General features: G+C 72.5%; 102 protein-coding genes, 1 rRNA gene and 1 pseudogene (1 of these 104 only partly in view). 45 read left to right on the top strand and 59 right to left on the bottom strand.

The window, feature by feature from the left end; genetic code table 11:
• Together ACI2LY_RS28535 and ACI2LY_RS28530 are read left to right on the top strand one after the other, a co-directional pair.
• Positions 1-609, top strand: partial view of a GntP family permease gene (locus ACI2LY_RS28535; RefSeq protein WP_404709651.1) — the final stretch only. It extends 789 nt beyond the left edge of the window; the window shows 609 of its 1,398 coding nt (coding positions 790-1,398); its start codon lies off the left edge, out of view; its stop codon occupies positions 607-609.
• Positions 610-809: 200 nt separating this feature from the next.
• Complete coding sequence (locus tag ACI2LY_RS28530; protein WP_404709650.1) at positions 810-1,574, top strand: SDR family oxidoreductase; 765 nt, start codon at positions 810-812, stop codon at positions 1,572-1,574.
• A gap of 27 nt (positions 1,575-1,601) precedes the next feature.
• Here the strand turns inward: ACI2LY_RS28530 and ACI2LY_RS28525 are convergent, their stop codons facing one another.
• The 3 genes from ACI2LY_RS28525 to ACI2LY_RS28515 are packed head-to-tail and all read right to left on the bottom strand — an operon-like array spanning position 1,602 to position 3,978.
• Positions 1,602-2,228: a cytochrome b/b6 domain-containing protein gene (locus tag ACI2LY_RS28525; protein ID WP_404709649.1), complete on the bottom strand. Its 627-nt coding sequence runs from the start codon at positions 2,226-2,228 to the stop codon at positions 1,602-1,604.
• Positions 2,212-2,955: a molybdopterin-dependent oxidoreductase gene (locus ACI2LY_RS28520; RefSeq protein ID WP_404709648.1), complete on the bottom strand. Its 744-nt coding sequence runs from the start codon at positions 2,953-2,955 to the stop codon at positions 2,212-2,214. The genes ACI2LY_RS28525 and ACI2LY_RS28520 overlap by 17 nt, the downstream gene beginning before the upstream one ends.
• 48 nt (positions 2,956-3,003) lie before the next feature.
• Positions 3,004-3,978, bottom strand: a complete 975-nt coding sequence (locus tag ACI2LY_RS28515) for a hypothetical protein (RefSeq protein WP_404709859.1) — start codon at positions 3,976-3,978, stop codon at positions 3,004-3,006.
• A gap of 328 nt (positions 3,979-4,306) precedes the next feature.
• Between ACI2LY_RS28515 and ACI2LY_RS28510 the strand changes: the two genes are divergently transcribed.
• The 4 genes from ACI2LY_RS28510 to ACI2LY_RS28495 are packed head-to-tail and all read left to right on the top strand — an operon-like array spanning position 4,307 to position 6,510.
• Positions 4,307-5,218, top strand: coding sequence for a DMT family transporter (locus tag ACI2LY_RS28510; protein WP_401633622.1), 912 nt, complete (start codon positions 4,307-4,309; stop codon positions 5,216-5,218).
• A 51-nt stretch (positions 5,219-5,269) separates the two neighbouring features.
• Positions 5,270-5,785: an NUDIX hydrolase gene (locus tag ACI2LY_RS28505; protein WP_404709858.1), complete on the top strand. Its 516-nt coding sequence runs from the start codon at positions 5,270-5,272 to the stop codon at positions 5,783-5,785.
• A 21-nt stretch (positions 5,786-5,806) separates the two neighbouring features.
• The gene (locus tag ACI2LY_RS28500) at positions 5,807-6,199 is read left to right on the top strand and encodes a YidH family protein (protein WP_217462872.1); all 393 of its coding nucleotides are present in this window, start codon (positions 5,807-5,809) and stop codon (positions 6,197-6,199) included.
• Positions 6,187-6,510 (top strand): DUF202 domain-containing protein, encoded by a 324-nt coding sequence (locus tag ACI2LY_RS28495; protein ID WP_404709647.1) that lies wholly within the window; start codon positions 6,187-6,189, stop codon positions 6,508-6,510. The genes ACI2LY_RS28500 and ACI2LY_RS28495 overlap by 13 nt, the downstream gene beginning before the upstream one ends.
• Positions 6,511-6,526: 16 nt before the next feature.
• Here the strand turns inward: ACI2LY_RS28495 and ACI2LY_RS28490 are convergent, their stop codons facing one another.
• On the bottom strand, positions 6,527-7,468 hold the full coding sequence (locus ACI2LY_RS28490) for an NADP-dependent oxidoreductase (RefSeq protein WP_404709646.1): 942 nt from the start codon (positions 7,466-7,468) through the stop codon (positions 6,527-6,529).
• Positions 7,469-7,643: 175 nt separating this feature from the next.
• Here ACI2LY_RS28490 and ACI2LY_RS28485 point away from each other — a divergent pair, with 175 nt between their 5' ends.
• Together ACI2LY_RS28485 and ACI2LY_RS28480 are read left to right on the top strand one after the other, a co-directional pair.
• On the top strand, positions 7,644-8,666 hold the full coding sequence (locus tag ACI2LY_RS28485) for a phosphotransferase family protein (protein ID WP_404709645.1): 1,023 nt from the start codon (positions 7,644-7,646) through the stop codon (positions 8,664-8,666).
• A gap of 6 nt (positions 8,667-8,672) precedes the next feature.
• Positions 8,673-9,887, top strand: a complete 1,215-nt coding sequence (locus ACI2LY_RS28480; RefSeq protein ID WP_404709644.1) for an acyl-CoA dehydrogenase family protein — start codon at positions 8,673-8,675, stop codon at positions 9,885-9,887.
• Positions 9,888-9,943: 56 nt separating this feature from the next.
• Here the strand turns inward: ACI2LY_RS28480 and ACI2LY_RS28475 are convergent, their stop codons facing one another.
• On the bottom strand, positions 9,944-10,537 hold the full coding sequence (locus ACI2LY_RS28475; protein ID WP_393915764.1) for a TetR/AcrR family transcriptional regulator: 594 nt from the start codon (positions 10,535-10,537) through the stop codon (positions 9,944-9,946).
• A 98-nt stretch (positions 10,538-10,635) separates the two neighbouring features.
• Entirely contained in the window at positions 10,636-11,409 is a 774-nt protein-coding gene (locus ACI2LY_RS28470) for an SDR family oxidoreductase (RefSeq protein ID WP_404709857.1), read from the bottom strand.
• 183 nt (positions 11,410-11,592) lie between these two features.
• Here ACI2LY_RS28470 and ACI2LY_RS28465 point away from each other — a divergent pair, with 183 nt between their 5' ends.
• Positions 11,593-12,834 (top strand): exo-beta-N-acetylmuramidase NamZ domain-containing protein, encoded by a 1,242-nt coding sequence (locus ACI2LY_RS28465; RefSeq protein ID WP_404709643.1) that lies wholly within the window; start codon positions 11,593-11,595, stop codon positions 12,832-12,834.
• 40 nt (positions 12,835-12,874) lie between these two features.
• Here ACI2LY_RS28465 and ACI2LY_RS28460 read toward each other — a convergent pair whose 3' ends face one another.
• Complete coding sequence (locus ACI2LY_RS28460) at positions 12,875-15,667, bottom strand: penicillin acylase family protein (RefSeq protein WP_404709642.1); 2,793 nt, start codon at positions 15,665-15,667, stop codon at positions 12,875-12,877.
• 256 nt (positions 15,668-15,923) lie between these two features.
• Between ACI2LY_RS28460 and ACI2LY_RS28455 the strand changes: the two genes are divergently transcribed.
• Complete coding sequence (locus ACI2LY_RS28455) at positions 15,924-16,526, top strand: hypothetical protein (protein WP_389004808.1); 603 nt, start codon at positions 15,924-15,926, stop codon at positions 16,524-16,526.
• A 22-nt stretch (positions 16,527-16,548) separates the two neighbouring features.
• Complete coding sequence (locus ACI2LY_RS28450; RefSeq protein WP_404709641.1) at positions 16,549-17,271, top strand: 3-keto-5-aminohexanoate cleavage protein; 723 nt, start codon at positions 16,549-16,551, stop codon at positions 17,269-17,271.
• A gap of 84 nt (positions 17,272-17,355) precedes the next feature.
• On the opposite strand, the gene soxR is transcribed toward ACI2LY_RS28450, so the two are convergent.
• Positions 17,356-17,832 carry a redox-sensitive transcriptional activator SoxR gene (gene soxR, locus ACI2LY_RS28445; RefSeq protein ID WP_404709640.1) on the bottom strand — a complete coding sequence of 159 codons (477 nt, stop codon included), beginning with the start codon at positions 17,830-17,832 and terminating at the stop codon, positions 17,356-17,358.
• 106 nt (positions 17,833-17,938) lie between these two features.
• On the opposite strand from soxR, the gene ACI2LY_RS28440 reads away from it, so the two are divergent.
• The gene (locus ACI2LY_RS28440; protein WP_404709639.1) at positions 17,939-18,400 is read left to right on the top strand and encodes a MaoC family dehydratase; all 462 of its coding nucleotides are present in this window, start codon (positions 17,939-17,941) and stop codon (positions 18,398-18,400) included.
• Positions 18,401-18,419: 19 nt separating this feature from the next.
• Here the strand turns inward: ACI2LY_RS28440 and ACI2LY_RS28435 are convergent, their stop codons facing one another.
• Genes ACI2LY_RS28435 through ACI2LY_RS28425 form a run of 3 tightly spaced genes read right to left on the bottom strand, consistent with a single transcriptional unit; the run spans position 18,420 to position 20,625 of the window.
• A complete protein-coding gene (locus ACI2LY_RS28435) occupies positions 18,420-19,043 on the bottom strand; it encodes a TetR/AcrR family transcriptional regulator (protein WP_404709638.1) in 624 nt (207 codons plus the stop codon).
• Between the two features lie 58 nt (positions 19,044-19,101).
• On the bottom strand, positions 19,102-19,413 hold the full coding sequence (locus ACI2LY_RS28430) for a YiaA/YiaB family inner membrane protein (RefSeq protein WP_350903111.1): 312 nt from the start codon (positions 19,411-19,413) through the stop codon (positions 19,102-19,104).
• 60 nt (positions 19,414-19,473) lie between these two features.
• Positions 19,474-20,625 carry an acyl-CoA dehydrogenase family protein gene (locus tag ACI2LY_RS28425; RefSeq protein WP_404709856.1) on the bottom strand — a complete coding sequence of 384 codons (1,152 nt, stop codon included), beginning with the start codon at positions 20,623-20,625 and terminating at the stop codon, positions 19,474-19,476.
• Positions 20,626-20,731: 106 nt separating this feature from the next.
• On the opposite strand from ACI2LY_RS28425, the gene ACI2LY_RS28420 reads away from it, so the two are divergent.
• Genes ACI2LY_RS28420 through ACI2LY_RS28410 form a run of 3 tightly spaced genes read left to right on the top strand, consistent with a single transcriptional unit; the run spans position 20,732 to position 23,107 of the window.
• Positions 20,732-21,379 carry a TetR/AcrR family transcriptional regulator gene (locus ACI2LY_RS28420; RefSeq protein ID WP_404709637.1) on the top strand — a complete coding sequence of 216 codons (648 nt, stop codon included), beginning with the start codon at positions 20,732-20,734 and terminating at the stop codon, positions 21,377-21,379.
• Between the two features lie 40 nt (positions 21,380-21,419).
• Entirely contained in the window at positions 21,420-22,133 is a 714-nt protein-coding gene (locus ACI2LY_RS28415) for an ArsR/SmtB family transcription factor (RefSeq protein WP_404709636.1), read from the top strand.
• Between the two features lie 41 nt (positions 22,134-22,174).
• Complete coding sequence (locus ACI2LY_RS28410) at positions 22,175-23,107, top strand: DMT family transporter (RefSeq protein WP_404709635.1); 933 nt, start codon at positions 22,175-22,177, stop codon at positions 23,105-23,107.
• A gap of 4 nt (positions 23,108-23,111) precedes the next feature.
• On the opposite strand, the gene ACI2LY_RS28405 is transcribed toward ACI2LY_RS28410, so the two are convergent.
• The 3 genes from ACI2LY_RS28405 to ACI2LY_RS28395 form a co-directional block, all read right to left on the bottom strand.
• Positions 23,112-24,194 carry a Zn-dependent alcohol dehydrogenase gene (locus tag ACI2LY_RS28405; RefSeq protein ID WP_404709634.1) on the bottom strand — a complete coding sequence of 361 codons (1,083 nt, stop codon included), beginning with the start codon at positions 24,192-24,194 and terminating at the stop codon, positions 23,112-23,114.
• Positions 24,195-24,290: 96 nt separating this feature from the next.
• On the bottom strand, positions 24,291-26,549 hold the full coding sequence (locus ACI2LY_RS28400; RefSeq protein WP_404709633.1) for a molybdopterin oxidoreductase family protein: 2,259 nt from the start codon (positions 26,547-26,549) through the stop codon (positions 24,291-24,293).
• Positions 26,550-26,662: 113 nt separating this feature from the next.
• The gene (locus ACI2LY_RS28395) at positions 26,663-27,277 is read right to left on the bottom strand and encodes a TetR family transcriptional regulator (RefSeq protein ID WP_404709632.1); all 615 of its coding nucleotides are present in this window, start codon (positions 27,275-27,277) and stop codon (positions 26,663-26,665) included.
• A gap of 164 nt (positions 27,278-27,441) precedes the next feature.
• Between ACI2LY_RS28395 and hmgA the strand changes: the two genes are divergently transcribed.
• The 4 genes from hmgA to ACI2LY_RS28375 all read left to right on the top strand — a co-directional run bounded on the left by hmgA (position 27,442) and on the right by ACI2LY_RS28375 (position 32,080).
• Positions 27,442-28,791 carry a homogentisate 1,2-dioxygenase gene (gene hmgA / locus ACI2LY_RS28390; protein WP_404709631.1) on the top strand — a complete coding sequence of 450 codons (1,350 nt, stop codon included), beginning with the start codon at positions 27,442-27,444 and terminating at the stop codon, positions 28,789-28,791.
• A gap of 124 nt (positions 28,792-28,915) precedes the next feature.
• Entirely contained in the window at positions 28,916-29,665 is a 750-nt protein-coding gene (locus ACI2LY_RS28385; RefSeq protein ID WP_404709630.1) for a GntR family transcriptional regulator, read from the top strand.
• Between the two features lie 44 nt (positions 29,666-29,709).
• Positions 29,710-30,849, top strand: a complete 1,140-nt coding sequence (locus tag ACI2LY_RS28380; RefSeq protein ID WP_404709855.1) for a type ISP restriction/modification enzyme — start codon at positions 29,710-29,712, stop codon at positions 30,847-30,849.
• Positions 30,850-30,883: 34 nt separating this feature from the next.
• Positions 30,884-32,080: a CaiB/BaiF CoA transferase family protein gene (locus tag ACI2LY_RS28375; protein ID WP_404709629.1), complete on the top strand. Its 1,197-nt coding sequence runs from the start codon at positions 30,884-30,886 to the stop codon at positions 32,078-32,080.
• 84 nt (positions 32,081-32,164) lie between these two features.
• Here ACI2LY_RS28375 and ACI2LY_RS28370 read toward each other — a convergent pair whose 3' ends face one another.
• From ACI2LY_RS28370 to ACI2LY_RS28360, 3 genes are all read right to left on the bottom strand, one after another.
• Positions 32,165-32,434, bottom strand: a complete 270-nt coding sequence (locus tag ACI2LY_RS28370; protein WP_030812513.1) for a hypothetical protein — start codon at positions 32,432-32,434, stop codon at positions 32,165-32,167.
• A 128-nt stretch (positions 32,435-32,562) separates the two neighbouring features.
• Positions 32,563-33,384 (bottom strand): anti-sigma factor domain-containing protein, encoded by an 822-nt coding sequence (locus tag ACI2LY_RS28365; RefSeq protein ID WP_404709628.1) that lies wholly within the window; start codon positions 33,382-33,384, stop codon positions 32,563-32,565.
• Entirely contained in the window at positions 33,381-33,971 is a 591-nt protein-coding gene (locus ACI2LY_RS28360) for a sigma-70 family RNA polymerase sigma factor (RefSeq protein ID WP_404709627.1), read from the bottom strand. Before ACI2LY_RS28360 ends, ACI2LY_RS28365 begins: the two co-directional genes overlap by 4 nt.
• A 156-nt stretch (positions 33,972-34,127) precedes the next feature.
• Between ACI2LY_RS28360 and ACI2LY_RS28355 the strand changes: the two genes are divergently transcribed.
• The 4 genes from ACI2LY_RS28355 (at position 34,128) to ACI2LY_RS28340 (ending at position 40,460) form a co-directional block, all read left to right on the top strand.
• On the top strand, positions 34,128-35,663 hold the full coding sequence (locus tag ACI2LY_RS28355) for a DUF4331 domain-containing protein (protein WP_404709626.1): 1,536 nt from the start codon (positions 34,128-34,130) through the stop codon (positions 35,661-35,663).
• A gap of 95 nt (positions 35,664-35,758) precedes the next feature.
• Positions 35,759-37,159 carry a tetratricopeptide repeat protein gene (locus ACI2LY_RS28350; protein WP_404709625.1) on the top strand — a complete coding sequence of 467 codons (1,401 nt, stop codon included), beginning with the start codon at positions 35,759-35,761 and terminating at the stop codon, positions 37,157-37,159.
• Positions 37,156-38,874, top strand: a complete 1,719-nt coding sequence (locus ACI2LY_RS28345; RefSeq protein ID WP_404709624.1) for a nickel transporter — start codon at positions 37,156-37,158, stop codon at positions 38,872-38,874. The genes ACI2LY_RS28350 and ACI2LY_RS28345 overlap by 4 nt, the downstream gene beginning before the upstream one ends.
• A 44-nt stretch (positions 38,875-38,918) precedes the next feature.
• On the top strand, positions 38,919-40,460 hold the full coding sequence (locus tag ACI2LY_RS28340) for a serine/threonine-protein kinase (RefSeq protein ID WP_404709623.1): 1,542 nt from the start codon (positions 38,919-38,921) through the stop codon (positions 40,458-40,460).
• 87 nt (positions 40,461-40,547) lie between these two features.
• Here ACI2LY_RS28340 and ACI2LY_RS28335 read toward each other — a convergent pair whose 3' ends face one another.
• The gene (locus tag ACI2LY_RS28335; protein ID WP_389004829.1) at positions 40,548-41,342 is read right to left on the bottom strand and encodes an SGNH/GDSL hydrolase family protein; all 795 of its coding nucleotides are present in this window, start codon (positions 41,340-41,342) and stop codon (positions 40,548-40,550) included.
• 425 nt (positions 41,343-41,767) lie between these two features.
• Here ACI2LY_RS28335 and ACI2LY_RS28330 point away from each other — a divergent pair, with 425 nt between their 5' ends.
• From ACI2LY_RS28330 to ACI2LY_RS28310, 5 genes are all read left to right on the top strand, one after another.
• Entirely contained in the window at positions 41,768-42,049 is a 282-nt protein-coding gene (locus tag ACI2LY_RS28330; RefSeq protein WP_404709622.1) for a hypothetical protein, read from the top strand.
• Positions 42,050-42,421: 372 nt separating this feature from the next.
• A complete protein-coding gene (locus ACI2LY_RS28325) occupies positions 42,422-43,240 on the top strand; it encodes a glycosyltransferase family 2 protein (protein ID WP_389004831.1) in 819 nt (272 codons plus the stop codon).
• Positions 43,237-44,223, top strand: a complete 987-nt coding sequence (locus ACI2LY_RS28320) for a glycosyltransferase family 2 protein (RefSeq protein WP_404709621.1) — start codon at positions 43,237-43,239, stop codon at positions 44,221-44,223. The genes ACI2LY_RS28325 and ACI2LY_RS28320 overlap by 4 nt, the downstream gene beginning before the upstream one ends.
• On the top strand, positions 44,220-45,020 hold the full coding sequence (locus tag ACI2LY_RS28315; RefSeq protein WP_404709620.1) for a polysaccharide deacetylase family protein: 801 nt from the start codon (positions 44,220-44,222) through the stop codon (positions 45,018-45,020). Before ACI2LY_RS28320 ends, ACI2LY_RS28315 begins: the two co-directional genes overlap by 4 nt.
• A complete protein-coding gene (locus ACI2LY_RS28310) occupies positions 45,013-48,558 on the top strand; it encodes a lipopolysaccharide biosynthesis protein (RefSeq protein WP_404709619.1) in 3,546 nt (1,181 codons plus the stop codon). The genes ACI2LY_RS28315 and ACI2LY_RS28310 overlap by 8 nt, the downstream gene beginning before the upstream one ends.
• Positions 48,559-48,574: 16 nt before the next feature.
• Here the strand turns inward: ACI2LY_RS28310 and ACI2LY_RS28305 are convergent, their stop codons facing one another.
• The gene (locus ACI2LY_RS28305) at positions 48,575-49,990 is read right to left on the bottom strand and encodes a xylan 1,4-beta-xylosidase (RefSeq protein ID WP_404709618.1); all 1,416 of its coding nucleotides are present in this window, start codon (positions 49,988-49,990) and stop codon (positions 48,575-48,577) included.
• A gap of 110 nt (positions 49,991-50,100) precedes the next feature.
• On the opposite strand from ACI2LY_RS28305, the gene ACI2LY_RS28300 reads away from it, so the two are divergent.
• Positions 50,101-51,210, top strand: a complete 1,110-nt coding sequence (locus tag ACI2LY_RS28300) for a DUF5925 domain-containing protein (RefSeq protein WP_404709617.1) — start codon at positions 50,101-50,103, stop codon at positions 51,208-51,210.
• A 39-nt stretch (positions 51,211-51,249) separates the two neighbouring features.
• Complete coding sequence (locus ACI2LY_RS28295; protein WP_404709616.1) at positions 51,250-52,020, top strand: DUF72 domain-containing protein; 771 nt, start codon at positions 51,250-51,252, stop codon at positions 52,018-52,020.
• 10 nt (positions 52,021-52,030) lie between these two features.
• Here ACI2LY_RS28295 and ACI2LY_RS28290 read toward each other — a convergent pair whose 3' ends face one another.
• A complete protein-coding gene (locus tag ACI2LY_RS28290; protein ID WP_404709615.1) occupies positions 52,031-52,402 on the bottom strand; it encodes a GntR family transcriptional regulator in 372 nt (123 codons plus the stop codon).
• A 71-nt stretch (positions 52,403-52,473) separates the two neighbouring features.
• On the opposite strand from ACI2LY_RS28290, the gene ACI2LY_RS28285 reads away from it, so the two are divergent.
• Positions 52,474-53,403, top strand: a complete 930-nt coding sequence (locus ACI2LY_RS28285) for a GNAT family N-acetyltransferase (RefSeq protein ID WP_404709614.1) — start codon at positions 52,474-52,476, stop codon at positions 53,401-53,403.
• The gene (locus ACI2LY_RS28280) at positions 53,384-53,881 is read left to right on the top strand and encodes a DUF402 domain-containing protein (RefSeq protein WP_404709613.1); all 498 of its coding nucleotides are present in this window, start codon (positions 53,384-53,386) and stop codon (positions 53,879-53,881) included. The genes ACI2LY_RS28285 and ACI2LY_RS28280 overlap by 20 nt, the downstream gene beginning before the upstream one ends.
• Positions 53,882-53,884: 3 nt before the next feature.
• Here ACI2LY_RS28280 and ACI2LY_RS28275 read toward each other — a convergent pair whose 3' ends face one another.
• Together ACI2LY_RS28275 and ACI2LY_RS28270 are read right to left on the bottom strand one after the other, a co-directional pair.
• Positions 53,885-54,499, bottom strand: coding sequence for a class I SAM-dependent methyltransferase (locus ACI2LY_RS28275; protein WP_404709612.1), 615 nt, complete (start codon positions 54,497-54,499; stop codon positions 53,885-53,887).
• Between the two features lie 39 nt (positions 54,500-54,538).
• Positions 54,539-55,015 (bottom strand): GNAT family N-acetyltransferase, encoded by a 477-nt coding sequence (locus ACI2LY_RS28270; protein ID WP_404709611.1) that lies wholly within the window; start codon positions 55,013-55,015, stop codon positions 54,539-54,541.
• A 210-nt stretch (positions 55,016-55,225) separates the two neighbouring features.
• Between ACI2LY_RS28270 and ACI2LY_RS28265 the strand changes: the two genes are divergently transcribed.
• Positions 55,226-56,215 (top strand): lytic polysaccharide monooxygenase, encoded by a 990-nt coding sequence (locus tag ACI2LY_RS28265; RefSeq protein ID WP_404709854.1) that lies wholly within the window; start codon positions 55,226-55,228, stop codon positions 56,213-56,215.
• A 61-nt stretch (positions 56,216-56,276) separates the two neighbouring features.
• Here the strand turns inward: ACI2LY_RS28265 and ACI2LY_RS28260 are convergent, their stop codons facing one another.
• The 5 genes from ACI2LY_RS28260 to ACI2LY_RS28240 form a co-directional block, all read right to left on the bottom strand.
• Complete coding sequence (locus ACI2LY_RS28260) at positions 56,277-57,131, bottom strand: esterase/lipase family protein (RefSeq protein WP_401633708.1); 855 nt, start codon at positions 57,129-57,131, stop codon at positions 56,277-56,279.
• 156 nt (positions 57,132-57,287) lie between these two features.
• The gene (locus ACI2LY_RS28255; protein ID WP_404709610.1) at positions 57,288-58,268 is read right to left on the bottom strand and encodes a hypothetical protein; all 981 of its coding nucleotides are present in this window, start codon (positions 58,266-58,268) and stop codon (positions 57,288-57,290) included.
• Positions 58,265-61,690: a DNA polymerase III subunit alpha gene (locus ACI2LY_RS28250; RefSeq protein ID WP_404709609.1), complete on the bottom strand. Its 3,426-nt coding sequence runs from the start codon at positions 61,688-61,690 to the stop codon at positions 58,265-58,267. The genes ACI2LY_RS28255 and ACI2LY_RS28250 overlap by 4 nt, the downstream gene beginning before the upstream one ends.
• A 317-nt stretch (positions 61,691-62,007) precedes the next feature.
• Positions 62,008-63,099, bottom strand: a complete 1,092-nt coding sequence (locus ACI2LY_RS28245) for a S1 family peptidase (protein WP_404709608.1) — start codon at positions 63,097-63,099, stop codon at positions 62,008-62,010.
• Positions 63,100-63,517: 418 nt separating this feature from the next.
• Complete coding sequence (locus ACI2LY_RS28240) at positions 63,518-64,411, bottom strand: S1 family peptidase (RefSeq protein ID WP_404709607.1); 894 nt, start codon at positions 64,409-64,411, stop codon at positions 63,518-63,520.
• A 498-nt stretch (positions 64,412-64,909) separates the two neighbouring features.
• Here ACI2LY_RS28240 and ACI2LY_RS28235 point away from each other — a divergent pair, with 498 nt between their 5' ends.
• Positions 64,910-65,350 carry a cell division protein SepF gene (locus ACI2LY_RS28235; RefSeq protein ID WP_393915728.1) on the top strand — a complete coding sequence of 147 codons (441 nt, stop codon included), beginning with the start codon at positions 64,910-64,912 and terminating at the stop codon, positions 65,348-65,350.
• A gap of 35 nt (positions 65,351-65,385) precedes the next feature.
• On the opposite strand, the gene ACI2LY_RS28230 is transcribed toward ACI2LY_RS28235, so the two are convergent.
• Together ACI2LY_RS28230 and ACI2LY_RS28225 are read right to left on the bottom strand one after the other, a co-directional pair.
• The gene (locus tag ACI2LY_RS28230; RefSeq protein WP_404709606.1) at positions 65,386-66,576 is read right to left on the bottom strand and encodes an acyl-CoA dehydrogenase family protein; all 1,191 of its coding nucleotides are present in this window, start codon (positions 66,574-66,576) and stop codon (positions 65,386-65,388) included.
• Positions 66,577-66,688: 112 nt separating this feature from the next.
• Positions 66,689-68,344 (bottom strand): MFS transporter, encoded by a 1,656-nt coding sequence (locus ACI2LY_RS28225; protein WP_404709605.1) that lies wholly within the window; start codon positions 68,342-68,344, stop codon positions 66,689-66,691.
• A gap of 267 nt (positions 68,345-68,611) precedes the next feature.
• On the opposite strand from ACI2LY_RS28225, the gene ACI2LY_RS28220 reads away from it, so the two are divergent.
• Together ACI2LY_RS28220 and ACI2LY_RS28215 are read left to right on the top strand one after the other, a co-directional pair.
• The gene (locus ACI2LY_RS28220; protein ID WP_404709604.1) at positions 68,612-69,796 is read left to right on the top strand and encodes a glycosyltransferase family 39 protein; all 1,185 of its coding nucleotides are present in this window, start codon (positions 68,612-68,614) and stop codon (positions 69,794-69,796) included.
• Positions 69,797-70,034: 238 nt separating this feature from the next.
• Entirely contained in the window at positions 70,035-71,048 is a 1,014-nt protein-coding gene (locus ACI2LY_RS28215; protein ID WP_404709603.1) for a phosphatase PAP2 family protein, read from the top strand.
• Between the two features lie 8 nt (positions 71,049-71,056).
• Here the strand turns inward: ACI2LY_RS28215 and ACI2LY_RS28210 are convergent, their stop codons facing one another.
• Positions 71,057-71,272: an I78 family peptidase inhibitor gene (locus ACI2LY_RS28210; protein WP_404709602.1), complete on the bottom strand. Its 216-nt coding sequence runs from the start codon at positions 71,270-71,272 to the stop codon at positions 71,057-71,059.
• 397 nt (positions 71,273-71,669) lie between these two features.
• The gene (locus ACI2LY_RS28205; protein ID WP_404709601.1) at positions 71,670-72,368 is read right to left on the bottom strand and encodes a transglycosylase family protein; all 699 of its coding nucleotides are present in this window, start codon (positions 72,366-72,368) and stop codon (positions 71,670-71,672) included.
• 537 nt (positions 72,369-72,905) lie between these two features.
• On the opposite strand from ACI2LY_RS28205, the gene ACI2LY_RS28200 reads away from it, so the two are divergent.
• Together ACI2LY_RS28200 and ACI2LY_RS28195 are read left to right on the top strand one after the other, a co-directional pair.
• Positions 72,906-73,691, top strand: a complete 786-nt coding sequence (locus ACI2LY_RS28200; protein ID WP_404709600.1) for a hypothetical protein — start codon at positions 72,906-72,908, stop codon at positions 73,689-73,691.
• Positions 73,692-73,826: 135 nt separating this feature from the next.
• Positions 73,827-74,222, top strand: a complete 396-nt coding sequence (locus ACI2LY_RS28195) for a hypothetical protein (RefSeq protein WP_401633733.1) — start codon at positions 73,827-73,829, stop codon at positions 74,220-74,222.
• A 76-nt stretch (positions 74,223-74,298) separates the two neighbouring features.
• Here ACI2LY_RS28195 and der read toward each other — a convergent pair whose 3' ends face one another.
• From der to ACI2LY_RS28175, 4 genes are all read right to left on the bottom strand, one after another.
• Entirely contained in the window at positions 74,299-75,780 is a 1,482-nt protein-coding gene (gene der, locus ACI2LY_RS28190; protein WP_393596313.1) for a ribosome biogenesis GTPase Der, read from the bottom strand.
• Positions 75,781-75,844: 64 nt separating this feature from the next.
• On the bottom strand, positions 75,845-76,447 hold the full coding sequence (locus tag ACI2LY_RS28185; protein WP_389004903.1) for a lysophospholipid acyltransferase family protein: 603 nt from the start codon (positions 76,445-76,447) through the stop codon (positions 75,845-75,847).
• Between the two features lie 62 nt (positions 76,448-76,509).
• Positions 76,510-77,205: a (d)CMP kinase gene (gene cmk, locus ACI2LY_RS28180; RefSeq protein ID WP_404709599.1), complete on the bottom strand. Its 696-nt coding sequence runs from the start codon at positions 77,203-77,205 to the stop codon at positions 76,510-76,512.
• A 127-nt stretch (positions 77,206-77,332) separates the two neighbouring features.
• Positions 77,333-78,427 carry a prephenate dehydrogenase gene (locus tag ACI2LY_RS28175; protein WP_404709598.1) on the bottom strand — a complete coding sequence of 365 codons (1,095 nt, stop codon included), beginning with the start codon at positions 78,425-78,427 and terminating at the stop codon, positions 77,333-77,335.
• Between the two features lie 245 nt (positions 78,428-78,672).
• Here ACI2LY_RS28175 and ACI2LY_RS28170 point away from each other — a divergent pair, with 245 nt between their 5' ends.
• Together ACI2LY_RS28170 and ACI2LY_RS28165 are read left to right on the top strand one after the other, a co-directional pair.
• Positions 78,673-79,113, top strand: a complete 441-nt coding sequence (locus ACI2LY_RS28170; RefSeq protein ID WP_404709597.1) for a Rieske (2Fe-2S) protein — start codon at positions 78,673-78,675, stop codon at positions 79,111-79,113.
• A 22-nt stretch (positions 79,114-79,135) separates the two neighbouring features.
• On the top strand, positions 79,136-79,819 hold the full coding sequence (locus tag ACI2LY_RS28165; RefSeq protein ID WP_404709596.1) for a DNA polymerase beta superfamily protein: 684 nt from the start codon (positions 79,136-79,138) through the stop codon (positions 79,817-79,819).
• 2 nt (positions 79,820-79,821) lie between these two features.
• Here ACI2LY_RS28165 and ACI2LY_RS28160 read toward each other — a convergent pair whose 3' ends face one another.
• The 11 genes from ACI2LY_RS28160 to ACI2LY_RS28110 form a co-directional block, all read right to left on the bottom strand.
• Positions 79,822-80,934 (bottom strand): permease, encoded by a 1,113-nt coding sequence (locus ACI2LY_RS28160; RefSeq protein WP_404709595.1) that lies wholly within the window; start codon positions 80,932-80,934, stop codon positions 79,822-79,824.
• Between the two features lie 32 nt (positions 80,935-80,966).
• The gene (locus ACI2LY_RS28155; protein ID WP_404709594.1) at positions 80,967-81,989 is read right to left on the bottom strand and encodes an ADP-ribosylglycohydrolase family protein; all 1,023 of its coding nucleotides are present in this window, start codon (positions 81,987-81,989) and stop codon (positions 80,967-80,969) included.
• Between the two features lie 124 nt (positions 81,990-82,113).
• Positions 82,114-83,178, bottom strand: coding sequence for a pseudouridine synthase (locus ACI2LY_RS28150; protein WP_401453134.1), 1,065 nt, complete (start codon positions 83,176-83,178; stop codon positions 82,114-82,116).
• Positions 83,138-83,758: an SMC-Scp complex subunit ScpB gene (gene scpB / locus ACI2LY_RS28145; RefSeq protein ID WP_389004904.1), complete on the bottom strand. Its 621-nt coding sequence runs from the start codon at positions 83,756-83,758 to the stop codon at positions 83,138-83,140. The genes ACI2LY_RS28150 and scpB overlap by 41 nt, the downstream gene beginning before the upstream one ends.
• A gap of 65 nt (positions 83,759-83,823) precedes the next feature.
• Positions 83,824-84,750, bottom strand: coding sequence for a segregation and condensation protein A (locus ACI2LY_RS28140; protein WP_404709593.1), 927 nt, complete (start codon positions 84,748-84,750; stop codon positions 83,824-83,826).
• 39 nt (positions 84,751-84,789) lie between these two features.
• Positions 84,790-85,332: a hypothetical protein gene (locus ACI2LY_RS28135; RefSeq protein WP_401453058.1), complete on the bottom strand. Its 543-nt coding sequence runs from the start codon at positions 85,330-85,332 to the stop codon at positions 84,790-84,792.
• Positions 85,317-86,309: a ParA family protein gene (locus tag ACI2LY_RS28130; protein ID WP_389004905.1), complete on the bottom strand. Its 993-nt coding sequence runs from the start codon at positions 86,307-86,309 to the stop codon at positions 85,317-85,319. The genes ACI2LY_RS28135 and ACI2LY_RS28130 overlap by 16 nt, the downstream gene beginning before the upstream one ends.
• A 556-nt stretch (positions 86,310-86,865) precedes the next feature.
• Positions 86,866-87,981, bottom strand: a complete 1,116-nt coding sequence (gene ald, locus ACI2LY_RS28125) for an alanine dehydrogenase (RefSeq protein ID WP_389004906.1) — start codon at positions 87,979-87,981, stop codon at positions 86,866-86,868.
• Between the two features lie 149 nt (positions 87,982-88,130).
• Entirely contained in the window at positions 88,131-90,200 is a 2,070-nt protein-coding gene (locus ACI2LY_RS28120; protein WP_404709592.1) for a tetratricopeptide repeat protein, read from the bottom strand.
• Between the two features lie 175 nt (positions 90,201-90,375).
• A complete protein-coding gene (locus ACI2LY_RS28115) occupies positions 90,376-91,002 on the bottom strand; it encodes an NUDIX domain-containing protein (protein ID WP_404709591.1) in 627 nt (208 codons plus the stop codon).
• A 106-nt stretch (positions 91,003-91,108) separates the two neighbouring features.
• A complete protein-coding gene (locus ACI2LY_RS28110; RefSeq protein ID WP_350903014.1) occupies positions 91,109-92,776 on the bottom strand; it encodes a CTP synthase in 1,668 nt (555 codons plus the stop codon).
• Between the two features lie 564 nt (positions 92,777-93,340).
• On the opposite strand from ACI2LY_RS28110, the gene ACI2LY_RS28105 reads away from it, so the two are divergent.
• From ACI2LY_RS28105 to ACI2LY_RS28095, 3 genes are read left to right on the top strand one after another with little or no spacing between them, the layout of a single operon-like run.
• A complete protein-coding gene (locus ACI2LY_RS28105; protein WP_404709853.1) occupies positions 93,341-95,143 on the top strand; it encodes a glycoside hydrolase family 15 protein in 1,803 nt (600 codons plus the stop codon).
• A 45-nt stretch (positions 95,144-95,188) separates the two neighbouring features.
• Entirely contained in the window at positions 95,189-96,520 is a 1,332-nt protein-coding gene (locus ACI2LY_RS28100) for an FAD-binding oxidoreductase (RefSeq protein WP_404709590.1), read from the top strand.
• A 43-nt stretch (positions 96,521-96,563) separates the two neighbouring features.
• On the top strand, positions 96,564-98,183 hold the full coding sequence (locus ACI2LY_RS28095) for a PucR family transcriptional regulator (protein WP_404709589.1): 1,620 nt from the start codon (positions 96,564-96,566) through the stop codon (positions 98,181-98,183).
• A gap of 10 nt (positions 98,184-98,193) precedes the next feature.
• On the opposite strand, the gene ACI2LY_RS28090 is transcribed toward ACI2LY_RS28095, so the two are convergent.
• From ACI2LY_RS28090 to ACI2LY_RS28065, 6 genes are all read right to left on the bottom strand, one after another.
• Complete coding sequence (locus tag ACI2LY_RS28090; RefSeq protein WP_404709588.1) at positions 98,194-99,330, bottom strand: glycosyltransferase family 4 protein; 1,137 nt, start codon at positions 99,328-99,330, stop codon at positions 98,194-98,196.
• 285 nt (positions 99,331-99,615) lie between these two features.
• Positions 99,616-100,359 carry a hypothetical protein gene (locus ACI2LY_RS28085; RefSeq protein WP_404709587.1) on the bottom strand — a complete coding sequence of 248 codons (744 nt, stop codon included), beginning with the start codon at positions 100,357-100,359 and terminating at the stop codon, positions 99,616-99,618.
• 3 nt (positions 100,360-100,362) lie between these two features.
• A complete protein-coding gene (gene recN / locus ACI2LY_RS28080; protein WP_404709852.1) occupies positions 100,363-102,081 on the bottom strand; it encodes a DNA repair protein RecN in 1,719 nt (572 codons plus the stop codon).
• A 63-nt stretch (positions 102,082-102,144) separates the two neighbouring features.
• On the bottom strand, positions 102,145-103,071 hold the full coding sequence (locus ACI2LY_RS28075; protein WP_404709586.1) for an NAD kinase: 927 nt from the start codon (positions 103,069-103,071) through the stop codon (positions 102,145-102,147).
• Positions 103,068-103,883, bottom strand: coding sequence for a TlyA family RNA methyltransferase (locus tag ACI2LY_RS28070; protein WP_404709585.1), 816 nt, complete (start codon positions 103,881-103,883; stop codon positions 103,068-103,070). The genes ACI2LY_RS28075 and ACI2LY_RS28070 overlap by 4 nt, the downstream gene beginning before the upstream one ends.
• Positions 103,884-103,944: 61 nt before the next feature.
• On the bottom strand, positions 103,945-104,157 hold the full coding sequence (locus ACI2LY_RS28065; protein WP_404709584.1) for a hypothetical protein: 213 nt from the start codon (positions 104,155-104,157) through the stop codon (positions 103,945-103,947).
• Positions 104,158-104,199: 42 nt separating this feature from the next.
• Here ACI2LY_RS28065 and ACI2LY_RS28060 point away from each other — a divergent pair, with 42 nt between their 5' ends.
• Positions 104,200-104,547 carry a sterol-binding protein gene (locus ACI2LY_RS28060; RefSeq protein WP_404709583.1) on the top strand — a complete coding sequence of 116 codons (348 nt, stop codon included), beginning with the start codon at positions 104,200-104,202 and terminating at the stop codon, positions 104,545-104,547.
• Here ACI2LY_RS28060 and ACI2LY_RS28055 read toward each other — a convergent pair.
• The 4 genes from ACI2LY_RS28055 to ACI2LY_RS28040 are packed head-to-tail and all read right to left on the bottom strand — an operon-like array spanning position 104,531 to position 108,578.
• Entirely contained in the window at positions 104,531-105,409 is an 879-nt protein-coding gene (locus ACI2LY_RS28055; RefSeq protein ID WP_404709582.1) for an ABC transporter ATP-binding protein, read from the bottom strand. The genes ACI2LY_RS28060 and ACI2LY_RS28055 overlap by 17 nt on opposite strands.
• Positions 105,406-106,452 carry a FecCD family ABC transporter permease gene (locus tag ACI2LY_RS28050; RefSeq protein WP_404709581.1) on the bottom strand — a complete coding sequence of 349 codons (1,047 nt, stop codon included), beginning with the start codon at positions 106,450-106,452 and terminating at the stop codon, positions 105,406-105,408. Before ACI2LY_RS28050 ends, ACI2LY_RS28055 begins: the two co-directional genes overlap by 4 nt.
• The gene (locus tag ACI2LY_RS28045; protein ID WP_404709580.1) at positions 106,449-107,492 is read right to left on the bottom strand and encodes a FecCD family ABC transporter permease; all 1,044 of its coding nucleotides are present in this window, start codon (positions 107,490-107,492) and stop codon (positions 106,449-106,451) included. The genes ACI2LY_RS28050 and ACI2LY_RS28045 overlap by 4 nt, the downstream gene beginning before the upstream one ends.
• Before the next feature lie 57 nt (positions 107,493-107,549).
• Complete coding sequence (locus ACI2LY_RS28040) at positions 107,550-108,578, bottom strand: HAD hydrolase-like protein (RefSeq protein ID WP_404709579.1); 1,029 nt, start codon at positions 108,576-108,578, stop codon at positions 107,550-107,552.
• A 72-nt stretch (positions 108,579-108,650) separates the two neighbouring features.
• On the opposite strand from ACI2LY_RS28040, the gene ACI2LY_RS28035 reads away from it, so the two are divergent.
• Positions 108,651-109,934 carry a DUF1015 family protein gene (locus tag ACI2LY_RS28035; RefSeq protein WP_404709578.1) on the top strand — a complete coding sequence of 428 codons (1,284 nt, stop codon included), beginning with the start codon at positions 108,651-108,653 and terminating at the stop codon, positions 109,932-109,934.
• 81 nt (positions 109,935-110,015) lie between these two features.
• Here ACI2LY_RS28035 and ACI2LY_RS28030 read toward each other — a convergent pair whose 3' ends face one another.
• The 3 genes and pseudogenes from ACI2LY_RS28030 to rrf form a co-directional block, all read right to left on the bottom strand.
• Complete coding sequence (locus tag ACI2LY_RS28030; protein WP_404709851.1) at positions 110,016-110,861, bottom strand: hypothetical protein; 846 nt, start codon at positions 110,859-110,861, stop codon at positions 110,016-110,018.
• Positions 110,862-111,353: 492 nt separating this feature from the next.
• Positions 111,354-112,235: pseudogene (locus ACI2LY_RS28025) on the bottom strand (tetratricopeptide repeat protein); the annotation flags it as partial.
• 95 nt (positions 112,236-112,330) lie between these two features.
• Positions 112,331-112,422, bottom strand: a 5S ribosomal RNA gene (rrf, locus tag ACI2LY_RS28020); the annotation flags it as partial.

Here is a 112,422-nt window from a genome sequence, read left to right as displayed (position 1 = left end):
AAGGCCCTGGTGGACATCGTCGTCGACGACCCGGCCAACATGACCCAGCGGGTCTTCGACGTGGTCGGCTCCCCGCTGATCGCGCTGCTCGCCGCCGTGATCGTCGGCTTCTTCACGCTGGGCCGTCCCGCGGGCTTCACCAAGGGCCGTCTGCAGCAGACCGTCGAGAAGGGCCTGATGCCGATCGCGGGCATCCTGCTGATCGTCGGCGCGGGCGGTGGCTTCAAGCAGACGCTGATCGACTGCGGTGTGGGCCAGATGATCCTGGACATCTCCAAGGACTGGTCGATCCCGGCGCTGCTGCTGGCCTGGCTGATCGCGGTGGCGATCCGGCTGGCGACCGGTTCGGCGACGGTGGCGACGGTCTCGGCGGCCGGTCTGGTCGCGCCGCTCGCGGCCGACATGTCGACCACGCACACGGCCCTGCTGGTACTGGCCATCGGTGCCGGTTCGCTCTTCTTCAGCCATGTCAACGACGCCGGTTTCTGGCTGGTGAAGGAGTACTTCGGGCTGAGCGTCGGCCAGACGGTGAAGACCTGGTCGCTGATGGAGACCATCATCTCGGTGGTCGCCGGTGGTCTGGTCCTCCTCCTCTCATTGGTGATTTAGGGCCTGTCTTCCGGATCTGGCCGGCTCGGGCCGAGGGCGCCTTCCTGGCCGACCCGAGCCGGGTCTGGTGCGTGCAGCTGCAAGGCGGAGGAGGGAGTCGACGCGGAGCGTCGGCGAGTGACGACAACGCCGCAGATGTGCGTGCCAGACCCCGCGACCCCGGCAAGATCCGGAAGACAGGCCCTAGGAGCGCTACGGCGATGACGGCTCACCCCCTCTTCGACATCAGCGGCCGTACGGCCCTGGTCACCGGTTCCAGCCGGGGCATCGGTCTCGCCCTGGCCCGTGGTCTCGCCGAGGCGGGCTGCACCGTGGTCCTCAACGGACGTGACGGTGACCGCCTCGCGCGGGCCGCGGCGGAACTGCCCGGCGACCAGGTGCACACGGCGGTGTTCGACGTGACCGACGGCCCCTCGGTGGCCGCCGGGATCGCCGAGGTAGAGGAGCGGGTGGGCCCGCTCGACATTCTGGTCAACAACGCGGGGATGCAACTGCGGGCGCCGCTGCTGGAGTTCACCGACTCCGACTGGCACCGTATCCTCGCCACCAATCTCACCAGCGCCTTCCTCACCGGCCGCGAGGCCGCCCGGCGGATGACCGAGCGCGGTCGCGGCAAGATCGTGAACGTGTGCTCGCTGCAGAGCGAGGTGGTACGCCCCGGCATCGCGCCGTACGCGGCGACCAAGGGCGCGCTGAAGATGCTCACCAAGGGCATGTGCGCGGACTGGGGTCCGCGGGGCGTGCAGGTCAACGGGCTGGGGCCCGGTTACATCGAGACCGAGCTGACCCGGCCGCTGGTCGAGGACGCCGAGTTCAGCGCGTGGGTGCGGGGGCGGACCCCGGCCGGGCGCTGGGGGCGTACCGAGGACTTGGTCGGCGGGCTGCTGTTCCTGGTCTCCCCCGCCGCCGACTTCGTCACCGGCCAGGTGCTGTACGTCGACGGCGGCATGACGAGCGTGCTCTGACGCGCCTTCCGCCCTGAAATCGCGCGCTCACGGGCGCCACAGCCGGTGTTCCCGCTCCGCCCACTCCCGGCTCACGGTGCCGGTGCGCAGTCCCCGCCGTGCCTCAGGGTCGCCCAGCGCCTTGCCGATGTGTCCCGCGAGGACCACGCCGACGGTGAGGGCCAGCCAGTCGTGGACGAAGGTGGCCGAGGTGCGCCACAGCAGCGGGGTGAGGTGGGTGAACCACATCATCAGGCCGGTGCCGAGCATCACCAGGACGGCTCCGGCGATCCAGGCCGTGTAGATCTTCTGCCCCGCGTTGAACTTGCCCGCGGGGCGCTCCGCGTACCGCCGGTCCCGGCGCAGGGCGGCGCGCAGCCAGCGCCGGTCGTGCGGGCCGAACCGGTTGAGCGCGCCGAGGTCGGCGCGGAACGCGCGGGACACCAGCCCCAGCAGTACGGGTACGGGCAGCGCGAGTCCGGCCCATTCGTGGACGCGTACGACGAGTTCGCGGCGGCCGACGAGGACGGCGAGCTGGGGCACGTAGAGGCAGGCGGCCGTGGCGACGCAGACGGCCATGAGGGCAGCGCTCGTGCGGTGGACCCAGCGTTCGGCGGGGGTGAAGCGGTGGACGCGGGCGCTCGTCGGGGCCGGGGTGTCAGCTCGTAGGGTCATCGGTCCGTCCGTTCGAGCGGCCGACCCAGGCGTCGACGTCGTAGCCGAGTCTCTCCCAGTAGCCGGGGGTGACGTGGTCGGTGACGGTGATGCCGGAGAGCCATTTGGCGGACTTGTAGAAGTACATGGGGGCGACGTAGAGGCGGACGGGGCCGCCGTGGTCGTGGCCGATGTCCTTGCCCTGCATGCGCAGCGCCACGAGGACGTCGGGGCGGCGGGCCTGGTCGAGGGTGAGGCTCTCGGTGTAGGTGCCGTCGAAGCAGGTGAAGCGGATGGCCCGGGCGGTGGGGCGTACTCCGGCCGCGTCCAGCAGGGTGCTCAGGCGGACGCCCTCGAAGGGGGTGCCGGGGACGCGCCAGCCGGTGACGCACTGGACGTCCCTGGTCAGCCGGGTGCGGGGCAGGGCGCGCAGGTCGGCGAGGGTGTAGGCGCGGGGGTGGTCGACGAGGCCGTCCACGGTGAGCTTGTAGTCGGCGGGGCCCTTGTGCGGGACGGAGGCGGCGACGGAGTAGTACCGGAAGCCGCCGCCGTTGGGGAGCAGGCCGCTCAGGCCGGTGGGGTCCTGGCCGGAGAGGGCGCCGAGCGCGCTCTCCGCTCCGCGTTGCAGCCAGGGCGCGGTGGCGACGCCGAGCGCGCCCAGGCCGAGGGTGCCGAGGAACAGGCGGCGGCCGATGGGCTTGCCGTGCGCGTCGGGGTCGGGGGCGTGCCGGTCCGGGTCGGGGGTCACGTCGTCATTCGAGCACGAGTGGGGGCGGTGGGGCCAGTGTCGCCGGGGTCAGCCGGTGGCCAGGGCGTGGGCGCGGGCCTGGTGGAAGGCGGCCCAGGGGTCCTGGCCGGTGTAGGACCAGGGGGCGCGGGTGGCGTGCGGGCCGATGCGGTGGAAGAGGGCCGCGGCCTCGGCGGGACGGCCCGCGGCGGACATGGCGAAGGCCAGGTGGTTGAGGTCGATGTGGCGTCTGGGGTGTTCGTCGTGCTCCCACTCCAGCCACCAGTCGAACGCGGCGCGCAGCACCCGGCGCGCGCGGGGGCCGGTCCAGTGGGCGCAGGGGGCGGGGCCGGGGACGGCGGGGGCGAGTCCGGCGGCGGCGAGGACGCGGTGCCGTTCGGCGTACGCGACGACCGGGAGGACGGCGAGCGGGGAGTCGGCGGGGGCCTCGGCGGCGGCGCGCTCGGCCGCGTCGTACGCCTCGTGGGACTCGGGTCCGCCGGGCGGGCGTTCGGCGAGTCCGGCGACGAGCAGGTGGTGGCCGTGGTGGTGCTCGGGGTGGCGGGCGCGCAGTTCCTTGAAGACGGCCGTCGGCTCCGGTCCGGGGCCGTGGGCGCGGGCCAGCAGGAGCAGGCCGAGCCAGGGGGTGGGGTCGGCGGGGGCGAGTTCGGCGGCGGTGTGGCAGGAGGCGCGGGCGTGGCCGGGGTCCTCCTGGCCGCGCAGGGCGCGGTGGACCAGGGCCAGGGCGAGCAGGGTGGCAGCGTCGGCGGAGCCGGGTTCGGCGAGCAGCCACTGCCCGGCGGCGGTGTGGGCGCCGGGTTCGGCGGCGAGCACGGTGACGCGGTGGCCCCGGCGGTCCCAGTCGTCACCGGTGTGCGTCAGCAGGGAGCGGGCAGACTGCCGGCGGCCCTGGGCCAGGGCGGCGCGCGCGGCGAGGAGTTCGGCGTCGCCGAGGGCGGCGTCGAAGGTGCCGGAGTGCTCGGGGGCGGTGCCGCCGGGCGGTTCCGAGGGGGCCCGGTCTGTGACGGGCGGGGGCGGGGTCAGGGGCACCGCAGGACTTCCTGTTTTTCGGGCTGCCATCGGCCGATCACTCACAGCAAACTCCCCGCCTTGGTTTGCGTCAAGCGAAATCAGGGTGTTGCTCGGTTCAACCACCGCGGCAGCAGGGCTACTTGGGGCACGGGTGCCCTGGTCGGGGCCGGATAGGCCGGTCCGGGGGGCGCCGGGTGTGGCGTACGCCATGGCGCCGGGCGGCGGAGGGACGGAACATGACCGGACGGTTCCCCCGAAACGTGCCCGCTTCCGGGCACTCTCCACAGTCCCGCCCGTCCGGGGCGCTACAGTCGGCCACTACGCAATCGTGGCCCGGCCGATGATCGAGGTACGCAGCGTGTCCGTTCTGGTTCTCCTCCTCGCCGTCAGTGCCGCGGCGTGCCTGGGGTTCGGGTTCGTGCTTCAGCAGAACGTGGCGCGGAACGCGCCCCCGAGCGACTTCCTGTCCTTCCGGCTGCTGCTGGACCTGATGCGGGTGCCGCGCTGGCTGGGCGGTACGGCGCTGATGGTGGCGGGCATGGCGCTGGGCGCGGTGGCGCTCGGCAACGGCGAGATCTCCCTGGTGGAGCCCCTGCTCGCGACGAACCTGCTGTTCGCGCTCGCCCTGTCCCGCCGTCAGACCGGCCAGCGGCTGGGCAGGCAGGGCTGGGCCGGTCTGGTGCTGCTGGCGGGCGGGGTGAGCACGTTCATCCTGGCGGGCCGTCCGCGCGGCGGCACCGCGGTCACCGATCCGGTACGGCACTGGCTGATCCTCGGCGTGATGGTCGGGGTGGCGCTGGCGCTGGCCTGCTGGGCGAAACGCTCGCGGATCTCCTGGAGCCCGGTGCTGCTGGCGACGGCCGCCGGGCTTCTCTACGGCGTGCAGGACGCGCTGACCCGGGTGAGCGGCATCCGCTTCCGGGAGGGCGGCTTCACGGAACTGTTCACCGGCGGGCATCCCTACGCGGTGCTGGCGCTCGGGGTGACCGGGCTGCTGCTGGTGCAGAGCGCGTTCGAGGCGGCGCCGCTGCGCATGTCGCTGCCCGCGCTGACGGCCGCCCAGCCGCTCGCGGGCATCCTGTGCGGGGTGGGCTTCCTCGGTGACCGGCTGCACACCGACACCGGGGCGCTGGCCTGGGAGGCGGCGGGGCTCGCGGCGGTCGTCGCGGGCATCGTGCTGCTGGGGCTGCACCCGGCGATGCCGTGCGGCACGGCCGAGGAGCGGCCGGTGCGGGATCTCCAGCGGAACTGAGGCGCCGACGGCCGGGGCTGCTTGGATGGCGGGATGAACCCCGCCGACCAGATGAACCCCGCCGACGAGATCCTCGACATCGTGGACGAGCACGACCGTGTCGTCCGCCAGGCCCCGCGCGGCGAGGCGTACGCCCAGGGGCTGCGCCACCGCTGCGTCTTCATCCAGGTCCGGGACGCCGAGGGCCGTCTCTTCGTGCACCGGCGCACCGCCACCAAGCTGGTCTTCCCCGCGCTGTACGACCTGTTCGTGGGCGGTGTGGTGGGCGCGGGCGAGTCCTACGACGCGGCGGCGCTGCGCGAGGCGGAGGAGGAGCTGGGGGTGAGCGGGCTGCCGGAGCCGACGTTCCTCTTCAAGTTCCTCTACGAGGACGAGGCGGGGCACGGCTGGTGGTCGGCGGTGTACGAGGTGCGCTGCGAGCTTCCGGTGCGGCCGCAGGTGGAGGAGGTGCAGTGGCATGCCTTCCTCACCGACGAGGAGGTGGCGGCGCGGCTGGCCGAGTGGGAGTGGGTGCCGGACGGGCTGGCCGCGCACGAGCGGCTGAGGGCGTTCCGGGCGGCGGGGTGAGACGCCGGTAGGGTCCGTCGGGTGAGCGAATTCGTGCGGAACGCCCGGCTCTGGTTCGCGCCCGAGCGGGTGCGGGACGAGGGCACCACCCCGGACTACCGGTTCTCGCTGGCCAACGAGCGGACCTTCCTGGCCTGGCTGCGGACCGCGCTGGCGTTGATCGGCGGCGGTTTCGCGGTGGACCAGTTCCTGCCGCACCTGCGCTGGGCGTGGCGGGTGGGGCTGGCGCTGGCGCTGCTGGGCGGCGGGGTGCTGTGCGCGCTGCGCGCGGTGCACCACTGGGTGCGCTGTGAGCAGGCGATGCGGCGGGGCGAGGATCTGCCGGTGTCCCGGTTCCCGGCGGTGCTGAGCCTGCTGGTGGCGGTGGTGGCCGTGGCGATGGTCGTGGTGGTGCTGGCCGGATGGGCGGGATGACGGCTCCGGCCGGGGACCCGGGGCTCCAGCCGCAGCGCACCCGGCTGGCGTGGCGGCGTACGACCCTGTCGGGCACGGTGACCGCGGTGCTGGCGATGCGGGCCGCGGTGCGGGCGGCCAGTCCGCTGACCGGGGCGGTGCTGGTGCTGCTGTGCTCCGTGTGCTGGCTGGCCTTTCTCGCGCTGGCCCATCTGCGCATCCGGACCCTGGCGGAGAGCGCGGTACCGGCCGCGCTGACCCCGCGCCTGGCGTGGGCGGCGACGGGGTGCGCGGTGGCGCTGGCGCTGTGCGCGGCGGTACTGGTGGCCTAGCGGGGTACTGGGGGGCCTAGTCGTCCTCCGCCTTGCCGACGGTCACGACGATCTTGCCGCGGGTGCGGCCCTCCTGGCTGAGCTGCTGGGCCTCGGCGGTCCGCTCCAGCGGGAACGTCTGGTCGACGTGGACGGAGACGGCGCCCTGGTCGGCGAGCCGGGCGAGTTTGGCGAGGTCCTCGGCGTCGGGGCGGACGAACCAGTAGCGGCCGCCGTACTCGGTGACGTCCGGGTCGGCGATCGAGGCGAGTCGGCCGCCGGGCGCGAGGAGCTGGGCGGAGACTTTGAGGGTCTCGCCGCCGACGGTGTCGAAGACCGCGTCGACGCCCTCGGGGGCGATGCCGCGTACGCGTTCGGCCAGGCCCTCGCCGTAGCTGACGGGTTCGCCGCCGAGGCCCCGCACGAAGGCGTGGTTGCGTTCGCTCGCGGTGCCGATGACGCGGGCGCCGAGGTGGGCGGCGATCTGCACGCCGAGGGAGCCGACGCCCCCGGCGGCCGCGTGGATGAGCACCGTCTCGCCGCGCTTGACCTTCAGGATCTGGACGAGGACCTGGTAGGCGGTCAGGCCCGCCAGCGGCAGTCCGGCGGCCTCCTCGAAGGAGAGCGCGGCGGGCTTGCGGGCCAGGGTGCGCACGGGGGCGGCGACGTACTCGGCGAAGGTGCCGAGCGAGAGCAGGTCCTCGCGGACGTACCCCATCACCTCGTCCCCTTCCGCGTACTCGACGACGGAGGCGCCGGGGCGGACCACGACGCCGCTGACGTCCCAGCCGGTGATGACGGGGAAGACGGTGTTCAGGATCGGGTCGAGATAGCCCTCGCGGCACTTCCAGTCGACCGGGTTGACCGCGGCCGCGCGCACCCGGACCAGCACCTGGTCGGGGCCGACCTTCGGCTCGGGCAGCTCGCCGTACTCCAGCACCTCGGGGCCGCCGTAGCGGCGGTAGCTGATCGCCTTCATGATCTGGACCCTCCAGGGTGTTCACCCGCCACGCAACCCCGGTGTCACGATATGGGCGTTTCGCGGGGCCCGGAGATAGCTCGTCCGCCGTAACTCCGCGGAACACACTGGACGGCATACCGACCGGTCGGCATCATGTGACGGGTTCCTGTTCATCCGTTCGTAGGAGTGTTGTATGAGCGCCGACCACCCGCCCGGACTCGATCTCGACCGGCTGCGCGCGCTGCTCGACCGTGAGCGCCCCGGCCTGGTGACCGGCCCGCTGACCGGCAGGCTGATCGAGGGCGGACGGTCGAACCTCACCTACGCCGTCTCCGACGGCACCTCCCGCTGGGTCGTCCGGCGCCCCCCGCTGGGCCACGTCCTGGCCACCGCGCACGACATGCGGCGCGAACACCGGGTGATCAGCGCCCTGCACCCCACCCGGGTGCCGGTGCCCCGGCCGGTGCTGCTGTGCGAGGACGACGAGGTGCTGGGCGCGCCGTTCTACGTGATGGAGTTCGTCGAGGGCACCCCGTACCGCACGGTGGACCAGCTCGCGCCGCTCGGCCCGGAGCGCACCCGCGACGCGGTGCTGTCGCTGGTGGACACGCTGGTCGAGCTGCACGCGGTGGACCCCGCCGAGGTGGGCCTCGCGGACTTCGGCCGCCCCGAGGGCTTCCTCGACCGCCAGCTGCGCCGCTGGGGCAAGCAGCTCGACGCCTCCCGCAACCGCGAACTGGCGGGCGTGGACGAGCTGCACGCGGCCCTCGGCCGCTCGCTGCCCACCTCCCCGGCCCCGACCGTGGTGCACGGCGACTACCGCCTGGACAACGTGCTGATCGGCGAGGGCGACCGCATCGAGGCGATCCTCGACTGGGAGATGTCGACCCTGGGCGACCCGCTGACCGACCTGGGCCTGCTGGTGATGTACAGCCAGCCGCTCGGCATGACCCACTCCCCCGTCTCCACCACCGCCGAGGCCCCCGGCCACCCCTCGCCCGCCGAGCTGGTCGAGCGGTACGCGGAGCGGTCCGGGCGGGATGTCTCGGACGTCAACTGGTACACGGCATTCGCCTGGTTCAAGCTCGCCGTGATCCTGGAGGGCATCCACTACCGGTACACCCTGGGCCAGACGGTCGGGCGCGGCTTCGACCGCATCGGGGACCTGGTGCCCGTCTTCATCGACCACGGACTGACCACCCTTCAGGAAGGCTGAGAACAGATGGACTTCGCGTTCGACGCGCGCACCGAGGAACTCCGGACCCGGCTCCTCGCCTTCATGGACGAGCACGTGTACCCGGCCGAGAAGACCGCCGAGGAGCAGCGGGCGCTGCTGGACTCCCCCTGGGACACCCCGGCGGTGGTGGACGAGCTGAAGGCCGAGGCGCGGCGGCAGGGCCTGTGGAACCTCTTCCTGCCCGACGCCGAGTTCGGTGCCGGGCTGACCAACCTCCAGTACGCGCCGCTGGCCGAGATCACCGGCCGGTCCCCGCAGCTGGCGCCGACCGCGCTGAACTGCGCGGCGCCGGACACCGGGAACATGGAGGTGCTGGCGCAGTTCGGCACCGACGAGCAGAAGAAGCAGTGGCTGGAGCCGCTGCTGGCCGGGGAGATCCGGTCGGCGTTCGCGATGACCGAGCCGGAGGTGGCCTCCTCGGACGCCACCAACATCACCACGCACATCGAGCGCGAGGGTGACCAGTACGTCATCACGGGCCGCAAGTGGTACATCTCCGGGGCGATGAACCCGGACTGCAAGATCTTCATCGTGATGGGCAAGACCGACCCGGACGGCGAGGACCCCCGCCGTCAGCAGTCGATGGTGCTGGTGCCGCGGGACACGCCCGGCGTGACCGTGAAGCGGGCCATGCAGGTGTTCGGGTACGAGGACCACTCGCACGGCGGGCACGCGGAGGTCGTCTTCGACCACGCGCGCGTGCCGGTGACCAACCTGGTCGGCGAGGAGGGCGGCGGTTTCGCCATCGCGCAGGCCCGGCTCGGTCCGGGGCGCATCCACCACTGCATGCGGCTGATCGGCATGGCCGAGCGGGCCATCGAGCTGATGTGCAGGCGGGCGGTGTCGCGTACCGCGTTCGGCAAGCCGCTGGCGCAGCAGGGCGTGGTGCAGAACTGGATCGCGGACGCGCGGGTGACGGTGGAGCAGCTGCGGCTGCTGGTGCTGAAGACGGCCTGGCTGATGGACACGGTCGGCAACCGGGGCGCGCACACCGAGATCCAGGCCATCAAGATCGCCACTCCGCGTGCGGTGGTGGAGATCCTGGACCGGGCGATCCAGCTGCACGGCGCGGGCGGGGTGAGCCAGGACTTCCCGCTGGCCGACCTGTACGCGGGTGCCCGCACGCTGATGCTGGCGGACGGCCCGGACGAGGTCCACCAGCGCTCGCTGGCCCGGCGTGAGCTGAAGAAGTACCTGTAGCGGGACGGTGGTTGTAAGGGGCGCCTGCCATTGCGGGCGCCCCTTACGCGTGGTCCTTATGGGCGCAGGGCGCGCAGGAGGAGGTCGGCGAGGTGGTCGGCGACCTGCTGCGGGGTGAGCGGGCCCTTGGGGCGGTACCAGGTGGAGAGGTGGTGGACCGACCCGAAGTGGTAGTCCACGACCAGGTCGGCCGGGGTGGCGGTGGAGAACACGCCCTCGCGCTGGCCCTCTTCAATGAGCGCGCGGAACCGTTCGTGGTAGCGGCGGCGTTCGGCGCGGACCTGCTTGTTCTTCTCCGGGCTCAGGTGGTGCATCGAGCGGAAGAAGATCATCGCGTCGTCGAGGTTGTCGATGGTGGTCACGACGACGTCGGCGGCCGCGTCCCGTACCCGCTTCTCCACCGGCTCGTCGGCGTCCGCGAAGGCGTCCAGGCGGTCCTGCTGGAGGCGCAGCACGCGCGCGTAGACCTCGTGCAGGAGGTCGTCCTTGGAGCCGAAGTAGTGGTAGAGCGCGCCCTTGGTGACTCCGGCGGCCTCGACGATCTCCTGCACCGAGGTGCGGTCGTAGCCCTGGTCGGCGAAGAGGCGGGTCGCGGCGTCCAGCAGCCGCCGCGGGACGGGTGTGGCGTCTCCGTCCGTGGTCCTGGGCACTGCCGCCACCTGCCTTTCCGTCGGGTCCGCCGACTGTCGTCACTGGCGCGGGAACGGTTTCCCGCCGGAGGATCTTCCCATCCCGCGGCGGGGCCGGGTCAGCGGGAGTCCTCCCAGGCGCGCTGGAGCCGGTTCATGCCGCCCAGCCACTTGTCCGGGAGGGCCGCGCGGGCCTGGTAGTACTCGGCCACCTCGGGGTGCGGCAGGATCAGGAAGCGGTCCTCGGCCATGCCCGCGAACAGGGCGTCGGCGACCTCGTCCGGTTCGATGGCGGTCGGCTGGAGCACCAGGTCGCCCGCGCTGCCGGTGGCGGCCAGCATGTCGGTGCGCACGCCCTGCGGGCAGATGGCGTGCACCTTGACGCCCCGGTGGCGGTAGGTGAGGGACAGCCACTCGGCGAAGGCCAGCGCGCCGTGCTTGGTGACGCTGTAGGACGGGGCGCCGATCATGGTGAGCAGTCCGGCGGCGGAGACGGTGGAGACGAACCGGCCGCCGCCGTTCTCCAGCCAGTCGGGCAGCAGTTCGTGGGCGGCGCGGACGTGGGCCATCACGTTGACGTCCCAGGACACCGCCCAGGAGCGTTCGTCCAGCGGGGCGCCGGGGGTGCCGTCCTCGAAGGCGACGCCCGCGTTGGCGCAGTACACGTCGATGGTGCCGCCGAGTGCCGCGCGGGCCTCGGCGACGATGCCGGAGGCGTCGCCGGGTACGGCGGTGGCGCCGATCTCCTCGGCCACTGCCTTGGCCTTGTCGGCGTCGAGGTCGTTGACGACGACACGGGCGCCCTCGGCGGCGAACCGGCGGGCGAGGGCGGCCCCGATCCCTCCGCCCGCTCCGGTGACGACGACTCCGGCGTCCTGCACGGCTTCCACCAGCGGCCTCCTTCGAGCTGTGGCTGTGCGCGGCGGTCCCACCGCCGCGGCGCCAGACTAACCAGTCGGTATGCCAGAGGGAAGGGGAATCCGTCGACGCCCCCGGTCCGGCGCGTTCCCTGGGGGCCCGCCAGGCGTTAGCGTCCCCGTGGTCATGACACCCGCCGCGCTCACGGAGGTCCTCGTATGACGCTGTCCAGACGGAGCATGCTCGCCACCACCGCCACGGCCGCCGTCGGGGCCGGGGTCCCGGCCCCCGCCTCGGACGCGGGTGCGGGGCACCGGGTGCGTACCGGGTTCGAGCGGCTGGCCGCCGACGGCTACGCCCAGCTGTCCGGCCGCAAGGTCGGCGTCGTCACCAACCCGACCGGGGTCACCCGCGACGTCCGGCACATCGTGGACGTGATGCACGCCGACGACCGGGTGCGGCTGACCGCCGTCTTCGGCCCCGAGCACGGCTTCCGGGGCACCGCCCAGGCGGGCGGCTCGGAGGGGCGGTACGACGATCCGGCGACCGGGCTGCCGGTGTACGACACGTATCTGAAGAGCGGCCAGGCGCTCGCCGACGTGTTCACCGCCTCCGGGGTGGACACGGTCGTCTTCGACATCCAGGACGCGGGCGCCCGCTTCTACACGTACATCTGGACGCTGTACGACTGCATGGAGGCGGCGGCGCTCGCGGGGAAGCGGTTCGTGGTGCTGGACCGGCCGAACCCGGTGACCGGACGCGCGGCCCTGGGGCCGGTGCTGCACCAGGAGTTCGCCACGTTCGTCGGCCGGCGGCCGATCGCGCAGGCGCACGGGATGACGGTGGCGGAGCTGGCCCGGCTGTTCAACGGGGAGTTCCTGGACCAGCCGGTGCCGCTGGAGACGGTGACGGTGACCGGCTGGCGGCGCGGGATGTTCTTCGGCGACTGCGGGCTGCCCTGGGTGCCGCCGAGCCCGAACATGCCGACCCCGGACACGGCCCTGGTGTACTCCGGGACCTGTCTGTTCGAGGGCACCAACCTCTCCGAGGGCCGGGGCAGCACCCGCCCCTTCGAACTCCTCGGCGCGGAGGGCATCGACGGGCGCTGGGCGGCGGAGGCGAACAAGGCGGGGCTGCCGGGGGTGCGGTTCCGGGAGGCGTACTTCGCGCCGACGTTCTCCAAGTTCCAGGGGAAGACGGTCGGCGGGGTCCAGCTCCATGTGCACGATCCGGCGGCCTTCGACCCGGTGCTGACCGGGGTGGCGCTGCTGGTGACGGCGCGGCGGGTGTGGGACGGCTTCGCGTGGCGGCCGGACAACTGGATCGACAAGCTGACCGGTTCGGAGCAGGTGCGCACGATGATCGACGCCGGGGCCGGGGCGGACGAGGTCGCGGCGGCCTGGCACGGGGAGTTGACGGCGTTCCGCCGGGTGCGGGCGAAGTACCTGATGTACCGCTGAGCGCGGCGGCCCCCGTACGGGAGCCGCCGCTCACCGGCCGTCAGCGGTGCGAGGTGTACTCCACGACCTGCTGGTAGGTCGGCCGGTTCTGCCAGCTGATGTTGCCGTGCTTGATGCCGCCGAGGGTGCGCTGCTGGATCGAGTCGGCGCACCACTGGTCCCCGGCCGAGCACAGGTCGTCGCCCGGATAGACCTGCGCGGCGGTGAGCCCGGCGGCCTGCTTCAGCGTGCCGAGCAGGGCGTCCCGGCAGGCGGAGAGGCTGCCGTCGCCGCAGTACTTCCGGGAGAGCCCGCCCTGTACGGGCTCACCGAGCACCGCCCGTATGTCCTTGTCGACATAGCTCCACCAGCCGTACTGGAAGGAGCTTCCGGCGTGTGAACCGGTCGGGCCGTGTCCGGCGGACGGTGCCTCGTCCACGGGCAGGTTGGCGGTGAAGGCGCCGTACAGGTCGCTGCCCAGGCCGGGTTCGAACTCGGCCTTCACCAGCAGCGGCCACCAGGCGTCCAGGATGCGGATCGCGTCGGCGTCGGCGTACTTCTTCGACCCCGCCGACGTCTCGGTGCGCTTGGCACCCGCGCCCAGCCACGTCTGGAGCTTGGTCGCGGCCGCCGCTGCCGTCGGGTCGGTCACCGGCGCGGAGTTGACCACCTTGAGCAGCTTGGGCAGTACGTCCTCGGCGCGCAGGTCGGCCAGGGCGGCGTCCGCCATGGCCTGGACCAGCTTGGTCCGGGTCACCCCGCCCTGCGCGACCAGCTTGCTCACCCGGTCGTCGAGGAGATCGCCCCGGTGCACCGAGCCCTCGCCCCAGGGCGCGGCGGTGTACGCCTCGGCCTGCTTGTTGTTCCAGGAGATGTAGTAGTCCTGGTCGATGGAGTTCGGGTGGGCACTGGCCGGGGTGTAGTCGGCGGTGTTGGCGGCCGGGTCCCAGTTCCGCCACTCGTAGGCGGGCTGGGCCCATACCGGGAACTCGGCGTCGACACCGGTGGCGCGGACCGGGTTGTCGCCGCTGTTGTAGTACGCGGTGTGCGCGGAGTCGGCGTAGAACCAGTTGAAGGTGAAGTTGATGTGCTGGGCGGCCTTCTGGAAGTCCTCGGGGCCCTTCACATAGCCGGGGTCGTTGAGCAGCTGGAAGCCGATGATGGAGTCGGCCTCGTGCAGGTAGGAGGAGCGCAGGGTGGTGTAGGCGACCTTCTTCCCGCCGACGGTCGCCCGGTACTGCACGGGCCCGTACTTGGTCCGCCAGACGCGCATGGCGTAGGAACCGGCGGCGGTGCCGTCGGCCACGGTGGGCTTCCAGGCGTTCTTCCGCTCGACCTGCTCCATCGCGGTGCAGGTGCCCCGGTAGAGGTAGTGGTGGTCGTCCTGGCACAGCTCGACGGCGTAGGTGTCGATGATGTCCTGGCCGGAGGTGGTGGCGCTCCAGGAGTAGTCCTGGCCGCGGCCGAGCTCGACGTACATGCTCAGGCCCGCGAAGGAGGCGCCGCGGGCGCTGATGCCGGGGCCCTGGATCTCCTGGAGCATCAGGAGCTGTGGCGCGAAGTAGCCGGTCTGCGGGCCGAAGACGGCGACCGGGTGGCCGCTCGCGGTGTGCTTGCCGCTGACCACCAGGGCGTTGGACATGCCGCGCCGGGCAGAACTGAGGGTGTCCTTGGCGACGGCGGTGGAGGAGTTTTTGGCGCTCGCGGTGCCCGCGCTGCCGGTGCGGTCGTAGACCAGCGGCTCCTGGGTGACCGAGCCCGCGTCCGGCAGGGCCCGGCCCTGGGGGCTGTCGGGGCGGGTGGCGTAGGGGAAGCGCTGGCCGTCGTGGAGGGTGAGGACGGCCTCCGGGTCGTTCCGCTCGCGGAAGGACTCCCAGACGCGGGTGCCCTCCTCGACGCCGTACTTGGACTGGGCGGCGATCAGGGAGAGGGCGTTGTTGACCTCGCCGCCGCCGCCGGAGCCGAACAGGGTGCCGACGACCGAGGCGAGCGCCACCAGGTCGGTGACCTTGAAGTGGTCGATGGTGCCCGCGTTGGTGATGGAGTCCTTGTGGCCGGTGAGGACGTACTCACCGGGGAAGTAACGGCCGCTGTCGGAGGCGTCGATGTAGGCGTTGATGCCGTCGAGGTAGGCGGTGACGTCGGCGAGGGCCTGCTGTCCGCGCTCGCCGTTCCTGGCCACGGCGCCGTCGATCTGGGCCTGGAGGTCGGCCTCGGTGTAGGGGGCCTGGCGGTAGAACTCCTGCTCCAGGCCCTGGTTGGCGGGGGCGCCCCCGGCGAAGCCGGTCAACTGGCCCCGGCCCACGTGCCGGAACACGTCCATCAGCCAGAGCCGGTCCTGTCCGGCCGCGTATCCGGCGCCGAACTCGGTGCCGTAGCGGGTGGTGCCGGTGATGTGGGGCACGCCGGTCTTCTTGTCCCGGACGATCGTGACGTCGGTGCGCCCGGCGGGCTTCTCGGTGGAGGCGACCTGGCCGGCGGGGACGCCGAAGGAGGCGTCGTTGAAAAAGTTGTTGATCTTCGCGTCGGTCAGGCCGGGGTGGCCGGTGGCGAGATTCGCGTAGGGGCCGAGCTGGTCCTCGGCGTGTGCGGGCTGGGTGCCGAACGCCTGGTTGAGCAGGATCTGCGCCAGGGTGGCATTGCCGTTCTCACCCGGCGGAAGAATGTCCGAACACTGGCCGGAACAGTAGTCGTTCGTCGCGGTGGGAGCGCTGGTGGCGGCCGCCGCCTGACCGAGCGGTGAAAGACAACCCGCGATCAGGACGCATATCGAGGCCGTCTTCAGGAACCCGGAGAGTGTGCGAGGAGTTCTGAGTCTGTCGGACAACACGTTACGTGGGGTGCGCCGTGGCATGGCAGCTCCTCCCGACGGGGATGGGCCGGACGTTACCGCCGGTATCCCCGCTAACGAAGATGAACATGCGTCAAGTTCGGCGGCCACTCAGGCCGGTGCCCGGCGGTCAACACGGAGCGCGTTATGGGAGGGCATCGGAAATCGGATGGAGCCGGATCGGCCCGCGACACGTCTATCCGGCGACGTCGCGCGACAGCCGTACGGCGACGCCGAGGTGACCGAAGAGCGGACACAGGTGTGACGGAGGTGCAGGGCGATGGCCGGATTCCGAAGTCTGGCGAGACAGGTGCGCGATCCGCGATGCGATCTGGCGCTGCGGCGCTACTCACTGCGCAAGTGCCTGGAGCGGTTCGCTCCTTACGGGCACCGGGCGACCTGGGACCATCTGTGCGGGCGGGCCGGTTTCGGCCCGGAGGACCGCTCCCCCGACCCGGCGCGGCTCGTGGCCGCACTGGTGGAGCTGGAGCAGGCGCGCGCGGTGTGGCTCACCTATGAGGCCGATTTCGCGGAACGCCGGAAGAAGGAGAAGCACGACGGCCTGCGCAGGCCGGGCAGTGTCGACGACTGGCACCGGATGACCTGGGGCGGCTTCGGTGTCGCCTGGTGCGACGACCCGCGGCTGCACCCCCGTGAGCCGCTGGCCGACGTACTGCACCGGCTGATCAGCGCGTTGGAGCGCGACCCGGGGTCGGTGTGCCCGGTGTGCGACGGCGAGCGGCTGGTGTGGCGGTACGGCCTGGACCACGCGCCGTCCGCCGGGCCGGTGTGCGCGGACTGCGGCATCCTGGTGCCCCGGCCGGTGCTCACCGACGGCGCGCTGGCCTCGGCGCGGCGGGAGCGGCTGCTGATGTCGGCCTGACCGGGTGCGGCACCATGGTCCGGTGCAGGTCTGTCTGAACGGGAGCAGAGCGGCGGCGGACGGGGCTCAAGTCCCGTTGACGCCGGATGAGTTGGCGCGGTCGGCGGCGGAGGCGGTCGCCGCCGGGGCCACGGAGGCGCATGTGCATCCCCGGACGCCGTGCGGGCGGGAGTCCCTGTCCGCACGGGTCGTCGGGCCCGTGGTGGAGGCGCTGCGCGCGCGGGCCGGGGTGCCGGTCGGGGTGACCACCGGCGCCTGGGCCGAAGCTGATCCCGCCGAGCGGCTCGAGCGGGTGCGGTCCTGGTCGGTGCTGCCCGACTTCGCCTCGGTCAACTGGCATGAGGAGGGCGCCGAGGAGCTGGCCGGGCTGCTGCTGGCACGGGGTGTCGGCGTGGAGGCGGGCGTCTGGTCCGGCACGGGGGGCGCTGCGCGCTTCGCGGTCTCGCCGCTGGGGCCGCGTGTGCTGCGGGTGCTGGCGGAGGTGACGGACACCGACCCGGCGACCGCGGAGGCGTCCGCGCACGCCCTGCTGGCCGAGCTGGGCACGGCACACGGCCGTCCCGTCCTGCTGCACGGCGAGGACGGCGGCGCGTGGCCGGTGCTGCGGCTGGCCGGACGGCTGGGGCTGGCGACGCGCATCGGGCTGGAGGACACGCTGTTCCTCCCCGATGGTGAACGCGCACTGTCCAACGCCCGGTTGGTGGCGGCGGGGCTGGCGGAGCACGGGGGTCAGTGGGACCAGTAAGGGGCGTTCCAGCGGGCCCCTACGGCAGCGCGGCTGGCCTCGCCATTGAAGACCACATCGATCTCCGCGAGCGCGGCCGCGAGTTCAGGGCTGTGCACGCGCCCCCCGCTCCTCCCGCATCAGCCGGGACCCGGCCCCGCGCTCACCGAACACGTCGTCCGGGTTGGACAGGACGCAGGTGGCCAGGGAGAGGCAGCCGCAGCCGATGCAGTCGGTGAGGTGGTCGCGCAGCCGGTTGAGCTGGTTGATCCGGTCGTCCAGCTCCGAACGCCACGCCTCGGAGAGCTTGGCCCAGTCCGCGCGGGTCGGGGTGCGCTCCTCGGGCAGCTCCGCCAGGGCCTCGCGGATGGTGGCGAGCGGGATGCCGACCCGCTGGGCGGCGCGTACGAAGGCGACCCGGCGCAGGGTGTCGCGGGTGTAGCGGCGCTGGTTGCCGGAGGTGCGGCGGCTGCTGATCAGGCCCTTGGACTCGTAGAAGTGCAGGGCGGAGACGGCGGCGCCGCTGCGCGCGGACAACTGGCCTACGGTCAGCTCGTGGATCTTCTCGGGAAGCTGGGGCACCGTGCCGAGCCTACCGACCCGCCAGGACGGGCGAGCCGTTGACAGGCGCCGCACACCCCACCATGCTAAGCAGTTGCTTAGACTGACGACGCGAGAGGCCGGGATCATGGCAGAACCGAGGACCTTCCACTCCCCCGACGAGCTGAAGGCGGCCGTGGGCGAGCAGCTGGGCCACACCGACTGGCTGGAGGTCGACCAGAAGCGGATCGACCTGTTCGCGGAGGCCACCGGCGACCACCAGTGGATTCACGTGGACCCGGAGAAGGCGGCCGCGGGCCCCTTCGGCACCACGATCGCGCACGGCTACCTCACCCTCTCCCTGCTCCCCCTGTTCGGGCCGCAGCTCATCGCGGTCGAGGGCGTGAAGATGGGCGTCAACTACGGCACCAACAAGGTCCGCTTCCCCGCTCCGGTGCCGGTCGGCTCGCGACTGCGCTCCACCGCGGTGATCACGAACGTGGAGGACGTGCCGGGCGGGGTCCAGGTGTCGGTCGCCTTCACGGTGGAGCGCGAGGACGGTGACAAGCCGGTGTGCGTGGCGGAGTCGGTGTCCCGCTACTACTTCTGACGGCACGCGGGCGTCGGGGTCAGTGGGCCCCGACCATCCGCAGGACGAGGCCCGCGTACAGCTCGCCGACCTGTTCGGGGGTGCGCGGGCCGTCCACGTTGAACCAGCGGGCCACGTCGATGCAGAGCGACAGGATGGCGAGGGTGGTGCCCTGGACGTCGGGCACGTCGAACTCGCCCGCGGCCACGCCGTCCTCGATGATCCCGCGCACCTCGGCGTCCACCTGGCGGCGCAGCGCGACGATCTCGGCGCGGGCGACCGGGCCGAGCGCGTCCAGCTCGTACTGCACGACGCGTGCGGTGGTGCGGCGCCCCGCGTGCCAGCGGACGAAGGAGCTGACACCGTCCGCGAGCCGCTCGGCGGCCGTGCCCTCGCCGCGCGCGGCGGTGCGCAGGATGTCGAGCGCCTTGTCGTGACCGATACGGCTGATCCGGTGGAGCAGCTCTTCCTTGGTCTTGTAGTGGATGTAGAGCGCGGCCGGGCTCATCCCGGCGCGGCCCGCGATGTCGCGGGTGGTGGTGGCGTGGTAGCCGCGCTCGGCGAAGGCTTCCACGGCGGCGACGAGCAGTCGCCGGGCCGCGTCCGGGGTGACCTCGGCCCACGCGTCGGCCTCGCCGCCGACCGTCTCCTCCGCCGTACTCATCGCTCGCCCCTCTTCGGCTGACAGGAGCACCACCATACCGCCGAAGGTGAGCGCTCGCTTAGTGAGACTGCTGCCGGGGGTCGGGGGTCTTGCGGTAGGGGTCGTGGGCGGTGAGGAGTTCCTCCATGCGGGCCTGGTCGACTCTGCTGACGATCTCCCCGGCCTCCTGTCTGTCCCGGATCACCTTGGCGAGGGTGAAGGCGGAGGTGACGAGGTAGAGGACGGCGATGGCGAGGAAGCCGCGCACCCAGGCGTTGGCGTCCAGCCGGTAGATGCCGATCGCGGTGGCCGTCATGGCGACGGCGAAGGAGGCGACGGCCTGACCGTAGAAGGCGGCCGTGCTCTGCTGCTTGACGGGTGTGTCGCTCATGACACGAGTCTCGGCGGACGCGGCGCGGGCCACATCCGCCGAGGTACTCAGTACCCGTACTCAGAAAGCGGAGACACCCGTGAGCGCGCGGCCGATCAGCAGCTTCTGGATCTGGCTGGTGCCCTCGTACAGGGTCATCACGCGGGCGTCGCGCAGCAGCTTGCCCACCGGGTACTCGTCGATGTAGCCGTAACCCCCGAACACCTGGAGGGCGTTGGAGGCGGCGCGCACGGCGGCCTCGGAGGCGAACAGCTTGGCCTTGGAGGACTCGGTGGCGAACGGCTCGCCCCGGTCGATCAGGTCGGCGACCCGCCAGGTCAGCAGCCGGGCGGCGTCCACGTCCACCGCGATGTCACTGATCAGCTCCTGCACCAGCTGGTGCTTCGCGATGGAGGTGCCGAACTGCTCGCGCTCACCGGCGTATCGCACGGCCGCGTTCAGGGCGGCCTGGGCTATGCCGACGCAGCCCGCGGCGACCGACATCCGGCCCTTGGCGAGCGCGGACATGGCGACGGAGAAGCCCTTGCCCTCGGCGCCGATCATCGCGGAGGCGGGCACCCGCACGTCCTCCAGCACCAGTTCGGCGGTGGCCTGGCCGCGCAGGCCGAGCTTGCCGTGGATGGTGCGGCGGGTGAGGCCGGGCGTGTCGGTGGGGACGAGGAAGGCGGAGACGCCCTTGTGGCCGGGGGCGTCGGTGGAGCGGGCGAAGAGCAGGACGACATCGGCCCAGGTGCCGTTGGTGATGAACATCTTGGTGCCGCTCAGCACGTAGTCCTCGCCGTCACGCAGGGCCTTGGTGGTGAGGTTGCCCGCGTCGGAGCCGGTGCCGGGCTCGGTGAGGCCGAAGCAGCCGATCAGCTCGCCGGAGGTCAGCCCGGGCAGCCACCGCCGCTTCTGCTCATCGTCGCCCCAGGCCGCGATGGACTTGGCGACCAGGCCGAGGGAGACGGAGACGATCCCGCGCACCGAGGAGTCGCCGCGCCCCAGTTCCTCGGTGACCAGGCAGTACGCGAGATGGTCGCCGCCGGAGCCGCCGTACTCCTCGTCGATGGTCAGCCCCAGGAAGCCGACCTCGCCGAGCTTCTTGACGATGCCCCGGTCGACCTCCTCGGCGCGGTCCCAGGCGGTGACATGGGGGGCGATCTCGCGCTCCACGAAGTCACGGGCCAGCTGCCGTACGGCCGCCTGTTCCTCGCTCAGGCCCAGGTTCACCACGCGATCACCCCACACGGCCTCGACGGGAACCCGTAAGGCCCTTGAAAGACGTACATTTAAATTAGCAGTGCTAGTTTCTGCTCGCAGCCCTACTATGTGCGCCATGGCCCGACCGCGCAAGCCCCTGCTCAGCACCGACCGGATCGTGCGGACGGCACAAGCCCTCGTGGACGCGGAGGGCCTCCAGGCCGTCTCCACGCGGCGGCTCGCCGCCGAACTCGGGGTCAGCGGGCCCTCCCTCTACAACCACTTCCGCACCAAGGACGAGATCCTGGAGGCGGTCGCGGACGCGGTGAGCGCGCAGGTCGACCTGTCGATGTTCGAGGACGGCCGGGACTGGCGGACCGCGCTGCACGACTGGGCCGTCTCCTACCGGTCCGCGCTGCGCGACCACCCCAACATCGTCCCGGTGCTCGCACGCGGCCCCGGCCGCCGCCCGGCCGGGCTGCGGCTGGCCGACGCGGTGTACGGGGGGATGGTCGACGCGGGCTGGTCCCCGGCGCAGGCGACCTCGATCGGCGCGCTGATGCGGTACTTCATCATGGGCTCCGCGCTCAGCTCCTTCGCGGGCGGTTTCGTCGACGACGCGAGCGCCTACGACCCCGCCGACTACCCCCACCTCGGGCAGGCCCACCTCCTCGCCGAGCAGCAGGAGAAGATCGACGAGCGGGCCTTCGAGGTGGGGCTCGCGGCGCTGCTGGCCGGGCTGGAGGCGCAGTACGGGCAGCCGGAGCCGGGAGCCCGCGCATAATTCGGCGGGCGCCGAAGTGTCCGTGCCGCATGCTGGGCACATGACCGCCAGCGAACCGTGCGCCGCCGCTCTCGCCTCGCTCGCCGCGCTGCTCGCCGACGAGACGCGGGCCGGGTGTCTGCTGGCCCTGCTGGACGGGCGCGCGTGGACCGCCGGGGAACTCGCCCGGCACGTCCAGGTCGCGCCCTCGACACTCACTGAGCACCTGAACCGGCTGGTCGCGGGCGGTCTGCTCGTGACGGAACGCCAGGGGCGGCACCGCTACGTCCGGCTGGCCGACCCGCGCGCCGCGCAGCTCGTCGAGGATCTGGCGGCGCACCTGCCGCAGGACGTGGTCGTCCACGTCCCGCACACGCTGCGGGAGGTCCGCACCCAGTCCGCGCTGGCCCGCGGGCGCACCTGCTACGACCATCTCGCCGGGCGGCTGGGGATGGCGGTCACCGACGCGCTGACCGCGCGCGGGCTGCTGCGCCAGGACACCGGGTTCGCGCTGACCGACGAGGGGCTCGCCTGGTTCGGCGACGCGGGCATCGCCGTCGACCGCTCCACCCGGCGCCCGCTGGCCCGCTCCTGCCTGGACTGGACGGAGCGGCGCCCGCATCTCGGGGGCGCGGCGGGCGCGGCGCTGTGTCGGCACGCGCTGGACACCGGGTGGTGCGCCCGCGTGGGCTCGGGGCGCGCGGTGCGGGTGACGGCCGCCGGGGAGCGTGCGCTGGCGGAGCTGCTGGGTATCGACGGGCGGGCGCTGGTCTGAGAGCCGTGCCCGCCCTTTCATCGAATCGATCGAGGAGTCCGATGGACCTCAGTCCGCGTCATCGTCTGCTGCCCGCGGCCGCCGCCGTGGTCACCGTGCTGTTGTGGGCGTCCGCCTTCGTGGTGATCCGTACCGCCGGGGAAGCCTATTCGCCGGGCGCGCTGGCGCTCGGGCGGCTGCTGGCGGGCGGCCTCACCCTGGCCGCGCTGTGCGCGATACGGCGCGAGGGCCTGCCGCCGCGCGGGGCCTGGCCGGGCATCCTGGTGTCCGGGGTGCTGTGGTTCGGCTTCTACATGGTCGCCCTGAACTGGGGCGAGCAGCGGGTGGACGCGGGCACGGCGGCCCTGGTGGTGAACGTCGGCCCGCTGCTGATCGCCCTGTTCGCCGCCCGCTTCCTCGGGGACCCGATGCCGCCCCGGCTGCTGGCGGGCATGGCGGTGTCGTTCACGGGCGCGGTGATCGTGGGTCTGTCGATGTCGGCCGGGGGCGGCGGTTCCTCAGTGCTCGGGGTGGTGGCGTGCCTGCTCGCGGCGGTCGCGTACGCGGCCGGGGTGGTCGCGCAGAAGCCCGCGGTGGCCCGCGCGAGCGCCCTCCAGGTGACGACGTTCGGCTGCCTGATCGGCGCGGTGGCCTGCCTGCCGTTCGCCGGACAGCTGATCTCGGAGGCGTCCCGCGCCCCGCTGTCGGCCACCCTCGGCATGGTGTACCTCGGCGTGTTCCCGACCGCGCTGGCCTTCACCGCCTGGGCGTACGCCCTCGCCCGCACCAGCGCCTCCAAGCTGGGCGCGACGACGTACGCCGTCCCGGCCCTGGTGGTGCTGATGTCCTGGCTGGTGCTGGGCGAGGTGCCGGGGCCGGTCATGCTCGGCGGTGGTGTGCTGTGCCTGGCGGGCGTGGCGGTGGCCCGCTCGCGGGGGCGTACGGCGCCTGCCCAGGTGGCGGACGCCGCGCCGAGCCCCGACCGGGTGCGCTGAGCTTCTAGAACACCACCAGCGCCCGGCCGCCCCGACCGGCGAGCATGTCGTCGAAGGCGGCCGGGATGTCCTTCAGGGTGATGTGCTCGGTGACCAGCGCCGAGAGGTCGAGCCGGCCCTCCCGGACGTGCCCGGCGATGACCGGGAGGTCGCGGGCGGGGTCGGAGTTGCCGTAGACGCAGCCGGAGAGGGTGCGGCCCCAGTGGAAGATCTCCAGGGCGTTGAAGGTGACCTGCTCGTCCTTGCCGCCGATGCCGACGACCGTGGTGCGCCCGCCCCGGCGGGTGGACTCCCAGGCGGCGCGGATGCTCTGCGCCCGGCCCGCGCACTCCACGGCGACGTCGACGCCCTGCTTGCCGGTGAGGGCGCGGACGGCGCGCGGGGTCTGCTCGTCGGCGAGGACGAAGTCGGTGGCGCCGCAGGCACGGGCCAGCTCCTCCTTCCCCGGCGAGACATCCACTGCGATGACTCGCGCCGCGCCCGCGATCCGGGCCGCCTGGAGGGTGGCGAGGCCGACCCCGCCGACCCCGAACACGGCGACCGTCTCGCCGGGCTGGACCCGTGCCGAGTGGTGGACGGCGCCGTACCCGGTGAGGACGGCGCAGCCGAGCAGGGCCGCGTCGATGAGCGGCACCCCCTCGGGCAGCGGCAGCGCGCAGGCGGCCGGTACGACGGTCTCCTCGGCGAACGCGCCGACGTTGAGGCCGGGATGGAGTTCGGTGCCGTCGGCGGTACGGGCGTGGACGCGGGCGGCGCCGTCCAGCGCGTGCCCGCACAGCCAGACCTCGCCCCGCGCACAGGCCGGGCAACCGCCACACGCGGGCGCCCAGTTGAGGACGACGGGCGTACCGGGTACGAGCCCGGCGACCCCCTCGCCCACGGCGGTCACGGTGCCCGCGCCCTCGTGGCCGAGGACGGCCGGGACCGGCACCCGCATGGTGCCGTTGGACAGGGACAGGTCGGAGTGGCAGACCCCGGCGGCGGCCAGGCGCACCCGCACCTGGCCGGGCCCCGGCTCGGGCAGTTCGATGCCGGTGATCTCCAGCGGGGCCCCGACGGCGGGCAGGACGGCGGCTCGTACGGTCATGGCGCGCGGTCTCCTCGAAAGCTGGGGCGACGTGGTCCGAAGGTACCCGGCGGGCCGGGGCGCGCCGGGCGGGGACCGCGCACCAAACTAGCGGCGTTAGTTTTCCGGCGCCAGGGCTGCCGGGACGCTCGCGAGGCTGAGCCGTACCGGGATTCCGTTGAGGACGGCGTTGCCGGACAGGGGATCGAGGAGGGTGCCGTCGAGGAGCTGGTTGACGTTGACGCCGGGTTCGCGTCCGGCGTGGGTCTGCCGGGTGCCGGGGCGGTCGTGGCCCCAGCCGTGCGGGAGGCTCACCACGCCGGGGCGGATGGCGCCGGTGACCTCGGCGGGCGCGGTCACCTCTCCCCCGGCGCCCTTGATCCGTACCGGTGCGCCGTCGAGCACGCCGAGGCGTTCGGCGTCCTCGGGGTGGAGGTGCAGGGTGCAGCGGTTGGTGCCGCCGGTGAGGGCGGGGACGTTGTGCAGCCAGCTGTTGTTGGAGCGCAGATGGCGGCGGCCGACGAGGACGAGCCCGGTGGGCCGCTCGCGCAGGGCCGCTCGCAGCCGGGGCAGGTCGGCGGCGATGGGGGCGGGCAGCAGCTCGACCTTGCCGCTGGGCGTCTTCAGCGGCTGGGGCAGGCGGGGGCGGAGCGGGCCGAGGTCGATGCCGTGCGGGTGGTCGAGCAGCCGGGCGAGGGTGAGGCCGTCGGGGCGGGCGCCGAAGCCGTCGCCGTAGGGGCCGAGGCGCAGCATCAGGTCGAGGCGGCGCTCGGGGCCGTCGGTGCCGGTGAGCTGTGCGGCCAGCTCGTGCGGGTCCCGGCCGTGGACCGGGGAGTGGGGGTCCTTGACGGCGTTGCCGAGGGTCTGGTCGATCACCATGGCGTCCACGGTGGACGGGTCGGCGCCGTGCGTGCCGCTCGCGGCGAGGATCAGCCGGGCGAGTATCTCGGTCTCGGCCATCCGGCCGGGCTCCAGCGGCACGGCGGGCCTGCTGTAGCGGACCTGGTTGCGCACGGCCAGGGTGTTGAACGCGAAGTCGTGGTGCGGGCTCTGCGCGGGCGGCGGCGGGGGCAGCACGACATGGGCGTGGCGGGAGGTCTCGTTGAGGTAGGGGTCGACGCTGACCATGAAGTCCAGGGAGTCCAGGGCCTTGTCGAGCCGGTTCCCGTCGGGGGCGGAGAGCACCGGGTTGGCGGCGATCACGATCAGCGCGCGTACGGGTTCGCCCTCGGGGGTGGGGGTGTCGATCTCCTCGGCCAGCGCGGAGAGCGGCAACTCTCCCTTCGCCTCCGGGTGTCGCCGTACGCGGGAGTGCCAGCGGCCCAGGGTGAAGCCCCGGCCGGGGCCCGCCGGGCGGGGGGTGCGGTCGGTGGCGGCCTGGGGGAAGAGGGCGCCGCCGGGGCGGTCCAGGTTGCCGGTGAGGGTGTTGAGGACGTCGACCAGCCAGCTCGCCAGGGTGCCGTGCGGGACGGTGCAGCTGCCGATGCGGGCGTAGACGGCGGCGGTGGGGGCGGCGGCGAGTTCGCGGGCGAGGGTGCGGATGGTGTCCGGGTCGACGTCACAGGCTCCGGCGACGGACTCGGGGGTGAAGTCCTTGATCGCTGCGCGCAGTTCGGGCAGCCCGTCGACGTGCGGCGCGAGGTCCCCGAGGTCGACGAGCCCCTCCTCGAACAGCACGGTGGCCATCGCGGCGAGCAGCAGGGCGTCGGCGCCGGGCCGGATGGCGAGGTGCCGGTCGGCGAGCTTGGCGGTGCGGGTGCGGCGGGGGTCCACGACGGTGAGGCGTCCGCCGCGTGCCTTGAGCGCCTTCAGCTTGCCGGGGAAGTCGGGCGCGGTGCACAGACTCCCGTTGGACTCCAGGGGGTTGGCGCCGATCAGCAGGAGGTGGTCGGTGTGGTCGAGGTCGGGCACCGGGATGGCGTTGGCGTCCCCGAAGAGCAGGCCGCTGGAGACGTGCTTGGGCATCTGGTCGACGGTGGAGGCGGTGAACAGGGAGCGGGTGCGGACCGCGCCGAGCAGGACCATCGGGTAGAGGCCACCGGCCACGGTGTGCACGTTGGGGTTGCCGAGGACCACCCCGAGGGCGTCGGCGCCGTACCGCTCCACCACCGGACGCAGGCCGCGCGCGACCGCGTCGAACGCCTCCTCCCAACTGGCCTCGCGCAGCTCGCCGTTCTCCCGCACCAGCGGGGTGCGCAGCCGGTCGGGGTCGGCGTCCAGCGCGCCGAAGGAGGCGCCCTTGGGGCAGATGAACCCCTTGCTGAACACGTCGTCGCGGTCACCACGGGCGGCGGTGACACGGGCGCCCTCGATGGTGAGGGTCAGCCCGCAGGTGGCCTCGCACAGGGGGCAGATACGCAGGGCGGTGCGGGGCACGGGTCCTCCCGGAGGGTCGGCGGCACTGCCGGACGGGCTCGTAGGGACTCAGCCCTACCAGCCCCGGTGAGCATACCGACCGGTAGGCATGGTGGGGAGCCCCTGCGGTGGGTTCAGTCCAGTACGCGGCCCAGGTAGGCCCGCAGGAGTTCCCGCGTCTCGTGGATGATCGCCGGGTCGCCGTCCGGGTCGGTGCGGAAGGCGAGCTGGATGAGGGTGTCGGCGCTCTCCACGGCCACCAGGAGGACGCGGCGCAGATCGTCGTCGGGGGTGCGGCCGAGATAGGCGGCGAGGAGGTCGGCGAGCCGGTCGGCGACACGGGTGTTGGGCGCGGCACTCCGGGTACCGACCGGTATCTGGTTGCCGAAGTCCACGAGGGCGAAGCCGGGCGCGGTGCGCTTCATGCCCAGGTACTCGTCCAGGACGACGTCCATCGCGGCCCGCCAGTCGTCGGGCGGCGCCTCCGTCAGCCGTGCGGTGACGTGCTCGGCGTAGTGGCGCAGGTTGCGCTGGGCGAGGGCGTCGGCCATCTCGCGCTTGTTGCCGAAGAAGCGGTACACCGAGCCGATGGGCACGTCGGCGCGTTCGGCGACCGCGCGGGTGGTCAGGGCGTCGTAGCCGACCTCGTCCAGAAGGGCGGCACAGGCGTCGAGGATTCTGGTCAGCCGTTCGGCGCTGCGCCGCTGAACGGGGGCGCGGCGGAGCGATGTCACATGGGGCACGGCCACATGATGCCTCGCCCTATGAGGCCGGTGAAGGGCGGGGAGCCGTCACACACCCCCGGACGGCTGGTTCCGGCGCTCCGGCCGGGTGAAGGGCGTGTTCACCCCTTGCGCAGACCCCCCGGCATTCCTACGGTGCTGCATAGGAATCAGGACGCAAGGGAGCGATCATGACCGATGGGGGTACCTCCCGCGCGAGCGGGTTCGAGCGTGGGGGAGCGCGGAAGACCGCCGAGGGGCTGGCGTACCTGACCGGCTTCGGCAACGAACACGCCTCGGAGGCGGTGCCCGGCGCCCTGCCCGAGGGCCGCAACTCACCGCAGCGCGCGCCGCTCGGCCTGTACGCGGAGCAGCTCAGCGGCACGGCGTTCACCGAGCCCCGCGCGCACAACCGCCGCTCCTGGCTGTACCGCGTCCGGCCCTCGGCCGCGCACCCCGCCTTCACCCGCACCGCCAACGGTGCGATCCGTACGGCCCCCTTCACCGAGACCGTGCCCGACCCGAACCGGCTGCGCTGGAGCCCGCTGCCCGAGCCGCTGCCGGGCACCGACTTCCTGGCGGGCCTGTGGACGCTGGGCGGCAACGGCGACGCGACCCAGCGCAGCGGTATGGCCGTGCACCTCTATCACGCCAACTCGTCGATGGAGCGCGTCTTCTCGGACGCCGACGGGGAGCTGCTGATCGTCCCCGAGCGGGGCGGGCTGCTGCTGCACACCGAGTTCGGGCGGCTCCATGTGGAGCCCGCACATGTGGCGCTCATCCCCCGTGGGGTCCGCTTCCGGGTGGAGCTGCTGGATGATGTGGCGCGGGGCTATGTGTGTGAGAACTATGGGGCGCCGTTCCGCCTCCCCGACCTGGGCCCCATCGGCGCCAACGGCCTGGCCAACCCCCGTGACTTCCGGGCACCGGTCGCCGCGTACGAGGACACCGAGGGGCCGGTGGAGGTGGTCAACAAGTTCTGCGGCAACCTCTGGACGGCGACCTACGACCACTCCCCGCTCGATGTGGTCGCCTGGCACGGCAACTATGTGCCGTACACCTATGACCTGCGCCGGTTCAATGTGATCGGCACCATCTCCTACGACCACCCGGACCCGTCCATCTTCACCGTCCTGACCTCCCCCTCGGACACCCCGGGTCTGGCGGGCGCCGACTTCGTGGTGTTCGCGCCGCGCTGGCTGGTCGGAGAGGACACCTTCCGGCCGCCGTACTTCCACCGGAACGTGATGAGCGAGTACATGGGCCTGATCGAGGGCGCCTACGACGCGAAGGCGGAAGGGTTCGTGCCGGGTGGCGGTTCGCTGCACAACATGATGTCGGCGCACGGCCCGGACCGGGAGACCTTCGACCGGGCGAGCGCGGCCGAGCTGCGCCCGCAGCGGATCGACGACGGGCTGGCCTTCATGTTCGAGACCCGCTGGCCGATCGTCCTCACCCCGGACGCGGCCCGCGCGGACCACCTCCAGCGGAACTACGACGACGTGTGGCGCGGCCTCGAGCCGCACTTCCGCACCACGTGACCACTCCGAGTGACAGCTCTGAGTGACAGCTCTGAGTGACAGCTCTGAGTGACATGTCGAGTGGCAACCGCCATGTGTGGCAGCTCCGTTGCGCCGACCGATCCAGACAGGTACGGATAGCCGCGTGACCTCTTTCGCCCCGGACTCGATCGTCCTGAACCGCAAGCTGCCGCTCTGGTACCAGGTGTCGCAGTCGCTGCGGGCCTCCATCCTGGGCCGCTCGCCCGAGGACCCGCTGCGGCTGCCCACCGAGGAGCGGCTGGCGGGGCACTACGGGGTGAGCGTGCTGACGATGCGGCAGGCGCTGAAGGAGCTGGAGGACGAGGGGCTGATCAGCAGGCACCGGCGGCGCGGCACCTTCATCGAGCCGGGGGTGCGGCGCGGGACGCCGGTCCGGCTGCTGGGCTCGGTGGACGCGATCGTGGCCCAGCAGTCCGGGATGACGGCCGAACTGCTGGAGGAGGCGCGGGTGGCGGTGCCGCCCATGTGGGCGGACCACTTCCCGGACCTCGCCGAGGTGGCGGTCTACCACCGGCTGCGCGGGGACGCGAAGACGGGCGAGCCGACCAACCACGCCGTCAACCATGTGCGCCCGGAGCTGGCCGACCGGATCGACCCGGCCGATCTGGCCCGCTGGCCGATGACGAAGGTGCTGCGGGACATGGTGGGCGCCGACATCAGCCGGATCACCGACACCGTGGAGGCCCGGCTCGCCGACCCGGAGACCGCCCGGCTGCTGGAGGTGCCGCTGCTGAGCCCGATCCTGCACTACACGGGCGTCACCTACGACTCCACGGGCCGGGTGCTGGACGTGGCCGTCATCCACTACCGGGGCGACCGCTTCTCCTTCACCGTCACCCTGGAGGCGACCTGAGCGCCCCCGCCGTTCCCCTACCCCGGCCGGGCCGAGGCCGTAGCATTCCGGGCGTGACGTACGAGGACGCGCCGCCGCTGGCGGACCTCATGCCGTGGTCCGTCGCACCGCTGCGGCCGGGCCGCGCCTGGCCGACGGCACCCGACCCGGCGTCCCTGAAGGCCCGCTGGGCGGCCCTGCTGGCGGCCGAGGGGGCGGAGCGGGAGGCCCTGTTCGAGCCGACGCGGTCGCGTACCCCGAGGTCCGCGGTGGCCCAGCTGCCCGGCCGACGGACCGGTACGGAACGGCTGGCGCGGGCCTCGGGGCCGTGCCCGGAGCCGGTGCGGGTGCTCGCGGCGCCGTTCGACGAGCGGTGGCTGATCCCGGACCACCGGCTGATCGACACCGCCCGCCCGGAGCTGTGGCGGGTGGCGGACGAACGGCAGGTGTTCGTGGTGGAGTCGGGCACCGGGGTACTGGCGACCTCGCTGCTGCCGACCCTCGCGGCGGGCCGCGTCCGCCCGCTGTACCGGCGGCCCGGCGGTGCCGAACCCAACCTGGCACCGGGCCTGTTGGACGAGCTGGCCGCGCGGCTCGGCTTCCGTCCCACCGCGGCGGACGTACTGGCGTGGATGCTGGCCGCCGTCCGCGAGGACCTGACCGTCCCCCTCACCGGGGACCCCGAGGTGTGGGCGCGGGGTGTGGAGTCGGGCCGCCGCGCGCTGTGGCTGATGCGCCGGGACGGGGAGCGCCCCAAGCTGCCCGGCGGCCGCCGCCCGTACGTGCGTGCGCCGCTCCCCCCGAACCCGCGCGTCCTGCGCTACGACCCGGACGACGAGAGCCTGTACCTGGACGAGGGCCGTGTCTCCCCGGTCCCGCGCGCGGCCTGGGAGCACGAGGTGGCCGGGGTCCGCACCCTGGAAGCCTGGTTCACGGCCCGCACGACCCCCGGCGCCCCCGGCACCCTGGCCGCGATCGGCCCCCGGACCTGGCCCCAGAGCTGGACCTCGGAACTGCTGGAACTGATCACGGTACTGACCCTTCTGGCGGAGACACGAGCCGACTTGGACCCGATCCCGGACCCGATCACCGCAACCGCCCTCCGCACGGCCGGAGTTCTCCCGCCCGCACCCCCTACCCGCCGCCCCGCCTCGGTCCTGGACCACCAGGAGGAGGGTCCGGAGGGTCAGTTCGCCCTGCTCTAGCGAGGTCACCGCTCGCCGGGAGATCATCGCGGGCATGGATCTGCTGCCGCCGCCCCTGGAGGGCGTCACCGTCGTCGCCGTCGAACAGGCCGTGTCCGCGCCCTTCGCCACCCGGCAACTCGCCGACCTGGGCGCCCGGGTGATCAAGGTGGAGCGGGTCGACGGCGGTGACTTCGCCCGCGGCTACGACACCGCCGCCGCGGGCCTCGCCTCGCACTTCGTGTGGTGCAACCGGGGCAAGGAGTCCATCGCGCTGGACCTGAAGGACCCGCGCGGCCTGGACGTCGTACGGCGGCTGATCGCGGACGCGGACGTGTTCGTGCAGAACCTCGCGCACGGCGCGGCGGCCCGGCTGGGCCTGGACGCGGCCACCCTGTGCGCGGCGGACCCGAGGCTGATCGCCGTGGACATCTCGGGGTACGGCGGCTCGGGGCCGTACGCGGACAAGCGGGCGTACGACATGCTCGTGCAGTGCGAGGCGGGGCTGGTGTCGGTCACGGGAACACCCGAACGCCCGGTGAAGGCGGGCATCCCGGCGGCGGACATCGCGGCGGCCATGTACGCCTTCTCCGGGGTGCTGGCCGCGCTGGTGCGGCGCGGCACCACCGGGCGGGGCGGCCCGGTGGAGGTGTCGATGCTGGAGGCGCTCGCGGAGTGGATGGGGCATCCGCTGCACCACACGATGCACGGGGGCGAACCCCCGTCGCGCACCGGCCTGGCGCACGCCGTGATCGTGCCCTACGACGCCTACGCCACGGCCGAAGGCGGCCGGGTGCTGCTCTCGGTGCAGAACGACCGGGAATGGCGGAGGCTGGCCGAACAGGTACTGGACAAGCCGGAGTTGGCGCACGACCCGCTGTACGCGACGAACGCGGCGCGGGTCGCCGGGCGGGAGCGTACCGACGCCCTGGTCGCGGGGGCGCTGGGCGCGCTGACGGCGGACGAGGCGCTGGCGCGGCTGGAGGCGGCGGGGATCGCCTGTGCCCGGATCAGGGACCTGGCCGAGCTGGCGGAACATCCGCAGTTGGCCGCGCGGGAGCGGTGGCGGCGGGTGGGTTCGCCGGTGGGGCCGCTGCGCGCGCTGTTGCCGCCCATCACTCTCCCGGGCGGGGAGGAGTCGCGGCTGGGGGACGTACCGGCGCTCGGCCGGCACACCGACGCGCTGCTCCGTGCCGTGGGGATGACGGACGACGAGATCGCGGCGTTGCGCCGGGACGGTGTGGCGGCCTGAGCGCGGAACTGCGGGGCGGGGCGCCGGTTCAGTCGGGGCCGAGCCGGAACCGGGCGGGACTCGAGGGAGTCCGCTCGGTTCGGCTCAGTGGCTGCCGAAGAGCGACCGGCGCAGTCGGCGCAGGGGTGCGAAGAGAGAGACCCGGCTGACGCGGACGCGCCGGTCGCTGCGCTGACGCACGGTGTCCCGCGCGGTCAGTTCACGCATCAGCGACGTCGCCTCGACCGTCTCCCGCTGCGGTATGGCGGGTCCGCCGAGCACCGCGAGGTGCCGGTCCAGACGCCTGCTGGTCGCGCCGCTTCCGCAGGTGATCGCAGGAACCCTGGCCCTGCTGCGCATTGCTATCTGCTCCATGTCACTCCCCACCCGTACGAATCCACCCGGCCCACGGGCAGAGTAACCCTATCGTCCCGGTAGGGCATGCGTGTATCTCGGCCACGGGATTCACCTTCCCCACAAGGCGGTTGATCATCCCTATGTGACTACTCTCCGAATCCGACTGATTTCAGGGTGAGTTGGACAACGGGCTGGCCAGTGGGGTGCGTCGAGCCGCCGTTCGGCTCGACCGTCACGGCGAGTGACGCCGAGGACTTGTCGAGGCCCTTGGCGACCAAGGGCGTGTCGCCTGTGAGAACCCCGAGGGAGCGGGGTTGTGCACCGGGGCGGGTGAGCCAGAGCTGATGCACCCGGCCGCCCGAAGGGGTGCCGTATCCGCTCAGGGTGACGACGGCGCGGCCCTCCGACGGGGAGGCGATCACCGCGAGGGCGCGGCCGCGCGCGTCCGTTCCGCCGGTGGTCCGGGCGTCGGGGGCGGCGAGAACGTGGGCGATGTCACGTGCCCGCGCCTGCTCGGCGGCGAGCCGTTCCCCGGTGCGGTGCGCCTGGACCCCGAAGAGCGCGGCGACGACCAGGGCGGCCGCGGCGGTCACGGTGGCGAACGGCACGAACAGGGGGCGTCGTCCCGCGCGCCGGGCGCGGCCGGGTGGCGGCTGGACTCCCCAGACGTGCGGGGGCAGTTGGGCGGCCCGCTGCCGTCCGGCGGGGCGGGGCGGCGGGTCCTGCGGTGTGACGCGGGCGGCGGCCAGTACGCGTTCGCGCAGGGCGGCCGGGGCGGGGGCGGCGGTGGACCAGGCCAGCCGGGCGGCGTCCTCGGACAGTTCACGGACGTCGGCCGTGCAGCGGCCGCAGCCCGCGAGGTGCTTCTCGAAGCGGCGCCGCTCGCCGGGTTCGAGGGCGTCCAGCGCGTAGGGAGCGGCCAGCGAGTGCGGGTCCTCGCGGCGGGTCAGCCGGGTGAAGAGACTCACGCGGCACCTCCGAGGCAGCCACGCAGCCGGGTGAGGCCGTCGCGCATCCGGGTCTTGACGGTGCCGAGCGGCAGGGACAGCCGTTCGGCGACCTCGCGGTAGGTGTAGCCGTCGTAGTAGGCGAGGGTGACGGACTGGCGCTGGAGGTCGGTCAGCCGCTTCAGGCAGCGGCGCACCCACTCCCGTTCGAGTCCGGCCTCGACCTCCTCGGTGACGTGGTCGAAGGCGGGCTCCCCGGCGCGCAGGGCCTCGCGCTGCTCGCGCTCCCCGGCCGCGCGGACGCTGCGCACCCGGTCGACGGCGCGGCGGTGGGCGAGGGTGAGTATCCAGGACAGGCCGCTGCCCCGCGCGGGGTCGAACCGGCCCGCGGAGCGCCACAGTTCGAGCAACACCTCCTGGACGACCTCCTCGGACTGGGCGGGGTCGCGCACGACCCGCCGGACCAGTCCGAACACCGGCCCGGACACCAGCGCGTACAACTCCTCGAACGCCTGGTGGTCGCCGCCCGCCACGCGCACCAGCAAAGCTTCGGCCCCCTCACCCCGGCCGCCGTGGCCGCACCCGGCCCTGCCTGTGACCCCTCGCATCCGCACGAACGCACACCTCCGGCGGTTGATACGGATCGGCGGGCCGAAAACGCGGGTCCAAAAAAGGAAAAAGAAAGTTCCTCTCCGGCCAATCCGCGGTCGCCGATCGCTCCGTATACCCGTCCGTCAAGCAAGTCGGATTCGAGGACGGACGGCATGACTCTCTTCGCCAGAAGCGGCACGGCACGCAAGGGCCTGGTCCCGCTCATCTGCGGCGCACTGGCCGCCGGTGGGCTCGCGGCCGCCGGTGTCGCCACGCTGGAGCCGGGGGCGGCCTCCGCCTCCTCCCACCGGGAGGCCCCGCTGATCTCGGGCACCCCGCAGTACGACAACACCGATCTGTACGCGTTCGTCAGCCCCGACAAGCCGGACACGACGACGATCGTGGCCGACTGGATACCGTTCGAGGAACCGGCGGGCGGCCCGAACTTCTACACCTTCGCCGACGACGCGCAGTACGACCTGCACATCGACAGCGACGGCGACGCCCGGGACGACCTCCTCTTCCGCTACACCTTCAAGACGAGGACGAAGAACGGGAAGACGTTCCTGTACAACACCGGGCCCGTCACCAGCCTGGACGACCCCGACCTCAACATCACCCAGACCTACGACCTCGAACTGGTCCGTATGAAGCACGGCCACGCGATGTCCCGGACCAAGGTGGCGGACGACGTGCCGGTGGCGCCGTCCAACGTGGGCAAGGCGTCCATGCCGGACTACGGCAAGCTGCGTTCGCAGGCCGTGTACAAGACCGCGGGCGGGGCCGCGACCTTCGCGGGGCAGGCGGACGACCCGTTCTTCCTGGACCTGCGCGTCTTCGACCTGCTGTACGGCGGCAACCTCAGCGAGGTCGGCCGGGACACCCTCAAGGGCTACAACGTCAACACGATCGCCCTCCAGGTCCCCAACGACCTGATCCGGCAGTCGGCGGGCCAGCCGATCGTCGGCATCTGGTCCACCACCCAGCGCCGCAACGCGCAGGGCTACTACAGCCAGGTCTCCCGCCTCGGCAACCCGCTGGTCAACGAGGTGGTCAACCCGCAGGCGGACAAGGACCGGTTCAACGCCTCCCAGCCCTCGCACGACGCCCAGTTCCTGAAGAACGTCACCAACCCCGAGCTGCCCAAGCTCATCGAGGGCATCTACAAGATCGATGCCCCCGCCGAGCCGCGCAACGACCTGGTGGACGTCTTCCTCAAGGGCGTCAAGGGGCTCAACCAGCCCCCGAACGTGCGCCCTTCGGAGCAGCTGCGGCTGAACACCTCGATCAAGCCGACCATGCACCCCAAGCGGCTCGGCGTGCTCGACGGCGACAACGCGGGCTTCCCCAACGGGCGTCGGCTCACCGACGACGTGATCGACGAGGCCCTCCAGGTCGTCGAGGGTGAACTCCTCGGCGCCAAGAACGACCTGGGTGACGCGGTCGACGCGAACGACAAGAAGTTCGAGAAGTCCTTCCCCTACGTCGCCCAGCCCACGGAGGGTTCGCGCGGCGCGCTGGCCAAGGGCACGACCGCGGGCGCCGATGTGAAGAGCCAGCTCGGTGACGCGCTCAGCCCGGCCTCGGCGACGGGCGGCACGGACAACACCACGCTGATCGCCGGGTCGGCGGCCGCGGGCGCGGCGGGAATCCTGCTGCTCGGCACCGTCGTCGGCTGGTGGCGCCGCCGGATGCGGCGCGCGTACTGACCCTCCCCCCATACGACCGGCACGGCCGTACCCCTTCCCCCACGGCGGGCCGCGCCGGTCTTCCCCAGCACCATCAGTCGAACCAGGAGAGGGCGATGGGCCCGCGTACGAGTAGTGACGAGCAGACCGACGGCACGCCGGACGGTCGCGTCCGGGGCCGCCGGACGGCGTCGCGGGTGGCCTCGGCCGCCCTGCTGGCCGTCGCCCTGACCGGCGGCGCGGTCGCGTTCGGGGCCGCGCGGGACGGCGGGCGGGTGGCTCCGGCGCCCGCCTCCGCCGCCATGGACCCCGGCGCGCTCGCGGGCGCCGACCCGGACGCGGCCGTCGCCGCGCTCCAGACACACCTGAAGGCGCAGCCCAAGGACCACGACAGCTGGGCCACGCTCGGCCTCGCCTATGTGGAGCAGGCGCGCACCAAGGGAGACCCGGCCCGGTATCCGCAGGCGCAGGCCGCCCTGAAGCGCTCCCTCGCCCTCGCCCCCGGCAACGACAGGGCGCTGGCCGGACAGGCGGCCCTCGCCGCGGCCCGGCACGACTTCACGGGCGCCCTCACCGACGCGGACCGCGTCCTGAAGCGCGACCCCTACGACGAACGCGCCCTGTGCTCCCGCATCGACGCCCTGGTCGAGCTGGGCCGCTACCCCGAGGCGGCTCGGGCCGCCGACACCGCCGACGCGCGCAGGCCGGGCATCCCCGTCTTCACCCGGTACGCCTACGTCCATGAGCTGCGCGGCGACGTCACCACGGCCCGGCGGGTCCTCCAGCAGGCGCTGACCGGCGCGACCTCCCCCGGGGACATCGCCTATGTGGCCACCCAGCTCGGCCAACTGGCCTGGAACCAGGGCGACTACCCGACCGCCCTCACCCAGTACGCCCGCGCCCTGGCCGCCGACGACACCTACCTCCCCGCGCTGGAGGGCCGGGCCCGCGCCCAGGCGGCGAGCGGCCAACAGGCCAGTGCGATCAAGGGACTTGAAACGTTGGTCGGTCGCGCCCCGCTGCCCGGCCCGCTGGTCGCGCTCGGGGAGCTGTACGAGGCCCGGGGCGACAGCGGCGACCGGGAGAAGGCGCGCGCGCAGTACACCCTGGTCCAGGCGTGGATCGCGCTGGCCCGCGCCAACGGTGTCGACGCCGACCTCGACACCGCGCTCGCCGCCGCCGACCACGGGGACAAGGGGGCCGCCCTGCGCGCCGCCCGCGCCGAGTGGGCCCGCAGGCACACCGTCCACACGGCGGACGCCCTCGCCTGGGCGCTGCACGTCAACGGCCACGACGCGGAAGCCCTGGCGCACGCCCGCGAGGCCACCGCCACCGGCTACCGCAACGCCTCCTTCCTCTACCACCGGGGCGTGATCGAACTCGCCACCGGCCACGCGAAAGAGGGCCGGGCGTCGCTGGCGGCGGCGCTGAAGCTGAACCCCGGCTTCTCCCCGCTGGGCGCGGCGGAGGCCCGCAAGGCGCTGAAGGCACTGAAGGCACGGGAGGCGGCCAAGTGAGGCTCCATCGTTCCCTCGCCGTCCTCGCGGGTGCCTGTGCCGTGCTGCTCGGCACCGCCCCGGCGGCGGACGCGCATCCCCTGGGCAACTTCACCGTCAACCGGTACGACGGGCTGGTCGCCGCCCCTGGGCAGCTCCGCGTCACCCATGTGGAGGACATGGCGGAGATCCCGGCGACGCAGGCCAAGCCGGAGCTGGAGCGGCTCGGCACCGGCCAGTGGGCTGAGCTGCGCTGTGCCGAGGCGGCGCGGGGCAGTGAACTCACCGTGGACGGGCGCCGGGTCACGCTCACCGTCTCGACCGCGCGGGCCCAGCTGCGGCCCGGCCAGGCCGGACTGGACACCCTGCGCCTGGAGTGCGCGGAGTCGGCCCCGCTGCCCAAGGGGGCGACGGTGAGCGTCGGCTTCCACAGCGCGGGGGTGTCCTCCGGGCCGGGGTGGCGGGAGATCACGGCGCGGGGCGACCGGATGACGCTGAGCCGGTCCGACGTGCCGCGCAAGTCGGTCTCGCGTGAACTCACCACGTACCCGGCCGACTTGCTGTCCTCCCCCGCCGACACCTCGGCCGCCCGGCTCACCCTGCGACCGGGCGGTACCGCTCTGGCCGCGGAACGGGACGCGCCGGGTGCCTCGGTACTGCCGAGGGGCGCCGACCGCTGGACCCAGGCCCTGAACGACCTGGTCGCCCGCCGCGACCTCACCCTCGGCTTCGCCACGCTCGCGCTGCTCATCGCCGTCGCCCTCGGCGCGGCCCACGCGCTCGCGCCGGGGCACGGCAAGACCCTGATGGCCGCCGCGGCGGCGGCACGCGGCGGGCGGGCCCGGCTGCGGGACGTCCTCCCGCTGGCCGCCTCGGTCACCGTCACCCACACCCTCGGGGTGGTCGCCCTGGGGCTGCTCGTCACGGCCGGTTCCGCCGCCACACCCTCGGTGGTGGCCTGGCTGGGCGTGGCCAGCGGCGCCCTGGTCCTCGGCGCGGGCGCGAACCTCGTACGCCGGGCGTGGCGGGTGCGGGCGGGCGAGGTGGCGCACGGGCACACGCACACGCATGAGGACGTGGCGGAGTCCGGGGCGGGGCACACCGGGGCGGCGGCGGTGGAGGTGGAGGTTGAAGCGCGGGCGTTGGCGCTGGTGGGGGGCGGCCATGGGGACGGGGCACATGTGCACGCGACCCATGGCGCGTCACCACATGTGGCGAGCCCACATAGCGAGGCCGTACATAGCGAGGCCCCACATGGCGAGTCCTCACATGTGCCCGACCACCACCACCCGCACAGCCACCCCCAGGACGCCGACCACACCCACGACCACCCCCACAAACACCCCCTCGTCCACACCCACGGCGGCCACACCCACTCCCACCCCACCGCCCCCACCCTGAAGGGCACGATCCTGCTCGGCTTCGCGGGTGGCCTCGTCCCCAGCCCCTCCGCCGTGGTCGTGCTGGTGGGCGCGGCGGCACTCGGGCAGGCGTGGTTCGGCCTGCTCCTCGTCGTGGCGTACGGCGCCGGACTCGCGCTGACGCTGACGGCGGCCGGCTTCGCCGTGGTCCGGCTCGGCGCGGTGGCCGGGCGGCTGCTGGACCGTGCCCCCGGCCGCCCCGCCCACCCCCTGGCCGCGCTGCTCCGCCGCACGATCCCGCTGGCCTCGGCGCTGGCCGTGCTGGTCCTGGGCGCCGGATTGATGCTCAAGGGGGTCGCAAGCGCTCTCGGCTGAGCTAGGTTGTTCAGGATTCGCGCGACGTGCCATGGGGGGAGCCCGTGTCAGAACAGCCGGGACGCGATCGGTTGATCGCGGGCCGCTACCGTCTGCTGTCCCCGCTCGGCGAGGGCGGCATGGGCACGGTGTGGCGCGCGTACGACGAGGTGCTGCAGCGTGAGGTGGCCGTCAAGGAGGTGCGCGCCCCGGCCGGGCTGCCCGCCGGGGACGTGGAGCGGATGTACGCCCGGCTGGAGCGCGAGGCGTGGGCGGCGGCCCGGGTCGCTCACCCCAACGTGGTCACGGTGTACGACGTGGCGATGGAGGGCGGCCGCCCCTGGATCGTCATGGAGCTGGTGCGCGGCCGTTCGCTGGCCGACATCCTGGAGACGTCCGGCCCGCTGTCCGTGACGGAGACCGCACGCGTCGGCGCGGAGGTGCTGGGCGCGCTGCGTGCCGCGCACGACGTCGGCGTGCTGCACCGGGACGTGAAGCCGGCGAACGTGCTGCTGTCCGACGACGGCCGGGTGGTGCTGACCGACTTCGGGATCGCCTCGGTCGAGGGCAGCTCGGCGCTGACCATGGCCGGAGAGGTCATCGGCTCGCCCGAGTTCCTCTCCCCCGAGCGGGCGTTGGGCCGTACGCCGGGCCCCGAGTCGGACCTGTGGTCGCTGGGTGTGCTGCTGTACGCGGCGGTGGAGGGCGGCTCGCCGTTCCGCCACGACACCCCGCTGTCCACCCTGCGTGCCGTGGTGGACGAACCGCTGCCGCCACCACGCCTCGCGGGCCCCCTCACCCCGGTCATCGAGGGCCTCCTCCGCAAGGACCCCGAGGAGCGGCTGCCCGCCGAACGGGCCGCGTACGACCTGCGGTTGATCGCGGCCGGGGGCACCCCCACGACCCGTGTGCAGTACGTCCCGCCGCCTCCGCCGACCGTCCCGCTGCCGGAGGGCGAACCCGATCCCGGCGTACCCGTGCGCAACCGTCGCGCGGGCGTCGTCCTGGTCGTCGGCGTGCTCGCCCTGGCCCTCGCGCTGGCCGGGCTGACGTACACCCTGCTGAACCGGGACGGCGGCGACCGGGACGAGGGCGGGGGCACCCCGAGCGCGACCGTGGCGACGACCGACGAGCCCCGCTCCCCCAAGCCGACCAGTCACGAGCCGTCGCCGTCGACCTCCCGGAGCAGCGCCCCGCCGAGCAGCAGTGCGCCCGCGCAGTCGGTGAAGGTGTCGCTGACCGGAACGCACACGGAGTACGAGGGGAGTTGTCCGCCGCCGGAGGCGCAGTCGCCGGTGTTCACCGCGACGTTCACCGTGGGCAGGCTGCCCGCCGAGGTGCGCTACCGGTGGAAGCTGAAGCGCGGCTCGTTCGAGGGCGAGGAGTGGCGCACGCTGTCGTTCCCGGAGGGCGGGGGGCGGACGAAGCAGGCGCGGGTGACCGTGCGGACGAAGGACGAGGACGGCAGGTCGGAGAACGCGATCAGCGTGGAGGTGCGTGAGCCGGAGCGGGTCACGTCCGACGAGGTGCCGTTCACCGTGACGTGTGACAAGGCGACGGAGACCCCGTCGGACGGGGCCTCCGCTTCTTCCTCGGTCACACCCTGAGTTTCCTTCGTACGAGTGAGTCCCGTACGGCTCTCTTTGACGGGCTCACTCTGGTGGACCGTGTCGGTACCGGGTGGTTCAGGTGGTTCAGGCGGCGTTGGTGAGCACGGGGAGGTAGCCGCCGGACTGTCCGGCCGCGGTCGGGTGGTACGACTCGCCGATGTTGGTCCAGTTGACGCTGTGCAGCCAGGAGTTGCTGGAGCAGATCTCGTGGCCGGTGAAGGTGGTGCGGACGTCGCCGAAGACGAAGCCGTGGGCCTGGGCGCGCTTCTGGATGGCGCTGTTCATGTAGTCGGACGCGCTGTTGATGGCGGAGCGCTTGGTCTCGGAGAGACCGAGGCAGCTCTGGCCGAGAAGGTAGAAGCGCGGGTAGCCGATGACGACCACACGGGCGGAGGGGGACCTGGCGCTGATCGCGTTGTACACGGCGTCGAGCTTGCCGGGCAGCGTGGAGTCGATGTAGGCGCGGGCGGTGTTGATCCGGGACAGACAGGTGCTGTCGGACTGGATGACACAGGTGGTCATGACGTCGGCGAAGCCCGCGTCGTTGCCGCCGATGGTGAGGGACACCAGGCCGGTCGAGGAGTTGAGCGAGCCGAGCTGGTTCGCGAGGACGTCGTCCGTGCGGGCGCCCGAGCAGGCGTTGAAGGCGAAGGAGGACGGGCCGTGCGCGGCGTTCCAGAGGTAGGGGTACGCCTTGGTGCTGCGGTCGCAGTCGCCGCTGGAGCTGATGTAGCTGCCTGACCCGACTCCGGAGGAGTAGGAGTCACCGAGCGCCACATAGCCGCCGGTGGCGGCCTGCGACGATCCGGCACCGGCGAAGGTGAAGCCGGTGGCGAGGAGGAGTGAAGCCACGTATGCCGCAATTCGGGTACGTCTCATGGAACCTCCCTTTAGCAGGATCTCTGCCACAACTTTGGTACCAGCTACGCGCGTTGACGGGAAGTGTTCATGCCAAAACAATTTCGGTTCTCAACCATGATCGGCCGATGGCACTGACGCCCCGCCATATAGCACAAGTCACAGGCGGGTTCAGGCACAATCCCCCGGAAGGGTCACGGGGACAGAGGTCGTCTTGACGCCCCCGGAGCGACTGGGCCACATTGAAGCCCGGCATCCGGCGCGTCGGGGGGCAAAGTCGGCCCATGCGGTCCTCAACTGGCAACAGATCCACGGCAGATGGCTCCAGAGCAGCTGCCACGGCAGATGGTGAAGGCAGAGCGCGGGCGGGACCGGGGAGGGACCTGCCACCGCTGCTCGCCGGAGCCGCGACCGGCACCGCCGCGTGTGGCGCGCTGCTCGCGCTCATGGACTCCGGGTCACCGCTGCGCGGACCGTGCGCGCTGTTCTTCCTGCTCGCCGCTCCCGCCCTGGCGATCGCCCTGGCACTGCGCGGGCTGGACCCGTTCGGGCGGCTGATCACCGCGCTCGCGGGGGCGGTCGCGCTCGACATGCTGGTCGCTCAGGCCATGTTGACCGTGCACCGCTGGTCGGTGCCCGGCGGGATCGTCGCCGTGACCGTGCTCAGCCTGCTGATCCTGCTGGCCACCCGGCTCAGGAGGGGAGTAAATCAGGCCAAAGTTTCGTAACGGCCAAACCAACTGATTCGTGAGACCACGTCCAGGTCTTGCGATTCTGCTTCTATCGTCAATACCGTCGTACATCTCACCCACATCGGTCCGTCGCCCACGGTTCAGGGGAGGGCTCGGAGCCGTGACGCACCGGGGTGAGGCGCGGTAGGGGGGTGCCGTGCTCGGTGACCGCACCAGGTGACCGGGCCGTGCCGCGCGACCGGAGGTCCTCGAACGCTCGGGGGCCCGGTCAGCTTTGCCAGCTCGTCTTTCCGGCCCGGAGCGCGTTTCGCCGTGCCGCGACCAAGGGCGAGAACCCCCCTTTCGAACCGGACACACAGCCGGGCCGCCCGGGGGCGGGCGGTCCACCGGACGAGAGGGACCACAGTCATGAGTTCTGTTCTGCGCACGCCGGGTCCGGACCAGGAGCCGCTGCTCTCGGCCCACTACCGGCCCATCTCCTCGCATCTGGCGATCACTCCGCCGGTGAGCGTGGTGATCCCCGCCATGAACGAGGCGGAGAACCTGCCGTACGTCTTCAAGACGCTGCCGGACTGGATTCACGAAGTGGTCCTGGTCGACGGCGACTCCACCGACGACACCGTGGAGGTGGCCCGTACGCTGTGGCCGGACGTGAAGGTCGTCGCCCAGCGCGGCAAGGGCAAGGGGGACGCCCTGATCAGCGGCTTCGAGGCGGCCTCCGGCGACATCATCGTGATGGTCGACGCGGACGGCTCGGCCGACGGCGAGGAGATCGTCTCCTACGTCTCCGCGCTGGTCTCCGGCGCCGACTTCGCCAAGGGCTCCCGGTTCGCCAACGGAGGCGGCACCGACGACATGACCTTCATCCGCAAGCTGGGCAACTGGGCGCTGTGCACGGTCGTCAACCGCAAGTTCGGCGCCCGCTACACCGACCTCTGCTACGGCTACAACGCCTTCTGGCGGCACTGCCTGGACAAGATCGACCTGGACTGCACCGGCTTCGAGGTCGAGACGCTGATGAACATCAGAGTGGTCAAGGCCGGGCTGAAGGTGCAGGAGATCCCCAGCCACGAGTACCTCCGCATCCACGGCACCAGCAATCTGCGCGCCGTGCGGGACGGGCTGCGGGTCCTCAGAGTGATCCTCCAGGAGCGCTCCAACCGCCGTGCGCTGCGCCGGGGACGACGCTCGCCGCTGACGGACTCCCGGCGGGGAGCGTCGTCTTGACCGCTCCGGGCATCTCCGTCGTGATCTGTGTGTACACCGAGGACCGCTGGGCGGACATCCTCGCGGCGGTCGACTCGGTGCGCGGCCAGTCCCACCCGGCGCTGGAGACCCTGCTGGTGGTGGACCACAACACCGCGCTGCTGGACCGGCTGGCCGCCGAATTCAAGGAACCGGACGGCCCGGTGCGGGTGTTGGCCAACGCCGGTCCGCGGGGTCTGTCCGCGGGCCGCAACACCGGGGTCGCCGCGTCGAAGGGCGAGGTGATCGCGTTCCTCGACGACGACGCCGTGGCCGAGCCGGACTGGCTGCGCCACCTCGCCGAGGGGTACGCCGACCCGCGTGTCCTGGCGGTCGGCGGCCGGACCGAGCCGGTGTGGGCGTCGGGGCGGCGGCCGGTGTGGTTCCCGGAGGAGTTCGACTGGGTGGTGGGCTGCACGTACCGGGGGCTGCCGCCCGGCCGGGTCCGGGTGCGCAACGTGCTGGGCGGCAACGCCTCCTTCCGGCGGACCGCGTTCGAGGTGACGGGCGGCTTCGCCACCGGTATCGGCCGGGACGGCGACCGGCGCCCGCTGGGCTGCGAGGAGACGGAGCTGTGCATCCGCCTCAGCCGTGCCCGCCCCGACGCCATCCTCCTCATCGACGACCGTGCGGTGATCCACCACCGGGTGCCCGAGGTCCGCGAGCGCTTCGCCTACTTCCGCACCCGCGCCTACGCCGAGGGCCTGTCCAAGGCGCTGGTGGCGCGGAGCGTGGGTGCGGCGAAGGGGCTGGAGTCCGAACGGCGTTACACCACGCGGGTGTTGCCCGCCGGGATCGCGCGCGGGCTGCGGGACGCCCTGTTCGCCCGGCCGGGCGGCGCCGGGCGCGCGGGCGCGATCGTCGCGGGGGTGCTCACCGCGGCCGGTGGGTACGCCGTCGGCAGCGTGCGCGCCCGGCGCGGCGGGGCCCGGTTCGCGGTGCCGCCGGTGGAGGTGGGCGGATGACCGGGACGGCGGTACCGATCCTGATGTACCACGCGGTGGCGGCCGCGCCCAACGACGCGACCCGGACCCTGTCGGTCGCGCCGGAGGCGTTCGCGGAGCAGATGGCGCTCATCGGCGACCTGGGCCTGACCCCGATCACCACCGCGACGCTCGCCGCCCACTGGCGCTACCGGCGCCCGCTGCCCGCCCGGCCGGTGCTGATCACCTTCGACGACGGCTACGAGGGCGTCCACCGGCACGCCCTGCCGGTGCTCGCCAAGCACGGTTTCCCGGCGACCCTGTTCGCCTCCACCGGCTGGATCAGGGGCCCCTACGACACCGGGGGCGGTCTGGACGCCATGCTGGACTGGCCCCAGGTGCGCGAACTCGCGGACAGCGGTGTGGAGATCGGCGGCCACAGCCACAGCCATCCGCAGCTCGACCAGCTGGACGACGCCGCGCTCGCCGCCGAACTGGAGCACAGCACCGGCATCCTCACCGACGAACTGGGCGCGCGCCCGCTGTCGTTCGCCTATCCGTACGGTTACTCCAGCCGCCGGGTCCGTGCGGCCGTGCGGGCGGCGGGGTACACCCAGGCGCTGGCGGTCGGCAACGCGCTCGCCCGGCGCGGGCAGGGCCCGTACGCGCTCAGACGGGTCACCGTGCGGCGGGCCACGGGGGTGGCCGAGTTCGAGCGGCTGCTCCAAGGCCGGTCCGTCGCACGGGACTTCGCCAAGGACCGGGCGCTGACCAAGGGATACGCACTCGTGCGAAGAGCACGCCAGGTCTGCCGGAAGGCCATTCGCTCCCGTGTCTGACACGACCACCGCCCAAGAGGCCGCCCCGGCCGTCGCCGCGCCGGGGCGCCGCCCACGACTGCCCGTGCTGGGGCGCGCGTTCGGCGGCAACCCGCTGTTCCGCAACGCCTACGCGCTGATGCTGAACACCGGCATCTCCGCCGTCCTCGGTCTCGGCTTCTGGCTGGCGGCGGCACGCTACTACTCGGAGTCGGCGGTCGGGCAGGGCTCGGCCGCCATCGCCGCGATGAAGTTCCTCGCGGGACTGACCGCGGTGACGCTGACCGGGGCGCTGGCCCGCTTCATCCCGGTCGCGGGACGCGCCACCGCTCGGCTCATCTTCCGTACGTACGCAGGAAGTTCGCTGGTGGTGGCGGTGGCGGCGGGGGTGTTCCTGCTGACGCTGGACGTGTGGGGGCCGTCGTACCGGTTCCTGCACGGGCCGGTGGGCGGGCTCGGTTTCGTCGCGGCGGTCGTCGCCTGGAACGTGCTCACGCTGCAGGACGGGGTGCTGACCGGGCTGCGCAGCGCGCCGTGGGTGCCGGTGGGCAACACGGTGTTCTCGGCGGTGAAGCTGGGGCTGCTGGTGGCGTTCGCGGTGGCGATCCCGGCCGCCGGGGTCTTCGTGTCCTGGGTCGCGGCCATCGCCACCTCGGTGATCCCGCTGGGCTGGCTGGTGTTCCGGCGGCTGGTCCCCCGGCACACGGCGGCGACGGAGGGGCGGGCGCAGCCGCCGACGCTGCGGGAGATCGGCCGGTTCCTGGCCGGCGACTACACCGGTTCGCTGTTCTCGCTCGGGGTGGTCTACCTCGTCCCGGTGATCATCGCGTCGCAGGTCAGCGCCGAGGACAACGCGTACTTCTACATCACCACCACCATCGGCGGCACCACCAACCTGCTCGCCATCAACATGGGCGCCTCGCTCACGGTGGAGGGCTCGCACGACCCGGCGCGGCTGGCCGCCAACACCCGGGCGGCGCTGAAGCGGATGGCCCGGATCATGCTGCCGGTCGCGAGTGTCCTCTTCGTCGGCGCCCCGTGGATTCTCGGCGTGTTCGGCGCGGGGTACGCGGACGCGGCGACCCCGCTGCTGCGCTGGTTCGCGGTCGGCGCGGTGCTGCGGGTGGTGATGGAGACGTACTTCGCGGTGCTCCGGGCGCAGAGCCGGACCGCCGGACTGGCGTGGCTCCAGGGGCTGTTGTGTGCGCTGGTGCTGGGTCTGACCTTGCTGCTGCTGCCCCGGATGGGGCTGACCGGCGCGGGGGTCGCGGAGATCTCCAGCCTGGCGGTGATCGTAGCGATCGCCTCGCCGCGCCTGTGGCGCGTCATCCGGCGCGGCCCTGTGACCGCGTCCCCGGACGGCGACCTGGCCGACCTGGGCCCCGGTGAGGCGCCCGCGGCCGGGAGCACCCGGCGGGCACCCTCCTGGGTGGTGGACACGGAAGAGGAGGCAGGGACAGTGGAGTCGGTGGACGCGCCCTTCGAAGTGGCGCCGCCCGAAGAGGGGTTGAGGGAGCCGGAGCCCGTCCCGGAGGACACTCCCCCGAGCCACCGTTCCCTGGCGCCGACCCGGACCGGTGTGCTCCTCGGCTGCCTGCTGACCGCGGCGCTGGTGCTCTACTGGGTGCCCGCGCTGCGCCTGACCGACGCCGCGCTGGACGGGATGGGCGGCCTCGGCCTGGTCTCGGTGCTGCCCCTGCCGACGCTGGTCGGCGCCGCGCTGCTAGTCACGGTGTTCGCCGCGCTGCTGTGGCTGCGCCGGGAGCACCGGGCGCTGCTGCTGCTCACCCTGGTGGCGACGGTGGTGTCGCTGCACGCGCTGCCCGCCGTGATCGAGAGCGCGCCCCGGTTCCCCACGGCGTGGCAACACCTGGGCTTCCTCGACTACATCGACCGCACCGGTTCGACCGTGCCCGATCTGGACGCCCGCTGGAGCTGGCCGGGCTTCTTCGCGGTGCTCGCGTTCGCCGCGAAGGCGTGCGGGGTGTCCGACCTCACCGAGGTGATCCGCTGGTGGCCGACGGCCATCCAACTCGCCTATCTGGCACCGATGTTCCTACTGACCCGCTCGCTGCGGGCGAGCTGGCGGGCCCGGTGGACCGGGGTGTGGCTGTTCGCGCTGAGCGGCTGGGTCGGGCAGGACTACTTCTCCCCGCAGGGCTTCACCTATCTGCTGTATCTGGTGTTCGTGGCGGTCCTGTTGGTGTGGTTCCGGGCCCCGCACATGATCTGGTCCCGGTTCCGGCCCGGCGAGTCCGAGGTGGAACGCACCGACCGGCGTCAACGGGTCGTGCTGCTCCTGGTGTTGATCGCCCTGTTCCTGGCCTGTGTCCCGGCCCACCAGCTCACCCCGTTCGTGATGCTCGGGGTGCTCACGGCCCTGGTGCTGCTCGGCCGGTGCGAACTGCGCGGGCTGCCGCTGCTGTTCGCGGTGGTGGTGGCGGTGTGGGTCGGCTTCATGGCGGAGCCGTACTGGTCGGGGCACTTCGACGAGCTGTTCGGTGGGCTCGGCGGGGTCGGCGGCAATGTGTCGACCTCGGTCTCCGGCCGTATCCAGGGCGGGAGTTCGACCCACAAGCTGGTGCTGTACACCCGGGTGCTGCTGGCCGGTTCGGTGCTGGCGCTGGCCTGCTGGGGCTGGTGGCGGCGGCGCGAGCACGGCTACCGCGAACGCTCGCTGCCGGTCCTGGCGTTCGTGCCGTTCCTGGGCTTCGGCATGCAGTCGTACGGCGGTGAGATGGCGCTGCGTGTCTTCATGTTCGCGCTGCCGGGCGCGGCCCTGCTGGGGGCGCTCGCGCTGTTCCCGCGTACCGGCGCGAAGGAGCAGCGAAGGGGCCGGGCGAGTCTGGCCGCGCTGCTGGCGGGGCTGCTGCTGATCGGCGGTTTCCTGGTGGCCCGCTGGGGCAACGAGCCGTTCGAGCGGACCCGGCCCGGCGAGGTCGCGGCGATGGACTGGGTGTACGCCCATGACAAGCCGACGGTACGGCTGCTGTGGCTGACCACGGACACGGTGAACGATGTGACTCCGGCGCTGGCCTGGGGTGCGCGGGACATGGAGCGGGTGAGCTATGTGCCGACGCTCGCACCTCCCGACCCGGTGCTGGTGTCCGGGCTGGTCAAGGCGCTGAAGGACGCGGGTCCGAACTCGTATCTGATCGTCAATGAGAGCCAGGTCCGCTATCTGGAGCTGGACGCGGGCTATTCGGCGGCCTGGGAGTCCCGGCTGACCCGCACGCTGGACGGTCGTGCGGAGCTGTCCAAGGTCCTGGTGAACGGGGACGCGACCGTGTACGCGCTGCGCGGGGGCGGGTCGGCGCCGGTGCCCGAGCCGGACCCCGGTCCGATCGGGCCGCAGATCACCTGGACGCCGTGGTCGGTGGTGGGGGCGCTGGCCGCCGCCGTACTGATCCTGCTGCTGGCCGCGCGGGAGGTGGTGCGGGTGGCGGCCCGGCCGAGCGTGGGCGGGCTGCGCCGGGTGCAGGGCGGTTTCTGGTTCGCGCTGCCGCTGCTGGCGGTGGTGCTGGCGTCGCTGGTGCAGCGGTTCCTCACGATGAGCTGAGGGGGGGTGAAGTGGCTCAGCGGTCGAGCCACTTCACCTCGTGGCCGCGCAGCTCGAACCGTCTGCCGTCGACTTGGGCGCTGACCGGGCGGTCCAGGGTGTTCACCACCAGGACGGTGTCCCGGCTCGCCAGCACGCGGAGGTTCGGGCGGTCGTCGGCGGCGACGGACACCTTCTCGTACCGGGTGCCGGGCGGGAACGCCTGGCCGAAGCGGGAGACGAGGTCGTACATGGGCAGCTTTTGGCCGCCATCGCTGTCACCGGTCGGGGTCCACAGGCAGCCGGGGCACGCGGTGCCGCTCTGCTTCTCCGGGTTCCAGTAGAAGCCGGATTCGGCGCCGCCCTCGGCCATGGCGATCAGCCCGGTGGCGTGCACGGCGATCCGGCGGTCCTCGGACCAGCCCTCACGCCGGTCCTGGGAGTCGGCGGGCTCCACGTAGTACTCGGCCCACCACAGCGGGAGGCCGTGCGTGCGCTTACGCACCCACTCCCCCACGGCCGTGAACTTGGCGGTGGCGGCGAACTCGTCGGGCAGCAGCTCGTCGTCGTTGGTGTAGCTGGAGCCGTCGACCACGACGAAGTCGGCGCCGGTCTTGTGGGCGTTCCAGTAGTCGAAGGCGTCCAGCACGCGCTGGTCCATGGCTCCCCAGGGGCCGCGGACCTGCGCGGAGGCGTCGGCGGCGCGGGGGTCGACACTGTCCATGGGGAGGTAGGGGCCGCCGACGAGGTTGTCCGGGTCCGCCTTCTTCAGCGCCGCGCGGACCAGGTTGTACAGCTTGGTGTAGCCCTCGTAGTCCCAGCGGCCCTCCCCTTCGTTCCAGAACCCCTTGAACTCGTTCCAGACGACGAAGTGGCGTACGTCGGGGTAGCGGCGGGCGACGGTGGCGGCGAGGTCGGCGTAGTCCTGGTAGTGCGCCGGGTCGGGGGCCCGCTCCAGCGAGTCCTGGCTCCAGTCGGTGGTGCCGACGCCGGACCGGCCGCCCTTCATCCAGTCCGGGGCGCAGCACAGGGTGATGACGGGGGTGCCGCCGGAGGCGCGGATGAAGTCGATACGGCGGTCCAGGGCGCCGAAGTCGTAGTGGCCTTTCACCGGTTCGGGGTTGTCGGCGCCCCAGCCCATGATGGCCTGGTCCTGCGGGAGTCCGCCGTCGCCCTTGAGCAGCCGCGCCACCCGCTCGCCGCCGCCGCCCTGGTCGGCGCTGTACTGGGTGTGGGTGAACCCCCAGCCCACGGAGGGGTGGACGGGTCCGGCCGGGGCGGCGGGCGTGCCGTGCACCTTGTCGCCGTCACGGGAGGTGCCGCTTATGTCGGCGCCGCGGCCGGGGAGCGTGTTCAGCAGGGTCACCAGCAGCGCCAGCGCGGTCACCCCCACGCCGAACAGGGCGGTGAGCCGCCACCGCCGTGCCCCCGTGTACCACCGATGACTGCCCATCAGTTCCACAGTAACGGCGGAATCCCGGCGTCGGGCGTGAGTTGGGAACACCTGGGGACAAGCGGCGGAATTGCCGTGCGCGTGCTGCGTCGGTGCCCGATCATGTCGGCATGTCTGTGAACCCGCACGACGCGCTGCCGATCCGGCTGAACGTCGACGACTCCGACTCGCCCTCCGACGTCGTCGACGCGCTGTTCCTCGGCCGCTTCGCCACGGGTGAGCAGCCGTTCGCGCACGCGGCCAACATCGACCGGGTCCGCTCCGAGGCGACCCTGCTGCCCGACGGCGCCCGGGTGCTGCGGGTGGCCCGCGACGAGGACCGCAGCGCGACCCTGGCGGAGGGTGACGGCTGGACCCTGCTGGTCTCCCGCTGGAACCGGGGCGCGGACGTCACGGTGACCGCGACCACCGCCGAGCTGGCCAAGGACGTCCTCGGCCGGGCCACCGACGGCGCGGCCGACGAGCCCGCCCCGCAGCCGGACGACGTCACGATGGGGTTCTGGTACGTCTCGCCCCGGCGCGGCCCGCACCGCACCACCCGGCAGATCGCGGCAGGCACCTGGGAGGAGGTGCGGGCCAACTACACGGCACCGGTGGCGCAGGCGATGGACCGGCTGATGAAGACGACACCGGAGGACATCGCGGGCCGCCTCCTGCTGCTGCACGGCCCGCCGGGCACCGGCAAGACCTCCGCGCTGCGCACGCTGGCCCGGTCGTGGCGCGAGTGGTGCCAGGTGGACTGCGTACTGGACCCGGAGCGGCTCTTCTCCGACGTGGGCTATCTGATGGACATCGCCATCGGCGAGGAGGACGGCACGGGGAAGGCCCGCTGGCGGCTGCTCCTGCTGGAGGACTGCGACGAGCTGATCCGGGGCGAGGCCCGGCACACCGCGGGGCAGGCGCTGTCCCGGCTGCTGAACCTGACCGACGGGCTGCTCGGGCAGGGCCGCAACGTCCTGGTGGGGGTCACCACCAACGAGGACCTGGAGCGGCTGCACCCGGCCGTGGTCCGGCCCGGCCGCTGTCTGGCCCGGATCGAGGTGGGCCCGCTGACCCGCCCGGAGGCGGTGAGCTGGCTCGGCGACCAGGCCGCGGAGCACGAGAGCGACCTGGGGCGGGACGGCTCGACGCTGGCCGAGCTCTACGCGCTGCGCCGGGGCACGGCACCGACCTCGGTGCCGGGGGCGCGGGAGGGGGCGGACGCGGGGCTGTACCTCTAGCGCGTGTCGGGCCCGCGCCCGGATGTTTTCATGGGGGGTATGACCCTGTTCGTCGGTACGTCGGGGTGGCAGTACAAGAGCTGGCGGGGCGTGTTCTACCCGGCGGGCGTGCCGGTGCGGCTGTGGCTGGAGGAGTACGCGAAGCGGTTCGCCACGGTGGAGCTGAACAACGCGTTCTACCGGCTGCCGTCCCGCGAGAACTTCGAGGCGTGGCGGGAGCGGCTGCCCGAGGGCTTCGTGGTGGCGGTGAAGGCGAGCCGCTATCTGACCCACATCAAGCGGCTGCGGGACCCCGAGGAGCCGGTGCACCGGCTGATGAGCCACGCCGAGGGGCTGGGCGCCGACCTGGGCCCGGTGCTGCTCCAGCTCCCGCCGACCCTGCGCGCGGACCCGCCGCTGCTGGACGCGTGCCTGGCCTGCTTCCCGGCGAGTACGCGGGTCGCGGTCGAGCCGCGCCACGACTCCTGGTGGACGCCGGAGACCCGCGAGGTGCTCCAGGCCCGGAAGGCCGCCCTGTGCTGGGCGGACCAGCTGGGCCGTCCGGCCGGTCCGCTGTGGCGCACCGCCGACTGGGGCTACGTCCGCTTCCACCGTGGCCGCGCCAAGCCGTGGCCGCGCTACGGCACCCAGGCGCTGGAGTCCTGGGTGGAGCGCGTCGCCACCACCTGGCCGGACGGGCAGAACGTGTACGCCTACTTCAACAACGACCCGAGGGGCGCGGCGGTGAAGGACGCGGCGGAGTTCGGGAGCCTGGCGCGGCGGGCCGGGCTGGAGGTGACGCGGACGCCGGAGCCGTGGGCGCGGCGGTGAGCGCGGTCGCTCAGTCGGTGCCGTAGGCGGCGCGCAGCGCGTCACGGACGGCGGCCAGCGCCTCGTCGTGGTCGAGGCCGAGCCGCCGGGCCCGGTCGGCGTACGCCTGCGCGGCCGTGCTCGCCTCGCGGGTGGCGGCGGGACCGGCGGCGGCCACGAAGGTGCCGTTGCGCCCCCTGGTCTCGATCACGCCGTCCGTCTCCAGGGCCCGGTACGCCTTGGCGACGGTGTTCACGGCGAGGCCGAGGGACTCCGCGAGTCCGCGCACGGTGGGCAGCCGGTATCCGGCCGGGAGGGCGCCCGACCGCGCCTGCTCGGAGATCTGCGCCCGGACCTGCTCGTACGGCGGCGCGCTGTCATCGATGTGGATCTTCAGGCTCACAGGGCCGATTCTCCCGCACCGGGCGGAAAATGAGAGGCACTCCGGCGAGGCCGCCCGTACGGTGCGTGCACATGACCGTACTCGTGCGCGATCTGCGCCCCGACGTACTGGCCGACACCGAGGGTTTCACCGAGGTTCGACGGCTGGCGCTGCCCTACATCCTGTTCACCCCCGCATCGGTGCGCCATGTCCTCACCCGGAGCCATCCGGACGCGAGGTTCCGCTCGCTGGTCGCGGAGGAGGACGGCGAGGTGATCGGCACGGCGCAGGTGGCGCTGGCGCACGACAGCACGGAGCCGGGGCAGGCGTATCTCAATGTCCATGTCCGCCCGGACCGCACCGGCCGGGGTGCGGGGCGGCTGCTGGTCGCCGCCGCCGAGGAGTATCTGGGCTCGCTGGGCGCCACCCGGCTGTACTCCTGGGTGCTGGACGAGCCCGCGAGCGTGCGGTTCGCCGAACGGCACGGTTACCGGCCCGGCCGCCCGGCCCGCTTCCTCCGTCTCGACCTGGCGAACGGCGTGCTCCCGCCGCTGCCGGACACCCCGCCCGGCGTGGAGCTGCGCACGGCGGCCGACTTCGCGGCGGACCCGCGTCCGCTGTTCGAGCTGGACGCGGAGTCGGTGGCGGACGAGCCCGGCGAGGTCACGCTGGCCTACTCGGACTACGAGGCGTGGTTGGAGGAGACCTGGAAGCATCCGCTGCTCGACCTCGACCTGACCATGGTCGCGGTGACCGACGGCCGCCCGGTCGCGTTCAGCGTGGCCTACACCGACGGCGGCACCCGCTACTTCACCGCGATGACCGGCACCTCCCGTGCCTACCGGGGCCGGGGCCTGGCCAAGCTCGCCAAGCTGCACTCGCTGTACCGGGCCCGCACGGCCGGCCTCACCGAGGCGTTCACCGGGAACGACGCGGGCAACGGCCCGATGATCGCCATCAACAAGTGGCTCGGCTACGAGTTCTGCGCCACGGAGGTGCGCTATGTCCGCGAACTCGGCTGATTCCTCCGGTGAGTTGGAGATCGTGCTCATCAAGGCGGGCCGCACGAAGATCCGCTACCCGGCGGCCCTGCTGACGGACGACGGCACGCGCGTCTCCGTACGCGCCCCCTGGGCGGGCGAGGGCGTGCGCGACTTCGGCTTCGTCCGTTTCGAGCCCGGCGACGTGTTCACCGAGCACTACTGGCGGGACCGCTGGTACGCGGTGAAGGAGGTCCGCGCCCAGGACGGCACCCTGAAGGGCTGGTACTGCGACATCACCCGCCCCGCCGTCCGCTCCGGCACCGAACTCGTGGTGGAGGACCTCGACCTGGACCTGTGGGTCTCCGGCGACGGCAGGACCGTACTCCGGCTGGACGAGGACGAGTTCACCGCGAGCGGCCTGCCGGAACGCGACCCGGAGGCAGCGGCCGCCGCCCGGTCCGCCCTGGACGAACTGGAGACGCTGGCCCGCGCGGACGGCCTCACGGCCCTGCTCTGAGCCTCACACCTCGGCCACCACCGCGTACCGCTCGTCGCTGACGGACTTGCCCCACAGCAGCGGGTCGTCGGACAGCGGCTCGACGCGTATCCGTCCGGCGAGGGGTGCCAGCAGCCCGGTGAGCCGGTCGACGGGTATCCCGGCCGGGGTGACGGTCCCCCAGACGCCCTCGACCAGCACGAACCGTCCGCCGGGGCGCAGCAGGGTGCGCCAGTGCCGCAGCACCTCGGCGGGGTCGGGCAGCGTCCACAGCACATGCCGGACGAGGATCACGTCGTAGCCTTGTTCCACCACCGGTGGGACGGCCGCGTCCCCGCGCAGTACGCGGGCGTCCCGCCCGGCGAGCTTGGCGCGGGCCCGCTCGACCATGGCCGGGGAGGCGTCGACCCCCGTCACCCGGTGCCCCTGCTCGGCGGCGAGCAGCGCGAGACTCCCGGTCCCGCACCCGAGGTCGAGCACGTCCGAGGGCTGTCCGGGCAGCCATCCCCGGAGCCTGTCGGCCCACGCGGCCCGTATCTCGGGCGCGCGCAGCCCGTGATCCGGTTCGTCGTCGAAGACGGGGGCCTGGGCGTCCCAGTCCACGTCCGTCCCGGCGGTCCACTCACTCGCGTCGCTCATACCGCAAGCGTGCCATCCGGCACTGACAATGAGGTTCCGTCAGCGCTCCAGCGGCTTGCGGTAGTGGAGGCGGTCGTAGGGCCCGTCGACGCGGCGGTCCACCAGCTCGTAGCCGTAGCGGGGGTAGATCCGCTGGTTCTCCCACATCAGGGCGTTGGTGTAGAGCCGGATCTCGGAGAGTCCGAGGGCGCGGGCGTGGGCCTCCACGAAGCGCAGCAACCGGCGGCCGACGCCCCGGCCGTGGGCGTCGGGGTGTACGGCGATGCTGTCGAGGAGGAGATGGTCGGGGTGGGCGCGGACGACCACGAGTCCGGCGATCCCGAGTCCGGCGCCGGGCTCCTCCGTGACGAAGACACACCCCGCTTCGACGTCGGCCATGTGGTCCGCCTCCATGGGCTGAGGCACCACACCGATGCGCGCGATGTAGGGGCGGTAGGCCGCGTCGGTGACCGCGCGCACGGCGGGCACGTCGGCGGCCGTGGCGGCGCGGACCGGGGCTTCGGGGTGATCGTTCATACCGGGCACGGTAGCGACCTGAGCCCAGTCTGAGCACGGCCTTAAGCGGACCATAAAGATCGCCTCAACAGGCTCGGAGCAGGCGAATCCTCCGCCGTACGGGGTTAGTTTCTGACCGTCCCCCCACGGGACCAGCCCCCCTCTTCCGGCGCACCCTTCCGAGGAGTTCCGATGCCCTTCGCCACGCCCTCGAGTCCGCACGGGCGGCGGATGCCGCGGCTGCGGGCCGCCGCCACCGCGGCCGCGCTCGGCCTGGCGCCGCTGGCCCTGAGCGTGCTGGCCGCCGCGCCCGCGTCCGCGCACGGTTCGATGGGTGATCCGGTCAGCCGGGTCGCGCAGTGTTTCGCGGAGGGCCCGGAGTCCCCGAAGTCGGCGGCCTGCCAGGCGGCCGTGGCAGCGGGCAGCACCCAGGCGCTCTACGACTGGAACGGCATCCGGATCGGTGACGCGGGCGGCCGCCATCAGCAGCTGATCCCCGACGGCGAGCTGTGCAGCGCCGGGAACGACGAGTTCAAGGGCCTCGACCTGGCCCGCGCCGACTGGCCCGCGACCGCGGTGCACAGCGGCCCGTACACCTTCAAGTACCGGGTGACCGCCCCGCACAAGGGCACCTTCGAGGTCTACGCGACCAAGCCCGGCCACGACCCGGCGAAGCCCCTGGCCTGGTCCGACCTGGACCTGGCGCACCCGGTGGCGAAGTCCACGGACCCGGTCGCCACGGACGGTTTCTACACGTTCTCCGGCACGCTCCCCGACCGTACGGGCAGGCAGCTGCTGTACGCGGTGTGGCAGCGCTCGGACAGCCCGGAGGCGTTCTACTCCTGCTCGGACGTCGACTTCGGCGGCGCGGCGGCAACCAAGGCCGACACCGTCAAGGCGGCCCCCGCCCCCACCTCGGCCGCACCCACTCCGACGCCCACCGTCTCCACCCCCTCGGAGCGGCAGATCGCGGCCGGTGCCGACCGCTCCACGGTGGAACACCACGGCCACGGCGACGACGACCCGAGCACCTCGGCGAAACCGGTGACTCCCACCCCCAACACCCCGCAACCAGCAGGCACTTCGGTCCCCCTGGCCGAGACAGGCACCCCCACCGGAACCTCCTACGCGGCCATCGGCGGCGCCGCCGCACTGGCCCTCGGTTCAGCCGCGCTGTTCCTCTCGGTGCGCCAGCGCGCGACGGGCCGGAACCCGCGCTGACCACCCCTCTGAACGCGGGGCCCTGCCGGGCGGCTCAGGCCGGGCAGGGCCCCGAGCCATGTCAGCTGAAGGCGGACGCGCAGGAAGTGGCCGTGGCGTGGGACGGGTCGAGCGCGTTGGCCACCTCGTGGTAGGCGATGCGGTCGAAGATGCCGATCGCGACGTGTTCGGACAGGTCGAGCGGGCACAGGTCCTGGAGGAGGACGTTGCGGACGTCGGAGCCGGTCAGGTACTGGGTGCGCCAGGGGGTGACGACCTCGTCGTACTTGGTGGCGATGACGGTGTAGTGCACTCCGGGGACGGTGTCGCCGCCCGCGTTGAGTTTGGTCAGGAAGGCCGAGTTGGTGATCTGGTCGGCGAGGGCGGGCGTACTGGCCTTGATCAGGTTCTCGGCGCCGGGGAAGTACGGCAGCAGGTTGGTGAGGCCGTTCAGGTCGGTGCCGTGGTTGCTGGGGGCGATCCCGACGAGCGCGTTGACCTTGGCGGACCCGCCGAGGAACTTCAGGTAGTACCGGGGCATCATGCCGCCCTGGGAGTGGCCGACGAGGTCGGCCTTGGTGGCTCCGGTGGCGGTGAGCACCTTGTCGACGAAGGCGGAGAGCTGCTCGGCCGACTTGTCGATGGGACCGAGCCCGTAGAAGACGGGGACGCCGGGCAGCTGCCCGTAGTCGAGGGAGAAGACGCAGTAGCCGCGCTCCTTGAGGTACGGAGCGAGCGACACCCAGTTGGTGACGGAGTTGCCGAGCGTGCCGTGGACGAGGACGACGGGACGCGGGTGGGCGGCGGAGGGCTTGCAGGAGTAGTCGTTCCAGCCACTGCTGGGAGCGGCGTGGGCGGTGGCGGCGGGAACGGTGGCGAGCGCGGCGGCCAGGACCAGCGCGGCGAGCGGTCTGAGCGCTCGCTTCCAGGGCAGCATCGTGTGATCTCCTTGCGGCTCAAGGGAGAAGGTGCACGGCCTAACCCTGTGATCCGGATCACGGGATGCTGTTCACTCGTCAAGTTACGGACGAGTAGTGCAACTGTGAAGTTACGCGTCGGTAAAAAGTTCTCTCACTCACGCACCTTGTGCTACTCAGGCCGCGAGCGTCCCCGGCATCACCGCGCGGGGCCCGAACTTGGCGCGCGCCAGGTCGGCGACCTCCTCGATCCGGCGGACCTTCTCGTCCACGGGGTCGAAGGTGAGCTGGTGCGCGGCCTCCCCGGCCGGGGTCAGCCCCTCGGCCCGCAGGGCGAGCGCCCGCACCCGCGCCCGCTGGAGCCCGAGCGCCTCGTACATGCCGTACGCCGCCCTGGTGAGGTCGGCCGAGTGCGCGGTCGGCTCGGCGAGGGTGCGCCCGCGCACCGTGGTGGAGCGGTCGGCGTAGCGCACGGTGAGCGTCAGGGAGCGGCAGACGTGCTCCATCTCCCTTAGCCGCGACCCCAGTTCCTCGGCGTCGGCCAGCAGCGCCCGCCGGTGCCGGCCGGGGTCCAGCTCGTCCACGCCGAAGGACCGCTCGGCGGCCACCGACCGGGAGACGGCGTTCGGCACGACCCGCCCCCGGTCGACCCCGTTGGCCCGCTCCCGCACCTCACGGGCGACCTTGGCCCCGACCAGCCGCTGAAGCGTGGCGGGCGGCGCGACGGCGACCCGCCCGAGGGTGTCCAGCCCGTACTCGCACAGGGTCCGGGCGGTCGCCATACCGACACCGGGCAACGCGACCACGGGCAGCCCGGCGAGGAACTCGGCGACGGCACCGGGCCCCTCGGGAACGGCGCACACCCTCCCCGGCCGGGCGTCCCGCAGCGCCATCCGGGCCAGCATCGGCCCCGGCCCGGCCCCCACCACGCAGTCGACCCCGTACCGGGCGAGCGCCCGTACCCGGATCAGCGCGGCCAGTTCCACCGGCCCCCGCCCGAAGTACCGCTCGGCCCCCCGGAGATCGGCCAGCGCCCCATCGGGCGGCAGCCCCTCCACCACCGGGGTGAACTCCTCCAGCAGCCGGAGCAGTTCGGACAGCTCGAGCTCACGGTCACCGTCGCCCGCGTTCCGAAAACGCACACAGAGAATGGTCATCCCGCACTCCCCGGACTCTGATGCCACAACTTCCGCATGGCGGAAGGCGCTTGCTCGGACACCTCCTGACCCGCAGGCCGCAGGTCGGCCCAGGGATGCATCTGGAAGCCGGTGGACATGCGAATCGTCCGCCCGCCACTGCTCCCCTCCCCCTCCGGAACGGGCTCGGCCAGCCGCGCCGCGACCCGCTCCAGCCCACCCTCGGCCCGCAGCTCGGCGAGTTCGGCCAGGTTCCAGGCGACCGACCCGACCACACTCAGACTGCGCGGCCCCCGCCGCTGCACCACTCCCCGCACCAGCAGCAGCCACGAGTGGAAGACGGTATGCGCGCACGCGTCGTGCGAGTCATCGAAGAAGGCCAGATCGACCAGCCCGGTCCCGTCGTCCAACGTGCTGAAGATGACCCGCCGACCCGACCGGATGGGCGGCGTCTGGGTGGCCGCCTTGGCCCCCGCGACCAGCACGGTCTCGCCATGCCGCGCCGCACGCAGCCGCCGGGCGGACACCACACCCAGCTCCTCCAGGAAGCCCTGGTAGTCGTCCATCAGATGATGGGAGACGTCCATGGACAGCACACCCAGCTCGGCACTGAGCCGCTCGGCGTCCGACAGATCGGGCAGCCCGGCGGCAGCGGTACGCCGACCACCCCCCAGCGGAAGCTGATCCCCACGCCCACCGCGGGCCCCCCGGTGCAACTCGGCCAGATGCAACTGAAGATCACGCCGGTTGGCACCGAAGGCATCCAACGCCCCCACCTGCGCCAGCCGTTGCGCCAACGGCCGCCCCGGCCGCCCCCGCTCCCAGAAGTCCAGCAGGGACGCGTACGGCTGCCCCTCGGCGATCCGGGCGGCCTCCGCCTCACTGATCCCATGCACATCGGCAAGGGCGAGCCGCACCCCCCACACACCAGACACCAGTTCGATTCGATGATCGACGCCCGACACATTCACATCCAACGGCAGCACCGGCACCCCGAGCCGCCGCGCATCAGCCAACAGCAACCGCTTCGGATACATACCAGGATCATGCGTGAGCAGCCCGGCATAAAAAGCAGCAGGGTAATGCGCCTTGAGCCACGCCGACTGATAGGTAGGCACAGCAAAAGCAACAGCATGCGCCTTGCAGAACCCATAGGACCCAAAAGCCTCAACAATCTCCCAGGTCCGCCGCACAGTATCGGCGTCGTACCCCCTCCCCTCAGCCCGCTGCCCGAACCACACCCGAACCCGCCCCTGAGCCTCAGAATCGGAAAGCAACCGCCGCACAGCATCAGCCTCCCCCCGCCCACACCCGGTCATAACCACGAGAATGTCAATAATCTGCTCGTGAAAAACCACCACACCATAGGTATCCCGCAACACTGGCTCAAGATCCGCATGCGGATACCGCACAGGAGCCCGCCCATGCCGAGCCTCAATAAAAGGCCGCACCATGTCAGCAGCAACAGGACCGGGCCGGAACAACGAAATATCAACAACAAGATCCCCAAAACAATCAGGCTGAAGCCGCCCGACGAGATCCCGCTGCCCAGGCGACTCGATCTGAAAACACCCAAGCGTCTCAGTCGACCGAATAAGCCGATACGTATCCTCATCCCCCTCAGGCAAAGCATCCAGATCGACCCGCTCCCCGGAGGCCCGCTCCACCTCGGCGACGGCATGCGCCATGGCCGACTGCATCCGCACCCCGAGCACATCCAACTTCAGCAGCCCGAGTTCCTCCACGTCCTCCTTGTCGAACTGCGACATGGGCAGCCCCTCCCCACTGGTCGGCATCACCGGAGTACGCCGAAGCAGCGAGGAGTCGGACAGCAGAACCCCACAAGGATGCATGGCAACGCCACGCGGCAAGGCATCGAGCGCCTCCACCAACTCCCACAACACCCCGTACCGCTCCTGCTCCCCCGCGAGCCCCTTCAACTCGGGCAACTCGGCAAGCGCGACCCGAGCATCCCGAGCCCGCACATGCGGAAAAGCCTTGGCGACCCGATCGATCTCGGCCGGGTCCATGGAAAGAGCGGCCCCCACATCCCGAATGGCATGCCGCACCCGATAGGTCTCCGGCATGGCAACGGTAGCGACCCGCTCACCACCAAACCGCCCGATAATAGCCCGATAAACCTCAATACGCCGAGCAGACTCCACATCCACATCGATATCAGGAAGAGCAACCCGCTCCCGCGACAAAAACCTCTCCATGAGCAACCCATGAGCCACCGGATCAGCATGAGCAATACCCAACAAATGATTCACCAAAGACCCGGCCCCGGACCCCCGGGCAGCAACCCGAATCCCCATCCCCCGCACATCATCGACAACCTGAGCAACGGTCAAAAAATAAGACGCATACCCGTGATACCCAACAATTTCCAGCTCCTCATGCATGCGCTCCCAGTACTCCCGCCGCCCGGAATACCCCAGACGCACCATCCCCGCGACGGCCCGGGAAGCAAGCGCCCGCTGAGCCCCCCGCCGCCCCGCGCCCACGAGCCGCCCCTCAGGAAACCGCACACTCCCGATCCCCAGATCATCCTCGGGATCGACGACACATTCCTCGGCCGTACCCAAGGTGTGCTCCACCAGCCGCACCGCCACCCCCGGCGGATACCCGGCGGCAGCCACCACCCGCTCGGCGACGGCCAGCATCTCCCCCGCCCCCTTCAACCAGGCTTCACCGGAGTCGAGCCCCTTCCGCGGATCAATGGGAACGAGCCGCCGAGCGGCATCCAGCACATCGGCAACGCGCCCCTGCCCTGGATCGGCATACCGCACGGCATTGCTGAGCACAGGCCGCACCCCTTGCTCCACGGCGAACCCGAGAGCACGAGCGGCAAGCCGCAGCGACCCGGCCCCCGTACCGTCCACCCCGTGCCAGACCACCTCGAGCCGCAGAGAGGCGTCCCCGAAGACCTCCCGCCAGGGCCCGAGCAACCGAGCAGCCCGATCAGGCCGCCCGGCGATCAGCGCCCGCCCCACATCGGAGTCGGGCCCGAGCAGGACGACCACACCCTCCCCCCGAAGCGCTTCCCAGGGCAGCAGCGGCCGAGCACCCCCACCCGCCCACGCAGCCGTGACCATCCGACACAACTCGGCCCACCCCAGAGCCCCGTCCCGAGCCAGAAAGGTCACCCGAGGAGCCGACTCATCAACAAAGGCACCCCCACGCACCGGAACAGGCCGCCGCACCCCACCAGAGCCGCCCTCCCCCCTGAAACCAACCCCGAGATCAACCCCGAAGACCGGCCGCACCCCACTCCCCGCACAAGCCTTGGCAAACCGAACAGCCCCGGCAAGGGAGTCCCGATCAGTAAGGGCCAGCACATCCATGCCCCGCTCGGAGGCACGGGAGGCCAGCCGCTCCGGATGCGAGGCCCCGTACCGCAGGGAGAACCCGGAGACGACCCGCAAATGCGCGAACGTCACCCCAGCACCTCCCACCACTCAATCGAACACCCGTTCCATCACCACCATACCCCCACTATCGAACGCACGTACGATGAGCACAACAGAACCCCTCACCTGCGAAAACGCAGAGGAAGCGGCACGGCGGGACGGCCGGAGACGGCGGCGAGGGGACGTGCCGGGGGGTGTCCGCCCGCAGCGGCCGGCGAAAAACCAAGCCGAACAACGAAAGAAACAAAAGTCGCCGGACCGAGGACGGACACCCCCCGGCGCGGCCCCGCCCCCACACAAAGGACCCCCGCCCTCCCGAAGGAGAAGCGGGGGCCCAGAGAAAAGCCTCAGCCGATCTGAGTCCCAGTGGCGGACAGCGCCTCGGTAACCGGCTGGAAGAACGTCTCCCCACCGGCGGAGCAGTCCCCACTACCCCCCGACGTCAGCCCGACCGCACTGCTCCCGGAGAACAGCGACCCACCACTGTCCCCAGGCTCAGCGCACACATCGGTCTGGATCAGCCCGCTGACAGTCCCCTCGGAGTAGTTCACGGTCGCGTTGAGCCCAGTCACAGTCCCGTCGTGAACCTGGGTAGTGGACCCACTACGAGTGACCTTCATCCCCACAGTGGCCTCAGCGGCCCCAGAGATCGCTTGAGCAGACCCGTTGTAGAGATTGACCTCGCTGGGGTGAGAGACCCCGTCGACGTACTTCACGAGCCCGTAGTCGTTCCCGGGGAAGCTGGAGTCCTCATTGGACCCAATAGGATTCCCGGCCGAGTCGGTCCAACTGGAGATCGAAGCGGTGCAGTGCCCCGCGGTGAGGAAGTACGGCGCCCCGCCCTTGGTCACGTTGAACCCGAGCGAACACCGCCCACCAGAACCATTGATGGCGTCACCACCAGAGACGAAGGGCTTGAACTCCCCCGCGGACCGCTTGAGTTCCGCGGTGCTCCCGAGCCCGGAGACGACCTTGCCCAGCTTGGCGTACTCAGCCGGGGACACGGTCTTGTCCGCGGTGACGACGACCTTGTTGGAGACCGGGTCGGTCGCCCACGAGGTACCGGGGATCGTCGCGTCCTTCGTGAGCGTGGACCGCGCCCCGTCGAGCACGGCGAGCGAGTGGGAGACGATTCTGGCCTTGGCACCGGCCGCCTCGACGGTATCGGCGTCGGAGGCGTTGAGCACGTTGACGACGAGGCTCTTGGCCTGGGCGTCGTAGTAGCTGCCCGCGCTGTCGGAGCCGAGGTCGGCGAGCAGCGTGGAGGCGAGCTTTCCGGCCGCGGGAGCGGACAGAACGCGTGTGCCGACCGCGGAGTCCGAGGCCCCGGAGGGTTCACTGGCGTTCGCAGTCTGGAAGGTGACACCCGCTCCGACCAGTGCGAGAACTCCCGCTCCGGCGATCGCGGCCCGGCGTGCGGGTATGCGTCGATGCTTCAACTCATGTCCTCCTGTGGGGGGTCGGTCCGCAGGTTGTGGGGACCTGACGGACCGGAAGGCTGGTTGACGAGCGCCCACTCTTCCGAAGGTCACAGCGGGCACACAAGACCGACTTCAGGCCGGACTCTCGAACAACGTCCCCACCTTGACCGAGGACAGTCACCCCAGGGAGTTCGCACTGCAAACGCAGAATCCACAACCCGAACCACCACCCAACAACAGGATCAGCTGTCCAAAAACAGCCCCTCCCAAAGCCCCCAAAAACCGAAGCCCCACACCCCCTGCACAGACCCCCCACACAGCCCCCCACCCCCAAGCCCCCTCCGAACCCACAACAAAAGCGGACCCCCGCACGCGAGTTACCGCGCACAGAGGCCCGCTCGAACCGACCCGTCAGTAAGGACGGCTCGCAAGGGAACTACGGAAGCGTCACCCCGTAGTAGCTCAACGCCTCGGTGACAGGCTGGAAGAACGTCGTCCCGCCGGAGGAGCAGTTGCCACTCCCCCCGGAGGTCAGCCCGTAAGCGACACTCCCCCCGTACAGCGGCCCACCACTGTCACCGCCCTCGGCGCACACGGTGGTCTGGATGAGCCCGGAAACGACGTCCCCGCTCCCGTAGTTGACGGTGGCGTTCAGCGCGGTGACCCGCCCGCTGTGGGTACCGGTCGTGGACCCGCGCCGGGTCACGGTGGTCCCGACGGCCGGGGTGGCCGCGCTGCTGATGGTCTGGCTGCCGACCGCACTGGGGTGCGCGACGGACGAGTTGGTGTAGCGCACCAGCGCGAAGTCGTTGCCGGGGAAGCTGTACCCGACGTTGGTGCCGAGCACCGTGGTCTTCGCGGAGTTGCTGTACCAGGTGGAGGCGACCTCACCGCAGTGCCCGGCGGTCAGGAAGTAGTACGTGCTGCCGCTGCGGACGTTGAAGCCGAGCGAGCACCGGTAGGAGCCGCCGTAGATGGCGTCACCCCCGGTGATCAGCTTGTTGAACTTGCCGGCCGTCCGCTTGACGGTGAGCTTGTCCGCGCCCGCCTGCTTCTTGATCTTGGCGATCTCGGCCTGGGACACCGTGCTGTCGACGGTGACGAGGACGCGGTTGGTCTTGCTGTCGACGGCCCAGGCGGTGCCGGGGACATCGGCCTGGCGGACGGAGTCGCTCGCCTGGGTGAGCTGACCGGCGCTGAACGTGTGGGCGTCGCTGGCGTTCGCGGTGGGGGCGGCGAAGGCCGCGACGGCGAGGAGGCCGCTGACGGCCGCCGTGAGCTGGGTGCGTCTGGCGATACGGCCTCGGGGAGTGGTGCGCTTGATCCTCACGTGTCGTTCCCTCCTGGGGAATTCGGGGGCCCGCGTGGGGTCGGGGCCCGTGAGGCGCAGCCAGCGGCAGGTCGATCGGACGTGCATGCCCCTGACAAGCGCTGAGGGGGAGTATTCGGCCGAACGACCGGTCGGCACAAGGGTGCCTTTCGGCCGTACACGGCTCAACGATCAGACGCCCCGCGCACCCTGACGTTCCCTCAAGTCACAAAAGCCGACAATCGCCCCACAAGCCCCACCTCGGGCGTCCCGGAGACCCCTTCCGTCACCCGGACACACCACACGTCACCCATCCGCCGCGACAAATCATATTTCACTCACAGTCAGCAGCCGTATGAGTCGCCGCCCTTGGGGCACAAGGGCTCTCGACGGATCAGTCGTGCACCAGTACCGTCACAAACCCCCCGCGCGGCGTCTATCCACTTGGCGCGCCGTCCGCATCATGGATGACCATAGGTACGCGAAGAACGAGCAAGACCGCTGTGAGAGGAGGCGTCCATGGGATCGGTACGCAAGGCGAGTGCGTGGCTCGGCCTCGTCGACGACAACACCGAAGACGAGCGTTACTACGACGACGACTACTCCGAGGGCACGGAGTCCGCTGACGCCTGGGTCACCGACCCGCGGGTGAAGGTGGCCGCGGACACGGCCGAGGACAAGGGCCGCCGCATCGGCACGGTCACCCCGGACAGCTTCCGGGACGCCCGCGCCATCGGCGAACTGTTCCGGGACGGTGTCCCGGTCATCATGAACCTCACGGCGATGGAGGGCGCCGACGCCAAGCGCGTGGTCGACTTCGCGGCCGGACTCACCTTCGGGCTGCGGGGCACCATCGAGCGGGTGGCGACGCGGGTCTTCCTGCTGACGCCCGCCCACACCGAGATCATCAACGGTGAACCGGCGGGCCGCCGGGAGGACGGCTTCTTCAACCAGAGCTGAGGCGGGGCCGCTCACCGGCCCCGCCCCCAGGGGGCTCACCGGAAGGCGTCGAGCCCGGTGAGCGCCTTGCCCAGCACCAGCTGGTGCATCTCGACGGTGCCCTCGTAGGTGAGCACCGACTCCAGGTTGGTCGCGTGCCGCATCACGGGATACTCCAGGGAGATCCCGTTGGCACCGAGGATGGTCCGCGCCGTCCGGCAGATCTCGATGGCCTCGCGGACGTTGTTCAGCTTGCCGAAACTGATCTGCTCGGGCCGCAGCCGCCCGGCGTCCATCCGCCGCCCCAGATGATGGGCGAGCAGGATTCCCTTGTGCAGCTCGACCGCCATGTCGGCGAGCTTGGCCTGGGTGAGCTGGAAGCCCCCGATGGGCCGCCCGAACTGCTCCCGCGTCCGCGCGTAGTCGAGGGCGGCCTCGAAGCTGCTGCGGGCGGCGCCCATCGAGCCCCAGACGATGCCGTACCGGGCGTGCGAGAGACAGCCGAGCGGTCCGCGCAGCCCGGTGACCTCCGGCAGCACCGCGTCGGCGGGCAGCCGTACGTCGTCCAGCACGAGTTCGCTGGTGACCGAGGCCCGCAGCGACCACTTGTGCTTGATCTCGGGCGCCGAGAAGCCGGGGCTGTCGGTGGGGACGACGAAGCCCCGGATGCCGTCCTCGGTACGCGCCCAGACCACCGCGACGCCCGCCACCGAGCCGTTGGTGATCCACATCTTGCGCCCGCTGAGCACCCAATCCTCGCCGTCCCGCTTGGCGAAGGTGCGCATACCGGCCGGGTCGGAGCCGTGGTCGGGCTCGGTCAGCCCGAAGCAGCCGATCACCTCGCCGGAGGCCATGCGGGGCAGCCACTCGGTCTTCTGCTCCTCGCTGCCGTACGCGTGGATCGCGTACATGGCGAGCGAGCCCTGCACCGAGACCAGGGAGCGGATGCCGGAGTCGGCGGCCTCCAGCTCCAGGCAGGCCAAGCCGTACTGCACGGACGAGGCGCCCGCGCAGCCGTACCCGGTGAGGGACATGCCGAGGGCGCCGATCGAGCCGAGTTCGCGGGCCAGCTCCCGGATGCCGGGCAGCTCGCCCTTCTCGTACCAGTCGGCCACGTACGGCAGCACGCGGTCGGCCGCCCAGGAGCGGACGGTGTCGCGGACGGCGAGGTCCTCGGGGTCGAGGAGGTCGTCGAGGCCGAGCGGATCGGCGGGGTCGAACGCGGGCGGCTTCGGGGACGCGGACATGGGAAACACCCTCCGGCACTCTGCGGCTCTGTAAAACTAGCAGCGCTAGTTACGATGCACGGCCGACGTTACGGCCGAGCGCGCCGCACGTCCAGAGCGACCGCGCCGGAGGTCAGGCGGAGACCGTGGGTTTCCCGGCCGCCCTGGGCGCGGGCAGCTCCCCCTTGGCCAGCGGTGCGGGGCGCTCCCCCGCCTGCCGCGGCTCCGGCGCCGGGGCGCCCTCCGGGGCGCAGTTCATGACCTTGGGCAGCCGGAGCGCCATCAGCGCGCCGAGCAGCAGCAGACCGGCGCTGACCAGCAGCGTCACATGCAGTCCGTGCACGAAGGAGTCGCGGGCGGCGTGCCGCAGCGCGGCCCCGGCGGGCCCGCCGAGCCGTGCGGCGACCTCGTACGCCTCGCCCAGCGAGCGGCCCGCGGCCGAGGAGGCGGAGGCGGAGACGCCGGGCACCGACTTGAGGGCGGGTGCGTAGGCGGCGTTCATCACGCTGCCGAGCAGGGCGATGCCGATACCGGCGCCCAGTTGGTAGGAGGTCTCGCCGATGGCGGCGGCGCCCCCGGCCCGGTCGGCCGGGGCCTCGCTGAGCATGGACTCGTAGGCCCCGAAGAGGGTCGTCTCCAGGCCGAAGCCGAGCAGGACGAAGCCGCTGAGCAGCAGCGGGGTGTTGTCGTGGCCGCCCATCGCGGTGAGCAGGACGACGGCGACGGCGGTGAGCACGAACCCGGCGCAGACCATCCGGCGTGGCCCGAGGGCGCGCAGCACCCGGGCGCCCGCGAGACCGGCCGCCATCGCGGCGACGGTCAGCGGCAGCAGCCGTAGGCCGGTCTGGAGCGGGGACAGCCCCAGCACCAGCTGGAGGTACTGCGCGGCGATCAGCTCCAGGCCGACCAGGGCCAGCATGGCGAGCACGATGCAGCCCACCGAGGTGCTGAACGCGGGCCGCCGGAACATGCTGAGGTCGACCAGGGGGTGGGCGCGGCGGGACTGGCGCCGTACGAAGAGGAAGAGGAGGGCCGCGCCGACCAGGAGCGGCACCAGGGTGAGCGGGCCGGTCATGTCCTCGCCGCCGCCGAGCCGCTTGACGCCGAGGACGACGCCGAAGAGGCCGCCCGCCGCCATCAGGGCGCCGACGATGTCCCAGGGGCCGTCGCGCTCGCCGCGGGACTCGGGCAGCAGCATCCGGCCGATGGGCAGGCTCACCAGCATCAGCGGGATGTTGACCAGGAAGACGGAGCCCCACCAGAAGTGCTCCAGCAGGAACCCGCCGAGCAGGGGGCCGACGGCCGCGCCGACGGCGGCGACCGCGCTCCAGATGCCGATGGCGAGCGCCCGCTCGCGCCGGTCGGGGAAGACCTGGCGGAGGATGGAGAGCGTGGCGGGCATGATCATGGCGCCGCCGACGCCGAGCAGCGCGCGGGCCAGGATCAGTGTCTCGCCGTTGTGGGCGAGCGCGGCGAGGGCCGAGGCCAGGCCGAACAGGGCGTAGCCGAGCAGCAGGACGCGTCTGCGTCCGACCCGGTCGCCCAGCGTGCCGAAGAGGATCAGCAGCGCGGCGCAGACCAGGGGATAGATGTCGACGATCCAGAGCAGCTCGACGGCGCTGGGCCGGAGGTCCTCGGTGACGGCGGGGACCGCCACGTGCAGCACGGTGGCGTCGAGGCCGACGAGCAGCAGGCTGACACAGAGGACGACGAGGACGATCCAGCGGTTGGTACCGGCCCCGGTCGCCCCACGGGACGGCCGGACGGCGGCCGTGGTCGTCCCGGACATGTACGTACCTCCCAGAAGAGTCCTCGCGTGCGGCGGGTCGGCGGGGTGGGGGTCTCCGTGCCAGTGACCGTTGAGGCCCGGAGAGGAGCGGTGCCTGAAGGCCCGCTCGGACCCACGCGGGTGGCTCGTCAGCGTACGCGAGTTCAGGCCCAGGTCACGTGGCGGACCTCTCATGGTTGCGCTCGATCCATGTGGCGTACGCCACCTCGCCACCTGGGGTCATCGGCGGATGACGGGGCGGTCCGCGCGGCCGTCGATAATCGGCCCGTGACCGAGACAGCGACGCGGGCGGCCCCGCCCAAGACCTCCCTGCCCCGCCGGGCCCTTCCGGCGCTGCTGGGGTACGTGGGGGTCCGCGCCCTGGGGCTGGCCGTGCTGGCCGCGTGGAGCGCCGCGCGCGGCACGAGCGCGCACACGCTGCTCTCCGCCCGCTGGGACTCCCTCTGGTACGCGCGGGTCGCCGGGGCGGGCTACGGCCACGAGGTCCGGCTGCCGAACGGTGACGTCCACTCCGACCTCGCCTTCTTCCCGCTGCTGCCCTGGCTGGAGCGGCTGCTGCACGCGCTGACCCCGCTGTCGTACGCGGACGCGGGTCTCGCGGTGTCCGCGTCGGCCTCGATCGCGGCGGCGGGCGGGATCTTCGCGGTGGCGGACCGGCTGTACGGGGCGCGGGCCGGGGTGTGCGCGGTGCTGCTGTGGGCGGTGCTGCCGGTCGGTGTCGTGCAGTCGATGGCGTACAGCGAGTCCCTGTTCACCGCGCTGGCCGCCTGGTCGCTGTTCGCGGTGCTGTCGGGGCGCTGGGTGACGGCGGGGCTGCTGGCCTCCCTCGCCGGGCTGACCCGGCCGGTGGGGGCGGCGGTCGTGGCCGCGGTGTGGGTCGCGGCCCTTGTCCCGTCCGGGCGAACCGGGAGCGCGGACGGCCCGCACGGCGCGCTTCTCATCCCGCGCGCCCCCGCGTGGCGGCGGGTGCTGGGCGCGGCGCTGGCCCCGACGGGCGCGGCGGCCTATGTGCTGTGGGTGGGCCACCGCACCGGGGACGGGCTGCTCGGGTATCTCGACGTCCAGGCCGGGTGGCGCAACGGGTTCGACGGGGGCTACGCCTTCGCGCGCTTCGTCGGCGGCATGCTCACGGGGTTCCCCTCGGCGCTCGCGGGCGTCGCCCTGATCCTCGGCGTCGCCCTGCTGGTTTGGCTGTACGTGACCGGGGTGCGTCAGCGGCAGCCGCGCGCGCTGCTGGTGTACAGCGGTGTCGTCCTGGCGCTGGCCCTGTGCGCGTCGAGCTATTTCGGCTCCAAGCCCCGGCTCCTGATCCCCGCCTTCCCGCTCCTCTTCCCCCTGGCCCGCGCCCTGGCCCGGGCGCGTCCGGCCCGCGCGGCGCTGCTCGTCTCGGCGCTCGCGGCCCTGGCGGCGGTCTACGGCGCCCTGTGGCTGAACGGCTCCGGCCCGCCCTGATCGGGTCCGGCGGGCCGGGTGAGCGCCGACCGAATACCGGGCCACCTTTCGGTGAACCAATTTAAAAGCGCCATAAAACCGCTCACGGCCCGATCGGGGAAAATGCGGGGGCGGCTTCGGCGATATTGACGACGTTCAGGAATTCACGTGGTTCCTGAGAGGTTTCCCACATCACATCGTCATCACAAAGCCCCAGTACTGACATGGAACACAGCTCACTCGCTGTAACGTCGATTGGGTGCGTACCGAACGAAACCTCACCCGGCGTCTGGACCGGGTGTTCACCAGGCTGGACCGGGAGCCGGAACGGCCGGCCCACATCGACGTGCCGAGGATGTCCCGGCACCGGGCCGTGCTGTTCTCGTCGACCCTGGCGTTCTACCTGGCGATCGTGTGGGCCGTGATCACCACGTCCTGGCTGGTCCGGCTGGACTGGCGGGTCATGTTCTTCCGCCCGTACCAGCAGTGGCCGGGCATCCACGCCTTCCTCGACTACTACGTGGTGCTCGGCCAGCGCGGCCCCACCGCGGTGATGGTCGCGGCCTGGCTCGGCTGGCGCTCCTGGCGGCAGCACACGGTCCGTCCGCTGCTGACGCTGGCCGCCTCGCTGCTGCTGCTGAACCTCACGGTCGGCGCCGCCAAGCTCGGCATGGGGCGGCTCGGCCCGCACTACGCGACCGTGATCGGCGCGAACGAGATGGGCATGGGCGGAGACATATTTCCCTCCGGTCACACCGCCAACGCGGTCGTGACCTGGGGCATCCTGGCCTATCTGGCCTCCACCGCGCGGGCGCGCCGCTGGCTGTCCGCGCTCTCCGCCGTCACCTCGCTCGGCGTCGGCCTCACCACCGTCTACCTCGGTACGCACTGGCTGAGCGACGTGCTGCTGGGCTGGGCCGCCGGGCTGCTGATCCTGCTGGCGCTGCCCTGGTTCGAGCCGCTGATCTCCCGGGTGGAGAACGCGCTGTTCGCGCTGCGGGACCGGCTGCGCGCCCGTTGGCGGCGCCGCGTACCGGCGACGGCCGCGCCGCTCGCACCGGTGGCGCTCCAGCCGCTGGCCCAGGCGGCCGAGGCGTCCGTACCGGCGCGGGAGCCGGTCACGTCGGCGCGCGGGGCCCGGGCGCCGATCCATCTGGCGCCGGGCCCGCACACGGCCCGCTCCGAGCGCTCCCCGGTCACCCCGGCGGGCAGTCGCCGTCCGGCGCACGCGGACCGGCTTCCGCGCGGCGCCTCGCAGGCCGCGCGCCCCTGACGGCCGGGTCAGCCCTTCCAGACCCGGGCGACCCGGCCGTCCCGCACCTCGAAGTTCAGACGGCCCGTGCGGTACTCCATGGTGATGATCGCGCCGGGCGGCAGTGCCCGTACCGTCTGCCAGCCCTGGCCCCGGGCGCGCCGGTCGGCGTCCGCCGCGGCCAGGCCGACATAGCTGTCCAGGGTCTCCTGCGGCTCCGGTGGCGGAGCGGGAATCTGTGCCATGCGGCCACGCTAGGCGGCCCGCGACGACTACGGAAGGCACCCGCTCCGACGGGCCCCGGGGTGCCGCCCGGTCACACTTCTGTCACAGCTCCCGGCGCCCGTCACCCGCGTACTTCGTCACACGTATGGGGGTTTCCGTTCACCTTCACGGGGTAATCGAACAAAACTTTCCCGGGCGGCCCGTCACGGGGTCCAATTAGCGGTCGTAATGCGTCGGATCACGCACCGGAACCGGCCAATGACAGGACCGGAACGTTTTTCCCGGGAAATACGGAGCACGCGCCCCGGAGCTGACGCCGCAGAGGAAATTCACGGACTCCCCGGCACGAACAGACATGCGAACGGCCGCCGCCCTCCGGAGGGCGGCGGCCGTCGGCCGTCGAGGCGGGGCCTCGCGTCAGAGCGCGAGATGCTGCCCCGGCACGATCAGGTTCGGGTCGGCCCCGATGACCGACCGGTTGGCCTCGTAGACCCGCTGCCAGCTCACCCCGTGCCGGGCGGCGATGGTGCTCAGCGTGTCGCCCTGGCGGACGGTGTAGCCGCCGCGGTGGGCTCCCCGGTCGGCGTGGGTCGTCGCCGGGCGCTGCGGGACCTGGGCGGACCGCTTCGGAGCGGTCCGGGTCGGGACGGACCTCGCCGGGCTGGACTTCTTCGGGCTGGACTTCTTCGTCACGCCCTTGTCGGTCCCGGAGCCGGTCGCCGAGGCGCCGGACGGTGCGGACCCGTAGGCCCCGGCGCGGCCGGAGCAGACCGGCCAGGCTCCCCAGCCCTGGGCCTGCTGGACCCTGGACGCCACGGCGATCTGCGCGCTTCTCGACGCCTGGTCCGCGGTGGCGGCGTAGGCGCCGCCGCCGTAGGCACGCCACGTACTGGCGGAGAACTGAAGTCCGCCGTAGTAGCCGTTGCCGGTGTTGATGTGCCAGTTGCCGCCGCTCTCGCACTGGGCGATGCGGTCCCAGACTCCGTTGTCCGCCGCCTGTGCCTCTCCGGAGGCGGCCAGCAGCCCCAGCGGGGCGAGCAGCGCGGCCCCGGCGAGGGCGGCCGTCGTACGGCCCTTACGGGCGGTCGAACGGGTGGTATCGGCACACTCGGACATGCAGTTCCCTCTCCACGAACCCGGGCTCCCCCTGGGCGGGGCGCGTCTCGCCGCGCAGGAGCGCGGTTCCTCGTGCCCGCCCCGTCCACCGGTTCCGGTGCCGTGTCCCTGTCGGACCCGGCGCCGGGCGGCGGACCTACCCGAGCGGTGCTAGTTGCACACGGCGAAGGAATCTAAGGAGGACAGGTGCCGCATTTCAACAACACCCCTTCGTGGCAGGCCAGTTGGCGGTTACCGCAGGTATCGGCGATTTCCGGCCAACCACTTCATACGGTTATTTCGGCACTTGTCGACCATGAGAGGCACCTGCCCGTGACGCACATCACTCGTTCAAGTTCCTTGACCATGTACGGAGTTGACGGGGAGTGGCCGATTCCGTGCGGAAAGTGACCCTGCGCGTCGGCCGGTTCGATTCCGTTCCCCCTGGGGCGTGACCCCCACCACAGCACGCCCGTTGTCTTCTGCGTGAGCCCGCAACCCCAAGGCTCAGCGACCGGGAGCCACCCGGCCGACCGCGCGCATCCCGAGGGAGCCACCGTGCCGCGCATGCTCGACGTCAGTGAGGCCGTACGCGCCGAGATCGGCGACGAAGAAGCCGACCGGCTGCTCGCCGGAGAGACCGCTCCGGGCAGTTATGACTGCACGTCCTGCCGCACTCCGGGTGACTCCGGGCAGGAACGCACCAGCACCGTCCTGTTCGTCGGTGACGAGACCGCCGTCCTCGCCTTCGCCCACGCGGGCTGTCTGCCCTCGCAGGTCGTGCAGGTCACCGAGGAGCAGTTGCAGGGCGCCGTCCGTTCCATCGGCGGCGAGGCGGCCCCCGAGGAGCAGCCCCGGCAGACGGTGCCCGAGCCCGCCGTGCTCGGGGTGACCAGCGGACTGGTGCTGATCGAGGGCGAGTTGCACCCGGCGCTCGTGGTCGAGCCGACCGCGCCCATCGCGCGCCCCGGCGCCACCGGGGGCGGTGACGACTTCCTGCCGCTCCTCATCGAGCAGGGCTTCATGCCCCTGACCGAGCTGGCCGCCGTCCCGCCGGTGCTGCACGGCTGGTCGGTGCTGCTCGCCGTGGGCCAGCTGCACGCGGTGCTCCAGCCCGGGCCGAACGGCGGGCGGCCGGTGGCCTGGTGGCAGGCGCACCAGCCGCTCCAGGTCACGGACAGCTGGCGGGCCGCCGCCAACAAGCACCAGCAGGTGCTGATGTTCGCGGCCCCGGTCGGCTCCATCGGCCGTCAGCCCCGCGAGGACCTGCTGCGCGACGCGCTGGACAAGGCCGCCGCCAACGGCCGTCTGGTCGCGGCCGCGCTGCCGCTCGCCGGTACCTGAGACCCCCTCCGCCGGGCACCAGCCGTGCCGGTCCCCCTCCCCCGGGACCGGCACGGCCGCCCGTGCTGTCCCGCGCACCTCCGAAGGCCCCTCGCGGGGCCGCATCTCTTTGCGGGCACCGTCGTTTGGACATACGTGCACCCATACGACACTCCTCCCCGCCGACCCGCCCTGTCCCCCGTTCCCGTCGCCCGGTCCGGGCAGGAGAACTCCGGCGGGCCCTCGTCCACGCCGATCTACGACACGCTGTACGCGGAGTGGGTCAAGAGCTTCCGTACGCTGCCCTTCGACCGCAGCGGTGAGGAGAACCTCGATTTCACCGCCTTCGGGAACCTCCCCCAGGGCACGGGCTCGTACGGCGGACACCGGCCGGGGTCGTTCAGCAGCTCCTACAGCGCCTACAGCGCGGGGGCGTACAGCGCGCGGCAGCAGTCCCAGTGGCAGCGGATCGGCACGATCGGCCGGGCCCGGCCGGACGACGACGGCCCTGGCCCGGCGGCGCTCCCCCCGGCCCCGCGCCAGGGCAGCTGAGCCGGAAACGAAAGGGCGGCCCGTCTCTCGTCGAGACCGGGCCGCCCTTTCGCCATGCGTGTGTCCGCCGAGGCGGTTACTTCTTCTTCGCGCCGCGCTTCTCGCGCACCCGCACCGAGATGTGGATCGGGGTGCCCTCGAAGCCGAACTCCTCGCGCAGACGGCGCTCGATGAAGCGCCGGTAGCCCGCCTCGATGAAGCCGGAGGCGAAGAGGACGAAGCGCGGGGGCTTGGTGCCCGCCTGGGTGCCGAACAGGATGCGCGGCTGCTTGCCGCCCCGCACCGGGTGCGGGTGGGCGGCGACCAGCTCGCCGAGGAAGGCGTTCAGGCGGCCGGTGGGCACGCGCGCCTCCCAGCCGTCGAGCGCGGTCTCGATCGCCGGGACCAGCTTCTCCATGTGGCGGCCGGTACGGGCGGAGACGTTGACGCGCGGGGCCCAGGCGACCTGGCCCAGCTCGGTCTCGATCTCCCGCTCCAGGTAGTAGCGGCGCTCCTCGTCGAGGGTGTCCCACTTGTTGAAGGCGAGCACCACGGCGCGGCCCGCCTCGACGGCCATGGTGACGATGCGCTGGTCCTGCACGGAGATGTTCTCGGAGGCGTCCAGCAGGATGACGGCGACCTCGGCCTTCTCCACGGCCGCGGCCGTGCGCAGGGAGGCGTAGTAGTCGGCGCCCTGCTGGAGGTGGACGCGCTTGCGGATACCGGCGGTGTCCACGAACTTCCAGGTCTTGCCGCCCAGCTCGATCATCTCGTCGACCGGGTCACGGGTGGTGCCCGCCATCTCGTTGACGACGACGCGCTCCTCGCCCGCCACCTTGTTGAGCAGCGAGGACTTGCCGACGTTCGGGCGGCCGATCAGCGCGATCCGGCGTGGGCCGCCGACGGCGTTGCCGAAGGTCTGCGCGGGCGCCTCGGGCAGCGCCTCGAGGACGGCGTCCAGCATGTCGCCGGTGCCGCGGCCGTGCAGCGCGGAGACCGGGTGCGGCTCGCCGAGGCCCAGGGACCACAGGTAGGCGGCGTCGGACTCGCCGCTGAGGCCGTCGACCTTGTTGGCGGCCAGCACGACCGGCTTGCCCGCCTTGCGCAGCAGCCGGACCACGGCCTCGTCGGTGTCGGTGGCGCCGACCTTGGCGTCCACCACGAAGACGACCGCGTCGGCCGCCTCGATGGCGTACTCGGCCTGGGCGGCGACGGACGCGTCGATACCGAGGACGTCCTGCTCCCAGCCGCCGGTGTCGACCACCTTGAAACGGCGGCCCGCCCATTCCGCCTCATAGGTGACGCGGTCGCGGGTGACGCCGGGCTTGTCCTCGACGACCGCCTCGCGGCGGCCGATGATCCGGTTCACCAGGGTCGACTTGCCGACGTTCGGGCGGCCGACGACGGCGAGCACGGGCAGCGGGCCGTGGCCCGCCTCCTCGATGGCGCCCTCGACGGCCTCGATGTCGAAGCCCTCTTCCGCGGCGAGCTGCATGAACTCCGCGTACTCGGCGTCGCCGAGAGCCCCGTGCTCGTACTCGTGCGCGGCCGAGCCGTCGGGCTGGTTCTGGTCGTTCATGAAGTCCGTACCTCGTCGTCGTTCGTGGTGATCGGTGGAAGTGGCCCGATTCGGGCCGGTTCCACTACTCAAGTGTCGCCCAGCGCCCGGTCAGGCGCCTGGCGTTTTCCAGGTGTGCGGTGAGCCGCTTCTGGATGCGCTCGGTCGCCTCGTCCAGCGCCTTGCGCGTACGCCGCCCCGAGCCGTCGCCCGCTTCGAACGGGTCTCCGAAGACCACGTCCACGCGCGAGCGCAGCGGGGGCAGTGCCTTGACCAGGCGGCCGGGCCGGTCGGCGCTGCCGAGCACGGCCACGGGCACGATCGGCGCCCCGCCGCGCACCGCGAAGTAGGCGAGCCCGGCGCGCAGCGAGGCGAAGTCGCCCTCGCCCCGGGTGCCCTCCGGGAAGATGCCCAGGACGCCGCCCTGCTCCAGCACGCCGAGCGCCCGGCCGATGGCGGTGCGGTCGGCGGTGGTGCGGTCCACCTTCAGCTGGCCGATGCCGGTCAGGAAGGGATCCAGCGGCCCGATGAACGCCTCCTGCTTGATCAGGAAGTGCGTCGGCCGGGGCGCCACGCCCATGACCATGGGGCCGTCGATGTTGTGGGAGTGGTTCACCGCGAGGATCACCGGGCCGGAGGCGGGCACCTTCCAGGAGCCCAGCACCCGCGGCTTCCACAGCCCGTACATCAGGCCGACCCCGATGCGCCGCCCGATCTCGGCGCCCCGCTCGGAGGGCGGTGCGCTCTGGCTCACTTCCCGGCCCGCTTCTCCTCGACCAGGGTGACGACGCACTCGATGACCTGGGCGAGGGTCAGCTCGGTGGTGTCCACCTCGACCGCGTCGCCCGCCTTGGCGAGCGGGGAGGTCTTGCGGCTGGAGTCGGCCGCGTCCCGCTGGATCAGGGCGGCACGGGTGGCGGCGACGTCGGAGCCCTTCAGCTCACCGCTGCGGCGGGCCGCACGGGCCTCCGGGGAGGCGGTGAGGAAGATCTTCAGGTCGGCGTCGGGCAGCACGGTCGTACCGATGTCCCGGCCCTCGACCACGATGCCCTCTTCGGCACCGGCCGCGATGGAGCGCTGCAGCTCGGTGATCCGGGTGCGCACCTCGGGCACCGCGCTGACCGCGCTGACCTTGGAGGTGACGTCCTGGGTGCGGATCGGCGCGGCCGCGTCGTAGCCGTCGACGGTGATGGTCGGGGCCAGCGGGTCGGTGCCGGAGACGATCTCCGGCTTGCCCGCGACGGCGGCGATCGCGGTGGGGTCCGTGAGATCGACCTCGTTGGCCACCATCCACCAGGTGATGGCCCGGTACTGGGCGCCGGTGTCCAGGTAGCTGAGGCCGAGCTGCGCGGCCACGGCCTTCGACGTGCTCGACTTGCCCGTGCCGGAGGGGCCGTCGATCGCTACGATCACAGGCTTGGCGGTCGGGGCGGCGCCGTTTTCCACGGGAGGGCACCTTCCTGGTGAAGGGTGTCGGTCGGGGTGGCGGGACGCGAGGGCGCCCCGCACAAGGTTACTGGGTGTGGGTCACTCGTACGGACGCACGTGGGCGCGGGTGCGCCCGGGGCCCGTGCTACTGCCTCAGCGCCCAGCCCCGCTCGCGCAGCGCCTCGGTGAGGACGGGCGCGGCCCCGGGTTCGACCATGAGCTGGATGTGCCCCGCCTGCTGTCCGCTGGCGTGCTCGATGCGGACGTCCTCGATGTTGACCCCGGCCCGTCCGGCGTCGGCGAAGATGCGGGCGAGCTGGCCGGGCTGGTCGTTGATGAGGACCGTGACGGTCTCGTACGCGCGCGGCGCGGAGCCGTGCTTGCCGGGGACCCGGACCTGACCGGCGTTGCCCCGGCGCAGCACGTCCTCGATGCCCGCGCCGCCGGTGCGCCGCTTGTCCTCGTCGGCGGACTGCAGGGCACGCAGCGCGCGCACGGTCTCGTCGAGGTCGGCGGAGACGTCGGTGAGGAGGTCGGCCACGGGTCCGGGGTTGGCGGAGAGGATGTCGATCCACATCCGGGGGTCGGAGGCGGCGATCCGGGTGACGTCCCGGATGCCCTGCCCGCACAGCCGTACGGCGGCCTCCTCGGCGTTCTCCAGCCGGGCGGCGACCATGCTGGAGACCAGGTGCGGCATGTGGGAGACGAGCGCGACGGCGCGGTCGTGGGCGTCGGCGTCCATGACGACCGGGACGGCCCGGCAGTGCGAGACCAGTTCGAGGGCGAGGTTCAGCACCTCGGTGTCGGTGTCGCGGGTGGGGGTGAGCACCCAGGGGCGGCCCTCGAAGAGGTCGGCGGTGGCGGCCAGCGGGCCGGACTTCTCCCGGCCGGACATGGGGTGGGTGCCGAGGTAGCGGGCGAGGACGGCCTCGTCCAGGCCGAGCGCCTCCAGTTCGCGGCGCGGGCCGCCCTTGACGCTGGCCACGTCGAGGTAGCCGTGCGCGAGGTCGCGGCGCATGGCGTCGGCGAGGACGGTGGCGACGTGGGCGGGCGGGGCGGCGACGAGCGCGAGGTCGACCCGGCCCTGGGGCGGCTCGTCGGTACCGGCGCCGAGGGCGGCCGCGGTGCGGGCCTGCGCGGGGTCGTGGTCGGCGAGGTGCACGGTGACGCCCCGCCGGGTGAGGGCGAGCGCGGCCGAGGTCCCGATCAGCCCGGTGCCGATGACGAGTGCGGTTCTCACTGGGCGATGTCCTTGCGCGGGGCGGCGGCACCGGCCCGGGGCCGGTTTCTGATCCGCCCAGCCTAGTCAGCGCGGGCGGGTGGGGCGCGCGCCGCCCGGGCTGTGGGACGGGCGCCCGTTCGGCCGAGGCGGGGGCCGACCCGCTGCCGCCTCCTTCGTCCGGGCGGCGTTCGATGCCAAGATGCCCGGAGTTCTGGAGATTTCCGTCCCTTTCTTCCGCCCCTCGGACCTCTCGGAGTGACGACATGAACCAGCCCGCGACACGGCGCACGCTTCTCGCCACGGGGGCCGCCACGCTCACCGTCTGCTGTGTGGGCTGCGGCGACGACGGCGACACCTCCTCGGCCGCCGCCAGCACCTCTCCCAGCGGCGACAGCGCCTCATCCGACTCTGGCGGCGGTAAGGCGCTGTCGAGCGTCAGCGAGATCCCGGAGGGCGGCGGCAAGATCTTCACCGAGGAGAAGGTCGTGGTGACGCAGCCGAAGAAGGGCGAGTACAAGGCGTTCTCCGCGGTCTGCACCCACCAGGGCTGCACGCTGAACAAGGTCGCGGACGGCACCGTCGACTGCCCCTGCCACGGCAGCAGGTTCCGCATCTCCGACGGCTCGGTCGCCCACGGCCCGGCCACCGAGCCACTGCCCGCCAAGGAGATCATGGTGCACGGAAACACGGTGCACCTGAGCTGACCGCCCGCGTACGCTCCCCCGCATGCGCCCCGCCGACCTGGTCCGAGACCACACCGTCTACGCCTGTGTCATGGGCTCGCGCGCCTTCGGTCTGGCCACCGACACCAGTGACACCGACCGGCGGGGCGTGTTCCTGGCCCCGACCCCGCTGTTCTGGCGGTTCGAGAAGCCGCCCACGCATGTCGAGGGGCCGGGCGAGGAACGGTTCTCCTGGGAGCTGGAGCGCTTCTGCGAGCTGGCGCTGCGGGCCAACCCGAACATCCTGGAGTGCCTGCACTCCCCGCTGGTGGAGCAGCTGGACGACATCGGCCGCGAACTGCTCTCGCTGCGCGCGGCGTTCCTGTCCCGGCAGGTCCACGCCACCTTCACCGGCTACGCCCTCGGCCAGCGCCGCAGACTGGACGCCGACGTCCGCACCACCGGCGCCCCCCGCTGGAAGCACGCGATGCATCTGCTCCGCCTGCTGATCAGCGCCCGCGACCTGCTGCGCACCGGTGAACTGCGGCTCGACGTGGGCGAGGAGCGGGAGGCGCTGCTGGAGGTGAAGCGGGGGGACGTGCCCTGGCCGGAGGTCGAGGCCCGGATGGCCCGGCTGTCGGCGGAGGCGGACGCGGCCCTGCTCCGCACCCCGCTCCCGGCGGAGCCGGACCAGGCGCGGGTGGCCGACTTCCTGTACCGCGCCCGCCTCGCCTCGGCCCGGCCGTGAGCTCACAGGGCCCACAGGACGACCCCGCCGAGCATCCCGGCGAGTACGACCAGTACCGCGGTGGCGGTGGTGATCCGGGTGCCGAGGGACCGCTGCATCATCACCATGCTCGGCAGACTCACGGCGGGCAGGGTGATCAGCAGGGCGCCGAGCACGGCGGGCGGCAGGCCCACGACGGCCAGCCCCTGGACGATCGGGATCTCACCGGCGGTCGGGATCACGAACAGCGTGCCGAGCACCGCGGCGACGACCATGGCGGCGATCACCGTCGGCAGGCCGTCACCGATGCCGTTCCGCGCCAGCGGCAGCAGCCAGCCCCGGAAGGCGCCGATGAGCAGGACGACCGCCAGGTACTCGGGGACCAGGACGAGCGTCATGCGGGTCAGCGTCCGGACGAACCGGACGGCCACCGCCGCGGCTCCGTCGGGCTGGTCGCTCCCCGCCGGGACGGGCGGAACGTCGCTCGCGTCGCCGTCGGCCCGGCGGCCCCGGTCGGCGAGCCTGCCCACCAGCACCGCTCCCGCCACGACCGTGAGGACGCCCACCACGATCCGGACCGCCGTCCACTGCCAGGGGGCCACCAGCAGCAGGAAGGCCACGACGGCCGGGTTGAGCAGGGGGTTGCCCAGCCAGTACGCCACCGAGGCGGTCGTCGAGGCGCCCCCGCGCCGGAGCCCGGCCGCGACCGGTGCGGTACAGCAGGTGCACATCATCGACGGGGTGCTCAGCAGGCCGCCCGCCACCGCGCTGGACCACCGGCCCCGCCGGTTCAGCGCACGGAGCAGCCAGTCACGCGGGATCAGCACCTGTAGCGCGGCGCTGATCAGCAGCGCGGCGACGAGCGCCTTCCACACCGCGACCAGATAGGCCAGGAGGAAGGAGACCGCCGCCTGCCAGCTCGGGGAGTCACCGGGCCGGACGCCGCCGACCTCGAGGATGCTGCCGCCCGACCACGCGTGGCTCCGGCCGAGGCCGATGACCTTGGCCGTGTACGGCAGCCACTTCGCCCACAGCAGCGCCACGACGAAGACGATCACCATGACGAGCAGGCCGAGGGCGAGCCGGGTCCGCGTCGGGGCGGGTGCGGTGTCGTGGGTTCGCGAAGGAGCTGCCACATTCCGACCCTAAGGGGGCGAACAGGCGGCCGCTACGCGTCCCAGAGGGCGCCCAGCTCCAGCAGTTCGTCCCGGTGCTCGATCCGGTCCACCCAGTCCGCGGGCCAGGCGTCCGCGCCCAGCCAGGCGCCCGCGAAGGCGCCGGTCAGGCAGGCGATGGAGTCGGAGTCGCCGGAGGCGCAGGCGGCCCGGCGCAGCGCCAGCACGGGGTCGCCGGGGAAGAGCAGGAAGCAGAGCAGGCCGGTGGCCAGCGCCTCCTCCGCGATCCAGCCCTCGCCGGTGGCGAGGCAGGGGTCGGTCTCCGGGGAGACGGTGCGCAGCGCCTCCTGGAGGCGGCCGAGGATCGCCAGGCACTCGTCCCAGCCGCGCGCGATGAACTCCTCGGGGCTCGCGTCCCCGGCGCGCCGCCACAGGTCACCGAGCCAGGTGTGGTCGTAGTGGGTGCGGTGGTCGAGGGCGTACGAGCGCAGCCGGCCGACGAGCCCTTCGGGGTCGGTGCCCTGCGCCAGCAGCCACACGGCGTGCGCGGTGAGGTCGGAGGCGGCCAGCGCGGTGGGGTGGCCGTGGGTGAGGGCGGACTGCAACTGGGCGGCGCCGGAGCGCTGTTCGGGGCTCAGGCCGGGGGCGAGGCCGAGCGGGGCGACCCGCATGTTGGCGCCGCAGCCTTTGGAGCCGACCTGGCTCGCGTCCCGCCAGTCCCGCCCCTCCTCCTTCAGCAGCGCGCAGGCGGTGAGGCAGGTGCGGCCGGGGGCGCGGTTGTTCTCCGGGGACTGGTACCAGTCGACGAACTCCGCGCGCAGCGGCCGCTCCAGCCGCCGCGGCGTGAGAGAGCCCCGGCCCATGGCCGTGCGGAGCCCGCGCCCGAGTGCGAGGGTCATCTGCGTGTCGTCGGAGACGAAGGCGCGGCCCGGCAGCTCCATCTCCCGCCAGGGTCCGCACTTGGCGAGGATGGACGGCACGTCATTGAACTCGGTCGGGAAGCCCAGCGCGTCGCCGAGGGCGAGTCCGAGCAGGGAACCGGTGGCGGCGCGCCTGCCCGCGGGCGTGGAGGTCATGGGTCAAGTCCTTCCGGGCGCCCATGACCCGGCCCCCGTTGGTCCGGCTCCATGGCCACCCGACTAATCGTCAGCTTGACCATAAAGCCGGACCGTCACCGGCGGCAAGAGCCCGCTCCAGGGACTAGAGGTCGACTTCCTTCATCAGCATGCCGACCTCGGTGTTGGACAGGCGGCGCAGCCAGCCCGACTTCTGGTCGCCGAGGGTGATCGGGCCGAAGGAGACGCGGACCAGCTTGTCGACGGGGAAGCCCGCCTCCGCCAGCATGCGGCGCACGATGTGCTTGCGGCCCTCGTGCAGGGTCACCTCGACCAGGTAGTTCTTGCCGGTCTGCTCGACCACCCGGAAGTGGTCGGCGCGGGCCCACCCGTCCTCCAGCTCGATGCCGTCCTTCAGGCGCTTGCCGAGGTCGCGCGGGATCGGGCCGACGATGTGCGCGAGATACGTCTTCTGCACGCCGTACTTCGGGTGGGTGAGGCGGTGCGCCAGCTCGCCGTGGTTGGTGAGCAGGATGACGCCCTCGGTCTCCGTGTCGAGGCGGCCCACGTGGAAGAGCCGGGTCTCGCGGTTGGTGACGTAGTCCCCGAGGCACTGACGGCCCTCGGGGTCCTCCATCGTGGAGACCACACCGGCGGGCTTGTTCAGCGAGAAGAACTGGTACGACTGGGTGGCGACGGTCAGGCCGTCGACCTTCACCTCGTCCTTCTCCGGGTCGACCCGGCGGCCCTGCTCGAGCACGATCTCGCCGTTGATCTCGACGCGGGACTGCTCGATCAGCTCCTCGCAGGCGCGCCGCGAGCCGTAGCCCGCGCGGGCCAGCACCTTCTGCAGCCGCTCGCCCTCCTGCTCGGCGCCGGGGAAGGTCTTGGGCGGCCGCACGTCCTTCTTGCCCTCGTACCGCTCCCGGTTGCGCTCCTCCGCCCGCGTCTCGAACTCACGCGAGCGGCCGGGTGCCGTACGGCCGCGCCCCGCCTGCTGGGACTGCTTGGGGCCGCCCTTGGCACCGCCGCGCGCCGCGCCGCCGCGGCCGGCCTTCGGGCCGTCCTTCGTGGCGCCGGGACCCACGTCGTAGCGGCGCTCCTCCGGACGGGGCTTGCTGGGGCGGCCCTGCCCCTTGCGCTCGTCCCGGTCGTTGCCGCCGCGGGGGTTACCGCGTCCGCTGTTCCTGCCGCTGCCGCTGCTTCGCATCAAGGTTTCCGTCGTAGTCGTCTGCGTCCTGACCGCCGGGCGCGTCGGGCGCGTCCGGGTCGAACGACGGGACTCCCTCCTGGGTCTCCGCCTCGATCGCCTCCGCCTCGGGGAGGAAGGGCGCGAGTTCCGGAAGCTCGTCCAGGCCGCGCAGGCCCATCCGCTCCAGGAAATAGTTCGTCGTCACGTACAGGATCGCACCTGTTTCGGGTTCCGTGCCCGCCTCGGCGACCAGACCGCGCTGGAGCAGGGTCCGCATCACGCCGTCGCAGTTGACCCCGCGTACGGCGGAGACCCGGCTGCGGCCGACCGGCTGGCGGTACGCGACGACCGCGAGGGTCTCCAGGGCCGCCTGGGTGAGCCGGGCCGTCTGGCCCTCCAGCGCGAGGCGTTCGACGGCGGGCGCGTACGCGGCGCGGGTGTAGAAGCGCCAGCCGCCCGCGACGAAGCGCAGCTCGAAGCCCCGGCCCTGCGCGGTGTATTCGTCGGCCAGCTCGCGCAGGGCGTCCGCCACCTGGCGCCTGGGCCGCTGGAGGACGCGGGCGAGGTGTTCCTCGGTCGCGGGCTCGTCCACGACCATCAGGACGGCCTCCAGGGCGGGCTTGAGGTCGAGGGCGGCGACGCGCTCGTCCGTGTCCTGGTGCTTCACGTCTTCCGCTCCCTGTCCTTCGCCCTGTCCTTCGATGCCTCGGCGGGCCGGTCGAACTCGTCGGTGACCAGCGGGGCGGCCGCCCGCTCCCCGCCGGTCCAGCGGACCAGCAGGGTGCCGAGCGCGGTCTCCTGCTCCAGGGCCACGGCCTTCTCGCGGTACAGCTCCAGCAGGGCGAGGAAGCGGGCCACCACCGTGAGGGTGTCGTCGGTGTCGGCCACCAGCGCGCGGAAGTCGGCCTCACCGGCCTCGCGCAGCCGGGCGACGACGATCCCGGCCTGCTCCCGCACACTCACCAGCGGGGCGTGGATGTGGTCGACGTACACCTGCGGCTTGGCCTTCGGCTGCATCGCCCTGACCGCGAGCCGGGCGAAACCCTCGGGCCCGATGCTGATGACGACCTCGGGCAGCAGCTCGGCGTGGACCGGCTCCAGGCCGACAGTACGGGGATACCGGAGGCTCTCGTCGTCCAGCCGCTCGTTGAAGATGTCGGCGATCCGCTTGTAGGCCCGGTACTGGAGCAGCCGGGCGAAGAGCAGGTCCCGCGCCTCCAGCAGGGCGAGGTCGGCCTCGTCCTCCACGTGGGCGGCGGGCAGCAGCCGGGCGGCCTTGAGGTCGAGCAGGGTGGCGGCGACGACGAGGAACTCGGTGGTCCGGTCCAGGTCCCAGTCGGCTCCCATGGCCCGGATGTGCGCCATGAACTCGTCGGTGACCTTGGACAGGGCGATCTCGGTGACGTCCAGCTTGTGCTTGGTGATGAGCTGGAGCAGCAGGTCGAAGGGGCCCTCGAAGTTGTCGAGCCGCACCTTGAACACCCCGTCGGGGGCAGGCTGCTCCGACGGCTCGGCAAGAGCCGGGGCCGGAGGTGTGGTGTCCGGGCCCCGGCCCAGCGGGCGTCTGGAGCCGGTCGTGTGCACGTTCATGGGGCTCGCAGGGTATCGGCCGACCGGTGCGAGGCGCGGCTAGCGCCCCCGCAGCCGCCGGACCAGGATGCTGGCTTCCCCGCGGGACTCCAGGTCGGCGAGGACCACGGCGACCGCCTCGCGGACGATCCGGCCGCGGTCGACGGCGAGACCGTGCTCGCCGCGCAGGACCAGCCGGGCGTGCTCGAGGTCCATCAGCTCCTCGGCCGAGACGTACACGGTGATCTTCTCGTCGTGCCGCTCGCGTCCGCTGGGCCGCCGGGCGGCCGCCCGGCCGCGCTTACGGGGCTGTTCGGCGCCGGAGTCGTCCGTCTCGGTCTGCCGCCGGGCGGGCCGGATACGGGACTCGGCGGACTCCGGACCCGCCGCCGCGGTGTGCTCGGCGCCCTCGCCGTCGCCGCCCTGGACGGGCACCGACGGCGGCGCGTCCTGCGCGGTCGCGGCCGGGTCGCTCTCCCCCGCCGGTGCGGGCACCCGCGCCTCCTGGCCGGGCCCGCGCCGGGGCGAGGAGGACTGGAGCCCCATCCCCCCGGTCGTACGGAACAGTTCGTCGGCTCCGGGCAGACTCACTCGGCGTGACACCGGGCGAGCACCTCCCTGGCGAGCTGACGGTAGGCGGCGGCGCCGACGGAGTTGGAGGCGTACGTGGTGATCGGCTCACCGGCGACCGTGGTCTCCGGGAAGCGGACCGTGCGCCCGATGACCGTGTGGTAGACGTGGTCGTCGAACGCCTCGACCACCCGGGCCAGCACCTCGCGGCTGTGGACGGTGCGCGAGTCGTACATCGTGGCCAGGATGCCGTCGAGCTCCAGGTCGGGGTTGAGCCGCTCCTGGACCTTCTCGATGGTCTCGGTCAGCAGGGCCACACCGCGCAGCGCGAAGAACTCGCACTCCAGCGGCACGATCACCTTGTGCGCGGCGGTCAGCGCGTTGACGGTGAGCAGACCCAGCGAGGGCTGACAGTCGATCACGATGTAGTCGTAGTCGTCCATCAGCGGCTTCAGGGCGCGCTGGAGCGTGGACTCGCGCGCGACCTCGGAGACCAGCTGGACCTCGGCCGCCGACAGGTCGATGTTGGAGGGCAGCAGGTCCATGTTGGGGACCGCCGTCTTCAGCAGGACCTCGTCGGCCGACATGCCCCGCTCCATGAGCAGGTTGTAGACGGTGAGGTCCAGCTCCATCGGGTTGACGCCCAGACCCACCGACAGCGCGCCCTGCGGGTCGAAGTCCACGAGCAGCACGCGCCGTCCGTACTCCGCGAGCGCCGCACCCAGGTTGATGGTCGACGTGGTCTTGCCGACGCCGCCCTTCTGGTTGCACATGGCGATGATCTTCGCGGGGCCGTGGTCGGTCAGCGGGCCCGGGATCGGGAAGTACGGCAGCGGGCGGCCGGTCGGGCCGACGCGCTCACGGCGCTGGCGGGCCGCGTCGGGCGCGAGCGTGGCCGCGTACTCCGGATCGGGCTCGTACTCGGCGTCGGGGTCGTAGAAGTGCCCCTCGGGCAGTTCGTCGTAGTCGGCGAAGTGGTTGCGGGGCGCGCCACTTCCGTCGCCGGCCATGGCGTTCACGTGTTGGCCATCCATGCTCTGGTGTGCTCTCCGGGCCGTCTGCGGAACCGGACTCTGGTGGGCTGCGAAGGTGCGCACCGCGACGGAGCCGACGGCCTCGTGTCCCTCGGGACCCTGGCCCTCTCCGCGCAATCCTGGTCGACCACCTCCGGGAGAAAATGTCGACTCATTCACAAGTCGTCTTACCTCCTTGGCGGCCAAAGGACTTCTAGACAAGGTCAGCGTGGCACCATGCCGACGGTTGGCGACTCTATGGCGTGTCGGCGGTCCGCAGCAACACAATCCGCCGGACCCGGCACGATGTGTCGACAATGAAACATCCCGCTGTCAAGGGCGTACAGCCGTCGCACAGCAGGTTTCACCGGTGTGCGAATCGGTCCAAGCGTTACGTTCGAGGCGAGTTGGCCTAGCCTCGCAAAGTGACCATACACACATCCGGCCGGACCTTGTCGGGCAAGGTCCGGCCGGGTTCGCGGTGTTGACGATCCGTGTTGACGAATCGCCTTTTACGCGCGGGCGACTTGGGTGTTCGCCGCCGCTGTCGAGGTCAGCCGATCAGGGTCTCGATCGCCACGTGCTCCAGGCCGTGCGCCTCGGCGACCTCCTTGTAGACCACCTTGCCGTCGTGGGTGTTGAGACCACGGGCCAGCGCGGCGTCGCGGCGCAGCGCCTCCACCCAGCCATTGTTGGCGAGCGAGACGATGTACGGCAGCGTCGCGTTGGTGAGCGCGTTGGTGGAGGTGTTGGGCACCGCCCCGGGCATGTTGGCGACGCAGTAGAAGACCGAGTTGTGCACCCGGAAGGTCGGCTCGGCGTGCGTGGTGGGACGGGAGTCCTCGAAGCAGCCGCCCTGGTCGATGGCGATGTCGACAAGGACACTTCCGGGCTTCATCCGCGACACCAGCTCGTTGGTGACCAGCTTCGGGGCCTTGGCGCCCGGGATGAGGACGGCGCCGATGACGAGGTCCGCGTCGAGGACGGCCTTCTCCAGCTCGAAGGCGTTGGACATGATCGCCTTGACCTTGCTGCCGAAGATCCGGTCGGCCTCGCGCAGCTTGTTGATGTCGCGGTCCAGCAGCGTCACCTCGAAGCCCATGCCGACGGCGATCTGGGTGGCGTTCCAGCCGGAGACACCGCCGCCGATGACGACGGCCTTGGCCGGGGTCACGCCCGGCACGCCGCCGGGGAGCACACCGCGGCCGCCGGCCGGGCGCATCAGGTGGTAGGCGCCGACCTGCGGGGCGAGACGGCCCGCGACCTCGGACATCGGGGCGAGCAGCGGCAGCGCGCGGTTCGCCAGCTCGACGGTCTCGTAGGCGATCGCCGTGGTGCCGGACTCCAGCAGGGCGTCGGTGCACTCGCGCGAGGCGGCCAGGTGCAGGTAGGTGAAGAGGATCTGGTCCTTGCGCAGGCGGTGGTACTCCTCCGCGACCGGCTCCTTGACCTTCAGCAGCAGGTCGGCGTCGGCCCACACCTGGTCGGCGGAGTCGAGCATCCCGGCGCCTGCGGCGATGTACTCCTCGTCCGTGATCGAGGAGCCGAGACCGGCGCCCCGCTCGATGACGACCTGGTGGCCGTTACGCACCAGCTCGTGCACGCCGGCGGGGGTGATGGCCACCCGGAACTCGTTGTTCTTGACCTCGCGGGGGATGCCGACCTTCACGTCGATCACGGTCCTTGGCTCAGGGGGTATGGGGGGTGCGTTGGAAAGACATACCCGGGCGTGCCGGGGCACACCGGGAGACACCGCAGGAGAACGTGCGGCAGAGCCAGTCTAATGAAGGTGTTCTGAGTGTCTAGCCTTCCATTGCATCAATCTTCATCGGATGCACTGCGGATTTCGCAGGCGTCGGCGTCCACCTTCACTGACCGGCCTTCAGCGGCGGGCCCGGTGGCCGCCTCTTCCTCCAGCATGCGCTCCGCCGCCGCGCGGTGCAGGCGGGCGGCCGTGGGGTCGCCGAGCCGGTCCAGGGTGTCGGCCAGCCGCAGCTGGAGCGCGGCCTGGAGCCGGGTGTCGTCCGCGCGCCGCGCCCACTCCACCGCCTCCTGGCAGGTGCGCAGGCATTCCTCGGGGCGTCCGGCGTACTCCTGGACGCGGGCCAGCTCGCTCAGGGCGCGCGCGTGGGCGGCGACGTCGCCCTCCTTGCGGTATCCGGCGAGGGCGGCCCGCCAGTTGCGCAGGCCCTCGCCGTACCGGCCCGCGTAGGTGTGGGCGGTGGCGATACGGCCGTAGAGCCGGGCGGCCTCGGCGCGCTCGCCGCGGGCGAGGCGCTGGGACAGGGCGCGGCCGAACCAGTCGGCGGCCCGGTCGTGGTCGCCCAGCTCCTGGTGCGCGCCGCCCACGGATTCCATCGCGCGGCCGGTGGCGTACGGGTCGTTCGCCTCGCGTCCGGCGTCCAGCGCGGCCCGGTAGCGGGCCAGCGCGTCGCGGGTGCGGCCGGTCTGGGCGTCCACGTCGCCCAGGTTCAGCAGGGCGGCGGCCTTCTCGCGGGGCAGGCCGCGCCGCTCGGCGACATCGAGGACCAGGCCGTGGATGCCGTACAGGTCGGGGGCCGCGGCCTGGGTGCCGAAGTGCGCGACCATGGCCCGGACCAGCTGGGACATCAGCCGTCGGGCGAGGGTGTCCAGCTCCCCGTCGGCCACCGCGAGCCGGGCGGCGGCCAGCAGCGCCGGGCGCCGGGCCGTGAGCCATTCGGCGGCCGCGCGGGGGCTGGGGAAGCGCAGGCCCGGGGGCAGCGCCTGGAGCTTCTCGCGGGCCTGCGGGCTGTCGGTCTCGGTGCTGGCGCGGCAGGACTGGAGCAGCCGTACGTCCCGCTCCAGCAGCCGGGCGCGGGCCAGCTGGAGTTCGGCGGGGCGCTCCTTGGCCTCGGCGAGGGCGCGCAGCAGGGGGTGCAGACAGCCGGGGATGTCGTACTCGGGCAGCGGTGAGCGGGCCGGGCGGAGCAGGCCGAGGGCGGCCAGTTCCCGCAGCACGGTGTGTGCGGCCTTGAGGGAGCAGCCCGCGAGGGCGGACGCGGTGTGCGCGTCGACGGGGCCCGCCGGTGCCTGGGAGAGCAGGCGCAGCATGTGGGCGGTGGAGGCGGGCAGTCCGTCGTGGACGAGGGTGAGGACGCGGGCGAGGGCGGGGCCGTCGTCGGGGTCGCTGTGCAGCCGCTTGGCGAGGTCGGAGACGGCCGTCTGGGGGCGGGCGGCGAGCCAGCCGCCCGCCAGGGTGAGGGCGGCGGGCTGTCCCGCGCAGATCTCGGCGAGGTTCTCGGCGGAGCGGGGGTCGACGGTGACGCGGACCGAGCCGGTGTACCGGGTGAGTAGTTCCACCGCGGACTTGGTGTCCAGGCCGCCCAGGGTGCAGGGGCGGACGTCGGAGATGCCGGTGAGGGGGCCGCGGGAGACGGCGACCACCAGGCAGTCGGGGGCGTCCGGGAGGAGGGCGTCGACCTGTTCGGCCCCGGTGGCGTCGTCCAGCAGGAGCAGGACACGCCGGGGAGCGAGGGCGGTGCGCAGGGCCTCGGTCAGCTCGTCCTCGGCGGCGCCCGCGGGGGCGCGGGTGCCGAGCGCGGTGAGCAGTTCGCGGGCGGTGCGCTCAACCGGTACGGGGGTGCCGTCGGGGTCGCTGAGGCGGGCCCGGAACACGCCGTCGGGGTAACGCTGCGCGACCTGGGCCACGAACTCCTCGGCGAGCGCGGTCCGGCCGGAGCCGGGGCGTCCGGCGATGAGGAGAACGCGGGCCCGGGGTGCCTTGCGTCCGGCGAGGGTGTCCAGGCCGGTGCGCTCGATGTCGGCCCTGAGCTCCTTCAACTCCCGTGTGCGCCCGAGGAAATGGCCCTCCTGGGCCGGCGGCTCCGACAGCCGCGCCTCTTCCTGGTCCACCGCCTGATCCGTCACGGGCCACGCTCCCGTCCCACCGCACGCGCAAAGCCCGCCGGTTCTTCCGGTACGGGCGTTTGCTGAGCCTAGTTCACGCTCTGCGACGTTCCCGGTGGAGCGCGGCGGACACATCCCCCGATCGGATCAGGCGATGGTCACACCAATGGGACGCGGTCGTGGATCTTGGCCGGATTCAGGAGGCGAAGGGGCGCGCGGGCCAGGGCGCGTCGGCCGGGCGCAGGGCGTCCAGACCGTCCCCGGCGCGGGCGGCGACCAGCGAGAGGACGCCCACGACCAGGCAGTTGTTGTGCACGTCCCCGGCGAGCACCAGCCGCACCAGCTCGTCCACGGGCACGCGCGCGTACTCCATGTCCGTCTCCTCGTGCTCCGTGACGAAGCGCTCCCCCTCGGCCTCGGCGAGGTCGCGGGCGAGGAAGATCCGTACGGCCTCGTCGCAGCCGCCGGGGGTGGTGTAGACGTCGGTCAGCACCCGCCAGTCCTCGGCCTTGACGTGCGCCTCCTCGTACAGCTCGCGCTGGGCGGCGTGCAGCGGGTTCTCGCCGGGCACGTCCAGCAGCCCGGCCGGGATCTCCCAGAGCTTGTGGCGCACGGGGTGGCGGTACTGGTTGATGAGCAGGACCCGGTCCTGCTCGTCCAGGGCGAGGACCGCGACCGAGCCGGGGTGGACCTGGTAGTCGCGGCGGGCCACCGAGCCGTCGGGCATGACCACGTCGTCCGTGCGGACGGAGGTCTTGCCGCCCGTGAACGGGGTCCCGCTCGCACGGACCTCCCACTCCTCGGGGGTGTCCTTGATCGTCATGCCCTGTCCCTCCACGTGCCATGTGCGCAAAAGAAACCTGCGCAAAAGAAAACCGGGGTGCGCACCTTTGAAGGTTCGCACCCCGGCCACCGTAACAACTGGTGTGTTACTTGGAGTTCTTCGGCTTGCCCGCCGTCTTGCGCTCGACGGAAGCCTTCACCAGGCCCGCGAACAGCGGGTGCGGCCGGGTCGGCCGGGAGCGCAGCTCGGGGTGCGCCTGGGTGGCGACGAGGTAGGGGTGGACCTCGCGCGGGTACTCGACGTACTCGACGAGCTTGCCGTCGGGCGAGGTGCCCGAGAAGACGATGCCCGCCTTCTTCTCCAGCTCGGCGCGGTAGGAGTTGTTGACCTCGTAGCGGTGGCGGTGCCGCTCCTCGACGTACTCCTTGCCGTCGTAGACCTCGCGGACGATGGAGCCCTCGGCCAGCTTCGCCGGGTACATGCCGAGCCGCATGGTGCCGCCCATGTCGCCCTCACCGGCGACGATGTCCATCTGCTCGGCCATGGTGGAGATGACCGGGTGGGCGGTGGCCGGGTCGAACTCGGTGGAGTTGGCGTCCGGGATGTCGGCCAGGTTCCGCGCGGCCTCGACCACGATGCACTGCAGGCCCAGGCAGAGGCCGAGCAGCGGGACCTTGTTCTCGCGGGCGTAGCGGATGGCGCCGACCTTGCCGAGCACACCGCGGTCGCCGAAGCCGCCGGGGATGCAGATGCCGTCCACGTCACCGAGGGCGGCGGCGGCACCGGCCGGGGTCTTGCAGTCGTCGGAGGTGACCCACTTGATCTTGACGCGGGCGCGGTTGGCGAAGCCGCCCGCGCGCAGCGCCTCGGTCACCGACAGATAGGCGTCCGGCAGGTCGATGTACTTGCCGACCAGGGCGAGGGTGATCTCGTGGTCCGGCTTGTGCACCCGGCCCAGCAGGTCGTCCCAGGTGGTCCAGTCCACGTCCCGGAAGGGCAGGTCGAGCTTGCGGACGACGTAGGCGTCCAGGCCCTCGGCGTGGATGACCTTGGGGATGTCGTAGATGGAGCGGGCGTCGGGGCAGGCCACGACGGCGTCCTCGTCCACGTCGCACATCAGCGAGATCTTGCGCTTGATGGCGGTGGGGACCTCGCGGTCGCAGCGCAGCACGATCGCGTCGGGCTGGATACCGATGTTGCGCAGCGCGGCGACGGAGTGCTGGGTCGGCTTGGTCTTCAGCTCGCCGGAGGGGCCGATGTACGGCAGCAGCGAGATGTGGACGACGAAGACGTTGTCCCGGCCGACCTCGTGGCGGACCTGGCGGACGGTCTCCAGGAACGGCAGCGACTCGATGTCGCCGACGGTGCCGCCGACCTCGGTGATGACGACGTCCACCTCGTCGGTGGCCATGCGCCGGATGCGGTGCTTGATCTCGTTCGTGATGTGCGGGATGACCTGCACGGTGTCGCCCAGGTACTCGCCGCGCCGCTCCTTGGCGATGACCGTGGAGTAGACCTGGCCGGTGGTGACGTTGGCCGAGCCGTCGAGGTCGCGGTCGAGGAAGCGCTCGTAGTGGCCGATGTCCAGGTCGGTCTCGGCGCCGTCGTTGGTGACGAACACCTCACCGTGCTGGAAGGGGTTCATCGTGCCCGGGTCGACGTTCAGGTACGGGTCGAGCTTCTGCATCACGACGCGCAGGCCGCGAGCCTTGAGCAGCATGCCCAGGCTGGAGGCGGTGAGGCCCTTGCCGAGCGAGGATGCGACACCCCCGGTGACGAAGATGTGCTTGGTCGTCGTAGATTTCGGCGGCATGGCCAAGAGGGGGCTCCCGTGGTCGCTGTCTGTGATGCGGTGCGGTCGCCGGCCCGGAGAATCAGGTGTTCCTCGCGGTGGCGTCGTCGCTGCGGTTCGGGGGTTTTGGGGCCCACCGGTCCACGGGCTACCAGGGTATCAGCGCCCGGAGGAGTCGGCGTCCGGCCACGCTCCGTGCACGGCCGGCCGGGCTCGCGTGAGCAGGTCCGGCGTGGGCTGGCGGGCGTCCGGGCGGTGGTCACGGAGTCCTCACCCCGCGCTCACTCGTTCGGCTCACACGGGTTGCCCGGAGCGGCGCGCAGATCATCTACGTGCGTCGTATCCTGCTCGGACACTCGCTGCCGAGCCAGGCCGGGATGACGGCACACCCCCGCCTTTAGTACCCGGACCATCGTGAGCACGGCAGTTCGTCGGCGGTTTCGTCGAGCAGGGACCGCCGTTTTGCCACAGGGCTGCGCGGGCTGCTTTGCTTCACCGCTTCAACGACGTATGACAACCACCCTTGACCGCACTGGCGATCACCCCCTCGCGCGGGGTGACGTGGCCGTTCGACTGGAGTTGCACGTGGCCGGGCGCATCGAAGACTACGCACTCATCGGAGACATGCAGACCGCTGCCCTGGTCTGCCGGGACGGCACGGTGGACTGGCTGTGCCTGCCCCGCTTCGACTCGCACGCCGTCTTCGCCGGACTGCTGGGCACCGAGGAGCACGGCTTCTGGCGGCTCGGCCCGGCGTTCGCGGCGGACACCGCCCCGCCCACGGCGGCCCGGCGGGGCTACCGGGGCGACTCGCTGATCCTGGAGTCGGAGTGGGACACCCCGCGCGGCACCGTGCGGGTGACGGATTTCATGCCTCCGCGTGACGGCGCCCCGCAGCTCATCCGGATCGTGGAGGGCATCAGCGGGGAAGTGCCGATGCGCTCGGAGCTGCGGATGCGGTTCTCCTACGGCCGAGTGGTGCCGTGGGTACACAAGTACGACAACCGTACGGTCGCCGTCGCGGGTCCCGACTCGGTGTGGTTCGACACCGAGGCCGACACCTACGGCAAGGACCTGACGACGTACTCCGACTTCACCGTCTCCGCCGGTGACCGGGTGGCGTTCACCATCTCCTGGCAGCCCTCGCACAAGGAGGCGCCCCCGCTGCCCGAGCCGGAGCAGGCGCTTCAGGCGACGGAGGAGTTCTGGCGCGAGTGGGTCGAGCAGTGCACGTACCACGGCCCCTACCGCGAGGCCGTGATCCGCTCGCTGATCACGCTGAAGGCGCTCACCTACGCCCCCACCGGCGGCATCGTGGCCGCGCCCACCACCTCCCTGCCGGAGGACATCGGGGGCGTGCGCAACTGGGACTACCGCTACACCTGGCTCCGGGACGCGGCGATCACCCTGTCCTCGCTGCTGCGCACCGGCTACCGCGACGAGGCCCGCGCCTGGCGCGAGTGGCTGCTGCGGGCGGTCGCGGGCGACCCGGAGAACCTCCAGATCATGTACGGCATCGCCGGTGAGCGTGAGCTGGGCGAGGCCGAGCTGGACTGGCTGCCGGGCTACGAGAACTCCCGCCCGGTCCGGGTGGGCAACGGCGCCGCCGACCAGCTCCAGCTGGATGTGTACGGCGAGGTCATCGAGGCCCTCCACCTGGGCCACATGACCGGCCTCGCCCGCAACGACTACGCCTCGGTGCTCCAGCTCAAGCTGATCCGCTACCTCGAGGACCACTGGCAGGAGCCGGACGAGGGCATCTGGGAGGTGCGCGGGCCGCGCCGCCAGTTCGTGCACTCCAAGGTGATGGCCTGGGTGGCCGTGGACCGCACGATCAAGCTGATCGAGTCCGGGGACGCGGAGGGCCCCCTTGAGCGCTGGAAGGAACTGCGCGACGACATCCACCGCGAGGTCTGCGAGAAGGGCTACGACCCGGAGCGCAACACCTTCACCCAGTACTACGGCTCCAAGGAGCTGGACGCCTCCCTGCTGCTGATCCCGCAGATGGGCTTCCTCCCGCCGGACGACAAGCGGGTGATCGGCACCATCGAGGCGATCCAGCGCGAGCTGTCCACCTCCGACGGGTTCATCCTGCGCTACCCGACCGACGGCGACGACGCGGGCGTGGACGGCCTCCCCGGTGACGAGGGCGCCTTCCTGGCCTGCTCGTTCTGGATGGCGGACGACCTGGCGATGATCGGCCGCGTGGACGAGGCCCGCAAGCTGTTCGAGAAGCTCCTCGGCCTCCGCAACGACCTCGGCCTCCTCGCCGAGGAGTGGGACCCCCGCCTCCAACGCCAGGTCGGCAACTTCCCCCAGGCGTTCAGCCACGTCCCGCTGATCGACACCGCCCTGCGGCTGACGGCTTCGGGGGCGTACGGGGGCTGACGCTCCTAGGCTGGAGCTCACTGCCCCGAGCGGAAGGGGGCGGCCATGGCCCCCCTCTCGAAGGCCGGCGCGGCGCTGGCCGCGTTGCGTGACGAGCTGAGCGGTGCGGTGTTCGCGCCCGGCGACGCGGGATACGACGCGGCGCGGGCCGTTTCCGACGCGCGGACCGAACGGCGGCCGGCCGTGATCGCCCGGTGCGCGGACGCGGCCGACGTGGTGCGCGCGGTGCGCTTCGCCCGTGATCTGGACCTGCCGGTGGCCGTGGGCGGTGCCCTCGGCCACGGCGGGGCCGTGGTGGACCTGCGCCGGATGCACGGGGTGAGCGTCGACCCGGAGGCCCGGACCGTACGGATCGAGGGCGGGGCCACCACGAGCCATCTGGACCGGGCCTGCCAGGCGTACGGGCTGGTCACCCCCGGCGCCCCGGATTCCGCCGCCGGGGTCGCCGGGTTCGTGCTCGGCGGCGGCACCGGATGGCTGGACCGCGCCTTCGGGCTCGCCGTGGACGGTCTGCGGGGCGTGGAGCTGGTGACGGCCGACGCCGAGCTGATACGTGTCGGCCCCGAGGCGCACCCCGAGCTGTTCTGGGCGCTGCACGGCGGGGGCGGCACCTTCGGCGTGGCGACCGCGCTCACCCTGGACCTGCATGAGCTGCCCGAGTTCGCGGCCGCTCTGCCGCTGTACCGGCCGGAGCACGGTCCCGAGGTGGTGCGCGCCTTCCGCGAGGCCATCGAGACCGGCCCGGACCGGCTGAGCGGGGCGCTGCTGTACCTCACCGGGCCGCCCGGGTCCGCCTACGGGGAGCTGGTGTGCGGGGCGCTGGTGACGTACGCGGGCGGGGCCGGGACGCTGCGGGAGCTGGCCGCGCCGCTGCTGGCGCTGCCGGTGGCGGGCGAGCTGCCGTACGCGGACGCCTTGGGCGTGTTCGATACCCCGCCCGGCCTGCGGAGCCTCTCCTCGGCCGAGTGCCTGACCGGCCTGCCGGACGATCTCGTGGACGTCTACTGCTCGCTCGGTGCGCGGATGCCCGTGCCGACCGGTACCCGGCATCTGCTGTTCCCACAGGGTGGCGCCGTCGCGGCCGGTCCGCACGACTACCCGCTCCCCTTCCGGGACGCCCCCTGGGTGGCACACCCGTCCGCCCGCTGGGCGGACCCGGCCGGCGACGAGCGCGCCCTCGCCTGGGTGCGGGAGGTCCGCTCCGGGGTCGCGCCGTGGACCACCGGCGACGTCCCGCTGGACCTCATCGGCGACGAGGGCGCCGAACGGCTCCGCGCGGGCCTCGGCGTCGGCAACATGCTCCGGCTGGAGAAGGTGAAGCGGGCGTACGACCCGGACAACGTCTTCCGCTTCCACCACGACATCCGGCCCCTGTAGCCCTGACTGTTCCGTTCGAGGTCAGACGGGTAGCGTCCGGCGCATGAGCACTGAGGGCGGCGGGATCACCGTGCGGCGGGCGCTGGAGCTGCCGGGGCTGCGGGGCGGGCTGCCGGAGGTGGTGGCGGGCGAGGACCGGCTGGAGCGCGTGGTGCGCTGGGTGCACGCGGGCGAGGTCCCGCACATCGCCAAGCTGCTCAAGGGCGGCGAACTGCTGCTGACCACCGGGTACGGGCTGGGCACGCGCCCGGCCGAGCAGCGGGCGTTCGTGCGCACGCTGGCGGAGCGGGACATCGCCGCGCTGGTGGTGGAGCTGGGCCAGCGCTTCACCCGGCTGCCCGCCGCCCTGGTGGACACCGCGCGGGCGACCGGCCTGCCGCTGGTCCAGCTGCACCGCGAGGTGCCGTTCGTGGCGGTCACCGAGGAGATCCACACCGAGATCGTCAACGGCCACTACGCGCTGCTCCAGCGGGCGGAGGACGTGCACCGCCGCTGTACGGAGGCGCTGCTCGGCGGGGGCGGGGTGCCGCAACTGCTCACCATCCTGGCGGACTTCTGCGCGAACCCGGTGTTCCTGGAGACGGCGGACGGCCGCCTGCTGTACGCGGCCGGGCCGGGCCCCGAGGGCGCGGACCCCTTGCAGGTGTGGGAGGGGCTGCGCGGTCCGCACCGGGCGGAGCCGCCGCCGTCGGGCGCGCTGCTGGTGGAGGTGCCGGGCGGGGGCGCGGGGGCGGCCGGGGTGCGGGCGCGGCTGGTGCTGCTGCCGGTCGGGGCGCCGCTGGCGCCGGTGCACCGGATCGCGGCCGAGCGGGCGGCGGGGACCGTGGCGGTGGTGCTGATGCAGGCCCGGCAGGAGGAGGAGCTGGCGGCGCGTGGCCGGGGCGACTTCCTGACCGATCTCGCCGAGGGCCGGGTGCGGGCCGGGGACGCTCCGGCGCAGGCCCGGGTGCTGGGGTTCCGGCCGGGTGACGGCCCGCTGCTGCCGGTGGTGATGCGGGTGGGGGACGCGCTGTCCCCGGTGGGCGGCTGGGCGGTGCTGGCGCGGGCGGTCGGGGAGGAACTGGCGTCGGTGGGGGTGCCGGTGCTGCCGGGGGTGCGGCCGGTGGAGGGCCGGGTGCCGGTGCTGGTGGGGCTGCGCTCGGCGGGCGACCGGGCGCCGGTCGCGGACCGGGTGGCGGCGGCGCTGCGGGCGGGCGCGGAGCGGGCCGGGATGGTCCGGCCGGGGGCCAGGCCGCCGGTCGTGGTGGTGGGGCTGCCGGGCGACTGGGCGGCGGCCTCGGCGGGGCTGCGGCACGCGGCGGAGACGGCGACGGCCGCACAGGGCCTGACCGACCAGCCCTGGTACGACGCCCGCCGCCTCGACACCGACCTGCTGCTGTGGCGGTTGCGCGACCACCCGGACCTGGCGGCGTTCGTGGACCGGGCGCTCGGGCCGCTGCGCGAGCACGACCGCCGCGCGAAACCGCCACTGCTCCCGACCCTGGAGACCTACCTCGCCCACGCGGGCCGCAAGGCGGAGACCGCCCGCGAACTCCACCTCAACCGCCAGACCCTCTACAACCGTCTCGCCCGCATAGGCGAGTTGCTCGACTCCGACCTCGACGACCCGCAGACGGTACTGGCCTTGAGCCTGGCCCTGCGCGCCCGACGGCACGTGGACTAGAGCAAGGCTGCTAGAGCAGCGCCAGCGGTTGAGTCAACTCGTCGTAGATGCTCAGCACTTGCGCGATCGTGTCGTCCTCGGTCGGCCAGCCGGACGCCTGTCGGGTGCCGCGCTCGGCGAGCTGCTCGCGGCGTTCGGGGTCGGCGAGGAGGCGGGTGACGGTGTCGGCGAGGGCGCGCGGGTCGCCGTAGGGGACGAGTTCGGCGGCGTCGCCGACCAGGTCCGGGACGCCGCCGACCGCGGTGGCGACCAGGGGGACGCGGGCGTGCAGGGCCTCCTGGGCGAGGAGGGGGCGGGACTCCCAGCGGCTGGTGAGCAGGGCGAGGTCGGCGGCCGCGAGGAGTTCGGGGACGTCGTCGCGGACGCCGAGCAGCCGGACGGGCAACTCCTCGTCCGTGATGCGTTGTTGCAGCTCGGGGCGGAGGGGACCTTCACCGGCGACGAGGGTGAGCGGCTGCGGATCGAGGGTGCTCCAGACGCGGGCGGCGTCCAGCAGCACGTCGTAGCCCCGGTGCCGGTCGAGGGAGCCGACGGCGAGGAGCAACGGGCGGTCGGTGGCGCCGAGTTCGGCGCGGAGCTTGGCCGAGGGCCGGTCCGGGTCCTCCGGCGCGGCGGGCCGGGGGCGGCCCGGCAGGGCCATCGCGCCGAGCCGGGCGTCGCGGGCGCCGGTACGGCGGGCCCGGTCGACCAGGGCGGAGCTGGTGCCGAGGATCACGGCGGCGGCCCGCGCCACGCGCCGCTCCAGCAGCCGCAGCAGATGCGCCCGCGCGCCCTCGGCGTGCGCCCGGTCGTGCCAGGTGACGACCAGCGGGGTGGCGCGTCCGCCGAGGGCCAGCGCGGCGCGGAAGGAGGCGTGCAGCCCGTGCGCGTGCACCAGGTCGGCGTCCGCGCAGGCCGCCCGGAGCCGGGCCACGGCCGCCGGGTCGCTGCTGCGGGGCACGGGCACGTGGTCGGCGCCGGTGCCCTGGAAGTCGTAGGCGTGGTCGGCCTCCGCCGGGGCGCACACGGTGACCCGCACGCCCCGCGCGACCAGCCCCTCGGCCAGCGAGCGCACATGGGCGCTGCTCCCGGCGTTGCCGCCGCCGAGCACCTGCACGGTGCGCAGCGAGGACCGGCCGTGCGGGGCGTTGCTGCTCACGGGGCTCACGAAGGCCGGGGCTCCTGGTTCGGGGCGGTGGGTGGGTCATGGGGGGACGTACAGAAGGTAGCGAACGGCGAAACGGCGGAAGCGGGGTACGACGGGCCGCGTGGGGCCGCCACCCGGAGGCGGCACACCGTCAAGCATGCCAGTACGTACGGCTGTTCCGGGAAATCCCGGCGGACCCACCAGCCCGCGCGCGGTGGCAATGCGCCGGCGCATCTCACCCGTACGAGTGAGAGCGGCCGTCGGCCCGGCGGAGCCGCGCCGGGAGCGTACCGCGAGGTCAGCGGCTCACAGGACGCGCGCCCAGGCGGTGACCCGGTCCCCGTACACCGTCGCGGCGACCACGGCGGCGGCGTGCACGAGGAGGCCCGCGCGCCCGTTGGCCGCCGCGGCGGCGGCGCCGAGCGCCGCGCCCAGGGCGTGCGCGCCGGTGTCGCCGAGCATGGCCCGCTCCCCCAGGTCCTCCGGGAGCACGGCGGCGGCCCCGCCCGCCGCGACGGCGGCCAGCGCGCCGCCGGGCCCGCGCCGGGCGAGGCCGGGCAGCGCGAGCGCGAGTACGGCGCCCGCCGCGCGGCCGGGGCGTACGTCGACCAGGTTGGCGGTGTGCGCGGCGCCCGCGATGACGACGCCCGCGAGCAGCCGGTCGAGCGGGCGTTCCTTCAGCGAACAACCGGCGGCCAGCGCGGCGGCGGAGATGCCGAACAACTTGACCGCGCCGGAGGTGATCTCGCCCGTGCGCAGGGCGCCGAGGTGGGCGCGGAAGCCGCGGCGCGGGTCGTCGGCCCCGGCGATGTCGTCGTACGCCCCGCAGGCCCCGGCGGCCAGCACGGCGAGCCCGGCCGCCGGGTGGACCCGGGCGGCGGCGAGCGCGGTGGCGGCGGCGCTCGCCGGACCGGCGTACAGGTCGACGGTGCGACCGGCGCGGTTCTTCCGCTCCCAGCGGGCGCGTCCGCCCGGCGCGCTCCTCCGGAGGGCCGCCGTCAGCCCGCGGGTGAGCAGGGCAGAGGCGCACAGGGCGGCGAGGCGGGACACGCCCTAGTCCTCCGCGCGGGCGGTGGCGAGGAGTTCCTCGGCGTGGGCGCGGGCCGCCTCGGAGTCCTCCTGGCCCGCCAGCATCCGGGACAGCTCACGGACGCGGTCCTCGCCCTCCAGGACCTTCACGCCGGACCGGGTGACCGAGCCGTCGTTGGTCTTCTCCACCAGCAGCTGCCGGTCGGCGAACGCGGCGACCTGCGGCAGGTGGGTGACCACGACGACCTGCGCGGTGCGGGCGAGCTTCGCCAGCCGCCGCCCGATCTCCACGGCCGCCTTGCCGCCGACCCCGGCGTCTACCTCGTCGAAGAGGTACGTCGGCACCGGGTCGGTGCCCGCGAAGACGACCTCCACGGCGAGCATCACGCGGGACAGCTCACCGCCGGAGGCGCCCTTGGCGATGGGCCGGGGCGGGGCGCCGGGGTGCGGGGCGAGCAGCAGCTCGACCTCGTCCACACCGGTGGGCCCGTAGGCGACCGTGCGGCCGCCCGCCTCGATGCCGTCGGGGTCCTCGGTCTGCCGGATGTCGAAGGAGACGCGGGCGTGCGGCATCGCCAGCGAGGCCAGTTCGGCGGTGACGGCGGCGGCGAACCGCTCGGCAGCCTCGGTGCGCGCCTTGGTCAACGCCTCGGCGAGGGCAGCCAGTTCGACGCCGAGGGCGTCGCGCTCGGCGGTGAGTTCACCGATCCGCTCGTCGTCGCCGTCCAGCTCGGTCAGCCGCGCGGCACCCTGCTCGCCCCAGGCGAGTACGGCGTCGATGTCCTCGCCGTACTTCCGGGTCAGCGCGGTCAGCGCGGCCCGGCGCTCCTCCACGGCGGCCAGCCGCAGCGGGTCGGCGTCCAGGTCGTCGGCGTATCCCGCCAGCTCACCGGCGACGTCGGCGAGGAGGATGCCGATCTCCCCGATCCGGTCGGTGAGCGCGGCCAGCGCCGGGTCGTGGGCCCGGACCGCCTCCAGCGCCCGGTGGGCGCCCGCGACCAGGGTGGAGGCGTCGATGCCCTCCGGGTCCTCGGGGTTGCCCGCGAGGGCGGCGTGCGCGGCGGCGGCCGCGGCGGCCAGCGCCTCGGCGTGTCCGAGCCGGTCCGCCTCCTCGGCGAGTTCGGTGTCCTCCCCGGCGCGCGGCTCCACGGCGGCGATCTCGTCCAGGCCGTAGCGCAGCAGGTCGGCTTCCTGGGCGCGCTCGCGGGCGCGGGTGACGATCTCGTCCAGCTCGACGGCGACGGCCCGCAGCCGCTTGTACGCCTCGGTGTACGCGGCCAGCGGCCCGGAGACGGCGTCGCCCGCGTACCGGTCCAGGGCCTGCCGCTGCCGGGACAGCTTCAGCAGGCCCTGCTGGTCGGTCTGGCCGTGCACGGCCACCAGTTCGTCGGCCAGCTCGGCGAGCAGCCCCACGGGCACGCTGCGCCCGCCGAGGTGCGCGCGGGAGCGGCCCTCGGCGGAGACGGTACGGCTGATCAGCAGGGCCCCGTCGTCCAGCTCGGCCCCCGCCTCCTCGGCGCGTACGACGGCGGAGGAACCGGCGGCCAGGGCGATCCGCCCCTCCACCACCGCCTTGCCCGCACCGATCCGTACGAGCGCCGGGTCGGCGCGCCCGCCGAGCAGCAGCCCCAGGCTGGTGACCACCATGGTCTTGCCCGCGCCCGTCTCACCGGTGACCGCGGTGAACCCCGGCGACAGCTCGACCACGGCGTCGTCGATGACCCCGAGCGACCGTATCCGCATCTCCTCCAACACGGAACAGACCTTACGAGGTCCGGGGCGCGCGGCGCACACGGGCCGCCCCTGTCACTCCGAGGAGTGGTCCCGGGCGCCGCGCCAGCCGGTGGTCGGCAGGGCGAACTTCGCCACCAGCCGGTCGGTGAAGGAGGCGTGGTGCAGCCGGGCGAGCCGGACCGGTACCGCGCCGCGCCGGACCTCGACCCGCGCGCCGGGCGGCAGCTCGATGGTGCGGCGTCCGTCGCACCACAGCACACCCGGCGGGACGTGCGGGAGCACCTCGACCGCGAGGACCGAGTCGGGGGAGGTGACCAGCGGCTTGGCGAACAGGGCGTGCGCGCTGATCGGCACCATGAGCAGCGCCTCCACCTCGGGCCACACCACCGGTCCCCCGGCGGAGAACGCGTAGGCGGTGGAGCCGGTGGGGGTGGAGAGGACGATGCCGTCGCAGCCGAACGCGGTGACCGGGCGGCCGTCGATCTCCAGCACCACTTCGAGCATCTTCTCGGCGGACACCTTCTGCACGGCCGCCTCGTTCAGCGCCCAGTCGGTGTGCACGATGTCGCCGTTGCGGTGCACGACCACGTCGATGGTCATGCGCTCCTCGACCTCGTAGGAGCGGGCCACCACCCGGTCCACCACCCGGTCCAGGTCGTCCCGCTCGGCCTCGGCGAGGAAGCCGACGCTGCCGAGGTTGACGCCGAGCATCGGCACCCCGGAGGCGCGGGCGAACTCGGCGCCGCGCAGCAGGGTGCCGTCACCACCGAGGACGATGAGCAGTTCACAGCCGTCGAGTGACTGCGGTGTCGCCTCCTTGACGAGTTCGACCCCGTCCGGCTCCCCGGGCAGCGGCAGGTCGCGCGCCTCCTCCTCCAGCACCCGCACCCCGATGCCGGACCTCAGCAGTCCCTTGACCACGAGTTCCGCGCTGCGGATCGCCGCGGGACGCCCGGTGTGGGCGAGCAGGAAAACAGTACGCGCTCGGTTCTGTGTCAACGCGGCCCCTCCGCCACTGCACGATCGATGTCGGCCGGGTCGATCTCGGGGGCTCCGGCGCGCAGCCAGAGAAAGTACTCGACGTTGCCGGACGGGCCCGGCAGCGGACTCGCGGTGACTCCTCGCACCCCGAGACCCAGCTCCCACGCCTTGTCGGCCACCCCGCGCACGGCGTCCGCCCGCAGCTGCGGACTCCGTACGACACCCCCGCTGCCCAGCCGTTCCTTACCCACCTCGAACTGCGGTTTGACCATCATCACCAGATCGGCGTCCGGCGTCACGCACCGCTTGAGGGCGGGCAGCACCAGACCCAGCGGGATGAAGGACAGATCGCCCACCACCAGGTCCACCGGCTTCCCGTCGATCCCCTCGAGCGTCAACTCGCGTACGTTCGTACGGTCCTTGACGATGACCCGTTCATCGTTCCGCAAGGACCAGGCGAGTTGTCCGTATCCGACGTCCACGGCGACGACCTGGGCGGCGCCCGCGCGCAGCAGGACGTCGGTGAAGCCGCCGGTGGAGGCGCCCGCGTCCAGGGCGCGGCGCCCCTCGACCACCAGGCCCTCGGGGACGAAGGCGGCGAAGGCACCGGCGAGCTTGTGGCCGCCGCGGGAGACGTAGTCGGGCTCGGTGTCGTCCTTCAGGACCACGATCGCGGCGGCGGTCTCCACCTGGGTGGCCGGCTTGGTCGCCACGGTCTTGCCGACGGTGACCCGTCCGGCGGCGATCAGCTGGCTGGCGTGCTCGCGCGAGCGCGCCAGCTTGCGGCGGACCAGTTCCGCGTCGAGACGGCGGCGTGCGACTCCTGCCACGTTCGGTTCAGCTCCTGCTCAAGTTCTTCGTGCGGGTGGTACGGGCGGTGCGGGCGCGGCCTCACCGGGCGTCGAGCGCGTCCAGCGCGTCGCGCAGCCCCCGGTGTACATCCTCGTACACGTCGAGGTGTCCGTCGGTGGGGAGGTGGTCGGCGTCGGCCAGCCGGGCCAGGCGGGCGTCGACCCCGGCGTCCCCGGTGGGGGTGCGGGGGACGGCCAGGGGCGCCGGGGCGGCGGGGCCGGACTGGGGCGCCGGGGACACGGACTCGCTCATGCCCAGACGCTACCGCGAACGCCTGGGGTACCGTCGTGCGCGATGGCCACGATCGAGGAGTGCCGTACGGCACTGGAGAAGCTTTCGGACAGCATGAGCGGCGCCGAGGGCGACGCCGGTGCGGCCGCCGCGCTGGACCGCTCGGTGAGCTGCCATGTCACCGACCTGGACGTCACCTTCGCCGGGCGCATGCGAGGCGCCCGGATCGAGGTGGCCGAGACCCTGCCGGGCCCGCCCAGGGAGCGGGCCCAGATCCGGCTGGCGCTGGCCGGGGACGACCTGGTGGCCCTGGTGGACGGCCAGCTGAACTTCGCCTCCGCCTGGGGTTCGGGCCGGGTGAAGCTGGAGGCGGGGCTGATGGACCTGTTCCGGCTCAGGAAGCTGCTGTGACCCCGTCGGCCCGAGGTGCCGTCCGCGCCTTGCGGGCGGCGGGCACGACCAGCGGGGTCCCGGTCTCGGGGTCGTCGATGACCTGGCAGCGCAGCCCGAAGACCCGCTCGACCAGGTCGGCGGTGACGATCTCGCTCGGCGCGCCCTCGGCGATGACCTCGCCGCCGCGCAGGGCGATGAGGTGCGTGGCGTAGCGCGCCGCGTGGTTGAGGTCGTGCAGGACGGCGACCAGGGTGCGTCCCTGTGTCTCGTGCAGCTCGGCGCACAGGTCGAGGACGTCGATCTGGTGCTGGATGTCGAGATAGGTGGTCGGCTCGTCCAGGAGCAGCAGCGGGGTCTGCTGGGCGAGGGCCATGGCGATCCAGACGCGCTGGCGCTGGCCGCCGGAGAGTTCGTCCACGTACCGCTCGGCGAGTTCGGCGACGCCGGTCTGCGCCATGGATTCCTGGACCACCCGCTCGTCCTCGGCCGACCACTGGCGCAGCAGCCCCTGGTGCGGGTAGCGGCCCCGGCCGACCAGGTCGGCGACGGTGATGCCGTCGGGCGCGATGGAGGACTGCGGGAGCAGACCGAGGGTGCGGGCGACCTTCTTGGCGGGCAGCGAGTGGATGGCCTGCCCGTCGAGCAGCACCTGGCCGTCGGTCGGCTTCAGCATCCGGGACAGCGCCCGCAGCAGGGTGGACTTGCCGCACGCGTTGGGGCCGACGATGACGGTGAAGGAGTTGTCGGGTATCTCCACCGACAGCCGTTCGGCGATGACGCGCTGTTCGTAGGCGAGGGTGACGTTCTCGGCGGACAGGCGGTTCACGGTGCTGGTGCTCCTAGGGATGTTCGACTTCGGTCCGCGGGTTCCGGCGCTCATACCCGGCCCGCCCGGCGCTCGCCGACCAGCAGCCAGAGCAGATAGGCGCCGCCGACGACGCCGGTGACCACGCCGACGGGCAGCTGGTCGGCGCCGAAGAGTCGCTGGCAGATCCAGTCGGCGGTGACCAGCAGGGCGGCGCCCATGCACAGGGACGGCACGAGGTTGGGGCCCGGCGAGCGGGTCAGTCGGCGGGCGAGCTGCGGCGCGGTGAGGGCGACGAAGCCGACGGGGCCCGCGGCGGCGGTGGCGGCGGCGGTGAGCAGGACGGCGCTCACCATCAGCACCAGCCGTACCCGGTGCACCCGTACGCCGAGGGCGTGGGCCACGTCGTCGCCCATCTCCAGCATCCTGAGGCCCCGCCCGTTGGCGAGGACCAGCGGGACGACGACGGCGCACAGGATCAGCAGCGGCCAGACCTGGGTCCAGTCCCGGCCGCTGAGCGACCCCGTCATCCACACCACGGCCCGCGCGGCGTCGACGATGTCGGCCTTGGTGATCAGGTAGCCGTTGACGGCGGTGAGCACGGCCGAGACACCGATGCCGACCAGGACCAGCCGGTAGCCGTGCACCCCCTGCTTCCAGGCGAGCAGATAGATGCCGATGCCGGTGACCAGGCCGCCGACCAGCGCGCCCGCGGTGACGGCGGCGGCGCTGCCGGAGAACAGCACGATCATCACCAGGGCGCCCGCGGTGGAGCCCTGGGCGAGGCCGAGCACGTCAGGGCTGCCGAGCGGGTTGCGGGAGATCGACTGGAACAGCGCCCCGCCGAGCCCCAGCGACGCGCCGACCAGCAGCCCGACCAGCAGCCGGGGCAGCCGCAGCTCGTTGACGATGAAGTCCTGGTACGGATTGCCGTCCCCGACGAGGGTCCGCAGCACGTCCATGACGGGGATGTGGGCGTCGCCGGTGCCGATCAGGGCCACACCGGCGGCGAGCACGGCGACCAGCAGGGCGATGACGACGATGAGGGAGCGTAGGTCCAGGCGCAGCGAGAGCCCGCCGGGGGTGCGTACCGCACGGCTCCGGGAGAGTGTCTTCACAGCTGGGCCGTCCTCCGCCGTCGTACGAGAAAGATGAAGACCGGGCCGCCGATGAGCGCGGTGATGATGCCGACCTGGATCTCGGCGGGCCGGGCCACGAGTCGGCCGATGATGTCGGCGCCGAGCAGCAGCACGGGCGACAGCACGGCGGCGTACGGAAGAATCCAGCGCAGGTCGGGCCCGGTGAAGGAGCGCACCACGTGCGGCACCATCAGGCCGACGAACATGATCGGGCCGCAGGCGGCGGTCGCGGCGCCGCACAGCACGGTCGCGGCGAGCATGGCCAGCGCACGGGTGCGGTTGAGGTGGGCGCCGAGCGCGCGGGCGGTGTCGTCGCCCATCTCCATGGCGTTCAGCGGCCGGGCCAGGGCGAGCGAGAGGACCATCCCGGCCAGCAGGAACGGCAGCACCTGGACGATGGTCCGGTCGTTCGCGGAGTCCAGCGAGCCGACCGTCCAGAAGCGCATCCGGGACAGCGCCTCGTCGTCCATGATCATGACGGCCTGGAGGTACCCGTACAGCGCGGCCCCGATCGCGGTGCCCGCCAGCGCGAGCCGTACCGGGGTGGCGCCCCGGCTGCCGCCGAGGAACCACACCAGCGCGCCCACGGCCGCCGCACCGGCGAACGCGAACCAGACATAACCGCTCAGCGAGGTCACGCCGAAGAAGGTGATGGCGGTGACGACGGCCGCGGAGGCGCCCGCGTTGATGCCGAGCAGGCCGGGGTCGGCCAGCGGGTTGCGGGTGAGCGCCTGGAGCACCGAGCCGGACAGCCCGAACGCGGCCCCGGCCAGCAGGCCGAGGACGGTCCGGGAGATCCGGTCCCGTACGACGATGTCGGCGTAGGTGCCGCTGTCGTGGAACAGCCCGTGCCAGATCAGGTCCGGCGCCAGCGATTTGGCGCCGATGCCGATACTCGCCATGGCGACGAACGCCAGCAGCACGACGGCGAGGAGCAGCCCGAGGGCGCGCACCAGCCGTCGCTTCGGGGGCGCGGCGGCGGTTTCCGCGCGCTGTTCCGGAGGACTCTCGACCAACACGCGGTTAGGTTAGCCTATCCTCCTATTTGATCTCGATCCCGCCCGTGTGGCGGAGCCTCAGAGACCCAGCCTGGCCAGCGCCTTCTCCGCGTCGAGCGTGCAGGAGCCGTCCCCGGCCGCCGTCCAGGCCGCCGCGCACAGCGCCCGCAGCCCGTCCAGCGCGGACCCCTCGCCCGACAGCTCCAGCTGCCCGGAGCCCTCCGTGGCGGTCCAGCCCCCGCAGCGGAAGCCCTCGCCCTCCTGCGCCACCTCCGGCTGCCCGGTGAGCAGGCCGCGCAGATCGGCGTCCACGAAGGTCGGCCGGTGCTGCGGCGGCGCGGCGAGCAGCTGGGCGCCGTCGGTGACGCCGGTCAGCACCAGCAGCGAGTCGACCTCGCCGTTGTAGGCGCCTTCGATGTCGGTGTCCAGCCGGTCCCCGACCACCAGCGGCCGCTTGGCGCCGGTGCGCAGGATGGTCTCCTTGTGCATCGGGGGCAACGGCTTGCCCGCCACCTGCGGCTCGGCACCGGTGGCGATCCGGACGACCTCCACCGCCGCGCCGTTGCCCGGCGCGATGCCCCGCCCGCTCGGGATGGTCAGGTCGGTGTTGGACGCGAACCACGGCACCCCGCGCGCCACCGCGTACGACGCCTCCGCGAACCGCCCCCACGCGAAGTCCGGCCCGCCGTACCCCTGCGCCACCGCCGCCGGGTCGTCGTCGGCCGACTCCACCGGGGTCAGCCCGCGCTCGCGCAGCGCCACCCGCAGCCCCTCACCGCCGATGACGAGGACCTTCGCCCCGGCCGGGACCTGCTCGCTGATCAGCCGGGCCACCGCCTGCGCGGAGGTGATGACATCGTCGGCATCGGTCGGTATGCCCAGCTCGGTGAGATGGTCCGCCACGGTGTCCGGGGTGCGCAGCGCGTTGTTGGTGACATACGCGAGGTGCATGCCCTCGGCGCGGGCGTCGACCAGCGAGTCCACGGCGTGCGCGATGGCCTCGCCGCCCGCGTACACCACCCCGTCCAGGTCGAGCAGCGCCGTGTCGTACGCCTCGTGCAGGGGCCGCTCACTGCCCTCGGGGCTCGTCCTGACGCTCCGGCTCATCCGTATCGCTCCTCGTTCGACGCTCTTTCCCCCGATCATCCCGCAACGCGCTCGCACACGTACGATGCCGGGATGAACATCGCAGGTCACTCGGAAGCAATGGCGCCCCGAGGTCTGGAACTCACCCCGTTCCGCGGTCTTCGTTACGACCCCGAACGGGTCGGCAGTCTGGCCTCCGTCACCTCCCCGCCGTACGACGTGGTCGTACGCCCGGACGGCCTGCACCACCTCCAGGACGCCGACCCGTACAACATCGTCCGGCTGATCCTGCCCCAGGCCGACACGCCCGACGTGCGCAACGAACAGGCCGCCGACACCCTGCGCCGCTGGCTCGCCGCGGGCATCCTCGCCCCAGACCCGGTCCCCGCGCTGTACGTGTACGAGCAGCAGGACGTGGAAGGGCTGCTCCAGCGCGGTGTCATCGGCGCCCTGCGCGTCTCGGAGCCGGAGGAGGGCGTCGTCCTCCCGCACGAGGACGTGATGGACCCGGTGGTCGCCGACCGCGCGGGCCTGATGCGCGCCACCCGCGCCAACCTGGAACCCCTGCTGCTGACCTACCGCGGCGACGGCGCCACCTCCGAGGCCGTCGAGCGCACGGCGAAACTCCCGCCCCTGCTGACCACGACCACCGAGGACGGCGTACGGCACCGTCTCTGGGGCCTCACCGACCCCGCCGAGCTGGCCCTCGTCCGCGAGGACCTCGCCCACCACCAGGCCCTCATCGCCGACGGCCACCACCGCTGGGCCACCTACCGCCTGCTCCGCGCCGAGCAGCCCTCCCCCGGCCCGTGGGACCAGGGCCTGGTCCTGCTGGTCGACACCGCCCGCTATCCGCTGCGCGTCCGCGCCATCCACCGCCTGCTGCACGGCCTGCCGGTGGCGGACGCCCTCGCCGCGGTGGGCGACCTGTTCCGGGTACGGCGTCTCGCGGTACCGCTGCCCGAGGCGCTGGAGGCGCTCGCCGGGGCGGCCGCCGAGGGCAACGCCTTCCTGCTGGCGGGCGACGGCGACTTCCATCTGCTGGACCGGCCCGACCCCGCCCTGCTGGCCCGCGCGGTCCCTTCCGGCCACCCGGAAGCCTGGCGCTCCCTGGACGCGACGGTCCTGCACAGCGTGCTCCTCGACCAGGTGTGGCACATCCCCGAGGACTCCCCCGCGCACATCGCGTACATCCACGACACGGCGGCCACGGTCAGCAAGGCGGAACGCGGCGGCGGCACGGCGGTGCTGCTGCATCCGGTACGCGAGGAGGTCGTGCGCGAGCTGGCTCGGCAGGGGGTGACGATGCCGCGAAAGTCGACGTCCTTCGGGCCGAAGCCCGCGTCGGGGCTGGTGCTGCGGGTGGTGGACATCTGAGGCGGGGCTTCTACCGGCTCCGGGCATGAAAAAAGGGCGGGACCGCTGGGGTCCCGCCCTTTCTGTTGTTCCGCGCGAGGATCAGTCCTCGGTGGAGTCCTTGATCTGGACGATCTTCGGCTCGTCGGCCTCGGGCGCGTCCTCGTCCGAGGGCTCGTCGTCGTCGGACTCGTCGTCGGTCGTGGTGTTCTCGTCGACCACGACCGTCACCACGGTCTCGGTCTCGGTCTCGGTCTCGGCGTCGTCCTCGTCCATCGCGTCGACGAACTCGACGCCGTCCAGCTCGGCGAGCCGGTCGGAGGCGTCCGTGCTGCCGTCGCGGTCGGCCTCGACGGCCTTGCCGAACCACTCCCGCGCCTCGGTCTCCCGACCGGCGGCCAGCAGGGCGTCGGCGTAGGCGTAGCGCAGGCGGGCGGTCCAGGGCTGGATGGAGTTGGAGGCCAGCTCCGCGCTCTGGAGCGTCACGATGGCCGCGTCCAGCTGGTCCATGTCACGCCGGGCACCGGCCGCGACGAGCCGCATCTCGACCTGGCCGGCCTTGTCCAGCTTCTGCACCTCGGGGGCACCGGCCATGTCCAGCGCCTTCTCCGGACGCCCGAGCCCACGCTCGCAGTCGGCCATCACGGGCCACAGCTCGGTGTTGCCGGTCATCCGACGCGCGGCACGGAATTCGGCCAGGGCCTCGCTGTACTTCTGGGTGGCGTACGCCGCGAAACCGGCGGCCTCGCGCACGGCGGCCACACGGGACGCCAGACGCAGGGCAACCCTGGAGTAGCCGTAGGCACCCTCGGGGTCCTCGTCGATGAGCCGGGCGACCATCACCAGGTTCCTGGCGACGTCCTCCGCGAGCGTCTTCGGGAGGCTCTGCAGCTCCTGGCGGACGTCCTTGTCGACCTCGTCGCCGGTGACGTCCTCGGGGATCGGCAGCCGCTTGATCGGCTCGCGGTCACGGTCCCGCTCGTCACGGCCACGGTATCCACCCCGGTCGCCGCCACGGTCGTCGCGGCCCCGGTACCCACCGCGCTCGCCCGGCCGGGCGCCACGGTCGTCACGACCCCGGAAACCACCCCGGTCGCCGCCACGGTCGTCCCGACGGGGCCCACCACGGCTGTCGTCGCGACGGAAGGCCGGACGGTCGCCGGAGCGGTCGTCACGACGGAAGCCGCCACGGTCGTCGCCACGGCGGTCATCGCGACGGTCGTCACGGCGGTCGTCGCGGCGGAAGTCACCGCGGCTGTCGTCACGACGGAAGGCCGGACGGTCCCCGCCACGGCTGTCATCGCGACGGAAGGAGGGGCGGTCGCCACCACGACGGTCGTCGTCCCGACGGAACGACGGACGGTCGCCGGAACGGTCGTCACGGCGGAAGCCCGGACGGTCCCCGCCACGGTCGTCACGGCGGAAGTCACCACGGCTGTCGTCACGACGGAACGAGGGACGGTCACCGGAACGCTCGTCGCGGCGGAAGCCCGGACGGTTCCCGCCACGGTTGTCGTCCCGACGGAACGAGGGACGGTCACCGGAGCGGTCGTCACGGCGGAAGGCCGGACGGTCCCCGCCACGGTTGTCGTCGCGGCGGAAGGAGGGGCGGTCGCCGGAGCGGTCGTCACGGCGGAAGCCGCCGCGGTCGCCACCGCGGTCGTCGCGGCCACGGAAGCCGCCACGGTCGTCGCCTCGGCGGTCATCACGACGGTCGTCGCGGCGGAAGTCACCACGGCTGTCATCACGACGGAACGAGGGGCGGTCGCCACCACGACGGTCGTCGTCGCGACGGAAGGACGGGCGGTCGCCGCCACGGCTGTCGTCACGGCGGAAGGCCGGACGGTCGCCGGAGCGGTCGTCACGGCGGAACCCGCCACGGTCATCGCGGCGGTCGCCACCACGGTCGTCGCGGCGGAAGTCACCACGGCTGTCATCACGACGGAACGAGGGGCGGTCGCCACCACGACGGTCGTCGTCCCGACGGAACGACGGACGGTCGCCGGAACGGTCATCGCGGCGGAAGCCGCCACGGTCGCCACCGCGGCTGTCGTCACGGCGGGCGCCACCGCGGTCGTCGTCGCGACGGAAGGAGGGGCGGTCACCGGAACGGTCGTCGCGGCGGAAGCCGCCACGGTCGCCACCGCGGTCGCCGCCTCGGTCGTCACGGCGGAAGGAGGGACGGTCGCCGCCACGGCGGTCGTCGCCACGGTCGTTGGACCGGCGCGGGCCGCCACGGTAGCCGCCACGGTCACCGCGGTCGCCACCGTCCCGTCGCCGCTGATCGCGCTCCGGCCGGTCGTCGGGAGAGTTGGTGGACATCGGGTGACTCCTGTCTTCGGGTACCACAAGCATTGTAAAAACAAAAGGACCCCTGGTCCCAGCTGAACGCTGGGACCAGGGGTCCTCCAAAGATTGTTCGGCGGCGTCCTACTCTCCCACAGGGTCCCCCCTGCAGTACCATCGGCGCTGTGAGGCTTAGCTTCCGGGTTCGATATGTAACCGGGCG

The sequence above is a fragment of the Streptomyces sp. NPDC002176 genome, assembly GCF_044903645.1.
GTDB lineage: Bacteria > Actinomycetota > Actinomycetes > Streptomycetales > Streptomycetaceae > Streptomyces.
Note: the sequence above shows the minus strand (reverse complement) of the source record. Positions and strands in the feature narration are given on the sequence as shown.

What these genes read in the sequence shown, in the direction of transcription:
- ACI2LY_RS28530 (WP_404709650.1), top strand. Translation starts at nt 810, where the DNA reads ATGACGGCTCACCCCCTCTTCGACATCAGCGGCCGTACGGCCCTGGTC.
- ACI2LY_RS28525 (WP_404709649.1), bottom strand. Translation starts at nt 2,228, where the DNA reads ATGACCCTACGAGCTGACACCCCGGCCCCGACGAGCGCCCGCGTCCAC.
- ACI2LY_RS28510 (WP_401633622.1), top strand. Translation starts at nt 4,307, where the DNA reads ATGATCGAGGTACGCAGCGTGTCCGTTCTGGTTCTCCTCCTCGCCGTC.
- ACI2LY_RS28505 (WP_404709858.1), top strand. Translation starts at nt 5,270, where the DNA reads ATGAACCCCGCCGACGAGATCCTCGACATCGTGGACGAGCACGACCGT.
- ACI2LY_RS28495 (WP_404709647.1), top strand. Translation starts at nt 6,187, where the DNA reads ATGGGCGGGATGACGGCTCCGGCCGGGGACCCGGGGCTCCAGCCGCAG.
- ACI2LY_RS28490 (WP_404709646.1), bottom strand. Translation starts at nt 7,468, where the DNA reads ATGAAGGCGATCAGCTACCGCCGCTACGGCGGCCCCGAGGTGCTGGAG.
- ACI2LY_RS28485 (WP_404709645.1), top strand. Translation starts at nt 7,644, where the DNA reads ATGAGCGCCGACCACCCGCCCGGACTCGATCTCGACCGGCTGCGCGCG.
- ACI2LY_RS28480 (WP_404709644.1), top strand. Translation starts at nt 8,673, where the DNA reads ATGGACTTCGCGTTCGACGCGCGCACCGAGGAACTCCGGACCCGGCTC.
- ACI2LY_RS28465 (WP_404709643.1), top strand. Translation starts at nt 11,593, where the DNA reads ATGACGCTGTCCAGACGGAGCATGCTCGCCACCACCGCCACGGCCGCC.
- ACI2LY_RS28460 (WP_404709642.1), bottom strand. Translation starts at nt 15,667, where the DNA reads ATGCCACGGCGCACCCCACGTAACGTGTTGTCCGACAGACTCAGAACT.
- ACI2LY_RS28455 (WP_389004808.1), top strand. Translation starts at nt 15,924, where the DNA reads ATGGCCGGATTCCGAAGTCTGGCGAGACAGGTGCGCGATCCGCGATGC.
- ACI2LY_RS28440 (WP_404709639.1), top strand. Translation starts at nt 17,939, where the DNA reads ATGGCAGAACCGAGGACCTTCCACTCCCCCGACGAGCTGAAGGCGGCC.
- ACI2LY_RS28435 (WP_404709638.1), bottom strand. Translation starts at nt 19,043, where the DNA reads ATGAGTACGGCGGAGGAGACGGTCGGCGGCGAGGCCGACGCGTGGGCC.
- ACI2LY_RS28430 (WP_350903111.1), bottom strand. Translation starts at nt 19,413, where the DNA reads ATGAGCGACACACCCGTCAAGCAGCAGAGCACGGCCGCCTTCTACGGT.
- ACI2LY_RS28420 (WP_404709637.1), top strand. Translation starts at nt 20,732, where the DNA reads ATGGCCCGACCGCGCAAGCCCCTGCTCAGCACCGACCGGATCGTGCGG.
- ACI2LY_RS28415 (WP_404709636.1), top strand. Translation starts at nt 21,420, where the DNA reads ATGACCGCCAGCGAACCGTGCGCCGCCGCTCTCGCCTCGCTCGCCGCG.
- ACI2LY_RS28410 (WP_404709635.1), top strand. Translation starts at nt 22,175, where the DNA reads ATGGACCTCAGTCCGCGTCATCGTCTGCTGCCCGCGGCCGCCGCCGTG.
- ACI2LY_RS28405 (WP_404709634.1), bottom strand. Translation starts at nt 24,194, where the DNA reads ATGACCGTACGAGCCGCCGTCCTGCCCGCCGTCGGGGCCCCGCTGGAG.
- hmgA (WP_404709631.1), top strand. Translation starts at nt 27,442, where the DNA reads ATGACCGATGGGGGTACCTCCCGCGCGAGCGGGTTCGAGCGTGGGGGA.
- ACI2LY_RS28375 (WP_404709629.1), top strand. Translation starts at nt 30,884, where the DNA reads ATGGATCTGCTGCCGCCGCCCCTGGAGGGCGTCACCGTCGTCGCCGTC.
- ACI2LY_RS28370 (WP_030812513.1), bottom strand. Translation starts at nt 32,434, where the DNA reads ATGGAGCAGATAGCAATGCGCAGCAGGGCCAGGGTTCCTGCGATCACC.
- ACI2LY_RS28360 (WP_404709627.1), bottom strand. Translation starts at nt 33,971, where the DNA reads ATGCGAGGGGTCACAGGCAGGGCCGGGTGCGGCCACGGCGGCCGGGGT.
- ACI2LY_RS28355 (WP_404709626.1), top strand. Translation starts at nt 34,128, where the DNA reads ATGACTCTCTTCGCCAGAAGCGGCACGGCACGCAAGGGCCTGGTCCCG.
- ACI2LY_RS28350 (WP_404709625.1), top strand. Translation starts at nt 35,759, where the DNA reads ATGGGCCCGCGTACGAGTAGTGACGAGCAGACCGACGGCACGCCGGAC.
- ACI2LY_RS28335 (WP_389004829.1), bottom strand. Translation starts at nt 41,342, where the DNA reads ATGAGACGTACCCGAATTGCGGCATACGTGGCTTCACTCCTCCTCGCC.
- ACI2LY_RS28330 (WP_404709622.1), top strand. Translation starts at nt 41,768, where the DNA reads ATGGACTCCGGGTCACCGCTGCGCGGACCGTGCGCGCTGTTCTTCCTG.
- ACI2LY_RS28325 (WP_389004831.1), top strand. Translation starts at nt 42,422, where the DNA reads ATGAGTTCTGTTCTGCGCACGCCGGGTCCGGACCAGGAGCCGCTGCTC.
- ACI2LY_RS28315 (WP_404709620.1), top strand. Translation starts at nt 44,220, where the DNA reads ATGACCGGGACGGCGGTACCGATCCTGATGTACCACGCGGTGGCGGCC.
- ACI2LY_RS28305 (WP_404709618.1), bottom strand. Translation starts at nt 49,990, where the DNA reads ATGGGCAGTCATCGGTGGTACACGGGGGCACGGCGGTGGCGGCTCACC.
- ACI2LY_RS28300 (WP_404709617.1), top strand. Translation starts at nt 50,101, where the DNA reads ATGTCTGTGAACCCGCACGACGCGCTGCCGATCCGGCTGAACGTCGAC.
- ACI2LY_RS28295 (WP_404709616.1), top strand. Translation starts at nt 51,250, where the DNA reads ATGACCCTGTTCGTCGGTACGTCGGGGTGGCAGTACAAGAGCTGGCGG.
- ACI2LY_RS28285 (WP_404709614.1), top strand. Translation starts at nt 52,474, where the DNA reads ATGACCGTACTCGTGCGCGATCTGCGCCCCGACGTACTGGCCGACACC.
- ACI2LY_RS28280 (WP_404709613.1), top strand. Translation starts at nt 53,384, where the DNA reads ATGTCCGCGAACTCGGCTGATTCCTCCGGTGAGTTGGAGATCGTGCTC.
- ACI2LY_RS28275 (WP_404709612.1), bottom strand. Translation starts at nt 54,499, where the DNA reads ATGAGCGACGCGAGTGAGTGGACCGCCGGGACGGACGTGGACTGGGAC.
- ACI2LY_RS28270 (WP_404709611.1), bottom strand. Translation starts at nt 55,015, where the DNA reads ATGAACGATCACCCCGAAGCCCCGGTCCGCGCCGCCACGGCCGCCGAC.
- ACI2LY_RS28265 (WP_404709854.1), top strand. Translation starts at nt 55,226, where the DNA reads ATGCCGCGGCTGCGGGCCGCCGCCACCGCGGCCGCGCTCGGCCTGGCG.
- ACI2LY_RS28260 (WP_401633708.1), bottom strand. Translation starts at nt 57,131, where the DNA reads ATGCTGCCCTGGAAGCGAGCGCTCAGACCGCTCGCCGCGCTGGTCCTG.
- ACI2LY_RS28255 (WP_404709610.1), bottom strand. Translation starts at nt 58,268, where the DNA reads ATGACCATTCTCTGTGTGCGTTTTCGGAACGCGGGCGACGGTGACCGT.
- ACI2LY_RS28235 (WP_393915728.1), top strand. Translation starts at nt 64,910, where the DNA reads ATGGGATCGGTACGCAAGGCGAGTGCGTGGCTCGGCCTCGTCGACGAC.
- ACI2LY_RS28230 (WP_404709606.1), bottom strand. Translation starts at nt 66,576, where the DNA reads ATGTCCGCGTCCCCGAAGCCGCCCGCGTTCGACCCCGCCGATCCGCTC.
- ACI2LY_RS28225 (WP_404709605.1), bottom strand. Translation starts at nt 68,344, where the DNA reads ATGTCCGGGACGACCACGGCCGCCGTCCGGCCGTCCCGTGGGGCGACC.
- ACI2LY_RS28210 (WP_404709602.1), bottom strand. Translation starts at nt 71,272, where the DNA reads ATGGCACAGATTCCCGCTCCGCCACCGGAGCCGCAGGAGACCCTGGAC.
- ACI2LY_RS28205 (WP_404709601.1), bottom strand. Translation starts at nt 72,368, where the DNA reads ATGTCCGAGTGTGCCGATACCACCCGTTCGACCGCCCGTAAGGGCCGT.
- der (WP_393596313.1), bottom strand. Translation starts at nt 75,780, where the DNA reads ATGAACGACCAGAACCAGCCCGACGGCTCGGCCGCGCACGAGTACGAG.
- ACI2LY_RS28185 (WP_389004903.1), bottom strand. Translation starts at nt 76,447, where the DNA reads ATGTACGGGCTGTGGAAGCCGCGGGTGCTGGGCTCCTGGAAGGTGCCC.
- ACI2LY_RS28170 (WP_404709597.1), top strand. Translation starts at nt 78,673, where the DNA reads ATGAACCAGCCCGCGACACGGCGCACGCTTCTCGCCACGGGGGCCGCC.
- ACI2LY_RS28165 (WP_404709596.1), top strand. Translation starts at nt 79,136, where the DNA reads ATGCGCCCCGCCGACCTGGTCCGAGACCACACCGTCTACGCCTGTGTC.
- ACI2LY_RS28155 (WP_404709594.1), bottom strand. Translation starts at nt 81,989, where the DNA reads ATGACCTCCACGCCCGCGGGCAGGCGCGCCGCCACCGGTTCCCTGCTC.
- ACI2LY_RS28150 (WP_401453134.1), bottom strand. Translation starts at nt 83,178, where the DNA reads ATGCGAAGCAGCGGCAGCGGCAGGAACAGCGGACGCGGTAACCCCCGC.
- scpB (WP_389004904.1), bottom strand. Translation starts at nt 83,758, where the DNA reads ATGGTCGTGGACGAGCCCGCGACCGAGGAACACCTCGCCCGCGTCCTC.
- ACI2LY_RS28140 (WP_404709593.1), bottom strand. Translation starts at nt 84,750, where the DNA reads ATGAACGTGCACACGACCGGCTCCAGACGCCCGCTGGGCCGGGGCCCG.
- ACI2LY_RS28130 (WP_389004905.1), bottom strand. Translation starts at nt 86,309, where the DNA reads ATGGCCGGCGACGGAAGTGGCGCGCCCCGCAACCACTTCGCCGACTAC.
- ACI2LY_RS28115 (WP_404709591.1), bottom strand. Translation starts at nt 91,002, where the DNA reads ATGACGATCAAGGACACCCCCGAGGAGTGGGAGGTCCGTGCGAGCGGG.
- ACI2LY_RS28110 (WP_350903014.1), bottom strand. Translation starts at nt 92,776, where the DNA reads ATGCCGCCGAAATCTACGACGACCAAGCACATCTTCGTCACCGGGGGT.
- ACI2LY_RS28100 (WP_404709590.1), top strand. Translation starts at nt 95,189, where the DNA reads ATGGCCCCCCTCTCGAAGGCCGGCGCGGCGCTGGCCGCGTTGCGTGAC.
- ACI2LY_RS28095 (WP_404709589.1), top strand. Translation starts at nt 96,564, where the DNA reads ATGAGCACTGAGGGCGGCGGGATCACCGTGCGGCGGGCGCTGGAGCTG.
- recN (WP_404709852.1), bottom strand. Translation starts at nt 102,081, where the DNA reads ATGCGGATACGGTCGCTCGGGGTCATCGACGACGCCGTGGTCGAGCTG.
- ACI2LY_RS28065 (WP_404709584.1), bottom strand. Translation starts at nt 104,157, where the DNA reads ATGAGCGAGTCCGTGTCCCCGGCGCCCCAGTCCGGCCCCGCCGCCCCG.
- ACI2LY_RS28060 (WP_404709583.1), top strand. Translation starts at nt 104,200, where the DNA reads ATGGCCACGATCGAGGAGTGCCGTACGGCACTGGAGAAGCTTTCGGAC.
- ACI2LY_RS28055 (WP_404709582.1), bottom strand. Translation starts at nt 105,409, where the DNA reads ATGAGCGCCGGAACCCGCGGACCGAAGTCGAACATCCCTAGGAGCACC.
- ACI2LY_RS28040 (WP_404709579.1), bottom strand. Translation starts at nt 108,578, where the DNA reads ATGAGCCGGAGCGTCAGGACGAGCCCCGAGGGCAGTGAGCGGCCCCTG.
- ACI2LY_RS28035 (WP_404709578.1), top strand. Translation starts at nt 108,651, where the DNA reads ATGAACATCGCAGGTCACTCGGAAGCAATGGCGCCCCGAGGTCTGGAA.